This window comes from Rhizobium terricola, assembly GCF_012927355.1.
Lineage (GTDB): Bacteria > Pseudomonadota > Alphaproteobacteria > Rhizobiales > Rhizobiaceae > Allorhizobium > Allorhizobium terricola.
Genome location: NZ_JABBGK010000002.1, coordinates 430317 through 542738, shown reverse-complemented (window position 1 = coordinate 542738; position 112422 = coordinate 430317). Strand labels below are relative to the sequence as shown.

The window sequence follows — 112422 nt, the reverse complement described above, 5'->3', positions numbered from 1 at the left end:
TCCCTGCCGTCGAATTCGCCCTGACCTTCCTGCTCTGGGCAACCGAATGAACGATCATGACAAGGGCCGGATCACAACGGATCCGGCCCGTCCTCGTTTGCCGCGCGGTTTAACCATGGCGGGCGGATTTGTTTGCGTCGCACACAGGAAAAGGGAATGAATGCGGTGAAAGGCAAGTGGGGCAAGGTGGAATGGCAGATGACGTGGTTCTTGCGGTCGATCTCGATCGGACCCTGATCAAATCGGATATCCTCTACGAGTCCTTCTGGGCGCTGGCCGCTGCCAGCATCTGGCGTGTCTTCATTGCCCTGTTTGCCCTCCTTCGTGGCAAGGCTGCCTTCAAGGCGAGCCTGTCGCGTCATGCGATCGTCGATCCCGCAATGCTCAAATACAACCGGGCCGTCATCGACTATGTCCGCCATTGGCGAGAAGGTGGCGGACGCACTGTATTGGTCACGGCGACGGACCAGCGCGTCGCGAGCGCGATTGCCGAACATGTCGGCCTTTTCGACGAGGTCCATGGATCGGATGGCACGCGGAACCTGAAGGGGAGCGCGAAGGCGGCGTTCTTGACGGACAGGTTCGGCGCCGGGAACTTCGATTATGTCGGGGATTCGAGCGCCGATCTGCCGGTTTGGCAGGCTGCGCGGCGGGCCTTGAGCGTTGGTGTCCCGTCCTCGCTCGGGCGAAGGATCGCCAGCCGTTCGGGAGACGTGGAGGCGTTGGTTCTGCCGTCATTCGAGCCTCGGGCCTACCTGCGGGCGCTTCGCCCCCACCAGTGGCTGAAGAACCTGCTGGTCTTTCTGCCGCTTGTCGCCGCCCATGCGCATTCGGTGTCCGCCTGGCTCGCCGCCGGCCTCGCCTTCGTCTCCTTCTCGCTCGTTGCATCGGGCGTCTATCTGCTGAACGACCTCCTGGATCTCGCCGCCGATCGGGCTCATCCCCGCAAGCGCAATCGCCCGCTCGCCTCCGGCGCAGTTCCGCTGGAACACGGCACGCTGCTCGCGCCTCTCCTGTTCCTCGGCGGCATTGCAGTCGGTGCGCTGACCGGCCGGATCGAGTTCCTCGGCGTGCTGTCTCTCTACATGGTCGTCACCATGGCCTATTCGCTTCATTTGAAGCGTCGGCCGGTGATCGACATCTGCGTCCTTGCCGGACTTTACACCGTGCGCGTTCTGGCCGGAGCGGCAGCCGCCGACATTCCGCTTTCGGTCTGGCTTCTGGCGTTTTCGATCTTCCTGTTCCTGTCGCTCGCAGCGGTCAAGCGGCAGGCCGAGTTGGTGGACGTGATGAAGTCAGGCCGCCTTTCGGCCTCGGGACGCGGCTATCATGCCGAGGATCTGCCGATCGTGACCATGATGGCGATTGCCGCCGGTTATGTCTCGGTGCTCGTCATGGCACTCTATCTCGACAGCATGGCCGTCGGTGAACTCTATGCGCATCCGCTGCTGCTCTGGGGTGTCTGCCCGGTGCTGCTCTACTGGATCAGCAGGATGGCCCTGATCGCCCATCGCGGTGGTATGCATGATGACCCGATCGTCTTTGCCGTCCGCGACCAGACCAGCCGCTTCTGCGGCGTGGCTGTGCTTCTCGTCGTTCTGGCGGCAACGGTGAAGATCGCATGAGCACGCCAAGCCTGGTCCTGCGCTATGTCGGGTTCGCCGTGATCGCGACCCTGATCAATCTGGCGACGCAACGCCTCGTGCTGGACGTCCTGCCGCCGGATGCCGTCGGCTTCACGTTGGCGTTGCTTGCCGGCACGGCGACGGGTCTCGTGGCAAAATACTGGCTCGACAAGAACTGGATTTTCTTCGACACCTCCGCCGGCATGGCGGCCCACGGCAGGAAATTTGGCCTCTACACCGTCATGGGCATCGTCACCACGCTGATATTCTGGGGAATGGAGACGGGTTTCTGGCTCGCATGGCGGACGGAGGCCATGCGTGAGGTCGGTGCCCTCGTCGGTCTCGGCATCGGCTATGTCGTGAAGTACCATCTCGACCGCCGCTTTGTGTTCGAGGACAGGCGCAGCCATGACTAGTATCGAACGTCTGTCGGGTTGGGGCCGATATCCCTCTGTCGATTGCCGGGTCGAGCGGCCACGAACCGAAGCGGCGCTGAAGGCCGTCGTCGCATCGGGCTCCGTCATGATCGCGAGAGGCAACGGCCGGGCTTATGGGGACAGCGCCCTGAACCGGGATGCGACGCTCGGCATGTCGGGCTTCGATCACATGCTGGATTTTGATCCGCAGACCGGCGTGCTGACGGTGGAAGCCGGTGTGCTTCTTGGTGACATCGTGGAGGCCTTCCTGCCGCGCGGCTGGTTCCCGCCGGTCACGCCCGGCACCAAGTTCGTCACGGTCGGCGGCATGATTGCGGCCGACGTGCATGGCAAGAACCATCATCGCGACGGCTCCTTCGGTGGCTTCGTCGCGTGGTTCGATCTGCTCTGCGCTGATGGCGAGGTGCGGCGCTGTTCCGTTGATGACAATGCCGATCTCTTTCGTTTCACGATCGGCGGCATGGGCCTGACCGGCGTCATCCTGAGAGTCGCCTTCCGTCTTGTTCCTGTAGAGACCGCCTGGATCCGCCAGAAGATGCTTCCCGCCGCGGGTCTCGATCAGGCGATCGCCCAATTCGAGGAGGCGAGCGAATGGACCTATTCCGTCGCCTGGATCGATTGCCTGGCCACCGGCGCCAATCTGGGGCGGTCCCTCGTGATGCTCGGCGAGCATGCGCGATTGGCGGACCTTGATTTCCGGCGCCGTGCCGCGCCCTTCGCCACGCCGTCGAAGCGCAGGCTGACAGTGCCGTTCGATGCCCCCGGTTTTACGCTCAATCGCTATGCGGTCCGTGCCTTCAACGCCCTCTATTATCGGAAAGGCAAGGCAAGTTCGGGCATGAGTCTTGTCGATTGGGACAGCTACTTCTACCCGCTGGACGCCATTAACGGCTGGAACCGCATTTACGGCCGCCGCGGCTTTGCGCAGTTCCAGTGCGTCATTCCGCTCGCCTCGACGCGCGCCGGCATGGCCGAACTGCTCCGCACGATCTCCGCGGCCGGCCAGGGGTCGTTTCTCGCCGTGTTGAAGCGCCTTGGTCCTCAGACGAGCGCCTTTTCCTTTCCCATGGAAGGTTACACGCTGGCACTCGATTTCCCCGTCGGCACCGCGAGCCTGGCGCTCCTCGAGCGGTTGGATGCGATCACACTCGATCACGGGGGGCGTTTCTATCTGGCGAAGGATGCGCGGATGAGCGCCTCGACCTTCGAAAGGGCGGATGGCCGGGTCGCAGACATGCGGGCTTTCCGGCGGGCCGCCGGGGCGGATAACCATTTCGCCTCCCTCCAATCCATGCGTCTTGGGCTTTAGCCACCAGACACCTCCGGGGATTTGAATGACCACTGACAAGAATACATTGCTGGTGATTGGCGGCTCATCCGATATGGCAAGGGCGACTGCCGTCGCTTTTGCCGGAAAGGGCTGGCACATCGTCCTCGCGGGGCGCGACCGGGACGGGCTCGAGGCACAGGCCCGCGATCTTGCGCTGCGGGCTCCCGCGGGCTCCGCCGTGGCCGCGACGCTCGACATCCTCGACACACCGAGTTTTACCGGATTTCTCGACGGGCTCGGCGTCCTTCCGCAGGCCGTGCTCTGTGCCGTGGGCACGCTTGGTGATCAGGCCGTCAGCGAACGGGATGCGGCCGAGGCCCAGCGGGTGATGCGCACCAATTTTGAAGGCCCGTGCCTCCTGCTTGGCCTGATCGCGGAACGTTTCGAGCAGCGTGGAAGCGGCACGATCATCGGCATTTCGTCCGTCGCAGGGGATCGTGGCCGCGCCTCGAACTATGTCTACGGCGCTGCCAAGGCGGGCTTCACGGCTTTTCTCTCCGGTCTTCGCAATCGGCTATTTGCCAGGGGCGTCCGCGTCATCACCGTCAAGCCGGGATTTGTGCGGACCCGAATGACCGAGGGCATGGCTCTGCCCGGCGCCCTGACAGCTGCCCCGTCCGAAGTGGCTGAAACCATCGTCCGGGCCGTCGAGCGCGGAAAGGATGTCGTCTATGTCCGCTGGATGTGGCGCTGGATCATGCTGATCATCACCGCCCTTCCGGAATTCCTGTTCAAGCGAACGAAACTCTGATGATCGGTTCCTTCTTTCTCCGCCAGCGTAACGGCCGGGTCCTCGGCGCCACATACTTCCTGGCGACGAGCTTGCTGCTCGCCAATCTCCTGCGCGACATACTCGTGGGCGGCAATTCCTGGAAGCAGGCGGACTGGCTGGTCAACAGCGAGGAAGTCTTCGTCCGCCGCGGTCTCTTCGGCTCCGGGCTGCTGCGCCTTTCCGATCTCTTGGCGATCAAGCCGCTCCTGCTGATCGGCGCGCTTCAGGCGATCCTGATGCTTGCGCTGATCGGGGCGACCATTGTCGCAGCCCGTCGGTCCGGCCTGACCGATCGCGTGCTCCTGCTCCTTCTGTCCCCGGGCTTCTTCGTACTGTTCTGGGCAGCCGATCCGCAGGGTAGCCTGCGCAAGGAGATGATCGTCTATCTTGCTCTTGCGACCCTGGCGCTGGCTGCGACGGGCGTCTGGAAACGTGCCTTGGCAATTCCGTTGTCGATAGTCCTGATGGGTGTCGCAGTGCTTGCCCACGAAGGAATGATCTTCTTCCTGCCGGCCTTCCTCGCCGCACTCCACTTCACCTTTGCGGACGAGCGGGAAGGTGGCCCCGGGTTGCGATGGAAGATCGGCCTCTATCTGGCGATTTCGGTCGCCCTTGCGATACCTTTCCTCGTCAATCTCACGGCAACCAGGCTTTCGGATGTGGCGCCGGTCTGCGAACCGCTTCTGCGGCGGGGCTTTCCTGTTCAGTTCTGTGACGGGTCGGTGGAGGCGCTGACCCATGCGCTCGGCTACGAGATGGGTCTCTCCGCCGAAATCGTCGCGGCCAACGGTCTTCTCTGGCTCGCGCCTTCGGTGCTCTTCGCCTTCGCCGGTCTCGCCACCTACCTTGCCGATGGTCGCAACACCAACTGGCGGCTGGCGGCATTACTGCTGGTCATCGGCCTGCCGTTCCTGCCGCTTTATGTGGTCGCGATCGACTGGGGACGCTGGCTCGACTTCCATGTGACATCGGCGACCTTCGTCTTGCTCATCATGCGCGCTTCGGGTCACGCCCCCGAACCCGCACGGTCGCTCGACGAGCGGCTGCGCAAGCTCCTTATCCTCGGCTCCCTGGTCTTCGGCTTCAGCCACATGGGGGCGGATGCACGGCAGGGCGGGTTCCTCGCCAAGATCTTCAATGCGATGATCGGGTTCTTCGTCCGCGCCTAGGCAGGGCCTCCAGTGTCTTGGACTGCTGCGCCCCCGAAATTCCTCTGCAGCTCGGGAACCTTCCGGCCGCCCGCGCGTTTGTCGGATAAGGAGGAGTTCGTCATGACAGAAGTTTTCTGCGATATCCTACCGCATGCGAGAGGCTGGGTTTTCATTTCCGGAGGCGTGCAGTCGCCGTCTTATCCGAGTTACCATCTGGCAGTGGAGGCTGCCCGGCGGCATCTGGACGACGTCGGTGGAGGCAACGCTTCGACGGTTCTGCGGCAGCAGGATCTCAAAGGCCGCATGTTGAAGATCACGGCGTTGGCCGCATCTTACCAGCCGGCAGGTCTGCATGGCGTCGTGAACTCGCGCTGAATGTCATTCTGGCATACCCGCATGAAACGCTGGTTCGACGACATACGACTTCCGGGCAGGGCAGGAACTCCCTTTCCCGGACCGGAATCGTATGAGACTGCAAGAGCAGCTTCGATGTCAGTCGACATGCAGATCGTGCGTGATCCGTTGTACACCGGGAACCGCGAGCGTGATCTCGATCGCACGGTCGATTTCCTCCTGGGTCGACAGGCTCCCGGACAGGAATATCGTATTCTCCGAGGCGGTCACGGTGATGCGTGTGGCATCGATCCCCTGCGAAACGGCAAGCGCCCGGGCGACTGCCGTTTCCAGCAGTTCCTCGTTTTGGTTTTCGGTTTCCACAACCGGTGGCTCCCCGTGAAAGCTCTGTGGTTTGAAAATCATGGGCCTCTCCTCTCCGGCTTGATGCCTCAGAACGCGCCAGCCGGGATTTGGTTCGCAGTCTCCGGAAATATTTCTCGCTCGCCGTCCGTGGGAGCGGGGCGATTGTTCCAACCGCAACCGGTTGGCAGGGGGGCAAAGCTGCGTTATCAATCGTGGGGACAACATCGGGAATTGGAAGGGCGGCCAATGACATCCGGCGACGGTTATCCCTTGTCCATGGTTCCGGCCCGGGCCGCAGGCGCAGATGGATAGGCTTTCCCGTCTGTTCCCGACCGCCTCGCTCGGCGTCTATCTGGTGGCGATGGCAATCCTTGCCATGCTGCCTCTTCTTATCTTCGTCGTCTTCTTGCTCACCGAACTCGAACGCAGCGAATACGATGCCTTGCGACGGGAAGCCGCGCAGGACGCCCAGACTATCAGCCGGAATGTCGAGCGCGAACTCGAAGACATGTCAACCACCCTCCGGCTGCTCGGAGGAGCCGCCGAGTTGGCGGCTGGCGACCTCGCTGCCTTCCACGACCGCACCGCGTCGAGCCTTGGGGCAGGGTCGATCTATGTCCTGCTCGTTGATCGTGACGGTATGCAGCGATTGAATACCCGCGTACCCTTCGGCACACCGCTGCGCCGCATGTCCGACATCGCCACCCTCGAAAAGGTGCTCGGCACCGGTGAGACGCAGGCGTCCGGTGTCTTCTTCGGTGCGACCAGCCAGCAATGGGTCTTCAACGTCATCATGCCGCTTCCACCAGAGGTATCCTCCTCCGGTGCTGCCCTCGTGTTGACCCAGAATGCCGGCGACCTGGCCGGCATGACAGCCACCGACATCCTGCCTCCGGGCTGGTCAGCCGCCATCCTCGACGCCGATGGAAAGGTGATTGTCTCCAGCGGCCCGGAGAACATGGCGTCCGGTTCACCTTATCCGGATGATCTGCGCCGTCTGATCGTCGGTTCGAACAGCAGTGCGGTTGTTGACCACGCCGGGCAGGAGATCATGATTGGTTATGCCCGCGTGTCCGACTGGCCCTGGCGCGTGGCGGTCTGGGGCCCCGTCGCTTCCGCACAGGCTACTCTCGCCAGTACCTGGCAGAGCTTTCTCTACGGCAGTTTCGTGCTTCTCGCGTTGAGCCTGGGCATTGTCCTTGCCGCCGCCCATCAGTTGCGGCGCTCGATCCGCCAGATCGCCAACATGGCGGAGCGGATCGGCCGCGGCGAGATCGTGTCGCCGGAGCTCACCAAGGTGATCGAGGCCAATCAGGTCGCCGTCGCGCTGTCCAATGCGTCCTTCGACCGCGCCGAGGCGGAGGAGAGGGTCCACTTCATCCTGCAGGAACTTGTCCATCGCACCAAGAACATCCTGTCGCTGGTGCAGGCGATGATCCGGCAGCTCGCTCGCGGCACGGACAGCGTCGATGAACTGCAGAAGGCTGTTGGCGGACGCCTTGCGGGACTTGCCCAGTCGATCGAGGCGCTGGCGAAGCAGCAATGGGGCGGCATTCCTCTCTCATCCATGATCGAGATGCAGCTTTCGACGGTAACGGGATCGACCGGCCGGGTCGACCTGCGCGGCAAGGATTTTCTCGCCAACGCCAACGCAGTGCAGAACCTGGGGCTGGTCTTCTACGAACTGGCCACCAATTCCGTGAAGTACGGAGCGCTGTCCGCACCCGAAGGCCGCATTCTGATCGAATGGCAGGTCCTTCAGGCGGATGATCCCGAGGGCACGGCCGCGCTCAGGCTGAGCTGGTCGGAGAGTGGTGGCCCGCCGGTTGTCGAACCACGCCGCCGGGGCTTCGGCTCCACGGTGATCGAACGCCACGCCGCGGCCGCGTTCGGCGGCAAGGTGGCCGTCGATTTCGACAGCCACGGCCTGCGCTGGGTGCTGACTGCACCCCTCGCGGCCTTCGAAAATCCGCATGTTCATGGCGAGCAGTAGCCCGGCCCGACTTGCTGATCGGGGTTGCGTCCGCTACCTTGAGCTTCATGATGGCCCCGGGCGTGTTGCCGGTGTCAGCTTCGCATCCGCGCCATGCCGGCGGCTCGCTCGCGGGCTTGCGCGAGAATTGTGCGGATCTCTTCCGACTTTTCGGCACCGCGTGCAAAACCGGCCGAGGGTGTTGCCCCCGGATCTTCCGACCCATCCCCGGACAAAAGTTCTTGTTCGAGGTTCTGCACTGTTCGCGACACGCTTTCCGGATCGAGCAAGGCTGCTGCGAGCAGGGCCACAAGCAGCTCTCTGTGCGCATTGAGCTTGCCTTCGATCTCCTGGATGGCGGTTTCGGTCATGGCGGTCTCCTCCTTTCGGTGTTACCCGTCGGCCGCGGCTGCCTTGACGAGAGCGGCATAGACCGCCGCGTAGGTCGACGCACTTCGGTCCCAGGAATAGTCGGCACGCATCGCCTGTGACTGCATCCTCGTCCATTTCCGCTTGTCGCGATAGGCCTGGCATGCCCGTCGGATGGCGTGGCGCAGTCCGTCCGCATGGACTGGATGGAACTGGAAGCCGGTGGCGACACGCGCCGAAACCGCCGCATCGTTGGCGTCGATGATGGTCTCGGAGAGTCCGCCGGTGCGCGAGACGACGGGAATGCAGCCGTAGCGCAGCCCGTAGAGTTGCGTCAGCCCGCAAGGCTCGAAGCGGGAAGGCTGAATGATGGCGTCGGAGCCGCCGTGGATCAGGTGGGCCGTCGCTTCGTCATAGCCGATGGAGACGGCCATGAGACCCGGATGGCGTGAGGCCGTGGCGGTCAGCGCCTGCTCGATGTCGTGGTCACCCTGCCCCAGAACGATCAGCCGTCCGTCGGCCGCGAAGATCTCGTCGGCGACATCCGCCAGCATGTCCATGCCCTTCTGCCAGGTCAGGCGGCTGACGACCGAGAAGAGCGGACCCTTGCCATCCGTGAGGCCAAACCGATCGAGGAGCACTTCCCTATTCCGTTTCTTGTTGCCGGGCGATCTTGCATCGTACGGAAAGGGAAGGGCGGGATCGCTTGCCGGATCCCAGACATCGGTGTCGATCCCGTTGACGATGCCTTGCAGGCGGTCGAGCTTGCTGCGCAGCACGCCATCGAGCCCCATGCCGAAGCGTCGCGACAGGATTTCGCGGGCATATGTCGGACTGACCACAGTGATATGATCGGCAGTCGCCAGGCCGCCCTTGAGGAAACTGACATCACCATAATATTCCATGCATTCCGGTGTGTACGCGTCCGGCGGTAGCCCGATTTCCGGCAGGATCGCGGAGGAGAACTGGCCCTGGAAGGCAATGTTGTGGATCGTCAGGACCACCGGGAGGCGGCAGTCCATGCTGCGCATGTAGACCGAGGTCAATGCAGTTTGCCAGTCATGGGTGTGAACGAGGTCCGGTTGCCAGCCGGGGAGGACGCCCGCGGCAATCTCAGCCGCCGCAAGGGAGAGGACGGCAAACCTTTTCCAGTTGTCGGGATGATCGTTGCCATCCTGATCGACGTAGGGGCCGCCGCCCCGATCGTAGAGCGCCGGTGCGTCCAGGACAAGGAGACTGAGATCTTCGACAAGGAGGTGACGAAGGGTTGCCCGTTCGCCGAGAAGGTTGTCGAATTCCATCAGGGGCGGGCACAGGCGCGCGGCCGACAGGAGCGCAGGATACCCGGGAACCAGCGTGTGCGTCTCGATATCGAATCCGGCCAGTGCCTTCGGCAGTGCGCCGGTCACATCCGCAAGGCCGCCGGTTTTGATCAGGGGATAGATCTCGGAAGTCGCAGCCAGGACCCTGATATGCGGCTGTTCGGCAATTCTATTCGTATTTGCAGGCAAGGCGACGAAGGGCGTGACGGTTTCCCGCATGCGCTGGAGAAGGTGAAGTCTATGATAGGCTGGAGAGAGCCTCAAGGTGCCCATCAGCCTCAGCCCTTCTTGGGTGCGCGGGGCCGACGTGGGGTGGGGATCGGGGCGGGCTGCGGCGGCAGTCCCTCCTGTTCCGCAATGATCTTCGCACTCCGGATACGCCGGACCGCATTGGCGCTTGTTTCGCTTGCGCTCACGTAAAGCGCCTCCCAGGCGCGTGCAGCCTCTTGCCAATGGGATTCGTGACGGCCGTCGGGCCTGCCCTCCTCCTCCCACAGAGCATAAGCCCGCTTGGCTATCCAGTCCTCGTCTCTTTCCACCATGTTTAATTCTCCCTCGTCGCCGCAGCAGGAACGCCGATGGCGGGCCATCTGTTCCTTCACTGGCCGTCGAAATTCGATGTCGCAGGAAGCCGGCGGTAAACGCCATGACACCAGTTTGACAAAGGGAGACGACAGCAATTTGAACCTGCCGCCGCAAACGGCGAAAGATACGTCGGGGAGACGCCGCCTGCGGTCCTAACGGACCATCGCCTCGATCATCGCCGTCCTGCATCCCTCGGAGATCGCGGCCTCGTTGGTCTTCAGGCAGCTTGCGATGCGGCCGCCGCCATACTCGATCCCCTTGCAGTACTGTTTGATGTCCGCCTTGCAGGCCCGAGCGACTTTGTAGACCTTGGCGCGCGTCTCGGGCGTTGCCTGAAACTGCGATTGGTTCGTCGTCTGCGCATGGGCGCTGATCGCAAGGAAGGGCAGGGCGAGAAGTCCGCCGAACATCAGGATTGTGGTTGAGCGGGTATGCGTGGTCATCGTCGGTTCCTCAGCATTGTCGTTGGCTGTTCGCGAGACCGGCGGCGGGCCTAGGTGGAGAGTACCCGCCGCCGGCCATCATGAAGGCGGTGGGGGCGTCACCAATGGACTTCGCCTTCACGATAGATCGTCCCGCCGTTCGGGCCGGTCGTCGTACGAGACCCGCTGCAGGAATTGGACGCCGGGTCGCAGGTAACCGACCCCGACCGCGTCGCAGTGCCGCCGTAAACCCCGGTCCGCGTTGCATTGCGTGTGCAGGTGTTGTTGGCGCAGGAGCCGCTGGCACTCAGCGAATGGGTGCCGCGATTGGTGGTTACCGTGCGGTTGCGGTTCCAGGCATTGGCTTCCGATACGGCGATGACTGTAACCGTTGCTGCGAGCAATCCGGTCGCGATCTGCTTCATCATGGGGTGATCCTCGTCGGTCCGTGTTGATCTCTTCATCGACTGGCGATGACGACCCGAAGCTAGCCCTCGGATGTCGGGCGCGTGTGGCGGCCAGGTGTCGTTTTGTGGCGACCTGTCGCCCGACTGTAGCAATTTGTAGCAAACGCCCCCGGCCCGCTTGATCCGCCGCGCGCTTGCTCGCATGCTGGCACTCATGTCCGTTCACCCGACCACCCAAGCCCAGACCATCCTGATCGTTGACGACGACGTCGAAATCCGCCGCCTGGTTGCCGATCTCCTGAGGCGGGAGGGATATCGGGTCGAGCTTGCCGAAGACGGTTCGGAGCTCGACGACGTCCTGCGTCGTGTGCCCGCTGATCTGGTCGTTCTCGATCTGATGCTGCCGGGAGAGGACGGCCTGAGCATCTGCCGCCGTCTGCGGGCCGACGCCGACACGCCGATCCTGATGCTCACCGCCAAGGGTGACGAGACGGATCGTGTGGTCGGTCTGGAACTGGGCGCCGACGACTACCTTGTGAAGCCTTTCGGTCCGCGCGAACTGCTGGCCCGCATCCGGGCGCTGCTGCGCCGCGCTGGCGCGCAGCCGCGATCGGCGCCGTCGCGCCGGTTTGCCTTCGATCGCTTCGTCGTCGATCTCGATGCGCGCCTCGTCAACCTCGATGACGGTCGGCCGGTCTCGCTGACCAGCAGCGAATTCGATCTTCTTGCCTGTTTCGTGACGCGCCCGCGTCGTGTTCTCTCCCGCGACCAGATCCTCGATTGGACCCACGGGCGGCTTTCCGATCCGTTCGATCGCACCGTCGATCTGCTCGTCTCACGCCTGCGTAAGAAACTCGATGCGGCAAGCCCCGGTTCGGCGCTGATCACCACCGTGCGCAACAACGGCTATCTGCTGACGGCGCCGGTCCGGCAGGTGTCGTGATGCCGAACCTCAGCCTCTCGGCCCGGCTCGCGGCTATCGTGGTCACGGCGCTTCTGGCGGTCTGGATCATCCTGCTCTCGTCCTACTACCTTTCGAACGGTCTGCGCCGGGCTGCCGCGCTGCCTACGCCGCAACAGGTGGCGGCGATCGCGGCCGTGGTGCGGGAAACCGAGGTCGGGCGCCGCCCCGAGCTCCTGGCTGCGTTCAATTCCGCCATTCTCGACCTGCGTATCGAAGACGATCTGACGTCTTCGGGAGCGGGGATCGACGTGGACGTGATGTCGGAGGATCGTTTCGCGCCCTATCGCGACCTGCTGGGGGACCGGCTTCTGGCGGTGACGCTTCTGGCGCGCAACGGCGAACGTTCGTCCCTGCCGCGCTTGTTCGGCGGCCAGAACAATCCCGTCGAATTCACTGTGGCGCTTGAAGGAACCGCCGTGCTGATCCTGGAGACCCGCACACCGTTTCTCGTTGCATCGAATGGCCTGCCCGCCGGCCTCGGTGCCGGTCTTTTCGGCACGCTGGCCGCATTGGTCGCGATCCTCATGCTGCACCGGGAGCTGAAGCCCTTGAGGCGCCTTGCCGCCGCCGTCGACCAGATGGATCCGGCTGCGGCTCCGGTATCCGTCCCCGATGTCCGTTTTTCCGCACCCGAAACACGCACCCTGGTCCGCGCCTTCGATCGCCTGCAGAACCGTCTCCATTCGGTGATCGCCGGGCGCTTCGCCCTGATCGGCGGCATCCAGCACGACGTTCGCACCTTCGCCACCCGGCTTCGCCTGCGGGTGGAACAAATCCACGATGAGGCAGAACGCGAGCGTGCCGTTGCCGACATCGGCGATATGATCATGCTGCTCGACAATGCCTTGCTGGCCGGCCGAGCCGGTGTCGGCTCGCTCGACGAGGAACTGCTTGAACTTGCCTCAATCGTCGAGGTGGAGGTCCTCGAAGGCGAGATCCCGGCGTCGTCGCGCACCCTGTCGATCTCGCCCGCTGCCCGCAAGGCCATGCTGATCGGGGACCGGCTGGCGCTACGCCGCATCGTAGCCAACCTCGTCGGCAATGCCGTCAAGTACGGACGCGTCGCGCATGTGTCGCTGGATGTCGAGGGTTCGTCGATTGTCCTGACCGTTGATGACGAAGGTCCGGGCATCGCGCAGGAGAACCGCGACAGCCTGTTCGAGCCCTTCGTTCGGCTGGACCCCTCGCGTGCCCGCAAGACCGGAGGAGCCGGCCTGGGGCTCGCCGTCGTCAGAAATCTCGTCGAGGCGCATGCGGGATCGATAGCCGTGTCGGAAGCCCCCGGTGGAGGCGCGCGCTTTGTTGTCTTGTTTCCGTTGTTCCTCATGGAAGACACTGACCGGTAGCAGGAAATTGTGATGCGCTTTCCTTGGGTTGCGCGTTCCCTGGTTTCGGCCGTCGGATGTGCTGTTTAGGCGCGCGATTGTGCTTGCGATTGAAGATTTATTAACCTTCAGGCAAGGAATTAACCATAAAGATTGAAGCACACGTCGGAGTGGGACTTGCCGCTTGGTGAGTTTCCCGTCGGGCATGACGCCATCCCGTCGCACCGGTCTTGGTCCGGTATGAATTCATTGAGGCGGTTCCGGGAGAATCCTTCGGTGAGTGCGGACAGGCGGTCATGACCCTCATGCCATCTTCCTGTTCTGCAGTCCCGATCGAATCCCGAGAGCATTTTTCAACTGACGGGCTCGTATGGGTCGGTCGTCTATGGGGATAGGCAGTGGGGCAGGTTTCGCCGACAGATAGGGCGACGAACGCACAGGCAGGCAGCCTGCGCGACCGTCTCCGCTTTGCCGGCCTGAACGATGCCGATTGCGATCTCCTGCGCCAGTACCGTCATGTGCTGGAACCCAATCTCAAGACCGGCCTGCGCGATCTCTTTCAGCGCCTGCAGACCTTTCCCGATGCGGCGCGCAACTTCACCAGCGAGCGGCAGTTCGATCGTCTCCATGATCTGCTCGCCTCCCACTGGGATGTGCTGACAGACGCACGCTTCGACGCGCTCTATGCGGAACGCGTCAAGGTTCTCTCCGATACCGAGAGCCGCATGGGGCTAGACCCGCGCTGGCACATTGCCGGCCATGCCGTTGTCATGGAGCACCTGCTGCAGGCGGTCATGGCCGACCTCGGCAGCCGCAATCTGCTCGGATCAGGTCGCAAGCGCACCCGCGAGATCGCCGATCTCGTCGGCGCGATCGTCCGGCTCATCATGGTCGATGTCGAAATCGCCGTTTCGCTGCGCTTCAACGAACTGCGGGTCAAGCACCATCGTGATCTCGTCGCCCAGCGCGACAAGGACCGCCGAGAGGCCGAGGAGATCTTCGGCCCTGTCCTGCGCGGGCTGGCGGAGAAGGACCTGACTGTCCGCGTCGCCCAAGACGTCCCGGAGCACTATGCGGCGCTTGCAGCTGATCTGAATGCTGCCGTCGAACACATGCAGTCGACCGTGCTTGCTGCCGAGGAGCGCCTGACACGCGCAGAGACATCGACATCGTCATTTGTCGCCTCGACCGGCGGGCTTGCTGATCGGGCGGAGAACCAGGCCAGCCGTCTCGGCAATGCGGCACAGCAACTCGAAGCCCTGACGTCGGGTGTGCGCGACAGCGCCCGAAAGACCCGTGAAGCCGAAGGCCATGTCGCCGCGACGCAGAAGTCCGTCGAAGCGAGTGGAACGGTTGCCGGCCAGGCGATCTCGGCGATGTCGGACATCGAGGCCTCGGCCGAGCAGATCGGTCAGATCATCGGGGCGATCGACGAAATCGCCTTCCAGACCAATCTTCTGGCACTGAACGCGGGCATCGAAGCAGCACGCGCCGGCGACAGCGGTCGCGGCTTTGCTGTCGTTGCCCAGGAAGTGCGTGCACTCGCCCAGCGCTCGGCCGATGCTGCGCGCGAAATCAAGACGCTGGTTGCGACCACCAAGTCTCAGGTCGAGGCCGGGGTCCAAATCGTCGGGCGGACGCAGAAGGCGATCGCTGACATCGTCGAGCAGGTCGGCGGCATCAGCGGAACGGTGTCCGATCTTGCGCGCGAGACCGGCGGCCATGTCGGCGAACTCGAGGTCGTCTCGGGCAATGTCTCCGCCCTCGGCGGAGAGCTCTTCGAAAGCGCCGCTCTGGCACGCCAGTCGAGTGGCGGCACGGACGATCTCCACACGGTTATCCTTGAACTTGGCAGGACCGTGCGTGAATTCCACTACGAACGGCAGACGGGTGCAACACGCCCGGCCCGCCCCGAAATGCGCATTTCGGGCGCCGTGCCGGCGCCCGTCCGCACTCACGCCGTCTCTGAACCCATGGAGCTCGAAAACCCCGCATTCGACGAGGATTTCGGCTTCCCGGTGCACATTGCGGGGCTTGGAGGTTGAGGGGATTGTTTACCAACTTCAGATACAAATGGGTCATTGGGGCGGGCAGTGCGACCGTTCGGGCGGTGGATCAAGGGTCCAGGCTCGGCAAGGAACGGACAAATTGCCATGAGCTCGCAAGACAAGGAAAGAACTGATGGCAGCAAAGAAAAGCGAACAGAAAAGCTTGAAACTGCCCGCCGTGCTGGACCTGAACGAGGCCTCCAACCTGAAGGCCAATCTCATGTCCCTGCGGGGCGGCAGTGTGGCGATCGACGCTTCTGGTGTCGAGCGGGTTGGCGCGCAGTGCGTGCAGATCCTGATGGCCGGGGCAAAGGCGTGGGAAACGGACAAGAAGCCGTTCTCCTTCGTGAAGGCCTCCGATGCCTTCCTCAAGACGCTTCAACTCATCGGCGTAAACGTAGACGATCTGCTCGCTAAGGAGATCCGGCAGTGAAGAAAAAAGTACTTACCGTGGATGACTCCAGAACCATCCGTAACATGCTTCTGGTCACCCTCAACAATGCTGGCTTCGAAACCATCCAGGCGGAAGACGGCGTCGAGGGCCTCGAAGTTCTCGAAGAATGCAACCCGGACGTGATCGTCACGGACATCAATATGCCGCGTCTCGACGGCTTCGGCTTCATCGAAGGCGTCCGCAAGAACGACAAGTATCGTGCCGTGCCGATCCTGGTGCTGACCACCGAAAGCGATGCGGAAAAGAAGAACCGCGCTCGCCAGGCTGGTGCCACCGGCTGGATCGTAAAGCCCTTCGATCCGACCAAGCTGATTGATGCCATCGAGCGTGTAACCGCCTAAGCCGGGAATTTCTCCTATGGATATGAACGAAATCAAAGAGATCTTTTTCCAGGAATGCGAGGAGCAGCTCGCCGAACTGGAATCCGGTCTTCTGAAAATGAATGACGGGGATCGCGACCCGGAAACAGTCAACGCTGTGTTCCGCGCCGTGCATTCCATCAAGGGCGGTGCTGGCGCCTTCGGTCTCGACGACCTGGTAGCCTTCGCGCACGTCTTTGAAACGACTCTCGATTGCGTTCGATCCAACAAGCTTGAACCTGGCCCGGAAGTCATGAAGGTCATGCTGAAGTCGGCCGACGTGCTGGCCGACTTGGTCAGCGCCTCTCGTGACGGCGGCAGCGTCGATCCTTCGCGGTCGAGCGGCCTGGTCAAGGAACTCGAAGCGCTCGCCAACGGTGAACTGCCGTCGGCATCCGCTCCGGCCCCGGCCCCGGCACCGAAGCCTGCCGCAAAGGCTGCTCCCGCGCCGGTCGCTGCCGCGCCTGCCCCGACGGATGACAGCGGCTTCCAGCCGATCCCGTTTTCCTTCGACGACATGGGCGACGAAGAACCGGCTGCTGCTGCATCGACCTATGACGTCTCCTTCAAGCCGCGCCGCGATCTCTATGCCAAGGGCAATGAAGCCGCACTGCTGCTGCGCGACCTGTCGCGCATCGGCGAGATGAGCATCCACTGTGACATGGACAGCCTGCCGTCGCTGGACGACATGGATGCAGAGGAAGCCTATTTCGCCTGGAAGATCCAGATCACCACCGAGAAGGGTGAAGAAGGCATCCGCAGCGTCTTCGAATTCGCTGAATGGGACTGCGACCTCGAAATCAAACTGCACGAGGAGAAGACCGAGTCCGCCGCCGGCGAAGAGCCGCCGATGGTTCCCGTACCCTTCGACCTTTCCATCCTTGACGACACCAGCGACGCGTCAGAGGGGGCCCATGCCGATGAGCATGGAAGCGATGCGACCGTCGCTGCCGCCGTCGAAGCTGCCGAGACCGCAAGCAACGTCGTGAAGCTCGCAGCCGGTGGTGCCAAGGAAAAGAAGGAGTCGCCCGCAGCCGCTGCTGCCGCTGCTGCGGCTGCCGCCCAGAACAACGCCGCCGCTGGCCAGACGATCCGCGTCGACCTCGATCGCGTCGACCGCCTGATCAACCTCGTCGGCGAGCTCGTCATCAATCAGGCGATGCTCTCGCAGAGCGTCATCGAAAACGACAACAACGGTACCTCCGCCGTCAACATGGGCCTTGAGGAGCTGCAGCAGCTCACCCGCGAGATCCAGGACTCGGTCATGGCGATCCGCGCACAGCCCGTGAAGCCGGTCTTCCAGCGCATGTCGCGTATCGTTCGCGAAGTTGCCGACATGGTCGGCAAGTCGATCCGCCTCGTCACCGAAGGTGAAAACACCGAAGTCGACAAGACGGTCATCGACAAGCTCGCCGAGCCGCTGACCCACATGATCCGCAATGCCGTCGACCACGGTATCGAAAGCCCGGAAAAGCGTGCGGCCGCAGGCAAGGAGCCGGAAGGCACGATCAAGCTGACGGCGAAGCATCGTTCAGGCCGTATCGTCATCGAACTGGTCGATGACGGCGCCGGCATCAACCGCGAACGCGTGAAGCAGAAGGCGATCGACAACGAGCTGATCGCTGCCGATGCCAACCTGACGGACGAAGAGATCGACAACCTGATCTTCGCGCCCGGCTTCTCCACGGCCGACAAGATCTCCGACATTTCCGGCCGCGGCGTCGGCATGGACGTCGTCAAGCGCTCGATCCAGGCTCTCGGCGGTCGTATCTCGATCACCTCGCGTCCGGGCCTCGGCTCGACCTTCACCATGAGCCTTCCGCTGACACTCGCCGTTCTAGACGGCATGGTGGTCACGGTGGCCGGCCAGACCCTCGTCGTTCCGCTGACCGCGATCGTCGAGACGCTGCAGCCCGAAGCGCAGAACATCCACTCCTTCGGCGCCAACCAGCGGCTCATCTCGATCCGCAATTCGTTCTGCCCGCTGGTCGATGTCGGTCGCATCCTGAACTTCCGTGGCACACAGGCCAATCCGATAGACGGCGTTGCGCTGCTGGTCGAATCGGAAGGCGGCGGCCAGCGCGCCCTCATGGTCGATGCGATCCAGGGCCAGCGCCAGGTCGTCATCAAGAGCCTCGAGGCAAACTACACCCACGTGCCCGGCATCGCCGCGGCAACGATCCTCGGGGATGGCCGCGTAGCGCTCATTCTCGACGTCGATGCGGTGGTCGCCGCCTCGCGTGGCCAGTCGCTCAAGCAGGAAATGTCGTTGGCAGTCGCAGGATAGTGTCATGTCGTATGCGGTGAAAAACCTGGTCGAGGGAGGACGCGAACTCATCGCCTTTCGCATTGGCGATCAGGAGTTCTGCGTGAACATCATGTCGGTTCGCGAGATCCGGGGATGGACACCCGCGACCCCGCTTCCGCATTCGCCATCCTACGTCATCGGCGTGATCAATTTGCGCGGCGCGGTTCTGCCGATCATCGATCTCTCGGTCCGGCTCGGCATGAAGCCGGCCGAGCCGACCGCCCGCCATGTCATCATTGTGGCTCAGGTCAAGACAAAGGTCGTCGGCCTGCTGGTCGAAGCCGTATCCGACATCCTGACTGTCACCGAAGAAAACATCCAGCCGGTGCCGGAGATCTCCTCCGACCTCGAAAAGCAGTATGCACGTGGGATTCTCGCGATCGACAAGCGGATGATCTGCCTCGTCGAACTCGGTGCCCTGTTCCCTGAATCCGAAAGCGAGGCCGCATGACGGTTGCCCTCAATACATCTTCCCGCCAATCGGATGACGAGGTCCTGGCCAGCGGTGAATATCCGCTGACCCGCCGCGACCTCAACGAGATTGCGGCGATGATCTACTCGGACGCCGGTATCTCCTTGAACGAATCCAAGGCTTCGCTGGTCTATTCGCGCCTGTCGAAGCATATCCGCAATCTCGGCCTGTCGGGTTTTCGCGCCTATTGCCAGCTCGTCTCGTCGCCCGACGGCGCGCCCGAACGTCGTGAGATGCTGTCGCATCTGACGACGAACTTCACCCGTTTCTTCCGCGAGAACCATCACTTCGAACACCTGCGCGACGAGGTCCTGCCGGGTCTGATCGCCCGTGCCAAGTCGGGTGGTCGCGTCCGCATCTGGTCCGCCGCGAGCTCGGACGGTCAGGAACCCTATTCGATCGCGCTGACCGTGTTCCAGGCATTCCCCAATGTGCTGGACTACGACTTCAAGATCCTCGCCACCGATATCGATCCGAAGATCCTTGCGATCGCCCGCCAGGGTGCCTATGACGAACAGGCACTCGAAACCGTGTCGCCGGCGATGCGCAAGCAGTGGTTCAAGGAAACCGAAATCGGCGGACGTCGCAAGTTCCAGGTGGACGATCGCCTGAAGCGTCTCATCACCTACAACGAGCTCAACCTGATGGCCCAGTGGCCGTTCAAGGGAAAGTTCGACGTCATCTTCTGCCGTAACGTCGTCATCTATTTCGACGAGCCGACCCAGATGCGCATCTGGACCCGTTTTGCCGATCTTCTTCCGGTAGGCGGTCATCTCTACATCGGTCATTCCGAACGCGTGTCGGGCGACTCGAAGAACGACTTCGACAATATCGGCATCACCACATACCGCTACCTGGGCAAGCAGGGAGGGCGCAAATAATGCCGGCGCCTGCACGCGTTCTCGTCGTCGATGACAGCCCGACCATGCGCGGCCTGATCACGGCCGTGTTGAATGCCGATCCCGAAGTCAGCGTCGTCGGCCAGGCCGGCGACGCCATGGAGGCCCGCGCCGCTATCAAGCAGCTCAATCCCGATGTCGTCACGCTCGATATCGAGATGCCGAACATGAACGGCCTCGAATTCCTCGACAAGATCATGAAACTGCGCCCGATGCCGGTGATCATGGTGTCGACCATGACCCATCGCGGCGCGGAAGCGACCCTGGCGGCGCTTGAAATCGGCGCTTTCGACTGCGTCGGCAAGCCGATTCCCGGTGACGCCCGGCCCTTCGGTGACCTCGCCGACAAGGTCAAGGCCGCCGCCCGTTCGATGCATCGTTTCAATAAAGGTGCGACCGCTGCCGCACCGCCGGCGCCGACCCCGGCCACGGATTTCCGTGTCGGTCGCAAGATCGTTGCCATCGGATCGTCGACCGGTGGCGTGGAAGCGTTAATCACAGTTCTGCAAAAATTCCCGCGAAATTGCCCTCCCACGGTGATTACGCAGCACATGCCGCCGACGTTTACGAAAAGTTTCGCAGAAAGGCTTAATCGTCTCTGCGCCCCGGTCGTGGAAGAAGCGACCGATGGAGCCAGACTTGAGATCGGTAAGATTTATCTCGCCCCGGGCGGCGACCGCCATTTGCAGGTGGTCAATGCCTCCGCTCCGAGCTGCCGGCTGGTCGAACGGCCGCCGGTCAACGGGCACCGTCCTTCGGTGGACGTGTTGTTCGATTCGGTTGCGGAACTGGCGGGACGCAATGCTGTGGGGGTCATCCTGACCGGCATGGGCCGCGACGGGGCTTCCGGACTGCTGAAGATGCGCCACGCCGGTGCGCGCACGATCGGTCAGAACGAGAAGACCTGCGTTGTCTATGGGATGCCCCGCGTCGCCCATGAATTAGGCGCCGTCGAGCAGCAACTGCCGCTTGGTTCCATTGGGGAGGAAATCCTCAAACTTACTGCCGCCCGAAAAGAAGGTATCGATTAAATGTCTCTAGCCGAAAAAATCAAAGTTCTGATCGTGGACGATCAGGTCACGAGCCGTCTGCTCCTGAGTGATGCCTTGACCCAGCTCGGCTTCAAGCAGATCACCGCCGCCGGCGATGGTGAGCAGGGTATGAAGATCATGACCGAGCAGCCCCATCATCTGGTCATCTCCGACTTCAACATGCCGAAGATGGACGGGCTGGTCTTCCTGCAGCACGTGCGCACCAACCCCAACACCAAGAAGGCCGCCTTCATCATTCTGACCGCGCAGGGCGACCGCGCGCTGGTGCAGAAGGCCGCCCAGCTCGGCGCGAACAACGTTCTCGCCAAGCCCTTCACCATCGAAAAGATGAAGGCCGCCATCGAAGCGGTATTCGGAGCGTTGAAATGATCGACGACAGTGCAGCTAGGCGCGTCCATATTATTCAGGGTGAGTACAAGGTCATCAACGACCCGAATGTCGTTCTGTCGACCATCCTTGGTTCGTGCGTAGCTGCCTGTCTGCGTGATCCGGTCGCGGGCGTCGGGGGGATGAATCACTTCCTCCTGCCGGGTTCTGCCAATCCGGGTTCGGGAGGCGGCGACGCCACCCGCTATGGGGTTCATCTGATGGAACTCCTGATCAACGGACTGCTGAAGCAGGGGGCACGCCGAGACCGCCTCGAGGCAAAGGTCTTCGGCGGAGCGAAGACGATCGCGACGTTCTCGAACGTCGGCGAACAGAACGCCGCCTTCGCCATGCAGTTCCTGAGAGACGAAGGCATTAAAGTGGTCGGCTCGTCCACGGGCGGAGAGCATGGCCGCAAACTGGAATTCTGGCCGGTCAGCGGTCGGGCAAGGCAATATCCCCTAACAGGGGCGGAAACGCAGAAGACCGTCGCGCTCGAGCAGCGTCCGGCTCCCGTGTCGAAGCCCGTGGAAAGCTCAATCGAATTTTTCTAAGTATTGGAAACCGGATGCTAAAAGAAATCGAAGCAGACAAGGCTGTCGCGGAAGAGGCGCTGCCGGAGATCATGATGCGGGTCGTGACCGAGTTGCACGACGTCGCCTACCTGATCGAACGCATCGAGCCGCAGCTCTTGGAACTGGGTGGCAACAGCGTTCTTGAGCGTCCCGACAGCCTGAAGGTCTTGCAGGGCATCGACCTTGCCGTGCAGAAGACGCGTGGCCTGGCCGAATTTATCGACACCATCACAGGCTCCATCCCGTCCGACTGGGTTGTAGACATGACGACCGCATTGAGCCTGGTCAAGCTTGCCGAAATGCAGAAGGCGCTCGGCGCCGGCCTGCGTCACGGCCATTCCCAGCCGCTGAGCAAGGCGGCCGGCGACTTCGACTTCTTCTGATTTCCCGTCTGCGAGCCCGCTGATCAGGGCTTTTGTCTGGGACGACGTGCCGAAATGACATCGGCATTTCTCCAGCTACGAAACGTTCGCACAAGTTTCGATTTCTATTGTCGCGCCAAGGGCAAATGCCCGAAAACCCTTGTTGTTGATGGTGCGAGACAGAATGAATCTGTTAAATCAATTACTTCAGTTCTTTAAGAACATGGCGTCACTAGGCCAGACGCGATTGCTGGCCATCGGTGGCATCACCGTCGTTTCCTTCGCGCTCATCATCGCCGCTGCGATTTTTGTCAACAAGCCCGCCTACGAAACCCTTTACGTAGGCCTCGAAACAACCGATCTCAATCAGGTCAGCATCGCACTTGCCGAAGCCGGTATCGACTTCGAAGTGGGCACCGATGGCAAGAGCGTCAAGGTGCCTGTCGGCATGACCGGCAAGGCCCGTCTGCTCCTTGCCGAGCGCGGCCTGCCGAACAGCGCCAATGCCGGCTATGAGCTCTTCGACAACGTTGGTTCGCTTGGCCTGACCTCGTTCATGCAGGAGGTGACCCGGGTCCGCGCTCTGGAAGGTGAAGTCGCACGCACCATCCAGCAGATCAGCGGCATCGCGGCCGCCCGCGTTCACATCGTCATGCCCGACGTCGGCAACTTCCGTCGCGGCGAGCAGAAGCCCACCGCATCCGTCATGGTCCGCGCATCGACCGAGACGGGTCGCAAGGCCGCCGCCTCCATCCGTCATCTGGTCGCATCGTCCGTCCCGGGCCTCGATGTCGAGGATGTGACGATTCTTGATTCGACCGGCCAGCTTCTCGCTTCAGGCGACGAGACCGGCGGTGCCGCGACCCGTTCGCTCGGTGTCGTCCAGTCTGTCCAGCAGGAAATCGAACAGAACATCGACAAGGCGCTTGCACCCTTCCTTGGCATGGACAACTTCCGTTCGTCGGTCACGGCCCAGCTCAATACCGATACCCAGCAGATCCAGGAGACGACCTACGATCCCGAATCACGTGTTGAACGTTCGGTTCGTGTGACCAAGGAAAACCAGAAGTCCCAGAGCAAGCAGTCCGACTCGGCCGCCACCGTCGAACAGAACATCCCGCAGGGTGACGTTCAGGGCGCCACCCCGGGTCCGGAATCGTCCGACGAACAGGACAAGAAGGAAGAGCAGACCAATTACGAGATCAACAGCAAGACGGTTGCCACGGTCAAGAACAGCTACACGGTCGAGAAGGTCTCGGTCGCTGTGGTCGTCAACAAGGGTCGTATCGCCAAGATGGTTGGCGAACCGGTCGATCAGGCCAAGATCGACGCCTATCTTGCCGAGATGCAGAAGATCGTCTCCACCGCAGCTGGTCTCGACACCGCTCGTGGTGACATGGTCACGCTGACTGCCATGGACTTCCTGGAAAACCAGCTTCTCGAAGAAGCGGCAGCCGGCCCTGGCATCATGGAAACGTTCAGCCGCAACCTCGGCGGCATCATCAACTCGCTCGCCTTCGTTGCCGTGGCATTCCTGATCGTCTGGATGGGCATTCGTCCGATGGTACGCGCCGCAGGCGGCGGGTCCGCAGCGATCGCTGGCGGGGTCGAAGAAGGTGCCGGTCTCGAGCTGCCGGACTTCTCTCCCGCCCTGGGTGCCTCGACCGGAGGCGCGCTCATGGACGGCTTCGGTTCGGACTTCGGCTTCGACAGCACCGACGACCTGCTCACCATGGACGACGATGCCAATGGCGGCTTCAACCGCCGCGTCAAGGAAGGTCCGGAACGTCGCCTCTCGCGCATGGTGGAGATCTCGGAAGAGCGCGCCGCCAAGATCCTGCGCAAGTGGGCCGTCGACAAGGCCGCCTGAGCGGGGCAGAAAGCCGAAGCACAATATGGACCGCGCCGGTTTCCGGCGCGGTCTTTCTGTTCCACGAAGGAACTACAACGAACGTTATGGGTGTACGCGCAAGCGGGGTGGGTCTAGAATATGAGGATTCGCTCACAAAGACCCCGTGGACCCGCCTTGATTCGAATGTTGGGGAATTCTTCCGTAACGGAAGGTGATGACCCGCAACTGTGATCTTTGGCTCTTTATCTTCGGGAGTGACTGTGATTCGTTAGCGGTGGGAACAAAACGGGGCGGTATTCGGGCGGCGGAAAATCCGGATATCGATGCGGTCGGGGCCTTCGACGCGCATGTCCCAAAGGGGGCAATTAGATGGACGCGGAGCTATCCGAGGACAAAGCCGGAAGCAGGAGGGCGCCCCTCGTGGCGGCCGACGCCTCCGATCGGCTTTCGTCGAGGGACCAGCTCATTCGCCGCCTGGCGACAGTGTCGCAGGCGGGACATATGAGTGCCAGTCTCGCGATACTCGGCGAGTATGTCGGAGCGTCCCACTACCTGCTCGCGCGCTATGATCTGGTCCAGGAGCACGGCCTGGATTTCGTCGTTTCCTCCAATTGGCCTTTCGATCTGGTTCGGCGTCTGGAGAGCGAAATTGCCGCGACCTATTCCCGCTCCACCGAGCTGGAAAAATGTCTCTCGGTGCTGCAGCCGAAATTCGATCTTCTGCCGGACGACGCGACCGTCCCGGCGGGTATTGGCCGGCAATACTGTTCGCTCACGGTGAGTGTCGGCCGGACACGCCTGTCGCTGATGCTGCTATTTGACGAGAATTTCGTGTTGTCGCCGGAAAGGCTGCGCGAAGTCGCTTTGCTGACTGGCTACTGTGTCAGCCTTTCGACCGGTACGTCGCATAAGAGTGATCGCGAATTCGACCTCACCGAGCGTGAGCTTGAATGCCTCTTCTGGATAGCGGAAGGCAAGACCAGCGACGAGATCGCCACCATTCTCGGCATTTCGCGCAACACGATCAATAATTACATCACCAGCGTCATGCGCAAGACTGCGACCAAGACACGCTCGGAAGCGATCGCCTACGCGGTCCGCAACAACCTCGTCTAGGGAAAGGGAAAAGGGGCATGGCGTCTACGGAAGGGCCGTTCGATACCACGCGGGAGGAAAGCAGACCGTCTTCCGCTCGCAAGGTGACGTCCCGTTCGGATATCTTCCCGAAGCTCGTCTCCCTGCAACGCGCACTCAACGCGCGCAGCTTTGCGGTCCTGAAGGTCGCCGGCGGCGGTATGCCGTCGAAGCGCCGTCTCGTTGCGGAATATGAAAACTGGGCGGCCGCGCTGGGCACGGGATGCGAACCATTCATAGCAGCCTATGGCGAGACCCTGATCAATCACATCGAGTCCTCGCTCCTGCCGGTTCTCTGGAGTGCCGAGGATAGCGCGAGCTTCGCCGAGGCCTCCGATTTCGTGCCGTTCGTGGTGCAACTGGAACCGCGGGTGCTGGACTATTCAGGTGTGGCCTTCCCGGTTCGGCTCGGGGCGGTCGGCAACGGTTACATCGTCTTCGCGACGACGGGTGCGGTGGACTTGCCCGGCGAGGCGATCCTCGACGTGCACGGCCGTTGCTGCTCGGTCATGATGGATATCCTGTCGCTCGAGGAGCGACGCTCGATGCCGTCGGAAACACTGAGCGATCGCGAGATCGCCTGTCTGCAACTTGCCGGTGACGGCCGCATCAGCGAGGAGATCGCTGAAAGGCTCAAGCTCTCGGTGCACACCGTCAATGCCTATCTCGGCTCGGCGACCATCAAGCTTGATTCCGTGAATCGAATTCAGGCGATCGCCAAGGCCATTCGCCTCGGCTACATCACCTGAAACAATCCGTTTCTGTCAGGAATAGAGCGCGTCAGAGCTCGATTTCACGAAGCGCGCTTCGCGAAGGCGCCGTTCCAGAATGCGCGTGTTCTCGTCGGGGTCGCCGGATGAATTCTGGAAGGCAATGTGATTGATCTCGAGACCGGCATGGTCGCGCGCCAGCGATAGCTGCGCATAGATCGTGATGCCCTTCGGTTTGATTTCGAGGTCGAGGATAACCTCCGGCGGGCCACCCCATTCGAGGCGGTATTCGCCACCTGCGCCGAAGTTGACGGTGCCCGGATGGAAATAGAGCTCCGCCGCCGATGAAACCAGGTCGGAGATGTTGCCGTAAAGCTCGAACCGCAGCAGGGAGATCAGGTCTGCCGCATCGAGCAACCGCAATTCGCTGGCGACCGGGCTGATCGCCTCGGCCACGATGCGTTCACGCTGAGTGGTGTAGGGGCATTTCTTCATCGCAGCTAGCGCACCCGTCTCTTCTTTGTCTTTGCCGCGTAGACCCGATGCACGAGTTCCGCGACGGCTTTGTAAAATACCGACGGGATGACACTATCCACCGAGACTTGCGCAAACATGGAGCGTGCAAGCGGCGGATCTTCGAAAATGGGGATGTCGTTCTCTCGGGCGATCTCTCGTATCTTGAGAGCGACAAGGTCTTGCCCTTTTGCGACGACGACCGGTGCCTCGTTCTCCTCGCGGACATACCGCAGTGCAACCGCGTAGTGAGTCGGGTTGGTGATCACCAGGGTTGCGCGCGGTACGTTGTTGATCATGCGACGGCGGGCGCGGTCGCGCGCGATCGAGCGCTGGCGCGATTTCACGATCGGGTCGCCCTGCGCCTGCTTGTATTCGTCCTTGATTTCCTGCTTCGTCATGCGCAGCTGGGTGTACCAGTGGTGGCGCGTCCAGAAGAAGTCGATGACGGCGAGAACGGCGGTCGCCATCAGAATTACGATCATGATCTTCTTCAGGATCGCCGCGAACTTGACGAAGATGACCTGCGGATCGGAGAACATCGCGTCGAGCGTGCCGAAATATTCGGATTTCAGCGCGAAGACCATGATGATCGAGACGATGACGATCTTGAACACCGACTTGCCGAACTCGACGAGGCCCGGAAGGCTGAAAAGGCGCTCCCAGCCCTTCACCAAAGAAATGCGCGAAGCCTGCGGCTTGATTCGCTCAAGCACGAAGCCCGGCATGTGCTGAATGACATTCGAGCCGACGCCGAACAGCATGAACAGCGCTACCGCCGGAAGCAGAAGGGCGCTCGCCTCCCAGCCAAGATGGGTAAAGAGCGAGATCACATCGGTCGCGGTGGCGATCTTCCATTGGTCGGGCTGCTCGAAAAGGTCGCGCAAGGTCTCGCCAAGCCGCGCCACGCCGGACGGCAGGAAGAAGACCAGATAGAAGTAGAAGGCCAGGGCAGAAGCAAAGATCGGGACTTCGCGTGATGACGGCGTGTTGCCTTTCTCCGCCGCGTCGCGAAGTTTTTTCTCTGTCGGGTCTTCTGTTTTGCTGTCCTTGTCCTGATCGTCGGACACGCCTTCTTCCCCTTTGGTCAGAAATGCACGGCAAGGCACCGCCTTTGCCGTCCTGCACTCCGTAGGCTTCGCCCGGATCCCGGTTCGGGCGCCGTCCGTTCATTCGGTCCGGCACCCGTCATCTGTGCCAAAAACGCTAGACGCCCGCCGATTGTCATTCAATCGGCGGGCGCGGCAGAGAGCGGGTTTTCAACAGCGGAGCGGGCTCAGGCGGCCTGCTGGTCGCCTTCGGCTTCCTTGAGCTGGATCTGGCCGGCATTGGCGAGACGGATCGCTTCCTGTGCGACGGCGCGACGGGCAATCGCGATTTCGCGCGGGTTGATGCCGGTCGTGCCCGTCGAGAGGTCCGATTCGATCATGCGGCGTGCGCGCGGGCTGATGGCCGAAAGCACGCATTCCTTGATCTCGGCGCTGGCGCCACGCAGCGCCATGGTGAGGATGTCGCCGGAGATGTCGTTGAGCAGCATGACACGGCTGCGCTGCGGCATGGCCAGCAGGTCCTCGAACAGGAAGATCTTCGGACGGACCTTGTTGACGGCGTCCTTGCTGATCGACTCGAGCGAGTTGAGCAGGGTATCGACTTCCGGCTTTTCCAGCTCGTTCATCAGTTCCGCCACCTTCGCCGAACCCGTCGAGTTGCGTTCGGCCTCGATCTCGGCAATCAGGTCGTGGACCCGGTTCTCGATGATCTGCGCCGCCTTGGGGCTGACGCCCTTCAGGTTGACGGTGCGGTTCATGATGTCGGCTCGACGGCTTTCCGGCAGCTTCAGCAGCACCTTGGCGCCGAAGGACGACGGCAGCATGGAAAGGATGTAGGCGACGGTCTGCGGATGCTCGCGCATCAGGAACTTGGCGATGAAATCCGGATCGGCGTCCTGCAGGCGGTCCCAGATCGACGACTCATAGGCCTGGAAGGCGGTTCGACGGCCGAGCAGGCCGTCGACTTCTTCCGGTGTCAGCCCCTCTTCGAGGATGCTCTCGATGGCCTTGGCGTTGTCCATGAGGCCTGCACCTTCGGTGAACAGGTCCTCGAATTCGTTGACGAGCTGCAGGAGTTCATCCGGCGGAATGGTCCTGAGCGTCTGCGCCGATGCGATGATCGTCTGCAGCTCAGCCTGGGTAAAGTATTTCAGCAGCTTTCCGGCCACGCCCTTTCCCATGGCAAGCAGGACGGCGGCCGCCTTGTCTGCCTGGGAAAGCGGCTTGCCCGTCATCGGGCCGCCGAAATCGTCAAAGTCCATCATGGTCTTTCCTCTCTGGCCCTGGGGTGGGGTCAGGACATCTTGCTACCCATTACTTCGATCAGCTTCACGCCGAAGCGCGTATCATCATTCTCCAGTACGGTAATCTCGCCGCGCGCGATGCGCCGGCCGTTCACCATGATTTCAACCGGTTCGCCGATCTTCTTGTCGAGCGCGATGATGGCGCCTTCCTCGAGATTCATCAAGCCGGAGACCTGCATGCGGCTGGAGCCGAGCACGATCTGGACCTCGATCGGAATGTCCATGATCAGGTCGAGATTGGCGGTCAGCGCGCTGCCCGGTTCCGGGCTGGCCGAAGCGGTGCTCGATCCGAACGAGGTGTCGCCGAAGCTCGAACCGCCGAAGCTGTCGGATCCGAAGTCGGTGGTCGGGCCGCCGATCGCGCCGCCGCCGAAATCGCTTTCGAAGGACGAAAGGGAATCCGAGCCAGCGCTGGGCATGGCGAAGTCGTCGCCGAGGCCGCCACCGAAGTCCGATCCGAGATCCGGCAGCGTGCCCTCGGCATCATTCTTCAGCACGCCACGCAGATCGTCGATCGCCTGGTCGAAATCGGTACCGCTGCCGGGCATCGCCAGCGCGTCGTCTTCGATAATGGGTGTCTTCTTCGTAGCCATGGATTTGATTATTCCCGTTGAAACTTGCCTCAACCTGCCTTGCCGTGAATGGCTCGGTTGAGGGGGCCTACCCCATCAAATGTTTTAGAATTTCATCTTCGCTGCTGATGTTGTCCTTCACCCGAACCGTGTAGTGGTCGCCGGCACGACCGAATTCGCAGCGATACATGTCCTTCCCGTTGGCGCTGACATTGACCATCACATCGCCCTTGTCGCGAAAGGCGATGACGTCGCCGGCGGCGAGGCGCGAGATGGTGTTGAGCGTCAGGGTCTGAAGACGGATCTTCGCCTCGAGGGTGATCTGCGAGCGGCGAACCTGCTCGGCGATCTGTTCGGCCCATTCCTTCTTGTTGCGCGACATCTGGCTCTTCGACTTCGGCACGGTGACCGTGGTCTTCAGAAGTGCCTTCTGCGGCACGACCAGGTAGAATTCGGAAGCCACGCTGCCGAGCTCGATCTTGAGCTTGATCGTCGCGGCGAATTCGTCGACGTGATCCGGTTCGGGCTTCGGCCGGTCCTCGGCATTGTGCGGACGCTCGATCAGCGGCTCGAAGCCGCCGGCGGCGTTTACGCCGGATCGCAGCACGTTGCCGATCTTGTCGAAGATCATCGCCGCCAGGTCGAGCTCGATGCGCGAGAGCGGCCGATGGATCGGCTCCTCGATCGTCTCGGGCAGGGCGCCGAGCAGGTTTTCCATCAGGGTGATGACGAAGCTGTTGCCGCAGGCAAGGGCAAAGCGCGGGCACCAGTTGCGCAGCTGGGTGTCAGCGAGAACGACATTGTCGCCGAGATCGGCGATCAGATCGTTCATCAGTCCGGTCTCGTGGCCCGCATAGCTCACTTCCATGGTGAGACCGGTTTCGCTGTGAAAGATGTCCGGCAGGAATTCGGTGTAGAGATCGCCGAACTCCGAGCAGAGCTTTTCGAGCGTCGCTCGGTCGCCAAGCGCCCCGGTGAGCCGCGCAAGCAGCGCCGGATCGATCGCCGGGGTCTTCGTTTTGGGTTCCGTCATCGTCATGCCGCCTTGCTGTCGCCGCCGCCGCCGGGATTCATCATTTCCTGCTCGACCGCGTCGATCGAAGGCCGCTCATAGGCGGAGATCGTCTTGCGGCCGTATTCGAGAGCCACCTGGGGAACGGAGCCGTTCATATAGGCAAGCAGCGTCTGCTTCACGATGATGTAGAGTCGGTGCTGCTTCGTGCGGACCACCTTGATCTGCGAAATCAGCGGGTTGCAGAGGCAGTAGGACAGGAAGATGCCGAGCATGGTGCCGACGAGTGCGGCACCGATCAGGCCGCCGAGCACTTCCGGCGATTCGTTGATCTTGCTCATCGCCTTGATAACCCCGAGAACGGCCGCGACGATACCGATGGCCGGGAAGCTGTCGCCCATCGCGGTAATCGCGTGATACGGCTTCATCTTGTCGTAGAGGATGGTGTTGATTTCCTCGTCCATCAGAGCCTCGATCTCATGGCTGCGGGCGTTGCCGATGATGATGAGGCGGACATAGTCGCAGATGAACGCGGTAAGTTCCTTGTTCTTCAGCACCGTCGGTGCGGCCTGGAAGATCGTGGATTCGTCCGGGTTGTCGATGTGGGCTTCGATCTCGTTGCGCGACTTGGTCCTGAGATCGCGCATCAGCGAATAGAGAACGCCGAGAACGTCGAGATAGGCGCGCTCCTTCGGGACGGCGTGCTTGAAGGCCTCACCCAGCGCCTTGCCGGAATCCTTCACCACCTTCATCGGGTTGGCCATGATGAAGCCGCCGACACCGGCACCGCCGATGATCATCAGCTCGAAGGGCTGCACGAGAACGTCCACATGGCCGCCCATGGCCATGAAGCCACCGAGGACACAGCCGACGGTTATGACAAATCCAATAATGATATTCATTTCGTGCCCGCATCTGAACGTTGCTTTTCAGACTAAGCGATACGGGCGCTTCCTTGCGTGAGGCTGAACCCCGGGCCTTCACGGTTTGTGAACCTACAGACAGCTTCGCGCAAGCCTTTTGCCCCAAGAAGAGCGATAACGGACGCATTTTCCGATTGTCCATATCGAAAGGCGCAACGACCGTGACGACGACCTATACGAGCTACAAGCTGATTACGCAGAACATTGACAAATCGATCGAGCGCGTCGCCGAAGCTCCGGATGTTGCGCGCGAGACCGAATACTATCTGGCGAACATCGGTAACGTGAAGTCGGTCGATGATTTCATGGCGGACACCCGTCTTTATAATTACGCGCTGAAGGCGCACGGCCTCGAGGACATGGGCTACGCCAAGGCACTCATCCGCAAGGTTCTGACTGAAGGCGTCGCGAACGAAGAAGCCTTTGCCAACCAGCTCAGCGACAATCGTTACGCCGATCTTGCGAAGACGTTCAACTTCGCCGCAGAAGGCGAGGCGGCGACGTCGTCCGAGGCAGCCCGCCAGGGCGTCGTCGACCTCTTCATGCGCCAGACGCTCGAACAGGATGCAGGCAACGACAATACCGGCGTCCGGCTGGCGCTCTATTTCGAGCGCAGCGCCTCCAAGATCAGTTCCGCCATGGACATCCTCGCCGACGACGCGCTCGCCGAAGTCGTTCGCACCACGCTCGGACTACCGGAAGGTTTCGCCGCCTCGGACATCGATGGCCAGGCGGCCTACCTGGAAAAGGCCCTCAACATCGAGGACTTCCAGGATCCGGAGAAGACCGGAAAATTCCTCGAGCGCTTCACCGCGATGTGGGAGCTGGACAATCCTTCGGAGACCTACGACCCGCTCGCGGTGTTCGGGGCCTCGTCCGGCCACGGCATTTCCGCGGACCTGCTCATTTCCATCAATTCCCTGAAACTCGGAGGCAGTTGAGTGCAATCCGGACTATACGTATCCCTCTCGTCCCAAATCGCTCTGGAACGTCGCCTGACGACCATCGCCGACAACATGGCCAACCTCAATACGGTTGGCTTTCGCTCTACCGAGGTCAAGTTCGACGAGGTGTTGAGCAAGACGCAGAACGACATCAACGCCAAGATCGCCTTCGTCAACCAGGGTAACGACTACCTGTCGACCAAGACGGGCGAGCTGGCCAACACCGGCAATACGCTCGACTTTGCAATCAAGGGTGACGCATGGTTCGCCCTCGAGACGCCGGAAGGTCAGGTCCTGACCCGCGACGGCCGCTTCACGATCAAGGATACCGGCGAACTCGTCTCGGTTCGCGGTTACCCGGTGCTCGACGCGGGCGGCGCCCCGATCCAGCTCAACCGTGGCGGCGGAACGCCGGTCGTCGGAGCCGACGGCAAGATCCTCCAGGACGACCGCCAGGTCGCATCTCTGGGCCTTTTCACGGCCGATATCAGCAAGGGTTTCATCCGCCACGACAATAGCGGCGTGACCACCGTCGACGAACCGCAACCCGTCGTCGACAATCCGGAAGTCTCCGTCCTGCAGGGCTATCTGGAAAATTCCAATGTCAACGGCATCGGCGAGATGACGCAGCTCATCCAGGTGAACCGCGCCTTCGAGAGCATCAGCTCGCTGATGCGCGACAGCGAAAGCTCGTTGAGCGAGGCCATCAAGGTACTCGGCGGCTCGAACTGACCTTGAGGCTCTGAAAAATGGCGGAAGAGATGTCGCAGATGCCTGTGCTATCCCCGAAACTGGCCCAGATGGCAGGCCTTGCCGCCCGCTACGCCAGTCCGGAATTCTCCGTGACCCATGGCGGTCACGTACGCACCATCGCGGCCGGCCACTACACGGTGACGGGCCTTTCCCGTCACGTACGGCTCGGCGAGTTCGTCGCCCATCGCAGCCGCACCGGTATCCATCTCGGCGAGGTTGTCCGCGTCGAGCCGGACCTTGCCTATGTCTGCCCTATCGAACCGGGTGAGCCGATCGGCATTCATGACGTGGTCATCCGCAAGGGTGCCTTCCGCGTGGCGCCTGGCGACAGTTGGTGCGGGCGCACCATCAACGCTCTGGGTGATCCGATCGATGGTCTCGGTCCGCTCGCTCCAGGCGACATGCGCCGCGCCATTGCCAACAGCGCCCCGTCGTCGATGACGCGCCGGCGAGTCGAGCAGGGTTTTCGTACCGGCGTTCGTGCGATCGACATCTTCTCGCCGCTCTGCCTCGGCCAGCGTCTCGGCATTTTCGCCGGCTCGGGTGTCGGCAAGTCGACGCTCCTGTCGATGCTTGCGCGGGCCGATGCCTTCGACAAGGTCGTGATCGCGCTGGTCGGCGAACGTGGCCGCGAAGTTCGTGAATTCATCGAGGATACGCTCGGTCCGAACATGGCCAAATCGGTTGCCGTCGTCGCAACCAGCGACGAAAGCCCAATGCTGCGCAAGATGGCGCCGCTGACCGCGATGACGATCGCCGAGCACTTCCGTGATCGCGGGGAAAACGTGCTGTTTATCGCTGACAGCGTGACGCGATTTGCCCACGCAATCCGCGAGGTTGCGACCGCAGCCGGCGAGGCTCCGATCGCCCGCGGTTATCCTGCTTCGGTCTTCACCGAACTGCCGCGACTGCTGGAGCGCGCAGGCCCGGGCGAGGAGGGAGCGGGGACGATCACCGCGATCATCTCGATCCTGGTCGACGGTGACAACCACAACGATCCGATCGCCGACTCCGTGCGCGGTATTCTCGACGGCCATATCGTGCTCGAGCGCAGTCTCGCCGACGAAGGACGCTACCCACCGATCAATCCTCTCACCTCGATTTCGCGACTGGCGCGCAAGGCCTGGAGCGGCGAGCAGGAAAAGCTCGTCTCCCGCCTCAAGACGCTGATCCATCGTTTCGAGGAAACCCGCGATCTCCGTCTCATCGGCGGTTATCGCGCCGGTAGCGATCCCGATCTCGACATGGCGATCAGGCAGGTGCCGGTGATCTATGACGTATTGAAACAGACGCCGGGCGACAAGCCGGCGGCAGATGCCTATGCCGATCTCGCGAATGCCTTGAAGGCCGCCCTCGGCGGCAATGCGGCGGCTGCAGGAAGAACGAGGTGAATATCGTGACCGAAATCGAAGCCGACGAACCCGTAGCACCGCTGAGGCCTGCACCGCAGGAACGTGGCCGGATTTCGCTGACGGACCGCATTCTGGGCGCCACCGGGGTGGCGCTCGCTTGCGCGGCCGCCTTCTTCCCCTGGTACGTTTTCTTCAACGAGGAGAAGTTCGGCGTTCGCGTGGCTAACTGGGAACGCACGCGCGACCTCCCGGAGGGGCCGGGCCGCAATGTCTTCAGCGTCTCGCCGCTTGCCCTCGTCGACAGGGACGACGACGGCACGCCGGGCGAAACCGGCGCTCAGGTTGACCCGCTGGTCACCGCGACCGTGTCGAAGCTCGGTGAGGAAAAGCTGAAAGGTCCCGAGAACCCGGAAGCGCAACCGTTCCCCGGCCGCAGCGGTTTCCGCCTGCTGCACGTCGCCAACGGTCGGGCTCTGATCGAGGATACATCGGGCATGTATATGGTGCGTGTCGGTTCGATCCTGCCGGACAACAGCCGCGTCGCGACGCTTGAACAGCGTGATGGCAAGTGGGTGATCGTGACCTCGACCGGTGAGGTTTACGAGAACAATTGATGGGAAGGCCCTTTGGGGCCCTCATGTCTCCGGCCTGTCCCGCTCGGCTTCCGCCGCATCCAGGGCGGCAATGACATCGGCATCGGTGAGTTGCGGAAAATGCCGGTAGCTGAAGCCGATCGCCCCCAACATGTGCATCGGCTCGAGGCGGACGATTTCATCCACGTCGTCCCGCAGGAGCGTGAGAGCGTCGTCTGACGCGACGGGCACTGCAAGCACGATCTTCCTCGGTTTTCGAGCCTTTAGGCCCTTGATCGCCGCACGCACAGTCGCGCCTGTGGCTATGCCGTCGTCGACGACGATTGCCAGGCGTCCCTCGACCGGCACGGGTTTGCGGCCGCCGAGATAGAGCGTGTGGCGGCGATGGATTTCCGCCAGCTCGCGCTCGGCGACCGCCTCGAATGTGGCATCATCCACCCCCGAAAATCCGATCACGCTCTCGTTCCTGACGGTTATCGGCCAGTCTCCGTCGACGATTGCCCCCATCGCGAGTTCGGGTTGCTCCGGCAGGCCGATCTTTCTCACCAGCAGCAGGGTCAGCGGCGCGGCAAGCCGGCGGGCGACAGGTAGGGCGACGTCCACCCCGCCGCGTGGCAGCGCGATGACCACCGCGTCTTCGTTCCGGAAGCGCTCGAGTGCGTCCGCAAGCCGTTCCCCGGCTTCGATCCTGTCCTTGAACGACATTGTCACGCGCCTCCTTCGCAAGCTTTCGACGGTCGAATGCCAGGCTTCTTCTTCCGTAAGTCCCACGCAAGTTTACCGCCCTAGGTTCAGGACAGAAAATGGCGGAGTAAAGTCTATGAACCCCATCCAGTTATTCAGCGTGGCATCCAGGCAGGCCGAATGGCTCGCCGTGCGCCAGGAGGTCGTGGCGGGCAACATTGCTAATGCCAACACCCCGAAATATCTGGCCAAGGATATTACGCCCTTCAGCGCGGTCCTGGATACCACGGCCATGACGCAGATGGCGCGGACCCAGCCCGGCCACATGGCCGCGAGCGACCTGACCGACGAGAACATCGCCGTCGAAGAGGCAGAACTCAACAACGAAATCGGCATGCAGGAATCCGGCAACTCCGTTTCGATCGCCGAGGAACTGACCAAGACCGGCGAAATCAAGCGCCAGAGCGAACTCAATACGTCGCTCGTCGCTTCCTTCCATCGCATGATGCTTATGACGGTGAAGAGATAAAAATGACTGATCCCTTGTCATCCGCCCTGAAGATTGCCGGCAGCGGCCTGGAAGTCCAGTCGACCCGCCTGCGCGTCGTCTCGGAAAACATCGCCAACGCCCGTTCGACTGGCGACACGCCCGGTGCCGATCCCTATCGCCGCAAGACGGTGACTTTCGGTACCGAACTGGACCGCGCAAGCGGAGTCGATCTGGTCAAGGTCAAGACCCTCGGCGTCGATGATTCCGACTTCATCGAGGAATACGAACCCGGTCATCCGGCAGCCGACGCAAACGGCGTCGTCAAGATGCCGAACGTCAACATGCTCATCGAGATGGGCGACATGCGGGAAGCAAACCGCACCTACGAAGCCAATCTCCAGACCGTCAAACAGACACGCGACCTGATTTCGCAGACCATCGCCCTTCTGAAGGCCTCACAATGATCGATCAAATCAATACCGTAAGTTCGCTGGCCAAGGCCGCAGGGCTCGGCTCCGTAACCACGGATGCCGTTAGTTCCTCTTCGTCCGCCATCGGCACGACCCCCGGCACGCAGACCGGCGTGAGCTTCGCCAGCGTTCTGGGAGAGATGGCAACCGGCGCCGTCAACAATCTGAAGCAGGCGGAGGCCACGTCCTTTGACGGGATTTCCGGCAAGGCCAACCCTCGCGAGGTCGTCGATGCGGTCCTCGCGGCAGAACAGTCGCTGCAAACGGCGATCGCGCTCCGGGACAAGATTGTCTCGGCCTATCTCGAAATAACGAAGATGCAGATCTAGCGGATTTGAGGACGAACACATGAGAGCGCTCGCCATCGCAGCTACCGGCATGGATGCCCAGCAGACCAATCTTGAGGTCATCGCGAACAACATCGCCAACATCAACACGACCGGCTACAAGCGCGCCCGCGCCGAGTTCGCCGATCTGCTCTACCAGACCGAACGGGCCCAGGGCGTGCCGAACCGCGCCAACCAGGCGATTGTGCCGGAAGGGGCCAATATCGGTCTTGGTGTTCAGACGGCTGCTGTCCGTAACATTCACACCCAGGGCGAGCTCGCACAGACGTCGAACGAACTCGACATGGCGCTCGTCGGTCGCGGTTGGTTCCAGATCGAATCGCCGGATGGCACGACGCTTTACAGCCGCTCCGGTGCCTTCAACACCAATGCCGACGGCCAGCTGGTGACGATCGACGGCTATGCTGTCGTCCCGGGCATCACCATTCCGCAGGACGCCAGCGAAGTTGTCGTGTCCCGCACCGGTCAGGTTTCGGCCCGCATCGGCAACAGCTCCGACTATACCGAACTCGGTCAGCTGACGATCGCGAACTTCGTCAACGAGGCCGGCCTGAAGCCGCTCGGCGACAACCTGTTCGCCGAAACCGCGGCATCGGGCGAAGCCATCGTGGCGGCGCCGGAAGATCCGGGCTTCGGCTACATCAAGCAGGGCTACCTCGAGTCGTCGAACGTCGATTCCGTCAAGGAAATCACGGACATGATTTCGGCCCAGCGCGCTTACGAAATGAACTCCAAGGTCATCCAGACCGCTGATGAAATGGCTCAGATCGTCAGCAAGAACCTGAAGTAAGAACGGAGGCGGGCAAACATGACGTTTCGCCAGATGATCAGATACTTGGTACGCGTGTCGGCCCCCTTGGCCGTTGCCGCATCGGTGCTTACGACAACCGGAGCCGCGCTTGCGCAGGGTCTTGCGGTCGTGCCGACGCAGACCATCTATCCTGGCGAAACCGTGTCCGCGTCCCAACTGGAAGAGGTAAAGGTCACCAATCCGAACCTGGCCGGAGGCTATGCTCGGTCGATCTCCGAGGTCGAGGGCATGGTTTCCAAGCGGACGCTGCTGCCGGGCCGGACCATCCCGGTCGCCAGCCTGCGCCCGCCCTACGCAATCAATCGCGGTGCCAACATCCGGCTGACCTTCACCATCGGAAACATGACCATCTCCGCATCGGGCACGCCGCTCACGGATGCCTCGATCGGCGATGTCATCAAGGTTCGCAATCTCGATTCGGGCGTAATCGTCACCGGCACCGTGCTGGCGGACGGAACAGTACAGGTGATGGCGAAATGAAGACTTTCCGTTTGTCCCGGATCGCGCTCGTCGCGTTCGCGGCGTTCCTCTGGCCCGTTCTCGGCGCCGAGGCCGCAGGCTCGCGTATCAAGGATATCGCCTCGCTGCAGTCCGGCCGTGACAACCAGCTGATCGGCTACGGCCTGATCGTTGGTCTCCAGGGGACCGGCGACAGTCTGCGCTCATCGCCCTTCACCGATCAGTCGATGCGTGCGATGCTGCAGAACCTCGGCATCTCGACACAGGGTGGCCAGTCCAATGCCAAGAACGTGGCGGCGGTCATGGTTACGGCCAACCTGCCGCCGTTCTCCAGCCCCGGCAGCCGCATCGACGCGACCGTCAGCTCGCTTGGCGACGCGACATCGCTGCGCGGCGGCACTCTCGTCATGACCTCGCTGACCGGTGCCGATGGCCAGATTTACGCCGTCGCTCAAGGATCCGTCATCGTTTCCGGCTTTAATGCCCAGGGCCAGGCAGCAAGCGTTCAGGAGGGCATCACGACCTCTGGCCGTGTGCCCAATGGTGCCATCATCGAGCGCGAGTTGCCGTCGAAGTTCAAGGATTCGGTCAATCTCGTCCTGCAGCTTCGCAACCCCGACTTCACCACTGCCATCCGCATCGCGGATACTGTCAACGCTTATGCCAAGGCGACCTATGGCGGGCCCATCGCCGAGTCGCGCGACAGCCAGGAAGTCGTGGTCCAGAAGCCGCGAACGGCTGATCTTGCGCGTCTGATGGCCGATATCGAGAACCTGCAGGTCGAGACCGATTCTCCGGCAAAGGTCGTCATCAACGAACGCACTGGCACGATCGTCATCGGCGCGGATGTGCGGGTGTCTAAGGTCGCGGTCAGCTACGGCACGCTGACCGTCCAGGTCACCGAGACGCCGCAGGTCATCCAGCCCGAACCCTTCTCGCGCGGCCAGACAGCGATCCAGGACCAGACCGACATCATGGCCGCGAAGACCGGCGACAAGATCGCCATCGTCGAAGGTCCGGATCTTCGGACCCTCGTCGCCGGCCTCAACAACATCGGCGTCAAGCCCGACGGCATCATCGCGATCCTCCAGGGTATCAAGTCGGCCGGCGCCCTGCAGGCGGAGCTCGTACTGCAATGACCACCACAAGACCTTCGCTCATGATCAAGTCGCACGCTCGCAATGTCCTTCTCGTTGGTGCGCTCGCCGCCCTGCCGTTGGCGTCGGGAAGTGCACAGGAACAGGCCGCCCCGGGCAAGGCGACGCAGGACGAGATCCAGCAGTTCTGCACCAGTATCGCCGACTCGGCGCGCGACCAGCGCTACCTGCTGCAGAAGCAGGAACTCGAAGAACTGCAGGCCGACGTCGACGCGCGTATCGCCGTGCTCGAAAAGCGGCGCGAGGAATACGAAGACTGGCTGTCCCGCCGCAATGCCTTCATGAAGCAGGCGGAGGGCAACCTCGTCGAGATCTACAAGAAGATGAAGCCCGATGCGGCCGCCCCCCAACTGCAGGAGATCGACACGATCCTCGCCGCGGCAATCATCATGAAGCTCCCGGCCCGCCAGTCGAGCCTCATCCTCAGCGAAATGAAGGCCGACAAGGCTGCCATGGTCGCGGCCATCATGTCGAGTGCCGGCGATCCGACCACTTCGAAGGACCCGTCATGATCAAGCGTTCCCCGGCAATCCTGGCCGTTCTGTTTCTGGCGGGTTGCCAGAGCCAGACCCTGAAGGAAATCGGCAACGCGCCGTCCATGTCGCCGATCGGCAGCGGTCTGCGTTACAGCCAGACCCCGCAGATGGCGCTTTATCCGAAGCAACCGCGTGCGGTGGCGAGCGGCTATTCTCTCTGGAGCGACAACCAATCGGCGCTGTTCAAGGACGCGCGCGCCTTGAACGTCGGCGACATCCTGACGGTCAACATCGAGATCAACGACAAGGCGTCCTTCAACAATGAAACGGACCGCAGCCGCACCAATTCGAGCGGCATAAACTGGTCGACCCAGGCCAACCTCTTCGGCACCGAAGTCCCCGCGACCACAGGTGACCTGAGCTCCGGTTCGGACACCAGCACGCAGGGCAAGGGCTCGACCGAGCGCTCCGAAAAGCTGAACCTGCTGGTGGCCGCCGTCGTGACGGGCATCCTGGAAAACGGCAACCTGCTGATCAGCGGTTCGCAGGAGGTCCGCGTCAACCACGAGATCCGGATCCTGAACGTCGCCGGTATCGTCCGTCCGCAGGACGTCGATGCGGAAAACACGATCTCCTACGAGCGTATCGCCGAAGCCCGCATTTCCTACGGCGGACGCGGTCGCCTGACGGAAGTCCAGCAGCCGCCGGTCGGTCAGCAGGTGGTCGATCTTTTCTCGCCGCTCTGACGCGCGCAACAAGGCAAGCTGGAAGGGACGGCAAGGCACATGGAACAGGCCGAAGCGACGGAACCGAAAAAGAAATCCGGCACGGTGATGCTGATTGCCGCGATCGCCGTGCTGACGCTCGTCGGCGGAGGAGGGGGCTGGGTAATCGGCTCCATGCTCGCGCCGAAGATCAAGGCCGTCGAGGATGCCAACAAGGCGGCAGAGGCGGAAGCCGCCAAGGCGGCCGGCGCGCATGGCGAGGGCAAGGCCGAGGAGGGGCTTCCCCACATCGCCACCGAGGCGAACGGCATCGTCCAGCTCGAGCCGATCACCACCAATCTCGCTTATCCCTCCGAAAACTGGATCCGGCTTGAGGTGGCACTGCTCTTCAACGGCGCCCCGGACGTTAAGATCGCCGAGGACGTTCATCAGGATATCCTTGCCTACCTGCGCACCGTTTCCCTCCAGCAGATCGAGGGCCCGCGCGGCTTCCAGTATTTGAAGGATGACATCCAGGAGCGTGTTGACCTTCGATCCGAAGGGCGCGTATCGAAGGTGATGTTCAGGACTTTTGTGATCGAATGATTCGGTTCCTCCTTCTTCTTGCCGTCATGACGATGGCGCCAGGGCTTGCTGCTGCGCAGCAACTGCCCACGGATCTTCTCAATGCGCCGATCGACGGTTCGGTCGCTGCTTGGATCATCCGTACCTTCGGTCTTCTGACGGTCCTCTCGGTTGCCCCCGGCATCCTCATCATGGTGACGAGCTTCCCGCGCTTCGTCATCGCCTTTTCGATCCTGCGTTCCGGCATGGGGCTCGCCTCCACCCCGTCCAACATGATCCTGACCAGCATGGCGCTGTTCATGACGTTCTACGTCATGGCGCCGACCATGGACCGGGCATGGACGGATGGCGTGCAGCCGCTGCTCGAGAACCGCATGAGCGAGGCGGACTCCGTGAAGGCAATCGCCGAACCGTTCCGCACCTTCATGGCCGCAAACACGCGCGACAAGGATCTGAAGCTCTTTGTCGACATCGCCAACGAACGCGGCCAGGCGACGATTTCCGATGACAAGATCGACTATCGCGTGCTCGTTCCCGCCTTCATGCTGTCGGAGATCCGCCGCGGTTTCGAAATCGGCTTCTTGATCATTCTGCCCTTCCTGGTCATCGACATGATCGTTGCGACGATCACCATGGCCATGGGTATGATGATGCTGCCGCCGACGTCGATCTCGCTGCCGTTCAAGATCCTCTTCTTCGTCCTCATCGACGGCTGGAACCTCCTGGTCGGAAGCCTCGTGCGCTCCTTTTCCTGACAGTTCGGAACACCCTCCGCGAAATCGTTTCTTCCTTGTTTACCATAGATTTGTCCAAGTTTACCGATCCCCGGTCGGTTAAGCTCTTGGCAATAATTGGCTGCGAGTTTGGTCCTCGTACAACAGGTCTGGTAGCCCAAGAAAAAGTTACCGAATGGCATGATGCCGAACTGTCGTGACCGGTAGTTTTTTTAGCCCGGTATGTCCCCCTCAGTATCTCGTTTTTAAGGGACAAACTAATGACCAGCATTCTCACCAACACCAGCGCAATGGCTGCGCTGTCCACGCTCCGCTCTATCGCTTCCGGCATGGAAGAAACCCAGGCTCGTGTCTCCTCCGGTCTGCGCGTCGGTTCCGCTTCGGACAACGCCGCTTACTGGTCGATCGCCACGACGATGAAGTCCGACAACATGGCCCTCTCGGCCGTTTCGGACGCTCTCGGCCTCGGCGCTGCAAAGGTTGACACCGCCTATTCCGGCATGGACTCGGCTATCGAAGTCGTCAAGGAAATCAAGGCCAAGCTCGTTGCCGCCACCGAAGACGGCGTCGACAAGACCAAGATCCAGGAAGAAATCACCCAGCTCAAGGACCAGCTGACCTCGATCGCTTCGGCAGCTTCGTTCTCGGGTGAAAACTGGCTCCAGGCTGACCTCGGTGGCACGGCCGGCACGGTCGCAAAGTCCGTCGTAGCCTCCTTCGTCCGCGCCGATGACGGCAGCGTTTCGGTCAAGAAGGTTGACTATGAGCTGAACACCGACAACGTGCTGTTCGACAACACCGGTGCAGGCGGCATTCTTGACAAGACCTACAACGTCACCTCGAATTCTGTCACTCTTTCCGTTAACACCGACGGTGCTTCCGCAGAGGTAACCGTTGCTGCTTACACAGTGGACGACCTGATCGCTCTCAACGCGACGTTCACGACCAACACGACGGCAGCGGGCAAGACCACTCAGCTCGCTGATGCTGCAGGCACGTTCTATGTCAAGATCGATGACACCACCTGGGTTCAGGCGGTTGATGTCACCGGCACGGGCCAGGAAACCGTTCATGATGAGGGCGGCACCTACTACGGTGTAGATACGGCCAACCTTCCGGCTTCCGTCGCCGCTCCGTCCTCGATCGAGAACCTCGACATCACCGGTCTGACCCCGGCACAGCTCGATGCCATGATCTCCGGCGTCGACGAAGCGTTGACCGACATGACCAGCGCGGCTGCAGCACTTGGCTCGATCTCCTCGCGCATCGACATGCAGAACGAGTTCGTCAACTCGCTCTCGGACTCGATCGACAAGGGTGTCGGCCGTCTCGTCGACGCCGACCTGAACGAAGAATCGACCCGCCTGAAGGCCCTGCAGACCCAGCAGCAGCTCGCCATCCAGTCGCTGTCGATCGCAAACTCCGACACGCAGAACGTCCTGTCGCTCTTCCGCTAATAGCGCGAAGCCGGCCAACTTTCTGGTCCTGAGAAAAGAAGCCGCGTCCGGAAACGGGTGCGGCTTTATTATTGTTTTAAGCCTTTCGTGTTACGCGCGCGTACCCGTTAAGGCTGTGCTGCCATTTTTCCCCGAATCGTGAAAATTCTCGTTTCGTTTAGCGCTTCATTAACCTTACTGCCGTTTACTGGCTCCATCGAAACGGCGAGTTAACCTGAAAAATTAAGGGGTTGATAAGCATGACGCTGTGCGCCGTTTCCGGTGAAGCCGGAATGTCCCTTCACAGTAAGCCAATAGGGGCAATGCAACTATGACTAGCATTTTGACCAACGTCGCAGCAATGGCTGCGCTCTCTACCCTTCGTTCGATTTCCTCGGGCATGGAAGAAACGCAGGATCGCGTCTCCTCCGGTCTGCGCGTCGGTTCCGCTTCGGACAACGCCGCTTACTGGTCGATCGCCACGACGATGAAGTCCGACAACATGGCCCTCTCGGCCGTTTCGGACGCTCTCGGCCTCGGCGCTGCAAAGGTTGACACCGCCTATTCCGGCATGGACTCGGCTATCGAAGTCGTCAAGGAAATCAAGGCCAAGCTCGTTGCTGCGACCGAAGACGGCGTCGACAAGGCCAAGATCCAGGAAGAAATCGACCAGCTGAAGGATCAGCTGTCCTCGATCGCCCAGGCAGCTTCGTTCTCGGGTGAAAACTGGCTCCAGGCTGACCTCGGTGGCACGGCCGGCACGGTCGCAAAGTCCGTCGTGGCCTCCTTCGTCCGCGCCGAGGACGGCAGCGTTTCGGTCAAGAAGGTTGATTATGAGCTGAACACCGACAACGTGCTGTTCGACAACACCGGTGCAGGCGGCATTCTTGACAAGACCTACAACGTCACCTCGAATTCTGTCACTCTTTCCGTTAACACCGACGGTGCTTCCGCAGAGGTAACCGTTGCTGCTTACACAGTGGACGACCTGATCGCTCTCAACGCGACGTTCACGACCAACACGACGGCAGCGGGCAAGACCACTCAGCTCGCTGATGCTGCAGGCACGTTCTATGTCAAGATCGATGACACCACCTGGGTTCAGGCGGTTGATGTCACCGGCACGGGCCAGGAAACCGTTCATGATGAGGGCGGCACCTACTACGGTGTAGATACGGCCAACCTTCCGGCTTCCATCGCCGCTCCGTCCTCGATCGAGAACCTCGACATCACCGGTCTGACCCCGGCACAGCTCGATGCCATGATCTCCGGCGTCGACGAAGCGTTGACCGACATGACCAGCGCGGCTGCGGACCTCGGTTCGATCGGCATGCGCATCGACTTGCAGACCGAGTTCGTCAACTCGCTCTCGGACTCGATCGACAAGGGTGTTGGCCGACTCGTCGACGCCGACCTGAACGAAGAATCGACCCGCCTGAAGGCCCTGCAGACCCAGCAGCAGCTCGCCGTTCAGTCGCTGTCGATTGCCAACTCTTCTTCGGAAGTCATTCTGTCGCTCTTCCGCTAATCCTAGCGCATCGAGCCGAATTCGGGTCGCGCCCTTCCGGGGCGCGGCCCTTTTTCATTTTGGTAATCTTTTTATTGGGCCGTTTAAGGTTTGTTAACCAACACCGTCTTAACTGCAACCATCGAAACGATGGGTTAACCTAGACGAAGAAACGGTTAACGGCATAAGGCCTCCCCATCGTTCCCGGCTGATCCGGGATGTCCCTCTATCTAGCCAATTTCAGGGGCAAATATCATGACCAGCATTTTGACGAACAACGCCGCAATGGCGGCACTGCAGACACTCCGCTCCATCGACGACAGCATGGAACGCACCCAGGCACGGGTATCGTCGGGCCTGCGCGTCGGTACCGCTTCCGACAACGCCGCCTACTGGTCGATCGCGACCACCATGCGTTCCGACAACATGGCGCTCTCCGCCGTCCAGGACGCCCTCGGCCTCGGCGCAGCAAAGGTGGACACCGCCTATTCTGCGATGGAAACCGCAGTTGAAGTGGTCAAGGAAATCAAGGCCAAGATGGTCGCCGCCACGGAAGAAGGCGTTGACCGCTCCAAGATCCAGGAAGAGATCGCCCAGCTGCAGGAACAGCTGCGCACGATCTCGTCGGCCGCATCCTTCTCCGGTGAAAACTGGCTCCAGGCCGACCTCTCCGGTGGCTCAGTTTTCAAGAACGTCGTTGGTTCCTTCGTCCGCGCCGAAGACGGTTCGGTCTCGGTCAAGAAGATAGACTACGAACTCAATGGCGATACCGTGCTCTTCGACACCGTCGGCGACACCGGCATCCTCGATCGCACCTACAACGTTTCCCAGAACGCCGTCACGCTGGATGTCAACACCAATGGTGTCGTCACCTCCCAGACGGTAGCCGCTTACACCATCGACCAACTGATCGGCTCGGCTGCAACCTTCACCACCAACACCGTTGGCAGCACGACGACCCAGCTTGCCCAGGCAACCGCCGACCTGATCGTCGGTGGCGTCACCGTCATCACCAACGGCAGCTACTTCGTCCAGGCCGACGCGGACACCTGGGTCCTCGCCACGGACGTGACTGGTACCGGCCAGGAGGCACTGCACGACGAGGCTGGTGTCTACTATGGTGTTGATACGGCAAATCTGCCGGCCACCAACATCCCGGCGCCGAATTCGATCGATACCGTGGACATCACCACCCTCACCAACGACGAACTTGACGTCATGGTCAGCGCCGTCGATCTCGCCCTCGAAACTGTCATCAGCGCAAGCTCCGATCTCGGTTCGATCGCCATGCGCATTGGCATGCAGGAAGAGTTCGTTGCTTCGCTGACCGACTCGATCGACTCCGGTATCGGCCGTCTCGTCGATGCCGATATGAACGAGGAATCGACCCGCCTGAAAGCCCTGCAGACCCAGCAGCAGCTCGCCATCCAGTCGCTGTCCATCGCCAACACCGCTTCCGAAAACATCCTGACGCTCTTCCGTCAGTAACCGGCGCCCTCGGCTAAGGGCGACTTCGTCCCGGCCTGACATGTCGGATGTGTTCGGTGAGACCCGCGCCTCGAAAGGGCGCGGGTTTTCCTTTATTGCCTTGCGCGAAACTGTACGTGTTTCCGATTTTGCTATCGTTAGCACTTTCTGGACTTGCCAATGAAAGCAACGATTTGTTAACTGCCACCGTTAACGATTTGTTAACGGTGACGGGGACGACGCAGCTTTGCGTCTTGTCAGCATGATGCCCTCCTGTCGCCTCCGGCGTGTCCGCCGGATGTGATTTCATTGAGAATTGGGGCATCAGATGACCAGTATTATGACCAATGCTGCGGCGATGGCTGCACTCCAGACGCTTCGGACCATCGACACGAATCTGGAAACCACGCAGCGGCGAGTGTCGTCCGGCTACAGGGTTGAGACCGCGGCCGACAATGCTGGCTACTGGTCGATCGCCACCACCATGCGTTCTGACAATGCGGCACTCTCGACCGTCGCCGACGCGCTGGGCCTTGGCGCCGCGACCGTCGATACGGCCTACACGGCGCTCGACAACGTCATCGACGTGATGACCCAGATCAAGGCCAAATTGGTCGCGGCAAGCGAGCCGGGCGTCGACAAGGAAAAGATTAACGAGGAAATGAAACAGCTGAAGAACCAGCTGGTTTCCTCGGCGCAATCGGCATCCTTCTCCGGCGAGAACTGGCTCTACAATACCAATCCGGCTGCGCTTGGCACCAAGCAGGTCGTGTCGTCCTTCGTGCGCGGTGCCGATGGCTCCGTGGAGGTGACGACCCTCAATTTCGATACCGCCGAGTCCGTGCTGCTCGATAGCTTCGATGCGTCGCGCGGGTTTCTGACCAAGGATATCGATGCGGATGCCCTGATGTCGACCCCGACAGGCACCGCCCGCAACTACTTCCTCCTCGATATTTCCTCGACCACGCCGGCGACCGGCACCGAGATCGAGATCAGCATGGCGACCACCGACGACGAACTGAGCGACATGATCAGCGTCGTGGAAGAACTTCTGGGCCAGCTGACCGACGCCGCATCGACGCTCGGTGCCATCACCAGTCGCATCGAGATGCAGGACAGCTTCGTGTCCAACCTGATGGACGTTATCGACAAGGGTGTCGGTCGTCTGGTCGATGCCGACATGAACGAGGAATCGACCCGCCTGAAGGCCCTGCAGACGCAGCAGCAGCTCGGCATCCAGGCCCTGTCGATCGCCAACACCAATGCGGAAAACATCCTGACCCTGTTCAAGTAAGGCGCGGGTTCGCTTGCCGCCGGCATCCGGCGGCAGTCCGCGTTCGAGGCTTGAAGAGGAGCACGCTCGGCCGGGTCCGGCGCCTTCCACCTTCATCCTCGCACAAGTTTGGACTTCTAGGTTCGGTCGAGGCAAATGGCGGTTTCGCCAGGCGCGGGTGAAAATTCAGCGAAGGCGAACCTGGCTTTGAGTGGCATGATGAAATTGCGCGTCGCAAATATCCTTGAACGTTCAACGGTGCTCACCCATCGCGCTGACCGGAAACCGGCCTTCCACGTCATTGGAGTCGATCGTCGATGAGCATGCCGCTCGCCCACTATCTCAAGGATTTCTCGGCGCAGGTGCCGTCAAGCCCTGCACCGGACCTCGTCGGTTCTGATTTCGGTGCGCCTGATCTCGGATCCTTCGATCTCGATTTTCCTGCGGCGCCAGAGCCGGAACCTGTCGACGTCGAGGCCGTGCGTCGCGAGGCTTACGCGGAAGGGTTTGAGGCCGCGACACGTGAACTCACCGAGAAATTCGCCGCCGAAAGACTGGCGAGCGACGCGGCGAACGACGAGGCGATCTCACAGTTGCAGACGCGTCTCGCCGAGGATTCCGCGAGACTGGTGGCCGATGGCCTGAAGAAGTTGTCGTCAGACCTCGCTCTTTCTGTCAGCGAGCAGGCGGTCGCGGCTCTGGTGCCCTTCCTTGAGAAGGAAGTGGCAGACAAGGCGACGGCCGACCTCGCGGATCTGTTGAAAGCTGCGCTCGCTGAAGGTGAAGCCGGCACAATTACGGTCAAGGGACCGAAGAAACTGTTCGATCTTCTGGCTGGCCATATGCAGGAAGCAGCCGCCGGCCTGCGCCATGTCGAGGCCGAAGATCTCGATTTGTCCGTTGATGTCGCCGGTACGGTCCTCGTGACCCGTATCTCGGCCTTCGCGGCTAGCTTGAAGAAGGTGCTGGGATGAGCGAAGGCGAGAACCACCACCACGGCAAGAACGAAATCGTCATCATCAAGCGACATGGCGGCGGCGATCATGACGGCGCCCATGGCGGCGCCTGGAAGATCGCCTATGCCGACTTCATGACCGCAATGATGGCATTCTTCTTGGTGATGTGGCTGGTCAACGCGGCCAATGAGGAGACCAAGGCCTCTGTCGCGAGTTATTTCAACCCGATCAAGCTCTCCGACGAGAAGCCGACGGAAAAGGGGTTGAAGAAGCCGGTCGATCAGGCCGAGGGTGAGCAGAAGCAGGAGCGCTCGCAGGTCGAGGAAGAGCAACAGACGGTGGGCGCGGCCGCTGCGAGTGGTGAAGACCAGACTGCGAGTTCCGGCGATCAGGCCAACTACTCCGAAGCCGACTTTTTCGAAAATCCCTATTCGGTCCTGGCGGAAATTGCCCAGGAAGTCGGCCAGCAGGCCAATGTCAGCGCCAAGGGCGAGGGCGGTGCGGCGGACTCCGGTCCCTCGACCGGTGCAGAAGGCGGCGAAGCCTATCGCGACCCGTTCGATCCTGATTTCTGGACTCAGCAGGTCCAGTCGACCAAGGGCAAGCCGGGCAAGCAGGAAACCCTGCCGACCCCCGTCGAGAACACCGACCCGACCAAAACCGAGGAGCAGGTCGCCCTCGCCACGCCAGATCAGAAGTCCGAGCCAGACGAAAAGCCGGACGATCCGCTCGCCGAAGTAATCGAGCAGAGCGCCACGACGAAATTGCCTGACGACGGCAAGGAAACGAAGACCGAGACCGAACAGGCAACCGCGCCGAAGAGCGAGGAAGAACAGTTCGTCGCTGACCTCGAGGCCAAGGAGAAGGTCGCCAAGGATCTGAAGACCGAGATCGAAAAGGAGATCGGCGGCGTTTCCGGAAAGCTCGCCGAGGGCCTGATCGTCAAGCCGGCCGAAGGCGGAATGCTGGTGACGATCACCGACCAGTCCGACACGCCGATGTTCAACGTCGGTTCCGCGGTGCCGCGCAAGGAAATGGTGCTGGCCATGGAGCGGATCGGCAAGCTGCTGCAGAAGCGTCCCGGTGCGATCGTCATTCGCGGTCATACCGACGGCCGTCAGTTCAAGGGAACGGAGAACGACAACTGGCGTCTGTCGATGTCGCGCGCCCATAGTGCCTACTACATGCTGCTCAAGGGTGGCTTGGCCGAGGATCGGGTGGAGCAGGTGTCCGGCTTTGCCGACCGCCGCCTGCAGGTGCCCGAGGATCCGCTCGCCGATGCCAACCGTCGCATCGAGATCCTGATTCAAGCAGATCAGGGGTGACGATATGCGGCGCCTGAGACTGCCAGCGCTCGTGCCTGCCTTGGCCCTCCTCGCAACGATGGGGGGCGTTGGCGCACATGCCCAGGATCTCGATAACATCGATCCCTACAAGATGTTGCGCTCGCTGCAATTCGTGCAGGATTCGGTTGTCCTCGGTGACCACTCGGCCGCCGAGATGCAGCGTTTCATGCTGGAGACGATCGACAAGCGCCTGCGGAATGCCGAATCCGGCGTGTTCGAGGAGCCGCGCAACGTCGATGCCGCGCTTATCTATGCGATGAGTGGCGGTAATCCGGCGACCCTCGAATTTCTCGTGGCGCGCGACGTCGACGGCAATTTCGACGATCGGGTCACGGACGCGTTGCGCAAGTATCTCTCCGGCAAGGGCACACTCATTGCCAAGAGTCTCGGCGACATGGCCACGGAGTATCGTGGCAGCAAGATCGCGCCCTACCTTGCCCTCGTCGCCGGCAATGTCTCCATTTCCCGTGATCCCACCGCTGCGTTGAAGTTCTACGATTGGGCTCGTCTCACGGCGCCGGGGACGATCGTCGAGGAGGCGGCCTTGCGCCGTTCGCTGGCCGTTGCCGTGGAAGGTGGCATGGTGGACAAGGCGTCCGGTTACGCGAACCGCTATGCGCGGCGCTTTCTCCATTCGCCGTACGCAAGCCAGTTCGCCGATCTCTTCGTTCAGTTGGTTGTCGAGCACAACGACGCCTTTAGCCAGGACACCATTGACGAAACCCTCGCCCACATGGATTCCGACCGCCAGCGTGAGGTCTATCTGCGCATAGCCCGTCAGGCGGCGATCAAGGGCAAGAACGAACTGGCCCGGTCGTCCGCTGATAAGGCGCGCATCCTGTCGGGTACGGCGGAAGGCGCTGACGCCCTGGCCAACCTCTATGGGGGGCTCGCCGGCATACCGACCAATGAGGTGAGCGCGGCGATCGCGGCCATCGCGGCAATTCCAGACGAGACCCTGTCCCCCTCGGATCGCGCCCTCCGTGACGCTGCCGCGGCGATTGGGGAGGAGGTTCTGCGCAAGCCGGTTGCCGCTCCCGCGGTGGAAAGCCCGGCGCAAGTTCAAGAGCCGAGTATATCAGGCAGCGGTGATGTACCTGCTTCGGCAGCGTCAGAAGAGACGCAGCAGAACCCGGTGGCGGAAGGACAGCAGGATCCGAAGGCGCAGATGCCTGCGGCTCCTGCGGAAGCCGCGGCCAAGGCCGAGGCACCGCAGACAGCAAGTGAAAAAGACCAGGATCCGGAGTTCCGCTCTTTCGTCGATACGGGCCGCACCAAGCTCGATGCGATCGACAAGCTCCTGAACGAAGAAGGCACCGACTGATGATAGACCCGGCCATGGCCCCCAAAGTTTCGACGCCCGACACTACGGCCTATTCAAGCGCGGCGGCGGCGAAGGCGGACAATTCGGCCGGCAACGGGTTCTATGATGCATTGTCGACGGCGGGTCATCACGACCGGCACCGTCAGGATGCCGACACCGAGGCACAGCCGTCGGCCACTGGCGAAACCCCAACCGGAGATCAGACGGGTGAAGTCTCTTCTGACAATACGCGCAAGCCGCTGATCGAGATCGCTCGTACGGCGATTTCGCGGGCACTGAACAATGCGGACGGCAAGGAGCAGTCGGAGGTCGGCAAGACCGGTCAGGAGACTGCGGATGGCGTGACCGAAGCCGATACCCGCAAGTCTGCAAAGGTTGCGATCGGTAACGACACCGCGTCCCATGGCGGCGCTCAGGCGACGGTCCTTGACGGCGCACAGCGCGCTGCCGTCGCCAAGCATGCCCAATCGGTCAAATCCGAAAAGTCCGACAAGACGGTGGACGACGCGGAAACGGTTGAAGGTGCCGACCAGGATGACACGGGTGCCGCATCCGCGGAGCTGAACGAAGTTCTGAGCCTTCTTTCGGGTGGTGCGGCCGATGCCGCCCAGGCCAATGTCCAGGTTCACCAGGCAGGGCGCAACTCTGCGCAGCACGCTGCGAACGGTCTCGACAATGAGGCTGCGCTGGCGGCGGCCATCGGAAAAGCGGAAAGACACTCCGACACCAGTGATGCAGCCGAGCTGGCCGCAAATGCGGATACCGAGCAGGGCGCTGACGCTACGGAAACGGATCGATCTTTCCGCTTCCTGCGGGCCGACGGCAAGGGGCAGGCCCTGTCGATGCGCACCAGCGCGGCCGAGGGCGAGCCGGTCAAGGTTGAAGCGGGTTCCGCCAAGGATGGCGGCGCGCCCATCGCCGTGCTCGAGGCTCGTCGTTACATCGCCCCTGCATCCGGCAATGCGGTGGGCATTACGGCAGCCCTGATGGGCGACGGCGAGTGGGCAAGCGCCATGGCGCCCGGTTCCGAGCTGGCCAATGCAGCGACGCAGTCGAGCTCCGGCAAGGTCGTGAATACGCTCAAGTTGCAGATGAGCCCAATCGAACTCGGCAATGTCACGGCAACGCTCAGGTTGACCGGCGAGGAGCTCTCGGTCCAGCTGACGGTGGAAACCCACGCTGCCTACAAGCAGTTGAGCGACGATCAGAGCGACATGCTGAAGGCTCTCAGAGCCCAGGGCTTCGCTGTTGACCAGATCCAGGTCAGTCTGGCCGTGAGCAGCGCGGACCGCACCGATTCCGCCCAGACGGGCGGCCAGGGCCAGCAGACGGGCCAGCAGGCATCGCAGAGCGGCAACCAGGGTGGCAACGGCAGTGGCGAGCGCCGCATGGCGGCAGAACGTCAGGAAACGGCCAATCAGACGGGGACGATGGCAGATGGCGCGAGCACGGTTCAAACAGTCTCTGGCGGGTCTGGCTCTTCTCGCCCTGGCCACGTCTATCTCTGAGGCCGGCGCTTCCACAGGAGCCTGTGAGCGGGAGATCCGCGCCGCTGCCGAGAAGTACCAGATCCCGGAGGGTATCCTCTATTCTGTCGGTCTGACGGAGACAGGGCGCAAGGGCTCGCTTCAAGCCTTTGCACTCAACGTGGAGGGCAAGGCCATGTACTTCGACAGCGAGGGGGATGCGCTGCAGGCCTTCTCGATCGCTCGGCAACAGGGTGCCAAGCTGATCGATGTGGGGTGCATGCAGATCAACCAGCACTTCCACGGAGAGCATTTCTCTTCGGTTCAAGCGATGTTCAATCCGCGCGCAAATGTCGAGTACGCGGCGCGCTTTCTCAACAACCTGCACGTTCGTCATGAAACCTGGACGATGGCAGTGGCCCGCTACCATGCGGGGCCCAACAACGACCCTGCACAGAAGCGATACGTGTGTCGGGTGATCGCCAATCTGGTGGCGACCGGCTATGGCAAATGGACCGCCAACGCCCAGAAATTTTGCGGTGACTAACCATATTTGGGGCTAGACAGCCACGAAAGTGCCGATTTGCTACATTGTGTCCAGAATGTGGAAGATGGTTAATTGCGCGGAGCTACATTAACCATTCGTTAACTTCTGCGCGCAAAAATAGTGCCTATAAAACAATAAAGCCACTATATGTAGTTCAAATCGGCACAAAAATCTTAATCAATTATTAACTTCCACCATTAACATCATCTAGTTGTCCGTGAATCCCCCGATTCGTACCGATAGTACATCGAGGCACCACACTGATTCGGAGGCGGACGTGATCGTAGTGGTAGATGAGCGAGAGCTCGTGAAAGAAGGGTACACTTCCTTATTTGGACGTGAAGGCATTCCATCGACCGGATTTGATCCGATCGAATTCGGAGAGTGGGTCAATACGGCGGCAGATTCTGACATCGCTGCGGTCGAGGCTTTCCTGCTTGGGCAGGGCGATCGCACGCTTGAGTTGCCGCGGGCGATCCGCGATCGGACGACGGCCCCTGTGATCGCGGTTAGCGATCAGCCGTCGCTCGAGGCGACGCTGGCGCTGTTCGACTGCGGTGTTGATGATGTCGTGCGCAAGCCGGTTCATCCGCGCGAGATCCTGGCTCGGGCGGCGGCGATCCGCCGGCGCCTGAAGGCGATTGCAAACTTCACCGAGATCGGCCCGATCCGTGTCTTCTCGGATGGTCGCGATCCGGAGATCTCTGGCGAGGTCTTCCCTCTGCCGCGACGCGAGCGCCGCATTCTGGAATACTTGGTCGCAAACCGCGGCCGTCGTGTTTCGAAGACCCAGATCTTCAACGCGATCTACGGCATCTTCGATGAAGAGGTCGAGGAGAACGTGGTTGAGAGCCATATCTCCAAGCTGCGCAAGAAGCTGCGCAAGAAGCTCGGTTTCGATCCGGTCGATTCCAAGCGTTTCCTCGGTTACTGCATCGACTGGGAATGACCTTTGAAGGCTAGGGGGCCTGGCGAGCGGGCCGTTCGGATGATTTCGAAATTGCCCGCCGCACCAGACAGCTTCACGCAAGGCCCGCCTCTTAATGTCTGCAATGACTACGCAAACGAGGATTTACTATGAGCCTTTATGGAACGATGCGGACCGGCGTGTCCGGGATGAATGCCCAGGCAAATCGTCTCGGCACGGTCGCCGACAACATCGCCAACTCGAGCACGGTCGGCTACAAGAAGGCCTCTGTTCAATTTTCATCGATGATTTTGCCAAGCACGGCCGGCGCCTACAATTCCGGTGGCGTTGAAACCGACGTGCGTTATTCGATTTCGGCCCAGGGTACGTTCAGCTACACCACCTCGACCACCGATCTGGCGATCAACGGCGACGGCTTCTTCATCGTCTCCGGTGAGGACGGTGTCGAGTATCTGACCCGCGCCGGCTCCTTCGTCCTTCAGGATGACGGCACGCTCAAGAATACCGCTGGTTATACCCTGATGGGTTACGAATACGACTCGACCGCTGATCCGACGATCGTCGTCAACGGTTTCGACGGTCTCGAGCCGGTCGATCTGTCGGGTTCCGGCATCTCGGCTGTAGCGTCGGATACGGGCACGTTGAACGTCAACTTGCCGAACGGTGAGGCTGTCGGCTTCACACAGAAGACCTCGCTGAAGGTCTTCGACAGTCAGGGCTCCAGCCGTCTGATTGAGTTCACCTATGAAAAGACGGCCGACAATATGTGGACCGTGACGGCGACGGGCCCCGGTACACCCGCCACCGTTCTCGCGACCACGACCATGGAATTCGACGTCGACGGCAACCTCATCGATCCTGCGTCGGGCGAGCTGACCCTCGACACCTTCACCATCGACGGTGCTGAAGTTCCTCAGATCACGCTGCAGGTCGGCGACACCACCCAGCTCGCTTCGGGCTTCTCCGTCGAAGAAGGTGAAGTCAACGGCAACGCCGCTTCGAAGGTCAAGGGCTACGAAATCGACGACACTGGCGTGGTGTCGATTGCCTATGAGAACGGTGACCTTGTTCCGAAGTTCCGCGTGGCGCTCGCCAGCGTGCAGAGCCCGGACAACCTCAATCCGGTTGCCGGCAATCTCTACACCCAGTCGAACGACTCCGGCGTTATCGTCATGGGTTATGCGGGCTCCAGCGGCTTCGGCTCCATTCTGTCGGGTGCCCTCGAGGATTCCAACGTTGACGTGGCGGAAGAGCTGACGGCGATGATCGAATCCCAGCGCAATTACACAGCCAACTCCAAGGTTTTCCAGACCGGCTCCGAATTGATGGACGTCCTGGTCAACCTGAAGAGATAATTACGGAAGTTAGGGTAGCCCAATGTCGCTTGCATCGTCGCTTGGCACCGCTCAGGCAATCTTCCGGAACACGGGGCAGCAAACCTCCGTGCTCACGACAAACGTCTCCAATGACGGGAATGATAACTACGCCAGGCGCCAGACCGTCGTCGTTCAGACCGTTTACGGCGCGACGATGGTGCAGACGGAGCGCTCCCAGCAGATGGCGCTTCTGCGCCAGTTCTCCAACTCGACCTCCCAGCAGAGTGCCCAGGATACTCTGCTGGAGGGATTGGAGACACTGTCGAGCACGCTCGGCGGCAACGACTACGAGCTCTCGACTGCGACCTATCTCGCAAATCTTCAGAGCAGCCTGCAGTCCTTTGCTGCGGCACCTGGCGAATATGCGCTTGCCTCGACCGTCGTGACCGACGCCATCGACGTTGCGAACTCGCTGAACAACGCCGCAGCCGCCACGCAGTCCTTGCGTGCGGACACCGATGCGCAGATCGCCGAGCAGGTCGAGTCGCTCAACAAGCTTCTCGCCGAGTTCAAAACGGTCAACGATACGGTTGTGCGCCTGACTGCAACGGGTGCTGATGCGGACAACTACCTCGACCGGCGCGACACCCTGGTCAAGGAGATCTCCGGTATCGTCGGCGTCAGCATCAACATGCGCGACTTCGGTGACATGGTGCTCTACACGTCCGACGGCACGACGCTGTTCGAGACCGACCCCCGCGAAGTCACCTTCACGCGCACCAACACCTACGATGCGACGGTATCGGGCAATGCGGTCTACATCGACGGCACCCCGGTCCGCGCCGGTGTCGGCGGCAACACCGATGGCCAGGGAACGCTGAGCGCCCTGGTTCAGCTCCGCGACGTCATCGCGCCGACCTTTCAGACCCAGCTCGATGAGGTCGCCCGCGGTCTGATCGAGGCCTTTGCCGAGAGCGATCCCAATGGCGTCGATCCGGACATGCCGGGTCTCTTCACCTGGCCGGGCGGCACGACGCTGACCTCGGGTGTGGTCGAGCCTGGCCTGTCGGCGCTCATTAGGGTCAATACCGCGGTGCGCTCCGATTCCGGCGGCGATCCGATGCTGATCCGCGACGGCGGCATCAATGGCGCGACCTATGTTCAGAACACCGGCGGATCCTCCGGCTTCACCGACCTGATCAACGCCTATGTCGACGAACTTTCCGCGGACCGCTCGTTCTCAGCTGATGCGGACCTGACCACGGCCACCAGCCTCATGTCCTTCTCGTCGGACTCGATCGGCTGGCTCGAAGAATACCGTTCGAACGCAACGACTGCGTCCGAGAACAAGACTGCGCTCTACGAGCGCACCTATCAGACCTATTCGACGAAGACGGGCGTCAGCCTCGACGAAGAACTTTCACTGCTGCTCGATGTTGAGCAGTCTTACAAAGCGGCAGCCAAGCTTGTCTCGACGATCGACGAGATGCTGCAAGCCGTCCTCGAAATGGCGGGGTAAGCCATAATGTCAACGTCCAGTATCTCCAATCTTTCGGTCCAGACCTCGATGCGGTTGACGATCCGCGAGGCCCAGTCCGAGCTTCTCAAGGCGCAACAGGAAGTCAGTACCGGACAGTTCGCCGACATCGGAGCGGAGCTGGGCAGCAAGACGTCGACCGTCGTGGACCTCAGCCGCGAAAGTCTGCGGCTGAACTCGATCATCAGCAACAACAGTATCGCCACCCAGCGGCTGTCGGCCTCGCAGGAAGCGCTCAACCAGATCGCAACCGCCGCCGAACAGATGAACACCTCGCTCATCACGATCTCGGGCGCTTCGAACACCGACACGATCAATACGACGATCCAGACGGTCAAGAACTCGCTCGACACGATGGTCAGCATGGTGAACACGTCGGTGAACGGCGAGTTCATTTTTGCCGGCATCAACACCGATGTTCAGCCAATGGCCGACTACACGGAGACATCGGCCGCCAAGGCGACGTTCGATGCGGCATTCACTTCCTACTTTGGCTTTGCGCCGACGAGCACGGTCGACACGGCAAACATCGTCGCCAGTGGCGCTGCGCCCAGCATGGACGATTTCATCACCAACGTGCTGGAGCCGATGTTCACCGGCACCGACTTCACCACGGACTGGTCCAGCGCGACGGATCAGGTGATGACAAGCCGCATCAGTCAGTCGGAGACAGTCAATAGCTCCGCGTCGGCAAACAATAACGGCTTTCGTTACTTTGCGCTCGCATCGGTCATTACGCAGGAATTGTTGAACATCGGCGCGCCTTCGGATGCCGTCGCTGTCGCCGTCGACCAAGCGGTCAGCTACACCGGCAAGGCCATCACCGGCATCAACTCGACGAGAACCGAACTCGGTCTCTCAGAGAACCGCATCGAGAAGGCGGATGCCTCCTTGAAGATCCAGGTCGATATCATCGAGACCAGTCTCGGTGCCAAGACCGAGGTTGACGCCTACGAGGCGTCGACCCGCGTAAACACCCTGCTCTCCCTCGTGGAGGCCTCCTACACGTTGACGTCGAAGATCCAGGCACTGAGTCTCGTCAACTACCTTTGATGACCAAAGGGAATGAAATGAAAATGAAGGACAGATGAATGTACCAGTTTTCATATGCCGAAATCATGGAGGATGGCGTCGCCGACGCCAAGGATCGTGAGAGGCAGGCACTGACGCGTTGCATTGAGCTTCTGAGCGCGGCGCGCGACGAAGAGGGGTACAATCGTGAGGCCATCGAGGCGCTGTTCTATACGCGCCGGGTCTGGATCCGCTTCATCGAAGACTTGAAACACCCAGAAAACCAATTGGATACGGAATTACGTGCCAATCTGATTTCGATCGCCATCTGGATCTTGAAGGAATGCGATCGGATCCGGAAACGGCAGTCCACCAATTTCCAGGGCATTATTGACGTGACAACCATCATCAGGGATGGACTGAAATGAAGAGCACTTTGCGCATCTCGCTCAAGTCGGGCGAACGTATTTTCATCAACGGAGCGGTTCTGCGCGTCGACCGCAAGGTTGCGCTGGAGTTCTTGAACGACGTGACCTTCCTTCTGGAAAACCACGTCCTCCAGCCCGAGCAGGCGACGACCCCGCTGCGGCAGCTCTACTTCATCGCCCAGATGATGTTGATCAACCCGGAAGGCCGCGATCAGTCGATGGCGATGTTCCGCAAGTCGATCATCATGCTGCTGACCTGCTTCGAGAACGAAGAGATCCTGGCCGAGCTGAAGCGCATCGACGCGATGGTTTCGTCCGGCCGTGCTTTCGACGCCCTCAAGGCGATCCGTGGCCTCTACGCCATCGAGGACAAGATCCTCAACAGCCAGGAGATGACGCCGGCGACCGTCGAGCAGATTCGCAAGGAGATCGCACCATGGCGGTAAGCGGCGTAAACGGCGTCTCGGGCACCAACACGACGACGACCGACAAGAGTGCCTCGTCGGCGGCCGCCTCTGCATCGCTCGACTACGATTCTTTCCTGAAGCTCCTGATCGCGCAGATGCAGAACCAGGACCCGACGGATCCGATGGACGCGAGTGAGCAGATTGCCCAGCTCGCGACCTTCTCCCAGGTCGAGCAGACGATCCAGACGAACTCGAACCTCGAGACTTTGATCACCGGCAACGCGCTGACCAACGCATCCAACTACATCGGCAAGACCATCACCAGTGCCGATGAAAAGACCTCCGGTGTCATCGCTTCTGTTCGCGTCTACAGCGATACCATGGTAGCCACGACCACCGAAGGCGACGAAATCCCGATCGTTGTCGGTGTCCGCGTCGGCACGCCCTCGACCAGCGAGACCGACACTGGTACTGATTCCAGCACCTGATGGGCCGGGGAGTGATTCTCCCCGCTCGGGTTAAGGGACAAGTTCCATGAATGAGGCCGACGCTCTCGATATCATGCAGGCAGCCGTCTGGACCGTGCTGATCGCATCCGGTCCCGCCGTGCTTGCAGCCATGGTCGTGGGCGTCACCATCGCGCTCATCCAGGCTTTGACCCAGGTCCAGGAAATGACCCTGACCTTCGTACCCAAGATCGTCGCCATCATGCTGACGATCGGCATCAGCGCCCCCTTTGTCGGCGCGCAGATCTCGCTCTTTGCCAATCTCGTCTTTTCGCGCGTCCAGTCTGGCTTCTGATCGCGTCTAGGCGCGTCCGCCTCGACCCCGTTGCCACCCTCGCGCAAGCTTCGACCGCTATCGCTTCGTTGAACATGGCCGAAAACTCCGCGTTTCCGGTCGACCTCTCATGAAGAGATGGAACGATACATGGCGCAGCCCACCTCGATCATTATTCCGAAGGTCAGCCCGAATGGCCGGGATATCGGCTTTGCAATGGGCATTGTCGGCATCCTCTGCATCCTCTTCCTGCCCATTCCGCCGTTCCTGATCGATATGGGCCTCGCGTTCTCGATCGCGTTCTCGGTCTTGATCCTGATGGTGTCGCTATGGATCCAGCGCCCGCTGGATTTCTCGTCCTTTCCGACCATTCTGCTGATCTCGACGATGATCCGCCTGTCGCTCAACATTGCGACGACGCGCGTCATCCTGTCCCACGGTCATGAGGGGCATGGGGCTGCGGGCGGCGTCATTGCCGGCTTCTCCAGCCTCGTGATGTCCGGCGACTTCGTGATCGGTCTGATCGTCTTCCTGATCCTGATCACGGTGAACTTCATCGTCATCACCAAGGGCGCCACGCGTATCGCGGAAGTCGGCGCTCGCTTCACCCTCGATGCCATCCCCGGCAAGCAGATGTCGATCGACGCCGACCTCTCGGCCGGCATCATCGACGAGAAGGAAGCGCAGTTCCGTCGTCGCGAGCTGGAGCAGGAAAGCTCCTTCTTCGGCGCGATGGACGGTGCCTCGAAGTTTGTGCGCGGCGATGCCATCGCCGGTCTCATCATCACCGCCATCAACGTCTTCGGCGGCATCATCATCGGCTATTTCCGCCACGGCATGGAAATCGGCGAGGCGGCAGACGTCTTCGTCAAGCTCTCGGTCGGTGACGGTATCGTTTCGCAGGTTCCGGCCCTCATCGTCTCGCTCGCCGCCGGCCTTCTGGTTTCGCGCGGCGGCACGCCGGGCTCCACCGACCAGGCTGTCGTCAATCAGTTGAGCGGCTATCCGCGTGCCCTGTCCGTTGCTGCAGGCCTGATGGTCATGCTCTCGATCGTGCCGGGCCTGCCAATGGTCCCCTTCCTCGCCCTCGGCGGCATCATGGCTTTCGGCAGCTGGTTCATTCCGCGCCAGATCGAGGCCGAGAACAAGATCAAGCGCGAACAGGAAGAAAAGAAGGTCATCCAGAACAAGGAAGCCGAAAAGGACTCCGTCAAGTCGGTGCTCAAGACCGCCGAGATCGAGCTCGCGCTTGGCAAGCTGGTGTCGACCCGTCTGCTCGGTGCCCACCAGGAACTGGCCTTCCGCGTCGGCAAGATGCGCAAGAAGTTCGCCAGCCAGTACGGATTCGTCGTTCCGGAAATCAAGGTCACCGACGACATTGGCATACCGGAGCGCTCCTACCAGATCCGCATCCACGGCACGACGGTTGCGTCCAACAACCTGCGTGTCGGCGAAGTGCTGGTCGTCACCGGATCCGGCCGAAAGCCCAAGGTGCCCGGGGACGAGATCCGCGAACCCGCCTTCGGCATGCCGGCCGTGTCGGTGCTGGAAACCTTCACAGAAGAGCTCAAGCGCGAGGGCTTCCATCCGATCGACAACGTCTCGGTGGTTCTCACCCACGTTTCGGAAGTCATCCGCAACAACCTGCCGCAGCTCCTGTCCTACAAGGACGTGAAGATCCTCATCGATCGCCTCGACCCGGAATACAAGAAGCTCGCGGACGAGATCTGCTCCTCGCACATGTCCTATTCCGGTCTGCAGGCCGTGCTGAAGCTGCTGCTGGCCGAGCGCGTCTCGATCCGCAACCTGCACCTGATCCTGGAAGCCGTCGCCGAACTCGCGCCGCATGTCCGCAAGACCGAGCAGATTGTCGAGCATGTGCGCGTTCGCATGGCCCAGCAGCTGTGCGGCGACCTGACCGACAACGGCGTTCTGCGCGTGCTGCGACTCGGCTCGAAGTGGGATCTCGCATTCCACCAGGCCCTGAAGCGTGATGCCAAGGGTGAAATCGTCGAGTTCGACATCGATCCACGTGCACTCGAGGACTTCTCGGAAGAGGCAAGCCGCGTTATCCGTGAATTCATGGACCGCGGCCTGCCTTTCGTGCTTGTCACGTCGCCGGAAACGCGCTCCTATGTCCGCATGATTATCGAGCGTCTGTTCGCTACCCTTCCGGTCCTCTCGCATGTGGAACTCGCCAAGGGCATCGAGATCAAGATCCTGGGTTCCATTTCATGATAAGCGACCCCGAGGGGACGGTTCTGGCCATGTTCGTGGCCTTCTGCCGGATCGGCGCCTGTTTCATGGTGCTTCCGGGTTTCTCCTCGGCCCGCATTCCCGTGATGGTCCGGCTGTTGTCGGCCGCGACCATCTCCTTTGCCATCCTGCCGGTCATGTGGGACACGATCTATCCGCGGGTTTCGGGCGGCGGTTATGCGTATATCCATCTCATTCTTGGCGAAACGCTGATTGGAACGATGTACGGGCTCATTCCGCGCCTCTATGTCATCGGCCTTCAGTTCGCCGGCTCGGCAATGTCAATGTCGATCGGTTTCAGCGCACCGGGTACGCCCGACGTCATCGAAGACACGGCCGAAAACCAGCTGACCAACATGATCAGTTTTGGCGGCCTGCTGCTGCTCTTCATGTTTGATTTCCATCATGTGGTCATCAGGGCCTTGATCGATTCCTATGGCCTGATGCCGCTCGGCGGCGTTCCCGACACGCAGAAGATGTTGATCACGCTGACCGATACGCTCGGCGCAACCTTCATGCTGATGCTGCGGCTGGCGAGCCCCTTCATCATCTTCGGGCTGATGTTCAACTTCTCGATCGGCATGATCAACAAGCTGGCACCACAGATCCCGATCTACTTCATCTCCACGCCATACCTTTTGATGGGTGGCCTCTTCCTTCTCTATTTTTCGATCGCGGCGATGATCCGCCAGTTCGCCGAGAATTTCCTGACTGTGTTCCAGGGGTGATCCCGGAGCGAGCCGGGTAAAGGAGCTTGCATGGCACCGAAAACAAAATCCGAAAAACTGAAGCGGCTTGTCACCGTCCAGCGCCACATGGAGCGCATGGCGGAGAACGATCTGGCGATGACAGCCCAGCGCCGCGAGGAAAATTCCGCAGCGATGGATACGGTGATGGACGCGATCGGATCGCTCGATCCCCTGCATCGCCTCTTTGCGCAAAACTACGCCGATCGCTTCGACCGCCTCTCCAATACGGAAAAACAGCTGGCAAGCCTTCAACAGAGCCAGGAAATGAAGGTGTTGCGGGAACGCGCCAAGGGCGACCGGCTGGAGGAAAACCGCAAGGATGCGCGCGAACTCGAGCAGCGCGAAGCCGACGACAATGCCATCTACGATCTCGTCGACTTGCGTTTTGCCACGACAGCCTCCAGCAAGCTTCACGAGTGATAGTCGTCACGAAGCGAAGGCATCGGGGACAATTATCGTGGCCATTTCACCTCCGAGCGATCTCGTGCTGGACGTAGTCCGCGCGGCAGATCCTATGGTCCTGGCGTCAGCCCAGGAAAAACTCAAGACCAGTCGCGTGGCGATGGAAGCGAGCAGCCTGACCTCCAAGGGGGTCGGCTTCGGGGCTGCCGTCGACATTCTCAACAGCGTTGCTTCCGCGGCGGGTCTCGGCAACGTCAAGAAGACCGAGACGGAAGAGACGCCGAAGGTCTACCGCGAATTCGAAGCCGTCGTTCTGCAGAACTTCGTCTCCTCGATGATGCCGGAAGACAGCGAAGCGGTCTACGGCAAGGGCAATGCCGGCGAAATCTGGAAGAGCATGATGGCCGAGAAGATCGGCGAGGTCATTTCCGAGAGCGGTGGCGTCGGCATCGCCGATCAGATGTACGCCGAGGAGCTCGCCCGCCATCGTGGCGACAACGTGGTCAACGCCGCGACTGATGAAAAGGATCGCAGCGCTGCCCTCAACATGGTCATGGACCTTGAACGCCGGACGCTCGGCGTTTCCTCCACCGAACAAACGACAGCATAACAACCGAAAATCGGGGCAACACACATGGAAGTCATCAACAGCGATTATCGTATCAAGACGGTTCTCGGCCGGCTCGAAGCGATCATCGACAATGAAAACCAGCGCATCGGCAAGGATCCGGAGTTCGATCTCAAGGTCTCGAATGCGCACAAGAGCCGTTGCCTCTACGAGCTCACCATGCTGTTCCGCGACACCGATCCGCGCGAACTGGCGCTCGGCTACGTCGAGCAGATGCACAGCGTGAAGAACAAGCTCGCGCTCAACGCGCGTCGCGTCGAGGCGCACATGAACGCAGTGCGGGCTGTTGCCGACCTGTTGAAGAATGCTGTGCGTGATGCTGATGCCGACGGCACCTATTCCCAGGAACAGTTCCGGTACAGCGAGGTCTGATGGTCAAGATCATCGCCGCCGGATTGTGGGCATGCCTGGTCACGCTGGGCGCGGTCTATTTTTCGATCCATCTGGCAACCGCACCTGCAGAGGTCAGCGAGGAGGACGCCAAGAAGGCGGCTCTCGAACTCGTGCGCGGCGAACCGATCACCATTCCCTGGATTGCCGACGGAAGCGTGCGTGGCTATTTCCTCGGCCGCGTGTCCTTCATGATGGACAAGGAAAAGATCAAGGGCGTGCACCTGCCCATGACCGAGCTGATGACCGATGAGCTGTTCACCCTTCTGGTCGGCAGCAAGATGGTCGACATCTCCAACATGGGTGCCTTCGACGTCGCGGCCTTCCGCGAGAAGATCAAGACGGACCTGAATGCCCATCTCGGCGAGGGCTTCGTCTCGGAGGTGCTCGTCGAACAGCTCGACTATCTGTCCAAGGATGATGTGCGTGCGAGCGGCGAGGGCGAAGCCAAGCCGCCGGGTAAGCCGGTCAAGGTCATCGAGGGCGACAAGGTCGAAGAGCCGGCGAAATCGGGCCATTGAGGTCTCGCCGCCTGGCATCTCGCGTACGAAAACGAAAGCGGCGGACTGGTTCCGCCGCTCTTGCGTTGGGGGGCTCCTCCGGCTTTCCGGCTCACGCCGCAACAGGGTTAGCGAAGTCTTGTTGCGTGACGGAAAATGCGTCGCATCGGTTTAATTTGAATTTGAAGTTCTGCTGATACAACGCCACCATCTTTCCTCGTATGGCGTGGCATCATGCGTTTCCTGGTCTCGTTTCTCGCCCATCCCGTTTTTCGCAGAGCCCTTGTCGCGGGCATCGTCGGCGTGTCCGGCGAGGGGGCGGGCCGCCTGCGTTCCGGTGGCGGCCGGCGTCGGGAGCGGGCATGAACTCTCCCACCGCCCTGCAGCTTCCGGCCCCGCGGATGCCGTTGTTCGGCATGCCGATCTACGACCTGACCTGGGATAGCGCGCTTTCCTTCGTCAACGAGCTCGTCGCATTGCCGATCGGACAGACGCACATGGCGTTCATCAACGCCAACAACGCCAATGTCATGATGACGGACCCGGACTATCGCTTGGCGCTGAGCCGCACGCTCCTGCTGCCGGACGGCATCGGCGTGGATATCGCCTCGCGGGTGCTCAACGGCGAGAAATTCCTCGCCAACCTGAACGGCACCGATTTCGTCCCGGCCATGCTCACTTACATGGAGGGGCCGCGGCGGATCGGGCTGATCGGCGGAAAGCCGGACGTGCTCAAGGCGGCAGCGGAGAACTTCCGCAGGCACGCGCCCTGGCACGAGTTCATCGAGATCTCCGACGGTTTCTTCGACAAGGCCGATTGTGCGAAGATCCTGCAGGATCTTGAGCAGGCACGCCTCGACATCCTGCTCGTCGCGATGGGTACGCCGCTCCAAGAAATCTGGATCGACCGCAACATCCGGCCGGAGCATGCGCGCCTGGTGCTCGGCGTCGGGGCTCTGTTCGATTTCATCTCCGGCCGCGTCCCGCGTGCGCCCGGCTGGATGCGGCGCGTTCGTTGCGAATGGGTCTACCGGCTTTGGCGGGAGCCCCAACGCCTCTGGTACCGCTACGTGATCGGCATCCCGGTCTTTCTCGCCCATGTCGTCCGCTTCAAGGTGCTGGGGCCGCCGGCCGCCCTCGACGGATAAACCTGTCGCGACAACGGAAAAGACCATGACCCGGCGCCATCGCGCGCGGTCGCGATCTCGCGCCTGTCTCAGCCTGCATTTTCACCGAAAAGGCCCGATCGCACCGCCTGCGGCGTCCGGTCGCTCATTCCCGACGGCGATGCGGTTGAATTTGACACGATAGGGCGGGAAGAGGCAAATACGCTCCATTTCCGGCGGCTAGATTGTCGGCAAACGCAAGCAAGGGGTGCTCTCGTGACAACGGTGATTGATGGCAAGAAGGCCGCCGCTTCGGTGGTGGATGCAGTAACGTCGGCAGCAACGGCGCTGGAGCGCGACACGGGTCGCAAGCCCGGTCTTGCGGTGGTGATTGTCGGCAACGACCCGGCCAGCCATGCCTATGTCAGCTCGAAGAGCAAGATGGCGAAGCAGTGCGGCTTCAAGTCCGTCCAGCACACGCTGCCGGAGGAGACCTCGCAGGAAACTCTGATGGGGCTGGTCGCAGAGCTCAATGCCGATCCCGAGATCGATGGCATCCTCGTGCAGCTGCCGCTGCCGAAGCATCTCGATTCCGATCCGGTCATCCAGTCGATCCTGCCGGAGAAAGACGTCGACGGCCTGCATGTCGTCAACGCCGGAAAGCTCGCCACCGGCGACGCCGAGACCGGCCTCGTATCCTGCACTCCGGCCGGTGCCATGCTGCTGGTCCGGCAGATCCACGGCCGCGATCTTTCCGGCCTCAATGCCATGGTGATCGGCCGCTCCAACCTTTTCGGCAAGCCCATGGCTCAGCTTCTTCTGGCTGCCAATGCGACGGTCACGATCGGTCATTCGCGCAGCCGTGATCTTCCGGCGATCGCCCGCAATGCAGACATTCTGGTCGCAGCCGTCGGCCGTGCCGAAATGGTCAAGGCCGACTGGCTGAAGCCGGGCGCAACCGTGATCGACGTCGGCATCAACCGCGTGCCGGCGCCGGAAAAGGGCGAAGGCAAGTACAAGCTGGTGGGCGACGTCGCATTCGCGGAATGCGCGCCGGTTGCGGCAGCCATCAGCCCGGTTCCCGGTGGCGTCGGCCCGATGACCATCGCCATGCTGATGGCGAACACCGTCATTGCCGCCTACCGTGCCCAGGGCAAGGTGGCGCCGAAGTTCTGATCCAATGAGAGGGGGCAGGCCTTGGCTTTGTTCCCCCTTGTTTTCTATTGAGGAGCGGGGCCTGTCGACGCTCGGATCACGAGGTCGGCCGTCCAAAGTTCGTGCTGCGCAGGCTGCGGCTCGCTCTTCATGATCGCCGCAATAAGCCGCTGCGCGATGCGTATGCCGGCCGCACGGAGAGACGACCGCGTCGTCGTCAGCGGCACCGTGAAGTTTTCCGGCTTCAGAAGCGGCAGGACGTCGTCATGGGCGATCAGCGAAATGTCCTCGCCGAGCTTCAGTCCGGCCCGGTTGATGGCGCGCACGGCGCCGAGTGCCAGCACGGTACTGGCACAGAGCACGGCCGTCGGCCGCTCCGGCAGTTCCAGAAGCTCGGACATACCGCGGAACCCCGCTTCGTCGGTCATCGCCGTGTGGCGCATGGCCGAAGGCGCAAGCGTGATGCCCTTCTCTCCGAGTGCGGACAGTGTGCCGAGCTTGCGGCGGATCGCGAAATCGAATTCCTCAGGCCCGTTCAGTAACCCGAAGCGACGATGGCCCAATTGCACGAGCAGGCGGGCGGCATCGCGAAAGGCACCTTCATTGTCGACGTCGAGGAACGGATAATCTGTTTCCAGGCCAAAGGAACGGCCATGAGCGATGAACGGCACCGGAAGTGACTTTGCCATCGCGATGCGCGGGTCCTTCTCGCGCAGATAAGCGAGGTAATAGGCATCCACGCTGCCGCTCGCGACCAGCCAGCGGATCGCCTGTTCCTCGTCGTGCGGATGGGCAGGCATGATGACGAAATGGAAGTCGTGCTTGAGCGCCTCCTCCGCAAGGCCGCGCTGGAATTCCGCGAAGTGGATGTCGGAATTGTCGTTGGGCTCGATCGGCATCACGAGACCGATCGATCCTGCCTTGCCGGTGGCGAGCCTCTGTGCGGCCCTGTTCGGCCTGTAGCCCGTCTCCTTTGCGGCCTTCAGCACGCGCTGGCGGGTCTCCTCGCTAACCTCCGGATAGCCGTTGATGGCACGGCTGATCGTGGTCTGGGACAGGCCAAGCAACTGCGACAACTGCTTCAGATTCACGGCGGCTTTCCTCCTGCGCTTTGCCTCTCGCAACCCCGTTTCGTCACCCGGAAATTCAAAGCGCTTGGGTCTGTCTATCAGGAGCGGCAGGGCTCAGGAACAGGAAAATGGTTGAATGAAGGGCAGCCGCCCAAATCTTCAGCGGCAAGTTGCGACCATTTGCGGCAAATCCGGATTTGTGCTTGACTCCCCTTCGAGCTGGATGTGATGTCCTAAAGGCCAAAGCGCTTTGAATGTATGTCTTTCAATTTGCGAGACGGGACACTGCCCGTCCGAAATGTGATGGGAGGTAAATCACATGAAGAAGATTTTCCTGATGACCGCCGCCGTTGCCGGGCTCCTTGCCGGAGCTGCCGGAGCTGCCGACCTGAAGTTCAAGCCCGGTGAGGACGCCAAGTTCAACTGGGCGAGCTATGAAGAGTTCAAGAAGGCGCATGGCGGTTCGAGCGGCCAGTCCGTGACGATCTTCGGCCCGTGGCGCGGTGAAGACCAGGCGCTCTTCGAGAGCATCCTGGCCTACTTCGAGGACGCGACCGGCATCGACGTGAAATACTCCTCCTCCGAGAACTACGAACAGCAGATCGTCATCGATACGCAGGCCGGCAGCCCGCCGGACATTGCCATCCTGCCGCAGCCCGGCCTGATTGCCGACCTTGCCTCCAAGGGTCATCTGGTGCCGCTCGGCGACGACGTGAAGACCTGGCTTCTCGAGAACTACGCCGCCGGCCAGTCCTGGGTCGATCTCGCCACCTACAAGGGCAAGGACGGCAATCCGGCCATCTACGGCTTCCCCTACAAGATCGACGTGAAGTCGCTGGTCTGGTACGTACCGGAAAACTTCGAGGATGCCGGCTATGAAGTCCCGAAGACCATGGAAGAGCTGAAGGCCCTGACCGAGAAGATCGTCGCCGACGGCGGCACGCCCTGGTGCATCGGCCTTGGCTCCGGCGGCGCCACCGGCTGGCCGGCCACCGACTGGGTCGAGGACCTGATGCTGCGCACGCAGCCGGCGGACGTCTACGACAAGTGGGTGTCGAACGAGATCAAGTTCGATGATCCGGCGGTTCTCGGCGCGATCGACGAGTTCGGCTGGTTCGCCAAGAACGACAAGTTCGTCGACGGTGGCGCCTCCGCCGTTGCCTCCACCGACTTCCGCGACAGCCCGAAGGGCCTCTTCGCGTCCCCGCCGAAGTGCTACCTGCACCACCAGGCCTCGTTCATTCCCTCCTTCTTCCCTGAAGGCACGGTCGTCGGCGAGGATGCCGACTTCTTCTACATGCCGCCCTACGAGGCCAAGAAGGATCTCGGCAATCCGGTGCTCGGCGCCGGCACGCTCGCCATCCTCACCAAGGATACGCCGGCTGCCCGTGTCTTCTTCGACTTCCTGAAGACGCCGATCGCCCATGAACTGTGGATGGCACAGTCCAGCTTCCTGACGCCGTACAAGGCTGCCAACAAGGAGGCCTATGCCAACGGGCCGATGGCCAAGCAGGGCGATATCCTGCTCAATGCCACGACCTTCCGCTTCGACGGTTCCGACCTGATGCCGGGCAAGATCGGCGCGGGCGCATTCTGGACGGGCATGGTCGACTACACCGGCGGCAAGTCCGCAGCCGACGTCGCCGCCGGCATCCAGAAGGTCTGGGACTCCCTGAAGTAAGCTTCTCGACGTGAACGATCCCGCCGTGCTCCCGAACCGGAGCGCGGCGGGCAAACGGCAGGACGACTTTTGCCGCACGCCCGTTCGGGCTGCCGGCGATCGGCCGGGGAGGGAACCTTGGAACAGCTACTCTACGCCCTACTGACAATCGTGATCGGGGTTGCCGGCGCCATTGGCTATTTCTATGGCTCGAACTTCCTGCTCGACACGATCTTCCCGTCGCGCGTCGCGGATGCGATGGAGGCGTCGCGCAACATCCGCCGTGCCAGCATGATCCGGCCCTGGCTTTTCCTAGCGCCGGCGCTCATCTCGCTGTCGGTCTACCTCGTCTATCCGTTCTTTTCCTCGGTCGCCTATTCCCTCTACGACCGGTCGGGCGAGAATTTCGTCGGCTTCGCCAACTACCGCTGGATGTTCTTCGACGGTGAGTTCCGCCAGTCGATCTACAACAACATGCTGTGGCTTATCGTCGTGCCGGCGGCCTCGACCCTGTTCGGCCTGATCATCGCGGCGCTGACCGACCGCATCTGGTGGGGCAACATCGCAAAGTCGCTGATCTTCATGCCGATGGCGATTTCCTTCGTCGGCGCCTCGGTCATCTGGAAGTTCGTCTACGACTACCGCGACATCGGTGCCGAACAGATCGGCATCCTGAACGCCATCGTCGTGGCGCTCGGCGGTGAGCCGCAGATCTGGATCACCCTGCCGTTCTGGAACAACTTCTTCCTGATGGTCATCCTCGTCTGGATCCAGACGGGCTTTGCCATGGTGCTCCTGTCGGCGGCGCTGCGCGGCATTCCGGAGGAGACCATCGAGGCGGCGGTCATCGACGGCGCCAATCCCTGGCAGATCTTCCTGAAGATCAAGGTGCCGCAGATCTGGGGCACGATTGCCGTGGTCTGGACGACGATCACCATCCTCGTCCTCAAGGTCTTCGACATCGTGCTCGCCATGACCAACGGCCAGTGGCAGACACAGGTTCTCGCCAACCTGATGTTCGACTGGATGTTCCGCGGCGGCGGCGATTTCGGCCGCGGCGCTTCGATCGCTGTGGTCATCATGATCATGGTCGTGCCGATCATGATCTGGAACATCCGCAACGCCCGCCGCGAAATGGAAGGACGCTGACATGCACAAGGGCAGCATTCGCTCTCCGTTGACCTGGGCGGTCCATCTTTCGGTGCTCTTCCTCGTCGCCCTGTGGACCCTTCCGACCGCCGGCCTTTTCGTTTCGGCACTGCGCGACAAGAACCAGATCGTCGCCTCCGGTTGGTGGACGGCTCTCGCCACCTCGACCCAGAATGCCATTTACCGTGCCCCAGGGCCGGACAAGCAGGTCGAGGAAAACGGCCAGTTCGTCATTTCCGGCAACGTCTTCGAGGGGGGCAAGGGCAACGTTACGGCCTTCGGTTCATCGAGCCAGGACCCCGCTGCATTCGAGGCTGGTGCCAGCGCCGAACTGAAGGACGGCGTCAAGCTCACGGTTGCGCCAAACGGTGACTTCCGGCTGACTTCGCCCAAGGCCTTCGAGGGAACCCGCGGCCAGCGCATCTTCTACACCGCTGGCATTCCCCCACGCTTCACGCTGGAAAACTACGAGACGGTGCTGACTGCCGAGGGCATCGGCAAGTCCTTCCTGAACTCGCTGACCGTCGCCATTCCCTCGACCATCATTCCGATCCTGGTGGCGGCCTTTGCGGCCTATGCGCTTGCCTGGATGAAATTTCCGGGCCGGGCGCTCATTCTGGCCGTCATCGTCGGCCTCCTGGTCGTGCCGCTGCAGATGTCGCTGATCCCGCTCTTGCGCATGTACAATGGCGTCGGCGCCTTCTTTGGCGTGCCGTCGAAGACGTATCTCGGCATCTGGCTTGCCCATATGGGCTTCGGCCTGCCGCTCGCCATCTACCTTCTGCGCAACTACATCGCCGGTCTGCCGCGCGAGATCATGGAATCAGCCCGCGTCGACGGCGCATCCGATTTCACCATCTTCATGAAGATCGTGCTGCCGCTCTCCTATCCGGCGCTCGCCTCGTTTGCCATCTTCCAGTTCCTCTGGACCTGGAACGACCTTCTGGTGGCCATGGTCTTCCTCGGTACCGGCGACAATGAACTGGTCCTGACCGGTCGCCTGGTCAACCTGCTCGGCAGCCGCGGCGGCAAGTGGGAGATCCTCACCGCCTCGGCCTTCATCACGATCGTCGTGCCCCTCTTCGTCTTCTTCTCCCTCCAACGTTATCTCGTCCGTGGCCTGCTCGCAGGTTCGGTCAAGGGCGGTTGAGACGGTTGCTTAAAAACTGATTGCATCGACAAGGACTGAACATGACTGCAACGACCCAATCGATCCTCTCCGCCGACAAGGACTGGTGGCGCGGCGCGGTGATCTACCAGATCTACCCGCGCTCCTATCAGGACTCCAACGGAGACGGCATCGGCGACCTCAAGGGCATCACGGCCCGTCTGCCGCATATCGCGGCCCTCGGGGCCGACGCGATCTGGATCTCGCCGTTCTTCACCTCGCCGATGAAGGATTTCGGCTACGACGTGTCGAACTATGTCGATGTCGATCCGATGTTCGGCTCGCTTGCCGATTTCGACGGCCTGATCGCCGAGGCCCATCGCGTCGGCGTCAGGGTCATGATCGATCTCGTGATGTCCCACACCTCCGACCAGCATCCGTGGTTCGTCGAGAGCCGTTCGTCGCGCTTCAATGCCAAGGCGGACTGGTATGTCTGGGCCGACGCCAAGCCGGACGGCACGCCGCCGAACAACTGGCTGTCGATTTTCGGCGGCTCCGGCTGGCACTGGGATCCGACCCGCATGCAGTATTACCTGCATAACTTCCTGACCTCGCAGCCCGACCTCAATCTGCACAATCCCGAGGTCCAGGACGCGCTGCTCGCCGCGACCCGTTTCTGGCTGGAGCGTGGCGTCGACGGTTTCCGTCTCGACACCATCAACTTCTATTTCCACGACAAGGAACTGCGCGACAATCCGGCGCTCGCACCGGAACGCCGCAATGCCTCGACGGCGCCGGCGGTCAATCCCTACAATTTCCAGGAGCACATCTACGACAAGAACCGCCCGGAAAACATTGCCTTCCTCAAGCGGTTCCGTGCGCTGCTCGACCAGTTCCCGGCAATCGCTGCCGTCGGCGAGGTCGGCGACAGCCAGCGCGGGCTCGAAATCGTCGGCGAATACACGTCCGGCGGCGACAAGATGCACATGTGCTACGCCTTCGAGTTTCTGGCGCCCGATCCGCTGACGCCGGCGCGTGTCGCCGAAGTGCAGCAGGCGTTTGCCGAGGCCGCTCCCGAGGGCTGGGCCTGCTGGGCATTCTCCAACCACGATGTCGTCCGCCATGTCAGCCGCTGGGGGGCGGAGGTTCTCGACCGCGACGCCTATGCCAAGCAGTTGGCCGCCATCCTGATGACGCAGCGCGGATCGGTCTGCATCTATCAGGGTGAGGAACTCGGCCTCACCGAAGCCGACATCGCCTTCGAGGACCTGCAGGATCCCTATGGCATCCAGTTCTGGCCGGAGTTCAAGGGCCGCGACGGTTGCCGCACGCCCATGGTGTGGGACAGCAAGACCGCCCAGGCGGGCTTTTCCAGCGCTCCGAAGACCTGGCTGCCGATCCCGGTGGAACATGTCCTGAAGGCCGTGGATACGCAGCAGGGCGTTGCCGGCAGCGTGCTTGAGCAATACCGCCGGTTCCTGGCGTTCCGGAAGGAAAACCCCGCCTTTGCCAAAGGCGGCATCGTTTTCCATCCGGTTCAGGGCAATGTGCTGGTCTACACCCGGACCTTGGGCAATGAGACGCTGCTCTGCCTGTTCAACATGAGCGCCGAGCCGGCAACGGCCGTTCTTCCGGCCGGCAGTTGGCATGCATTGGGTGGACACGGTTTCGACAGCAAGACCGAAGACGACAGGGTTGAACTTCCGGCCTGGGGCGCACATTTCGCGCGCCACGCCTGATTGGGAGGAATGAGATGACGGGCCTGGTTCTCAAGGATATCCGCAAGACCTACGGGCAGGTGAAGGTCCTGCACGGTATCGATCTGACGATCGAGCAGGGCGAATTCATCGTCTTCGTCGGCCCGTCGGGATGTGGAAAGTCCACGCTTCTGCGCATGATCGCCGGGCTTGAGGACATCACCAGCGGCGAGATGATCATCGACGGACAGGTCGTCAACGACGTGCCCCCGTCGAAGCGCGGCATCGCGATGGTCTTCCAGTCCTACGCGCTCTACCCGCACATGACCGTCTACGACAACATGGCCTTCGGCCTGCGGATCGCCGGCCAGAGCAGCGAGGAGATCGACCGCAGGGTGAAGAGCGCGGCGTCGATCCTCCAGTTGACCCCCTATCTCGACCGTCTGCCCAAGGCGCTCTCCGGCGGCCAGCGTCAGCGCGTCGCGATCGGTCGTGCGATCTGCCGCGACCCAAAGGTCTTCCTCTTTGATGAGCCGCTCTCCAATCTTGACGCGGCGCTGCGCGTCGCGACCCGCATCGAGATCGCCAAGCTCAACGAGTCCATGCCGGACACCACGATGATCTACGTGACGCACGACCAGGTGGAGGCGATGACGCTCGCCGACCGGATCGTCGTGCTCTCCGCCGGCAAGATCGAGCAGGTCGGTCCGCCGCTCGAACTCTATGAGCGTCCCGCCAACCTCTTCGTCGCCCGTTTCATTGGTTCGCCCGCCATGAACATTATGCCGGCCATCATCGAGACGGCCGGACGACCGACCGTGATCCGACTGAAGGACGGTACCTCGGTCAGCGTCGATATCGAGACGCCTGCCGGCGACCGCGGCAAGAAGGCGAGTTTCGGTGTCCGCCCGGAGGATCTTGCGATTGCCACCGGCGATGATTTTCTCTTCGAGGGCACGGTCACGATCGTCGAGGCTCTCGGCGAGGTCACGCTGCTCTATGTCGATGGCCCGGTCGAGGACGAGCCGATCACCGTCAAGCTTCAGGGCACGGTCGACATCCGGAAGGGGACCCGTCTCCGCTTCGTCGCCGACCGCTCCAGACTCCACCTCTTCGACGAAATGGGACACGCATACAGGAAGTGATATCCGCGCGTTAAGGTCCTGTTTCCCCTAACGAAGACAGGGCCTTGGCGACCACGTCGGGGCGCGCGGATTAATACCATCTGTTAAATGGCCACTGCTAGGCTTCTCCCATAACCACTGGAAAACAGGGACAGGGACGAAAATGAGAGCGGCAGCCGGCGGAACCAATTATCTGCAGCGCGAGGAATCCTTCATGTACGACCGCGAAGCGCGGTTCCCGATGGAGGATACGATGAACGCAGCCCGGATCGAATATACCGAGAAGGGCGTGATGCACATGGCGGCCCGCCGCTGCGATGTGATCAAGATTTCGATGAGCGGCGCCATCATCGGCCTGCTGACCCAATACAATCTCCCCCAGCAGTTCTATCTCGATCTTCCCGATGCCCGCATCACCAAGGTCGGCTGCCTGCTGATGAAGACCTTTGCCAACAACACCGCCGAGATCCGTTTCCTGCGTCTGCTGACCAAGAAGGAAATGGACCGGATCTTCGTCTTCTCGACCCATCCGGCGCACCGCGATAAGGTGCTTGACGTCCGCTCCTGGTAAGCCGGGTCAGCGCTGCCCACGCTGTGCAACCAGCCAGTTCCGCACGATGTTCGTTGCCCCGGGATGCTTCGGCTCGCGGGGCGCAACCACGTGGAAATCATGCCGGCCGTGAATGCTGACGTCGAAGGCCTTGACCAGCCGGCCGGCAGCAAGGTCCGCCTCGACCAGGAAGTCGCTGGCGAGCGTGATGCCTTGGCCCGCGATGGCTGCGTCGATGGCAAGCGAGGTGTGGTTGAAGCGCACGCCCTTGGCCTCTGTCCCCGTTGCCAGTCTCAGCCCCGAACCGATGAATTCCGGCCAGAGATTGTGGGTATCCCGGAGCAGGACAAGGGCGTCCAGGTTCTCCTTCTTCAGGGCTTCGGCAGCGGCGGGCTGATAGGCCGGACTGCAGACTGCGATGACGCGCTGCTCGAAGAGCAGTTCCGAGACCAGTCCGGGTCCGAAGGGTGGTTGTCCCTGGCGAACCGCGATGTCGACGCCGTCGGTCTGGAAGCTCGCGAGGCTCTCGCTGGCGAGAATGCGCAGTTCGAGTTCCGGATGGGCTGCCATGAACGCCGGCAGCCGCGGCAGCAGCCACTTGGCCGCGAAGGTTGGCGTCGCGCTGATCGTCAGGCTGCGTTGCACCGGCCTGATGGCCAGCGTCGCCTCTCCGAACAGCTGGAAAGCCCGACGGATGTCCGTGCCGTAGGCGCGACCTTCGTCGGTGAGGGCGAGTTGTTTCGGCAGGCGCAAGAAAAGCTTCACGCCGAGATCCGTCTCCAGCCCGCGCACCAGCTGGGCAACGGCGCTCTGGGTTACGCCGATCTCCTCCGCCGCCGCCCGGAAGCTCAGGTGTCGCGATGTCACCTCGAAGGCGCGCAGGGCATTGAGGGATGGCAGGTGTCTGGATTTTTCGTTCATGCGAGAGTTTTTCTACAGTCAGAGCGCAGTTTATCGCGTTCGGAAATCGCCGCGAATGGTGCTAGAAAATCCATCAGACGACAGCTGGGCCGGATGTTCCGGCGCCAGAATAGCCAAAGGACAGGGAAATGACTGTAGAAAAAGTTGCCATCATCACCGCTGGCGGAAGTGGCATGGGTGCGGCCTCCGCCCGGCGCCTTGCGAACGAAGGGTACAAGGTTGCCATTCTGTCCTCCTCTGGCAAGGGTGAGGCGCTCGCCAAGGAACTGGGCGGCATCGGCGTCACCGGCTCCAACCAGTCGAACGAAGACCTGAAGCGCCTCGTCGACGAGACATTCGCCCGCTGGGGCCGTGTCGATGTCCTGGTCAACAGCGCCGGCCACGGCCCCCGTGCACCGATCCTCGAGATCTCGGACGAGGACTGGCACAAGGGCTTCGACGTCTATCTCCTCAACGTCATTCGTCCGACCCGGCTCGTCACGCCGATCATGCAGGCCCAGAAGAATGGCGTGATCATCAACATCTCCACGGCCTGGGTCGCCGAGCCGAGCGCCATGTTCCCGACCTCGGCCGTCGCCCGCGCCGGTCTTTCCGCGTTCACCAAGATCTTCTCAGACACTTATGCGGCCGAAAACATCCGCATGAACAACGTCCTGCCGGGATGGATCGATAGCCTGCCGAAGACCGAGGAACGGCGTGAAAGCGTGCCCATGGCCCGCTATGGCACCAGCGAGGAAGTTGCAGCCACGGTTGCCTTCCTGGCGTCGGAGGGCGCGGCCTACATCACCGGACAGGGCATCCGTGTCGACGGCGGTTTGATGCGCTCCATTTGATGTCAGTTTTTGCCTTGTTCTTGCCATTTCTGCCAGGGATAAAAGAATCAACGCGGCGTAAACCTCTTGGTTACCAAGATTCTTCATTTTTAGGATGTCCGGATAAACGGAGGTCCTGAGTGAAGACCTCCTTGTCTCACCGGATGTGTAGGGCCGCGGCGATGAAACCCGCCGGGCCGTGAGGCCTCTGGTAGCGAGTGAGAGTATGGCGTTCTCGACCGAGACAGTGACCAAGGGAAAGGCGTCCGCTGCTCCCTCATCCCGATCCAGGAATGGCCGCAAGGTCTTCACAGTGCCCGTCGCCATCGGCGTCGGGCTTGCCGGCATCCTTTGGGTGACGGCCTCCATTGCCACCATCCAGGTGCTGACGTCGGAGCCGAAGCCGGCTTCGCCGTCGCTCGCACTGGTCGACAAACCGCTCGATGCCGGCAAGGCGCTGAAGCGCGGTGATCGGCATGACGCCGGCCAGGCCGCCGAGCTTGCGCGCATGCGCGTCGCCAATGCCATCGCCGCGACCGAGGAAATCGGCCTGCTGATGCTGCCGGCCTCGATGGCGCTTGCCCCGGTGGACAAGTCCGGCCGCATGCTCGAAATGCGGGCAGAGGCGACCAGCGATCCGAAGGCCCGCGAGATGCTGCGCCAGGCGCTTGCCGTGGCGGTCGCGGAACGCAACGCCAAGGCGATCGCCGGACTTGCGTCCGAAGACGACAACACGCTTGCCGCACCGGACGCCACTGTTCAGACGGCATCGATCAACCCGACTGCGATTTCGCCGGCGGAAAAGCTTACCGGCACGAACCCTGCGATGGGCAGCCCGGCGGCGCTCGCCTATGCTGCGCCCATCCCGGCGAGCGAAGCCGTGCCGCTTGGAGCCGATCCCCGCGAGGAACCGTTCGTCGAACTTCTGTCCGAACCGGCCGAAAACGATCACGATGCCCTGCCGGACGACGGCCCGCTTCCGTCCTCTCGCCCGAACGCGCCGGCCCGCCTGACGGAAAAGCCCGACGCGACCGCCACGAAGGACAAAGGGAGTAAGCCACCGTCCAACATGCTGGCCTATGCCAAGCCCGAAAACCCGATGCTGAGCGACACCGACGAGGAGCGTCCCTCGCTCTTCGGTCGCAAGCCGAAGCTTCCCGGCCGCGGCGTCGCCGTCTACGACATTTCTGCCGGCGTTGTGCACATGCCGAACGGCGAGAAGCTCGAGGCCCATTCCGGCCGCGCCCACATGCGCGACAATCCCAAGTTCGTCCATGTCAAGAACCGCGGCCCGACCCCGCCGAACGTCTACAATCTGCGCATGCGCGAAAGCCGCTTTCACGGTATCGAGGCGATCCGCATGACCCCGGTCGGCGACAGCAAGATGTACGGCCGCGACGGCTTCCTGACCCACACCTACCTGCTGCGCAAGCGGGGTGACAGCTCCGGCTGCGTGGTGTTCGAGGACTACAATCGCTTCCTCAACGCCTTCAAGCGCGGTCAGGTCAGGACGCTGATCGTCGTGCCGCGGATGGCGGAACTGCCGAAATATGTCGCCATGATGTGACGGTCGTCAGGTCCAGATCAACGAAAGCCGGCCAGGATGACTGGTCGGCTTTTTTCATGCCGGCGACTCACCTGGCCTTGTCGTCGCGGCTCTTCAAGCGGTCGTCGAGGGCGAGAAAGATCCCGCGCAACTCGGGCTCCTCGACCAATCGCCCAGCCTCGCAAAGCTTGACCCAGCGGATCTCTCTCTGCCCCATCTCCTTGAACGAGGGCACGGTCTCGCTGTGCTCCAGTGAAAACACCTCGACGATGCAGGGCGCGCTTTGGCCGGTTTCGAGCCGCTTGACGTAGCAATAACGTCCGAGCGGGGCCTTGCCGACCTTGCCCTTGACGCCGGCTTCCTCGAACGCTTCCTGGGCCGCGACCTGGCGCGGGGTTCGGTCTTTCATCGGTCCGCCCTTCGGCAGCACCCAGCGTCCGGACCCGCGAGCGGTGATCAGCATCACCTCATAGTCGCCCGGCCTGTCCCCCGGCCGAAAGCAGATCGCCGCATACTGTTCCAGCCACTGATTTGAGAAGAGCGATGGCCCGGTGCCGGCGAGCTTCTGCAGAAGGGTCTTTTTCTTGGCCAAGGGCGTTCCGGAATTCGTGTGCCGCAAATCGGTCGGCGAGTGTTGCATCTCTGCAGGATAATCGGCGACTTCGCGCTTTTGCACTCTCCTGATTTCATTTATGACAGTTTTATGACAATGCCACGACTGGATATGAATGCATGATTTCCCTGTTCAAGAAGCTTCTCCCGCGCGAAGATGGGTTCTTTCTCCTTTTCGAACGCCACACCGCGACCGTCGTCGGCGCCGCCAATGCGATGAAGTCGCTGCTGGCAGGCGAGGGCGACCTTGAGGCCCATTGCCAGCGCATCATCGCCCTCGAGGACGAGGCCGACGACATCACGCGCGACGTCCTGCAGGCGGTGCGCCGCAGCTTCATCACCCCCTTCGACCGCGGCGACATCAAGGATCTGATCCAGTCGCTCGACGATGCGATCGACATGATGCACAAAACCGTCAAGACCATCCGCCTCTATGAGCAGACTAGCTTCGAGCCGGGCATGCGCGAGATCGGCGTCATGATTGCCGAATGCGCCCGCCTGATTTCCGAGGCGATCCCGCTGCTCAACAAGATCGGCGCCAACGCTCATCGGCTGACCGAGATCGCCGAGGAAGTCATGCGCGTCGAGGGCCGCTCGGACGAGTTCTACGAGAAGGGCCTGAAGGATCTCTACAAGCGCTACGGCAAGACCGATCCGATGGCCTACATCATCGGCAGCGAGATCTACGGCGAACTGGAAAAGGTGGTCGACCGCTTCGAGGACGTCGCCAATGAAATCAGCGGCATCGTGATCGAGAACGTCTGATGGACGCCACCCTTGCACTGCCGCTGCTCGTCGCCCTGATCGGCGTCGCGCTCTTCTTCGACTTCCTGAATGGCCTTCATGACGCGGCGAACTCGATCGCCACGATCGTCTCGACCCGCGTCCTGCGGCCGCAATATGCGGTGGCCTGGGCGGCCTTCTTCAATTTCATCGCCTTCCTGTTCTTCGGCCTGCACGTCGCCGAAACCCTCGGCAAGGGGATCATCGATCCGGCGATCGTGTCGCCGCAGGTGATTTTCGCCGCCCTGACGGGCGCGATTTCCTGGAACATCATCACCTGGGTCTTCGGCATTCCCTCGAGCTCGTCGCATGCGCTCGTCGGCGGTCTCGTCGGCGCCGGGCTTGCCAAGAGTGGCGGCGACGCACTGGTTCTGTCCGGCCTCCTGAAGACCGTCGGTGCGATCTTCATGTCGCCGATGATCGGCTTCCTGCTGGCGCTCGTTCTGGTGCTGATCGTTTCCTGGCTCTTCGTCCGCCAGACGCCGTTTGCTGTCGACCGCACCTTCCGGGTCATGCAGTTCGTCTCCGCCTCGCTCTACTCGCTCGGCCATGGCGGCAACGACGCGCAGAAGACCATGGGCATCATCGCCGTTCTTCTGTTTTCCCAAGGCTATCTCGGCTCGGACTTCTACGTGCCCTTCTGGGTGGTGATCAGCTGCCAGTCGGCCATGGCACTCGGCACGCTGTTCGGCGGCTGGCGCATCGTCCACACGATGGGATCGAAGATCACCCGCCTCAACCCGATGCAGGGCTTCTGTGCGGAAACCGGCGGTGCGTTGACCCTGTTCGGCGCCACCTGGCTCGGCATCCCCGTTTCGACCACCCATACCATCACCGGTGCCATTGTCGGCGTCGGGGCGGCTCGACGGGTCTCCGCGGTCCGCTGGGGGCTCGCCGGCAACATCGTGATCGCCTGGGTCGTCACACTTCCGGCCGCGGCCATCATCTCGGCGCTGACCTTCTTCGCCTGCTCGCTCTTCGGTTGAGACAACAGCCGGCGGCGCCATTGCCGCCGGCGTCCGGCTTCGCTATTTCTTCCTTGTGGACAAGAGCGAGGTGGTGGCCGTGAGCGACGAGAGAATTCAGCATCAGGCAGCCTGTCATTGTGGGACGGTCCGGTTCCGTGTTCGTCTGACCGACGAATTCAACACGATCCGCCGCTGCTCATGTTCCTACTGCAGGATGCGCGGGGCGATTGCCGTTTCGGCTCCGCTCGCGGATATCGAGTTCGTCCAGGGCGAAGAGAACCTGACACTCTATCAGTTCAACACAGGTACGGCCCGGCACTATTTCTGCAGTACCTGCGGCATCTATACCCATCACCAACGCCGCTCGGATCCCACCCAGTATGGCATCAACGTCGCCTGCATCGAGGGCGTTAGCCCCTTCGATTTCCCCGAGGTTCAGGTGATGGACGGTGTCGCCCACCCGTCAGACAGCGGAAACGCGTCGCGGGTTGCCGGGATCCTTCGCTTCGAGCCGACGACCTGAGACTTCTTCGCGATGACGCGGAGCGACCCCGCCCCTGACGGGGCGGTATCGCGTGACCGAACAACGCCTCCAGTCTTCGCCGATTAGAACAGCACGCTGGCGCCCTGATCCGCGGGACCCGCCACGCGGCGGAGCGGCGCGAAGAGTTCGCGGCCCATGCCGAACTCGTTGGCGGAAAGGTCGGGGACCACGACCGGCCGCGCGGCGAACTCGGCGGCTTCCACCAGCACTTCCAACGTGCCGGCGATGGCGTCGAGCCGGATCATGTCGCCGTCCTTGATCCTGGCAATGGCGCCGCCGTCGACGGCTTCCGGGGTGACGTGGATGGCGGCCGGCACCTTGCCCGAGGCACCCGACATGCGGCCGTCGGTCAGAAGCGCCACCTTGTGGCCGCGGTCCTGCAGAACGCCGAGCGGCGGGGTGAGGCGGTGCAGCTCCGGCATGCCGTTCGACTTCGGGCCCTGGAAACGCACGACGGCGACAAAATCGCGGTCGAGATTGCCGGCCTTGAAGGCGTCCTGCAGTTCCTGCTGGTCGTGGAAGACGATGGCGGGCGCCTCGACGACATGGCGTTCCGGCTTGACGGCCGAGATCTTGATGACCGCCTTGCCGAGATTGCCGGTCAGCATCTTCAGGCCGCCATTCGGCTGGAACGGGGTCTCGATGCGGGCGAGCACCTTGGGATCGGCGCTGTCTTCCGGCGAGGGTTGGCGTGTCACGGTGCCGTCGGCGGCGAGCTGCGGATCGATCGTGTAGGCGGCAAGCCCCTGGCCGTAGACGGTGCGTACGTCGTCATGCAGGAAGCCGGCCTTCAGGAGCTGCTTGATGAGGAAGCCCATGCCGCCGGCGGCGTGAAAATGGTTCACGTCGGCAAGCCCGTTCGGATAGACGCGGGCGAGAAGCGGCACGACGTCCGAAAGGTCGGAAATATCCTGCCAGGTGAGATGGATGCCGGCCGCGCGTGCCATGGCGATCAGGTGCAGGGTATGGTTGGTCGAACCGCCAGTGGCATGAAGGCCGACCACGCCGTTGACGATCGACCGCTCGTCGATCATCTCGCCGGCCGGCGTGAACTCGTTGCCCTGGGCGGTGATCGCGAGTGCACGCCTTGTGGCTTCCCTGGTCAGGGCGTCCCGAAGCGGCGTGTTCGGGTTGATGAAGGAGGCGCCGGGCATGTGGAAGCCCATGATCTCCATCAGCATCTGGTTCGAGTTCGCCGTGCCGTAGAATGTGCAGGTGCCTGGGCCATGATAGGACTTCGACTCGGCGTCGAGCAGTTCGGCACGGCCGACCTTGCCTTCCGCATAGAGCTGGCGGATACGCGACTTCTCGTCGTTGGGAAGCCCCGAGGTCATCGGGCCGGCCGGTACGAAGATCGAGGGCAGGTGGCCGAAGGTCAGCGCCGCAATCACCAGGCCGGGCACGATCTTGTCGCACACGCCGAGGAAAAGCGCCGCGTCGAACATGTTGTGGGAAAGGCCGATGCCGGCCGCCATGGCGATCACGTCGCGCGAGAACAGCGAGAGTTCCATGCCCGGCTGGCCCTGGGTCACGCCGTCACACATCGCCGGAACGCCGCCCGCGACCTGTGCCACGCCACCGGCTTGCGCCGCCGCCTCCCGGATGAGTGCGGGATAGGTCTCGAACGGCTGATGGGCCGACAGCATGTCGTTGTAGGAGGTGATGATGCCGAGATTGGGGACCTGGTCTGCGGACAGCGTCGCCTTGTCCCCGGCGGAACAGGCGGCAAAACCATGGGCAAGGTTGCCGCAGGACAGCGTCGAGCGGTGCACGCCCTTGGAGATCTGGCCGCGCACGCGCTCCAGATAGACTTCGCGGGTCGGCTTCGAACGCTCGACGATGCGGCGGGTAATGGCTTCGATACGGCTGTCTGCGGACATCGGATGTCACTCCTTGAAACGCGCGCGGCGGGTCGTCTGGGATCGACGCGGCTCTGAGCCCGCTTCGTGCGGGCGGGGCTAAGGCCGTCCCGCGGATCGGGGCGGCAGCGGTCGGGCAGTGTTCAGGGTGCCCAGTAGATGTCGGGTGCCGTGGCCGCGCGTTCAAGCACGGCGCGGATCGGCATCTCGGTCTCGTCGTGGCCGGAAAGCGCCTTTTCCAGAACGGTCTTCTTTTCGGCGCCCTCGATGTGCAGAACCAGGAGGCGGGCGTCGGCGAGCGCCGAGAAGGAGAGGGTGAGGCGCGGTTCGCCGGCACCTTCGGCTTCCATCGTCATGACGCAACGCGCCGTGCCGGCATCGAGCGCTGCCCCGAGATGGTTGCCGCCGGGGAAGAACGAGGCCGTGTGGCCGTCATTGCCCATGCCGAGGATCACCACGTCGAACGGGTGGCCGAGTGGGGCGATCGCGGCCGTAGCGAACGCTGCCGCCGCATCGGCGGTTTCGGCAGGATGATAGAGCGGCACGAATTCGGCCACGGCCGCCGCATTCTTCAGCAGATGGGTGGCGACCAGCTTGTGGTTGGAGCGCTCATGGTCCGGGCTGACGAAACGTTCGTCGACCAGCGTCACCTTTACGCGGTCCCAGGCGATCGGCTGGGCCGAAAGCGCCTCGAAGAAGGCCTTCGGGGTCGAGCCGCCGGAGACTGCGAGCGTCGCGGTGCCCCGGGTGGCGACTGCGGCTTGAAGTGCGCCTGAAACGCGCTCGGCAAGCGCTGCGGCCAGCGCCGGACGGGTCTCGAATGCGTGCATCACATGTGCCATCGTCAGCCCCTAGTCCGCGTCGTGCCAGGTGCGGCCGTCGCGCTCGATGAGCGCAATGGCCTGGCTGGGGCCCCAGGTGCCTGCCGTATAACCCTGCGTCTTCTGCCCGGTCTCTTCCCAGCCCTTGAGGATCGGGTCGATCCAGCGCCACGCCGCCTCGACTTCGTCGCGGCGCATGAACAGCGTCTGATTGGAGCGCACCACGTCCATCAGCAGGCGCTCGTAGGCGTCGGCATTGCGCACGTCGAATGCCTGGGCGAAGCTCATGTCGAGCGACACGTGGCGCAGGCGCATGCCGCCCGGGCCAGGGTCTTTGATCATCAGCCACTGCTTGACGCCTTCGTCCGGCTGGAGACGGATCACCAGCTTGTTGGCCTCGATCCGGCCGGCGCCGTCATCAAAGATCGAATGCGGGATCGGCTTGAACGAGACGACGATTTCCGAAACGCGGTTTGCCAGCCGCTTGCCGGTGCGCAGGTAGAAGGGAACCCCCGCCCAGCGCCAGTTGGCGATCTCCGCCTTGATGGCGACGAAGGTTTCCGTGTCCGACGGCCCTTCCAGTTCCTCGGTATAGCCCTTGACCGGTCCGCCTGCCGAGGCGCCGGCGCGGTACTGGCCGCGCACGGTGAATTTCTCGATATTGCCGTTGGTCACCGGCTTGAGCGAGCGCAACACCTTGAGCTTCTCGTCGCGCACGCTTTCGGCGTCCATCGAGTTCGGCGCTTCCATGGCGACCAGGCAGAGCAGCTGGAGGATGTGGTTCTGCACCATGTCTCTGAGTGCGCCGGCCTTGTCGTAGTAGCTGACGCGGCCTTCGAGGCCGACGGATTCGGCGACCGTAATCTGCACGTGATCGATATGCGCGGAGTTCCACAGGGGCTCGTAAAGCGCGTTGGCGAACCTGAGCGCCATCAGGTTCTGCACCGTCTCCTTGCCGAGATAATGGTCGATGCGGAAGATCTGCTCTTCCTTGAACACCTTGCCGATCGTGTCGTTGAGGATCTGCGCCGATTCGAGGTCGCGGCCGATCGGCTTTTCGACGACGATGCGTGTCGACTTGGTGATCAGCTTGTGATCGCGGATCTTGTCGGCGATGTCGCCGAAGATCGCAGGGGAAACCGCGAGATAGAAGGCGCGGACGATGTCCTTGCCGCTGTCGAGCATGGCCTTGAGCTTGTCCCAGCCCTGGTCCGCCTTGGCGTCGACCGGCACGTAGAAGACGCGCGACAGGAACTTCGCGACCTGTGCCTCTTCCAGTTCCTCGGACTTCAGATGCTCCTTCAGCGCCGCAAGGGTGAACTGCCGGTATTCGTCGTCGGTCATCGGCGTACGCGAGGCGCCGATGATGCGGGTCGGTTCGGTCAGCTGGCCGGCAAGCTGGCGGTGGTAGAGCGCCGGCAGGAGCTTGCGTTCCGCAAGATCGCCGGTGCCTCCGAACACGACATAGTCAAACGGCTCGACGGGGATGATCTGGCTGCTCATTCAGGCTTCTCTCAATCGAAAACATTGGACCCACATGTAATCTAATCGATTTAAAAAAGCCAGTGGGCAGGTGCGAAAACCTGCCCGCCTCGGAAAAATCAGAACCGGTCGCGCAGGGCATACCAGGTGAGCGCGAGGAACAGCAGCGGGCTGCGGAACTTCGCCCCTCCGGGGAACGGCGGGATCTTCAGGTCGATCAGGTGATCGAGTTCGCGTCCCTTTCCGGTCACCAAGTCTGCATAGAGCTTGCCACAATAGTTTGACAGCATCACGCCATGGCCGGAATAACCGCCGATCGAAATCACGCCGGGCATGACCTCGCGGGCGAACGGCTTGCGGGGCATGGTAATGCCGACCGAGCCGCCCCAGGCATGGGTGATGTCGATCTCGCCGAGTTCCGGATAGATCTCGGCGATTTGCCGGCGAATATGGGCGGAGATGTCGCGCGGCGTGTCCGAGGTATAGGCCTCGCGCCCGCCGAACAGCAGGCGCCCGTCGCGCGTCCGCCGCCAGTAGCGAACCACGAAGCGCGAGTCGGCGATCGATTCGGAGCCCGGAATGACCGAGGGGAACTTTCCGAGCGGAACGGTCGCACCGATGAAGGAGCGGATCGGCATGACATGCGCCGAGGTCACCGGTTCGAGATTGCCGATATAGGCGTTGGTGGCGATCAGCACCTTGTCCGCCGTGATCTTGCCGGTCCTTGTCTCGATCAGCGTCTTGCCGCCCGACTGTCGGATCGACACGGCGGGCGTCATCTCGTGGATGGCGGCGCCCGCGACTTTTGCCGCCTGCGCGAGCCCGACCACCAGCTTCAGCGGGTGGATATGGCCGGTGCCGCTGTCGCGCACGCCGCAGAAGAAACGCTTCGAGCCGACGCGTTCGGCGGTCTCCCTGCCGTCCATATAGGCCAGATGCGGATAGCCATAGCGCGTCGCGGCGATCTCGACCGTGCGCTGGTATTCCTTGTCGTGACCCGGCTTGTGGGAGACGTTCATCTGACCCGGCATGAACTCCATGTCGATGTCGTGGTCGCCCGCGAAGGAGAGCACATACTTCTTGGCGTTTTCGGCGAGATCGAAGAGCGCCTTGGAGCGTTCGTAGCCGAGCTCCGCCTCGAGTTCCTCCGGATACCAGCGCTGGCCGGTGCCCATCTGACCGCCGTTGCGGCCCGAGGCGCCGTCGCCGATGCGGCAACCCTCGATTAGCACGACCGAGATGCCGGCCTTCGCGAGATTGTAGGCGGCCTGCAGGCCGGTGAAGCCGCCGCCGATGATGGCGACGTCCGCCGTTCGGGAACCGTCGAGCGGCAGATATTCCGGCCGTTCGGCCACAGTTGACTGATACCAGGAGATCCCCGGTGCGATCGGGCTTTGCCAAGCCATGGGAAACTCCTTCGTATCAAACGTTCAGCAACAGGAACTCGCGTTCCCACGGACTGATCACCTGCATGAAGGTCTCGAATTCCCCGCGTTTGACGCCGGCATAGAGGCCGATGAATTCATCGCTCAGCACTTCGCCCAGGGCCGGATCGGATTCGAGCAGCGACACCGCCTCGAGCAGGCCGCGCGGCAGGTCGACCGAGCCTTCATTGGCCGTGCCCTCGGAAGCCCCCGTCGGCTCCACGCCCTTGATGATGCCGAGATAGCCGCAGGCAAGAGAGGCCGCGAGCGCGAGATAGGGGTTGGCGTCCGAACTCGGCAGCCGGTTTTCGACGCGCCGCGCCCGGGCATCCGACACCGGCACGCGGAAAGCCGTGGTCCGGTTGTCATAGCCCCAGGCGTTGTTGACCGGCGCCGACATGTCGGGCGTCAGGCGACGATAGGAGTTCACGTAGGGCGCCATCATCACCAGCGTCTTCGGCACATAAGCCTGCATGCCGCCGATGAAGTGGAAGAATTCCTTCGACGGCGAACCGTCGGGATTGGAGAAGATGTTCTTGCCGGTTTCCGCATCGACCACCGACTGGTGGATATGCATCGCCGAGCCCGGCTGGCCCTGCATCGGCTTGGCCATGAACGTGGCGTAGATGCCGTGTTTCAGTGCCGCCTCGCGGATCGTACGCTTGAACAGGAACACCTGGTCGGCAAGTTCGATCGGATTGCCGTGGCGCAGGTTGATTTCAAGCTGGGCCGGACCTTCCTCGTGGATCAGCGTGTCGATCTCGAGGCCCTGCTTTTCGGAGAAGTGGTAGATGTCGTCGATGAGTTCGTCGAACTCGTTGATCCCGGCGATCGAATAGCCCTGTCCGCCGAGGATGGAGCGGCCGGAACGGCCCTTCGGCGGATGCAGCGGATAGTCCGGGTCGTCGTTCATCGCGACGAGGTAGAATTCGATTTCCGGGGCGACGACCGGGCGCCAGCCCTTGGCGTCATAGAGTTTCAAAACGTTTTTCAGCACGTTGCGCGGCGTGTAGGGCACGTCCTGGCCGTCCGTGGTGATGATGTCGCAGATCACCTGGGCGGTCGGGTCGGTCTCCCACGGAACGACGGAAAGGGTCGAGAGGTCCGGCATCAGCTTGATGTCGCTGTCGCGCGAATCATAGCGGAACTGGCCACTTTCCTCCGGATATTCGCCGGAAATCGTGTGGCGGTAGAGGGCGGACGGAAGCGCGAGCGAGGTGTCGCCGGTGAACTTCGAGGTCGGCATCATCTTGCCGCGCGGCACGCCGGCGAGGTCGGGGGTGATGCATTCGATATCCTCGATGCCGCGTGCCCTGAGCCAGGCTGCGGCTTCCTTCCAGGTCTTCACGCCGCGGGTGGAATTGATGTCCGGAGGAATGCTCGCCTTTTTAGACGCTGCGCCTTGGGGTCTGAGCATATTCTTCTTCGGAGGCATGTCTCACCGGTTTGGTTGTTGATGTCGTCATCATAGCCCGACTTCTCGAATTGGCGAGGGGGGAAACGCCATTGACTTTGCGGGGCTGATCGAAAAGACAGATATTCTTTGTCGCAGGGGCCCAATTTGGCGCGTATATTTGATGTTGCTATAGTAGGTGCGGGTGCTGCCGGCATGATGTGCGCCCTGACAGCGGGGCAGCGCGGTAGTTCGGTCGTGCTTATTGACCACGCGAAAGCGCCGGGCGAGAAGATCCGCATTTCCGGCGGCGGCCGCTGCAACTTCACCAACATTCATGCCGGGCCGAAGAACTATCTGTCGGCCAATCCACACTTCATGAAGTCGGCGCTCGCCCGCTTTACCGCAGCGGACTTCCTCGCCATGGTCGACCGACACAGGATCGCCTGGCACGAAAAGACCCTCGGACAGCTCTTCTGTGACGACAGTGCCAAGGACATCATCCGCATGCTTCTCGACGAGATGCGGACCGGCGGCGTGGAGCTTCGTCTCGGCATTGATGTCGCAGCAATCGAAAAGGCTGAGGCGGGCTTCCGCATCGAGACCTCCGAAGGCCAAATTGAAGCGCGGGCGCTGGTGATTGCCACTGGCGGCAAATCCATTCCGAAGATGGGCGCCACCGGCTTCGCCTACAAGGTGGCCGAGCAGTTCGGCCTTGCCGTCACCGAGACACGCCCCGGCCTTGTGCCCCTGACGCTGGAGCCCGGGCAACTGACTGAACTCACGCCGCTCGCCGGCGTCGCGGTCGACGCCGAGGTCCGTCATGGCAAGACGGCTTTCCGAGAGGCACTGCTCTTCACCCATCGCGGTCTGTCCGGTCCAGCAATCCTGCAGATTTCCAGCTATTGGCGCGAGGGGGATGCGATCACCCTTTCGCTGGAGCCCGACGTCGATTTCTCCGCCGTGCTCAAGGCCGCCAGGCGCGAAAACGGCCGCCAGGCGGTGCAGACGGTGCTTGCCCAGCATTTGCCGAAACGGCTCGCTCAATATGTCACCGAGCGCCTCCGGATCGAAAAACCGCTCGCCGACCTTTCCGACAAGGTGCTGGACACAGTCGCAAGCTTCCTGCACGGCTGGGTCGTCAAGCCGGCCGGCTCTGAAGGGTACCGGACCGCGGAAGTGACGCTCGGCGGGATCGACGTGGCGGGCCTCGATTCGAAGACCATGCAGGCGAAAACCGTTCCAGGGCTCTACTTCATCGGCGAATGCGTCGACGTGACAGGCTGGCTGGGCGGCTACAATTTCCAATGGGCCTGGGCGTCCGGTCGCGCGGCCGGTGAGAGCGTCTGACGCTGCAGTCGGGCATTCCTGCAACAGTGCCGGAAAAATCAGGACCGGCAACGGTTTTGCGCAAGCTCCCTGCCTTAATTTAGGCCTTGTTAACGTGCGTCCATCATCCTGTCCGAATGCCGGCATTCCTTAACCGGATGCGTTGGACATGATGTCGGGCAGAGTGGCCGCCGAGGCGGCATGTTTCGCTGAACGCAATCTCCAGGATCGCGCCATGAACAATCAGAATCGCAAGCCCCGTGCAATCGCCGTCGCAAGGACCCGTGAAGCCGATACCGCCCGTCTCTGGCAGATCGCGCTCGTAAGCCTCGGCGCCTGCAGTGCGCTCGCGATGATCGCGGCAGCAGCCCTCCTGGGCTGATCCGTCGCCACCTTTATGCGGCCTTGCCGGCCTCGATACCGGTCGGCTTTGCTCGCCTGTCTTCCTCCGTCGCCGTCCCGGCATTTGCCGGCGATCGCGGTTCGGTGGCAGCCGCGGACGCCCCTGACCGGCACGCAGCTGATTTCTCCGGCCACAGTGATTTCAGCCATCGGGCGAGCCGTCGAAACGGGCCATCGCCAAAACGGGCATAGAAGGCTTCCTCGGCCTTGCGACCCTCCTCCTGCCCCTTCGGCCGTGCGTGACGTTGCAAGACCAGCAATGCTCCGAGATTTTCACGCATGATGGATCTCCTGTCCGTGAACCATCATCTGATCTATACGTCCAAATTTGCGTTTCAAACCGGAATAGATGCGCTATGTCTTTCAGAAATGAAAAATGTAGCCTGGGACAATTATCAGCTTTTCCTCGCCGTTGCCCGTCATGGCGGGCTGACGGGAGCAGCTGGCGTCACCGCACTCAGCCCCGCGACCGTCGGTCGACGCATGGTGGAGTTCGAGCGCACGATTGGTCGGGAACTCTTCGTCCGTAGCCAGTCGGGCTATTCACTGACCGCCGATGGCCGCCAGTTGCTCGACCATCTCGGTGAACTGGAGGCGGCGGCCCGCAAGGTCGAAACCTGGCGACGCGGCACGGCTGCATCGTCGCTGGTGCGCATTGCGCTCGGAACATGGAATGCCTGGCTGATCGCCGAGAATTTTCCGGCGCTGTCCACCGAGCGCGATGATTTTCGCATCGACCTGTTCATCGCTGAACAACGCGCCAGTCTCGCCCATCGGGAGGCCGACATCGGCATCCGCGCCTTCGAACCGGAAGAGCAGAACCTCGCCAAGGTGTTGCTGGGAGACGTCGCCTATGCTGCCTACCGGGCGCGCAACACGGGAGAGGCGGGGGCGGGTCACGGGTCGGGGCGCTGGATCGCCGTGGATAAGGATGATGCGATCTCCGCCTATCTTCGTTGGCCCCACGAAAACAGGGCGGAAGACATTGCCGCCACGGTCAATCGCCCGCGCTCGCTGCGCGATCTGGCGCTGGCCGGTGCCGGGTTGGCGGTGCTGCCCTGTTTCGTCGGCGACCTGGAGCCGCGGCTCGAACGGATTGGCGGCGAGATCGAGGCGCTGCGTCATCGTCAGTGGGTGGTGATGAACAATGATGACCGGCATCGCCCGGAGATCAGGACCGTTGTCGACCGGCTGACCAGGCTGATGCGCGCCCACACGGATCTTTTCGCCGGCCGTCGCCCGAGCCGCGGCTAGATCCTTCGCGCTGGCGCGCCGTCTTCGCTCCGCGGCCAGAAGGCATCCTTCGCGATGTGGCGGCACCCGAAGGCCGCGGCAATGCCGACAAGCGTCACCAGCGCGCCCATCGCTTGCGTGCCGATCGGCTGTACTGCGGAATTGGTCATCGCAAGATCGATGAAGGCGTGAAAGATCGCGACGACGATCAGCGAGCGTCCGCTGAGGTGGAAGAGGTAGGTGAGCATCACCGACCCGGTGGCGAGGCTGACAACCCATCCGGCGAGCCCGGCCATGCCGAGTGACTGATAGGTCGGGCTGGAGAGGAGAAGCGGGATATGCCACAGCGCCCAGGGCAGCGTCATCACGAGCGCACTCGAAAGGCCGTCCAGCCGCCGGTTGATGACGGGAAGGGCATAACCGCGCCAGCCGATCTCCTCGCCGAAGCCGTAGAACAGCACCGATGCGGCCATGACCATCAGGCCGGTAAGTTCGGGAAACTCCCGTGAACGGGTAACGCCGTCGAAGCTCATGGGAGATCCCGAAAACTGGGCCTGCGCGAAGAGACCGGCGAGGCCGATCGTGACCGGAAGACCGATCGCGAAGGCGAGGCCGCGGAGAGAGGTCCGGCGCCAGGAGAGACGGGCGAGAAGCGTCCGAAAGGCGATGGGCGAAAAGGGCAGGAGGCTGACCAGCACGGCCGCGAACGCCGGACCGAGGCTGCCAAGAAGATGGAATCCTGCGCTTGCCGGCGGGCCATATCCAAGCCGAAAGGCAACGAGCGGATACCAGACGGTCCAGCTCAGAGCGAAGGCGAGGAGGTAGAACACGAAGAGCGAGAGGCGAGGGCGCGGCATCGGTCGGTTCCTGTTGACCAATCGGCCCCTGATAACACGGCCTTATGTCTCGACGCCATCTGCCGTTCTTGCCCGAAAATGAAAATCCCGCGCAACGACCGCGTGATGCTCCCCCCGAAGCCAGCGATCATTGCGCGGGAACCGACCCGGGACTGGAGATCCCGGATGGTCCTTTCGTCAGGCCCGGTTGCCCTGGGTGACGATGACGGGGATCAACAGGTCGCCCCAGTTTCCTTCGCCGCCATGGTGGCGCGCCGAGCGGACGAGTTCGACCGATACGCCGGCATCGACGGCCTTCATGACGGACTGGTTCAGGCGGTGCAGGTCGTTGGCGACCATGCGGATCATTGCCTGCTGGTCTGCGGTCATGGCCGATGCTTGTTCTTCGGCGCGTTCCTTGACTCGGGTCTGCGGGGTCATGGCATTTCTCCTCTTATGAAACGGGGTTCTTGAACTGTTGATCTGCTGACGTGTCTTGCGCTCTCAACCCAACTGCCGACGCTGGCGTTTCAAACCGTCATAAGCGCTCCGGGAATCAGTTGAAAACCGATTGTAAAAATCAGTCATAACGAATTTCCCTTTGCTCTGGTTTGTGAGGCGTTTGCTTTCCGACTGTTGGGTTCTGCGCTTTCGATGTGACTGGATTTACAGCGCGGCGCACAAAATTTCCAGAAGAAACGGGAAAACAAGGGGCGGAAAGAGGTTACGATGTATTGTGTTTGACACGGGCGTGCTGTAAATTTGTAAAAACTGTAAATTCATTTTTGGTGCGCATCCCTCAGAATTTTGTAAAAGGTGTGTCAAATGGCGGATAACAAGATCTTCGCCGGCCCGCGGGTGCGACGCATTCGCAACGGTCTCGGCCTGACCCAGACGGCGATGGCCGAGGCACTGGAGATTTCCCCGTCCTATCTGAACCTGATCGAACGCAACCAGCGCCCGCTGACGGTGCAGCTGCTGCTGAAACTCGCCGCCGTCTACAAGGTCGACCTCGACGAGTTGCAGGGCGAAGCGGGCGGTACGGCCAGCCAGCTGCGCGAGGTCTTTGCTGATCCGTTGCTCGCCGGCGAAGTGCCGGGTGATCACGAGCTGATCGAGGTAGCGGAGGCTGCGCCGAATGCGGCGAACGGGATAGTCAAGCTCTACCGTGCCTACCGGGAGCAGGCGGCTCGGCTGAGCGATCTCGCCGATCTTCTGGCGAGGGAAGGGCATGAGCCCTCGCTTGCCGGGGCGCGCCTGCCGATCGACGAGGTGCGTGAAAAGTTCGAGCGCCGGCCCAATTTCTACCCCCGCATCGAGGATGCAGCCGAGGCCTTCCATGCTTCGCTCGGCCTGTCGCCGGGAGAGGATCTGGCCCCGGCGCTGAAGGCCTGGCTGCGCAACAAGCACGGCATCGTCGTGCGTACGCTGCCGATCCACACCATGCCGAACCTGCGCCGCCGCTACGACCGGCACTCCATGCGGCTCTTCCTGTCGGAGCGGTTGTCGCCCTTCGACCAGTTGCGCGAGGTGGCGATCGAGGTGAGCCTGCTGGCGCTTGGCGAGGCAATGCTGGCGGAATTGGAGGCGCTCTCCCTTTCAACAAGCGAGGCCAGGCGGCTCGGACGCTTCGAGTTGGCGCGTTACGCGGCGCATGCGTTGATCATGCCCTACGGTGCATTTCTCGCCGCGGCGCAGCGAGCGCGCTACGACATCGACATCCTGCGTTCGCGCTTCAATGTCTCGTTCGAGCAGGCGGCAAACCGGCTGACCATGCTTCAGCGACCGGGTGCGGCCGGCGTTTCCTTCTTCGTACTGGAGGTCGATAATGCCGGTCATCGCCTTCGTAAGGCTGGCGCCCAGGGCTTTCCCCAGGCGAAGTTCGGCGGCGGATGTCCCAAGCTCAACATCCATGCCGCCTTCGCCCAACCGGGTCAGGTTCTGGTCGACGCGGTGGAAATGCCGGACGGTACCGGTTTCCTGACCGTGGCGCGCACGCTCGACGGGCCTCAGGCCGGCTTCAACGAGAGGGTTCGCCGGACGGCGCTCCTGGTCGGCTGCGACATCGCCCAGCGCGACGAGGTGGTTTACGGCCAGATCGCCGGCGCGCACGGTTCGGTTGCTGTCGGCACCGCCTGCAGGCTCTGCGAAAGACAGGGCTGTCTTGCCCGGGCCGAGCCGCCGGTGACGCGCCCCCTTGGCCTCGACGAGATGGTCACGGGGCTGTCCGCCTTCGATTTTCAGTAGCACCAGGAGTGGTTTGCGACTGCGAATATTCCCCCTTGTCGCCCGTCCAAATCCTTTCTAGTCTGTTTAAAAATTAAGGGAATAGCTGAAGGACGAGCAGTCCTGACAGTGGAACAGGAGAAAAAATGAAGAACGATTTTATCCGTTTGGCTTCCGCCGCGATGATGACGCTGGCGCTTGCATCCGCCGCCCAGGCCGAGGGCGTGGTCCATGTCTATAACTGGTCGGACTATATCGACGAGTCCATCCTCGAAGACTTCACCAAGGAAACCGGCATCAAGGTCGTCTACGACGTGTTCGACAGCAACGAGCTGTTGGAAACCAAGCTGCTGGCCGGCGGTTCGGGTTATGACGTGGTCGTCCCGACCGGTCCCTTCCTCGCCCGCCAGATTCAGGCCGGCGTGTTCCAGAAGCTCGACAAGTCGAAGCTGCCGAACCTTTCGAACATGTGGCCGGATATCATGGAGCGCCTCGGCAAGTATGACCCGGGCAACGAATATGCCGTCAACTACATGTGGGGCACCACCGGCATCGGCTACAATGTCGCCAAGGTGAAGGCGGCGCTGGGCGATGACGTCAAGATCGATAGCTGGGATTTCATCTTCAAGCCGGAAAATGCCGAGAAGCTGAAAGACTGCGGCATCAACATCCTCGATGCATCCGACGAGACTTTCGCCATCTCGATGAACTACGTCGGCAAGAATCCGGACAGCAAGGAAACGGCCGACCTCGAGGCCGGCGGCGACGTCTACATGAAGGTTCGCCCCTTCGTGAAGACCTTCAACTCGTCGTCCTACATCGACGACCTCGCCAATGGCGACATCTGCGTGACCCTCGGCTGGTCGGGTGACATCCTTCAGGCCAAGGCACGTGCGGAAGAAGCCAAGAACGGTGTCGAGATCCAGTACGTGATCCCGAAGGAAGGGACCTACATGTGGTTCGACAACCTGGCGATCCCTGCCGATGCCCAGAATGTCGCCGAGGCCCATGCCTTCATCAACTATCTGATGAAGCCGGAAGTCATCGCCAAGGCTTCGAACTACGTCCAGTACGCCAACGGCAACCTGGCGTCCCAGCCGCTTCTCGATGAGGCCGTGTTCAAGAACCCGGCGGTCTATCCGGATGCGGAGACGGTCAAGAAGCTCTTCACCATCTCTCCCTACGGACCGAAAGAACAGCGCGTCCTGAACCGGGTCTGGACCCAGATCAAGACCGGTAACTGATGGACAACGGACCGACCGGGCGCGATTTTCGCGCCCGGTTCATTTTTGGCTGTAAATTTCACAAATAATTGGATCAGGCGATGGCGAAGTCTCTCGGACCGGTAAAGCGCAAATTCTCACCATGGACCGACCCGGCGTCGGTGCCCTTCATCCGGTTCGAGAACGTGACCAAGCGCTTCGGCGACTTCACCGCCGTCGACAACCTGACCCTCGACATTTACGAGCGCGAGTTCTTTTCGCTGCTCGGCCCGTCCGGGTGCGGGAAGACGACGCTGATGCGCATGCTGGCCGGTTTCGAGGAGCCGACCGAAGGCCGCATCCTGTTGCAGGGCAAGGACATTTCCGGTGTTCCGCCCTACAAGCGCCCGACCAACATGATGTTCCAGTCCTATGCGCTTTTCCCCCACATGACGGTGGAGAAGAACATTGCCTTCGGTCTGGAGCAGGACAAGCTTCCTAAGTCCGAAATCGACGCCCGCGTCCAGGAAATGCTGAAGCTCGTGAAACTGGAGCCCTTCGCCAAGCGCAAGCCGAGCCAGTTGTCGGGCGGTCAGCGCCAGCGCGTTGCGCTCGCCCGTTCGCTTGCCAAGCGCCCGAAGGTGCTGCTGCTCGACGAGCCGCTTGGCGCGCTCGACCGGAAGCTTCGCGAGGAAACGCAATTCGAGCTGATGGACATTCAGCAAAACCTCGGCCTGACCTTCCTGATCGTCACCCATGACCAGGAAGAGGCGATGACCGTTTCCGACCGCATCGCGGTCATGGACAAGGGCATCATCATGCAGGTGGCGACGCCGACGGAAATCTACGAGGCGCCGAACAGCCGATACGTGGCCGATTTCATCGGCGACATCAACATTCTGGAAGGCAAGCTTGTCTCGGTCGAGCGGCGCGGCGAAGGTGATTTCGTGACCGTCGCCTGCGATGGCGGCTTCACGGTCAATGTCGAGCAGCATTCCTGCCAGGCGACACCGGGTGCCCAGGTCGCCTTCGCGATCCGTCCGGAGAAGGTCCATATCTCGACGGAGAAGCCGGCGGAGGGTGCGGCAAACGCGCTCGAGGGCGAGGTGTGGGATATCGGCTATCTCGGCGACTTCTCGGTTTTCATCGTCAAGCTGGCCGACGGATCGACCTTCCGTGCCGCGCAGGCGAATGTTTCGCGCCTGGTTGATCGACCGATCACGGTCGACGACAAGGTCTGGCTCACCTGGCCGGCCGATGCCGGCCTCGTCCTGACCCGTTGAGGAGGGCGCCATGAGCGACGCGACCGCAGCCCCGACCTCCTCACCGGCCCGCTGGCTGGTGGTGCTTGTCCCTTACGCCTGGATGACCTTGTTCTTCCTGGTGCCGTTTGCCACCATCATCAAGATTTCCCTGTCCGACACCGCGATCGCCATGCCGCCCTATACGCCGGTCCTCGAGGGGCTGTCGGCGATCGGCGATTTCGTCAAGGAACTGGATTTCGAGAACTACGTCTTCCTGACCGAAGACCCCCTCTACATCAGCGCCTATCTGTCATCGCTGCGTATCGCCTTCATTTCGACGCTGCTTCTGCTGCTGATCGGTTATCCCATGGCGCTCGCCATGGCGCGCGCCTCGTCGACTATTCGCCCGACGCTGCTGATGCTGGTCATCCTGCCGTTCTGGACTTCGTTCCTGATCCGCGTCTATGCCTGGATCGGCATCCTGAAGCCGGAAGGCCTGTTGACGCTTGTCCTGCAGAGCATCGGCCTTCTCGGACCGGACGAACAGGTGCAGATCTTCCGCACCGAGATCGCCGTGTTCATCGGCATCGTCTATTCCTACCTGCCGTTCATGGTCCTGCCGCTCTACTCGGCGCTGGAAAAGCTCGACGGGACGTTGCTGGAGGCTGCGAGCGACCTCGGTTGCCCGCCATGGAAAGCCTTCTGGCGCATCACTTTCCCGCTTTCCATTCCCGGCGTCATCGCCGGCGCGATGATCTGCTTCATCCCGATCACCGGTGAATTCGTCATCCCCGACCTCCTGGGCGGGCCGAACACGCTGATGATCGGCAAGACCCTGTGGACCGAGTTCTTCGGCAATCGTGACTGGCCGCTGGCATCCGCCGTGGCTGTGGTGCTGCTGCTCCTTCTGGTGATCCCGATCATGATCTTCCAGAACCAGCAGCAGAAAGCGTGAGGCAGAACGATGAAACCGGGCAAATTCGATTCAACCGTCCTGACCCTCTGCTTCGCCTTCCTGTATCTGCCGATCGTCATCCTGGTCATCTATTCCTTCAACGACTCCAAGCTCGTCACCGTCTGGGGCGGGTTCTCGCTGAAATGGTATAGCGCCCTCTGGTCCAACGAGGGGCTGCTCGATGCCGCCTGGGTCACCTTCCGCGTCGGTCTGATGAGTGCAACGATCGGCACGGTGCTCGGCACGCTGGCAGCCTTGACGCTCGTGCGGTTCGGCCGCTTTCCCGGCCGCATGCTGTTCTCCGGCATGGTTTACGCGCCGCTCGTCATGCCGGAGGTCATCACCGGCCTTTCGATGCTGCTCCTGTTCGTCGCGATGAACATCGACCGTGGCATGTTCACGCTGACTGTCGCCCACATCTCGTTCACCATGTGCTATGTGGCGATCGTCGTTCAGTCGCGTCTGCTGACCTTCGACATGAGTCTTGAGGAGGCGGCGCTCGATCTCGGTTGCCCGCCGGTCAAGACCTTCTTCAAGATCACGCTGCCGCTCATCATGCCGGCGGTGGTCTCGGGTTGGATGCTGGCGCTCACCCTGTCGCTGGACGATCTGGTGATTTCCTCCTTCGCCACCGGCCCGGGGGCCACCACGCTGCCGATCAAGATCTACAGCCAGGTGCGCCTCGGCGTGACGCCGGAGATCAACGCCGTCTGCTCGATCCTCATCGGTCTCGTAACGACCGGTGTCATCATCGCCTCGATCACCACGAAGCGCCGAGAACTGCAGCGACTGCGGGACGAGCACGTCGCGGCCCAGGCTCCCTGAGTCGGCGGGACCGGCTGGCTCAGCCGTCTCCACCGGGCGGCGTGAGGATATAGGTGACCAGCCAGACCGGCAGAACGATCATCGCGCCGAGCAGCACGCGTGGCGTCGCCCACGCATAGGCCCGCTCGAGCCCGCTCCAGATCGCCTCGGGCGTTAGCCCGAGAAAGGTAAGAAGCGTGTCGGTGGTGATACCGAGAAACGACAGCAGGCTGCCCGCCAGCAGCGAGGCGAGGACGATCTTGAAGAGGCTGGTCACAAATCTTCGCACCGCGTGCCCCCCAGCATCGCGACGGTCAAGGCATCGGCCGACCGTCTGACGGTTGATTCGATGCTATTTTAGGGTTTTTGCAGGTGAGGGATAGATGGGCGTGATCACCGGGTCGGGCCACGAGCCGCCGAGGAAGAAACGCATCCGAGGAAACTCGGGCTCGCGTGCCGGATCCGTCGCGGAAAGCTCCGCCGAAAGCGCCAGGCCGTTGCTGGCATAGGGGATGACGCCGGCGAGTGTCAGCGTCTCGTCGGCGCCGACGAGGCTGGCTTCTTCGATTTCGGCCGTTCCGTTGGAATAGCGCGCTTTGTAGGTTAGCCGCTCATAGGGCATCGAGCCGGTGTCGGCATTGGTCGCGCTCAGCTGGAAATAGGCGTGGTTCGCCGAATGCGCCCGGATTGCTGCCGGATCGACTCCCGTGAGGACGCCGGCCTTGGATGTGAATGCCACGGTCCCGGACATGTCGGAAAGACCTGTCGCCCAGACGGGCTTGGCGGTCGTCAGCGACAGTTCGACCGACCCCTTGCCCTGTGGGACCGGACCCTTGATCGCCAGGTGCTCGGCGACCGCCGCAAAGTCGGCGTCATGGATCGACAGCCCGAGGTCGCCGCCCTTTGAAAAACCACTGCCGCCGCCTGAGAAACTGGCCGTCAGGTCGCCGCCCTCGAAGACGGCGTCGGCGATGTCGAACTGGGCGGTGGTCTCCGTCGCCAGGATGCTTGCCGCCACCTCGTCGAGCTCGAAGGGCGGCAGATCCGCGCGGGCCGCCGACAGCGTCAGGTCGAAGTCGAGCCACTGCAGAAGCCGTGGCAGGCGGACCTCGTCCTTCTCGTCTTCGCCCGCGCTCGGCAGGTCGAGTGAAAAGGCCGCGAGCAGGCGCGTGATGTCGAGCCGGTCGAAGGCGACTGTGCCGCTTACCCGCGGTTTTGCCCCGTCCCGCCGCAGGACGGAGAGGATGCCGGTCCCGTGCGTGTCGTTGATGTCGAAATCCAGGTCCTCCAGGCGCAATTCCGGGCCGTCCCGTTCGATCTTGGCCGTCAGCGAGGCAGCCGTCAGGCTGTCGAGACCGGCGAGCCGGATACCGCTCCAGTCCCGAAGTGCGGGAATGTCCTTGGCACTGAGCGCGAGCGACCCCGTCTTCAGTTCGCCGCCGACCAGGCTCGCGACGCCTTCGAAGGTACCGTCAAAGGCCGTGGAGCCGAAAGCCGCGCGGACCGAGGCATCCTTGCCGCCGCACAACAGCAGCGGCTGGCGCGAGGCAAGGTCGAGCTTCATGTCGAGGCCGCCGAGCTTCAGGAGCACGGCGGCCCTGAGTTCGTCGGAAAGCCGTGGCCAGGAGACATCGGCAAAGATGGCGCCGACCTCGATGAGATGGCCGGAGGCCTCGTCCTGAAGCTCGATCGAACCGTCCTCGATGGTAATCGAGCCGATCTGGGCATCGAGATCGGGGGGCAGGGCCTGACGCCCGCCATCCAGTGGGGTGACCTCGCGCACGGCGGCACTCAACAGGCCTTCGCTGGCCCAGTCGAGCTTTCCGGCGCGATCCCGGTCCACGTGGAAGCGTGGCCTGAGCAGATGAAATTCGCCGAAACGAGGCTTGCCCTGGATTGCGGAATAGAGACCGAAATTCGCCGAAAGCCGTTCGATCCGACCGAGGGCCTTGGCTCCGCCATCGACGGTTTTAGTGATGGTCACGCCGTCGAGCGTGACACGCGGCGTCGGCCAGAAACTGATCTCGCTGGTTCCGGCGATCGTCACCTTGTGCCCGGTCCAATGCGCGACCGCCCGTTCCATGGCGGAGCGTACCAAGCTGCTGGAGATGAGATAGGGAGCGGCGGCGCGCGACACCACAAAGACGACGAGGAGGCTGATCACCGCGACGAGCGCGACGCGTACCACGCGGCGGGCTGTTTTCAGCCGGCGCTGTCCTGTCTCGGCGATCTTCCGCTTGTCGGCCATCGGGGACCACGGGCTCCATCGACCGGGCGGGCGCCCGGTCTCACTGTTCTGCCGGATATAGGAAATGCCGTATTCATGCAAATGGCGCGGCCGGCTCTGCTTTATATTGCGCTGCAAACTGCTATACATGCGGTGCTTTGAGGAGGAACGAATGCAACACGAAAAGCCGCTCTGGACCCCATCTGACGCCGAGATCAAGCAGTCGCCCATGTACCGCTTCATGCAGTGGTGCAGCGATCGGGCCGGGCGTGACTTCGCCGACTATGACGCTTTCCACGATTGGTCGGTCGAAGACCGCGGGGCCTTCTGGTCCGCCGTCTGGGATTATTGTGGTGTGAAGGGCGAGAAGGGTGAGCCCCTGATCACCGATGGCGACGTGATGCTCGCCGCCCGGTTCTTCCCCGACGCAAGGCTGAATTTTGCCGAGAACCTGCTCCCCCGCGCAGGTGAAGACGATGCGGTGATCTTCCGAGGCGAGGACAAGGCGGAGGACCGCTGGTCCTGGGACCGTCTCCGCAATGCCGTTTCCCGCCTGCAGCAGGCCTTCCGCGACATGGGCATCGGCAAGGGCGACCGGGTCGCCGCAATGATGCCGAACATGCCCGAAACGGTCGCTCTGATGCTGGCTGCCGCATCGATCGGCGCGATCTGGTCCTCCTGTTCACCCGACTTCGGCGAACAGGGCGTTCTCGACCGCTTCGGCCAGATCGAGCCGAAGCTGTTCATCGCCATCGACGGCTACTGGTATGCAGGCAAGAAGCAGGACGTCGCCGAGAAGGTCAAGGCGGTTGCGACGAAGCTCGGCGTCCCGCTGGTGGTGGTGACCTATGCCGGTGATGCGGATGCTCTCGCCGCTGCCGTGCCGGGAGCCAAGACGCTCGCCAGTCTGGTGGCGCCCTATGTCGCGGGGGACATCACCTACGAACCGCTTCCCTTCTCCCATCCGCTTTACATTCTCTTCTCGTCCGGCACGACCGGCGTGCCGAAATGCATCGTTCATTCCGCTGGCGGCACGCTGTTGCAGCACCTCAAGGAACAGCGCTTCCATTGCGGGCTTCAGCCCGGCGAGCGCTTCTTCTACTTCACCACCTGCGGCTGGATGATGTGGAACTGGCTGGTGTCCGGACTGGCTTCGGGCGCAACGCTCTGCCTCTACGACGGCTCGCCCTTCCATCCCGACGGCAATGTGCTCTTCGACTATGCGGCGGAGGAAGAGTTCGCCTTCTTCGGCACCTCGGCGAAATATATCGATGCGGTGCGCAAGGCAGGGCTCACGCCGCGTGAAAGCCATGATCTTTCCTCGCTCCGAATGATGACTTCGACAGGTTCGCCCTTGTCGCCGGAGGGCTTTTCCTTCGTCTACGAAGGCATCAAGCCGGATCTCCACCTGGCCTCGATCTCTGGCGGTACCGACATTGTCTCCTGCTTCGTACTGGGCAATCCGCTGAAATCCGTTTGGCGGGGCGAGATCCAGGGTCCTGGCCTCGGCCTCGCGATCGACGTCTGGGACGACGAAGGCCGCCCGGTCCGCGGCGAGAAGGGCGAACTGGTCTGCACCAAGGCCTTCCCGTCCATGCCGATCATGTTCTGGAACGACCCCGAGGGCGCCAAGTACCGCGCCGCCTATTTCGAGCGCTTCGACAATGTCTGGTGCCACGGCGATTTCGCCGAATGGACCGTGCATGACGGCATCGTCATTCACGGCCGTTCCGACGCCACGCTCAATCCCGGCGGCGTGCGGATCGGCACGGCGGAGATCTACAACCAGGTCGAACAGCTCGAGGAAGTGGTCGAGGCGCTCTGCATCGGCCAGGACTGGGACGACGACGTCCGCGTCGTCCTCTTCGTCCGTCTCGCCACCGGCGTCGATTTCACCGAAGACCTGGTCAAGTCGATCAAGACCCGCATCCGCACCGGCGCCTCGCCGCGTCACGTGCCCGCCAAGGTCATCGCCGTGAGTGACATTCCGCGCACCAAGTCCGGAAAGATCGTCGAGCTTGCCGTGCGCGACGTGGTGCATGGCCGCCCGGTCAAGAACAAGGAAGCGCTCGCCAATCCGGAAGCGCTCGATCTGTTCGCCGGGCTGGAGGAACTCAATTCCTGAGCAGTACCTTCCGTTTCTGCTGAAGCGGAAGGCATTCGCGCAAAAACGAACCAGCCGGCGTGATCCATGTCACCTCCGGTAACGGCTTGTTAAGACGGATTTGGCATAGCTGGACCAACTTGGGAGCCCACGATGATTGTGTGGCGTAGAACCGGTTCGGTTCCGTTGACATGATGTTGATCGGCTTCGGCTCCGGTTGAACAGCATTCATTATAAGGCGGCCTCGGCCGCCTATTTTTTTGCTCGCTGCCTATTGTCAGCGACGCTCGTCGAGCGAGCGCGACACCAGGATGACGGGGATGAGCCCGGCCATGATGATGATGATCGCGGCGACTGAGGCGTCCTGGACCTTCGAGCGCGAGGCATCTTCATAGACCAGCGTTGCCAACGTGTTGAAGTTGAATGGCCGAAGCAGGATCGTCGCCGACAGTTCCTTGAGCGTCTCGATGAACACCAGGAGGGCTGCGGTCAGCACGGCCGGCCGCATGTTCGGCAGAAGCACCTCTCGGAGCGTCTGCAGGCGGCTGCGGCCGAGCGTGCGCGAGGCCATGTCGAGATGGGGAGACAGCTTCTGGAAACCCGCGTCGATCGTGCCCTCCGCCATGGTCAGGAACCGCACGGTGGCGGCATAGACGATGGCAAAGCCGGTGCCGGAGAGCAGGAGGCCGGTTGAAAATCCAAAATATTGCCGGGTCGCGCCGTCGAGCAGGTTGTCGAGCCCCGCCAGCGGGATAAGCACGCCGATGCCGAGCACCGTGCCGGGGATCCCGTAGCCGAGCGAGGCGAGACGGGAGGCGCCCGACGTCAGGCGGGAGCGGTCAGAGCGCGTGGCATAGGCCAGCACGAAGGCGAGCAGAACGGTTCCGAGCGCTGCCGCCGAGGAGACCGCGATCGAATTGCCCAGCGCCTTCATCAGGCGCGGCTCGGCGAAATCCTCGAGCCTTCTCAACGCGAAGCCGGTGAGCACGCCGATCGGTACGAGGAAACCGATGATGACCGGCACGGCACAGAAGGCGGCGGCGCCAAGGCCGCGCCAGCCGTTGAGCTTCAGCCGCACGGCATCGATCGCAATGGCTGTCGTCTTCTGGCTGGAAAAGCGCTGGCGGCTGCGGGCCCTACGCTCGAGCCACAGGAGCAGGGCGACGAACACGAGCAGCACGCAGGCGATCTGCGCCGCACCGGCCAGGCTGCCGCGGTTGAGCCAGGTGTCGTAGATCGAGAATGTCAGCGTGTTGACCCCGAGATATTCGACTGCGCCGATATCGTTCAGGCTTTCCATCATGACGAGGGTGAGGCCGACCATGATCGCCGGCCGTGCCATCGGGATCTGCACGCGGGAAAAGACGCGCCACGGCCCGGCGCCGAGCGTGCGGGCGACATCGGCCGCAGCCCGGCCCTGCATCAGGAACATCGAGCGACAGGCCAGGTAGACGTATGGATAGAGGACCGCCGACATCACCAGCACGGCACCCCCCAGCGAACGCACGTCGGGGAAGGTGTATTCTCTGGCCGAATGGAAACCGAAAAGGGCGCGATAGAGACCCTGCACCGGCCCGGTGAAGTCGAGGAACTCGCCGAACGCATAGGCCGCAAGATAGGACGGGATGGCGAGCGGCAGCACGAGCGCCACCGAAAACAAGCGCCGCAGGGGGAAGTCGCAGGACGCCACGAGCCAGGCGCTGACGATGCCGACGATGGCGGTGAACAACCCCGTGAGCGATAGCAGCAACAGCGTGCGCCCCGTCGCGCGCGGCACGACGTTGAAAACCATGTGCTGCCAGTTTTCGCCGTCGCCCGCGAGGCCGATGACGAAGATCGCGACGATCGGCATGGCGACGAAGGCCGAGACGACAAGAGCCGCAATCGTCGTTCCGCCGATCCCCGCCTTGACCGGTCTTTGCATCGTGCTGGGCGCCGAACGCGTGTTTGCTGGCAAGCCTCGAACCTTTCCCATCCTGTTCGCAGAGCCAAACGGCCTTGCGTACCTCTGCTCGCCGGTCTAGCCGAAACCGGCACGGAAGGAAACGGCAAAGCCTGGGAGAGGTGGTTTCCTCGCGGCAGATACAGCACCCCGAGCGCTGCATTGTATGCGCCTCGTGGTTGCATAAGTGATATCAACTATAAGAGATAGTCGCGTGCAAGCACTCGACACCCCCGTTGACACGCGACCAAACCCAGAAAATATATGCGTGCTGCATAAATATTTCCTGCCTGTTGGCGACGCGAGAAGAGCGCATGGATGAACTGTCATGGATAGTCGAGACTGCTGCCGAGGCCGAAGAACAGCACTTCGATCTTGGCGGCCGCATCCTGTTTGAGGATGGCCCGTTCTCGGGCTTCATCGAGCGCACTGCTATACGCCCTGGCATCGCGCTCTATCGCGCCGAGGGACTGTCGACTCATGCCTGGAGACTGAAGGCGCAGGGCGAGGCGCCTGCCGGCAATTTGGTGTTCGGCGCGATGCTCGACGGTGCCGGGGTAATCGATGCCAGGGGGAACGAACGCCAGGGTTGGCGCGGGCCGGGACGCTCTTACGTATTGAGCCTGGCCGAGCGGGACATCACCTATCATCTGGAAGCCGGCGAGCCGTGGCGCGCCGTGACGCTGCTGCTGGAGCCGGAAGCGCTGGAGAGCCTGGCGATGCAGAACGGCGATTTGCCGGCGGTGGCGCGCGCCGTGCTCGATGACAGGAAATTGCCGGTTTCCAACGTGTTCGAGCTCAATCGGGCGGTGATGCGGACGGCCCACGACCTCCTGCGATCCCCCTATCGCGGCACCATGGAAACGCTGTGGCGCGAGAGCAAGGCGCTGGAACTTCTGGCGCACCAGCTCGATCATCTGGGTTCGAGCAGTGCCCGGCCGACGTCGCTCACACCGCGTGATCTTGCCCGGGTGAAGGAAGCCTATGAACTGCTTGTCGCCAGTCTGCGCGACCCGCCGGGGCTCGAAGCGCTGGCCGCTCAGGTGCGCCTGGCCCCCCGTAAGCTCAATCAAGGTTTCCGCCAACTCTATGGCATGACGGTCTTCGAGGCCCTGCTCGAGGCTCGCATGAAGACCGCGCATGCGATGATCCGCGAACGGCAGGACGTGCCGCTCAAGCACCTTGCATGGATGGTCGGCTACAATCAGCTGTCCAACTTCATCAACGCCTATCGGCGGCGCTTCGGCGTGCCGCCGGGGCAGCACCGGCGCAGTCAAGGCTAGCCCGGCAAACCAGTCTTGCTTTGCAGGCATGTCGCGCCGACCGGCCGCGGCATGCCTTTTGCTGTTCAGCGTCGATTTTTTACCATCCGGAAAAAGTTATGCGACCCAGCAAATGCTTATGCACGGGCGCCCGCCGCGTTGATCCCCTCCACAACCTGCAGGCAATAGGACGCACGACCTCACGGTCCTTAACAAAGCGTTCGGAGACTGAAGCATGACGGCAAAGCGGGCACGCACAACGGGGCAGAACGGAGCAGGAAAGATCCGGTTCATGCTGGTCACTCTCTTGGGGTCGACGGCGTTGATGATGCCATCGCCGGCAAAGGCCGAGTTTCGGGATCTGTCTGCTTTCGCGCCTGGAGCTTATTGGTTCACCGCCCTGGGCGTCAGCGGCGACGGCAACTACATGGTCGGCGAGGGCGTCGATGCCGATGGCGTGGGTCGCAGCTTTTTCTATGACGTCAGAAGTGGAACGGGCCAGGACATTGGCCTGTTCGCATCGGGCGAACCGACGATCATGATGGATGTGTCGAATTCCGGCATCGCTGTTGGCGTGGCGGACACGGCGGCTTTCACATCGAGAGCGGTGACCTGGACGCGCGACGCAGGATTCCAGGATCTTGGGACGCTCGATGGGATGGGTGGCGGGGAAGCGGGCGCGATTGCCATCTCCGACGATGGCAATCGCATTGTCGGATGGTCGACCATGCAGGGTGGCAACCCGTTTTCCAACGCATTCGTTTGGATCAGGGGTGCGACAAGCGGCGTGGCTGGCAACGCGCAAATGTACGCCCTGCAAGCCCTGCAGGGTGGGGACGGCTATGCCAGCGCCGACGCCATTAGTGCCAATGGACAGTTTGTTGCCGGCTCCAGCACCGTTGGGCCGGGCGCATATCGAGCCGTGCGGTGGAACGCGAAAAATATCCTGACGACGGGAACTGCAGCCGCTGAGAACCTGGGAACGCTCGGAGGTGAATACTCGTTTGCAAACGCGATAAACACGGACGGTCGGGTCGTGGTCGGTTTCTCCCGTACCTCCAGTCCGTATGGTACCCATGCCTTCCGCTGGGAGGAAGGGGGTACAGCCGGTGTCGCCGGCAATGTACAGATGGAGGATCTCGGCACGCTTGGTGGCGAATCGAGCGACGCGCTGGCGGTCAGCGGCAATGGCAAGATTGTTGTCGGCAGCGCGGACGATGTTAACGATGAGAAGCAAGCCTTTCGCTGGACTCGCGAGACGGGCATGCTTTCGCTTGCCGACTGGCTGGCGCAAAGCGGTGTCGACGTCGGCGATATTGCACTGATCGAGGCAACCGGGATCTCGAACGATGGTGGCGTCATCGTCGGACGCATGAACGATCCGGAAAACTCGGACGGTGACACGCCCTTCATCGCCCGCGTCGCCGTGCCGGGCGAGGGTGGTTCCGGCCTCATGAACGTCAACGAATTCAACGCGACCGTCTATGATGCCGGCTATATCGGCTGGGCGGCCGGCAATGCGTTCAAGGTGCCGCTGAACGGTGCCCATCACAGGGTGCTGATGGATTTTCCCACCCAGCCGAGCGGCATCTGCGGCTGGACCAACGGCGACCTCGCACACTACGATGACGGCCGAGACACCGGCGTGGCGCTCGCCGAAGCCGGCCTTTGCGGCGATCTCGCGGACGGCACGGTCAGGGTCGGCCTTGGCGGCGGCCTGATGCATTCCACCCAGGATCTGATGAACGACGGCAGCGCCGAACTCGACGGCCGCTACCTTGTCGGCGAACTCGACTGGCGTCCCGATGGCCTCCCGGTGATCTTCTCGCTGACCGGCCTCTACGGCGGCTCGGACGCCGAGATCCGCCGTGCCTATTCGAACGGCGCCACGATGGCCTATTCGGAGGGCGAGACGGACCTTGTCTCCGGCACGCTGCGCCTTCGCGCCGACTGGAAGGATGCCTTCCGTTTCGGCACCACCAGCTTCAGCCCCTATGTCTCCTACGCCGTCTCCCGCACCACGGTCGACGGCTATACCGAGACCGGGGGAAGCTTCCCGGCCACCTTCGACGAGCAGGTGGTCCACAGCGGCGAGGTGCGGCTTGGTCTTGCGTCCCGCACCGAGCTGACATCCGCCGTCGCGCTACGCGGTTCGCTCGAGCTGGTGCACGGTGCCGGCGACGCACCCCATGCCAGCGGCCAGGTCATCGGCCTTCACGGCTTCTCGTTCGGTGGCGGATCCTATTCGGAAACCTGGGTGCGGGCCGGCGCCGACCTGGATGTGAAGGTCACCGACAGCGCCTTGCTGTCGCTATCCATGCATGCGGCGACCGAGGGGCTGGATGCCCAGATCTCGGGGGCCGCACGTCTGCAAGTACTTTTCTAGCCATAGCGGCGCCGCATCGGGCGCCGGCAATCCTGTCGCTTTCGATGGAGGACGTTGGAATGCAGGCCCTTGTGCTCGCCCTGTTGCTCAGGATCTTTGAAAATCGCGCTCTGCGCCGTCTGCCCTTCAGGAGAAGACGATGAAGGCACATGTCCTGCTTGCATTGATGCTCCCGCTCGTCGGTTGCAGCCAGACCGCCCCGGCCCCCGCGGCGGCCCCCGGGACGGCCCCCGGGACGGCAGCGTCTCCCCAACCCGGCGGAAAGCCGCCAATCGCTGCGGCTGCCGCGCCCGGGGGCAAGGCAAAGGCCGAAGAGGTTGCCATGGCGGCGTGCGAAGAGACCATGAAGAAGCAGATGGATCAGGCTGTGCTCGGCAGCGCGCTGGGCATGGCGGGCGGTGCCTTCGGTTTCGCCGGCCGCGGCGGGGCGATCGCCTCGCAGGTGGCCTCGACCGCGGGGTCCCTGGTTGCCGAGCAGAAAAGGCGGGAGGCGGAAGCCGCCGTCCGCCGCGATTGTTATCCGCAGGGCGCCCCGGTCGATGCCGGCGCCGATGACGAGATCTGGTGAGTTTCCGAACTTCCGCAAGGTCCGCAGCCTCATGAGCGGACACGCCGTCCGAGGCGGAAGACGAGGGGAGGGCAAAGCTCCTACCACCACCTTCCCCGAACCGCTCGGATGGCCCTCGTGGAGCGGCGGACGTGAGGTGGGCCTCCCGACACCCGGCGGACCCCGCCGCTCCACATTCTTTTCTCGAAACGGCAGATCACGGCGATAGGCCACGGCCCGGCAGGGCCGCGGCTCGTCTGGATGTCAGTCGGCCAGCACGCGCTGCGACGGGAAGATGATCTCCACCAGCGTTCCCTCGTTCGGGGCCGAGGAGATCGAGAAGTTCGCCCGGTTCGCGTCAACCATCGCCTTGGTCAGCGGCAGGCCGAGGCCGGTGCCGTCGCCGCGTTTGTGCATGCCGGACTGAACCTGGCGGAACGGCTTCATCGCCTGCTCAAGCTCCGTGCGCGACATGCCGATGCCGGTGTCGCGGATCCGTAGCGCCACGCTGCCGTTGGGCTCATAGGCGGTCGACACGATGATCTGCCCGCCGGACGGCGTGAAGCGGATGGCGTTCGCCAGGATGTTCAGCACGATCTGCTTGATCGAGCGCAGGTCGGCGACCACGTTCGGCACCGACTGCGAGAGCGCCGTGCGGATGATGACGCGCTGGCCGTTGGCCTGCGGCTGGACGATCGACACCGCGGCCTGCACCGTCTCGTTGAGGCCGACGGCGGTGAAATCCAGATCCATCTCGCCCGCCTCGATTTTCGAGATGTCGAGCAGGTCGTTGACGATGTCGAGCACGTGGCGGCCGGAACGCACGATGTCGTTGGCGTATTCGGCATAGCGCGGATGGCCGACCGGGCCGAAATGCTCGTTGGCCATCATGTCGGCAAAGCCGATGATCGCATTGAGCGGCGTGCGGATCTCGTGGCTGACGCGGGCGAGGAAGTCGCTCTTGTGGGCGTTGGCGGTCTCCGCCGCGCGCTTGGCGTTGCGCAGTTCCTCTTCGGTCCGCTTCCACTGGGTGATGTCGCGGATCACCGCGCAGTAGCCGTTGGACGAGCTGAGCTTGCCGATCGTCATGAACAGCGGCAGGAAGCCGCCCGAGGCTTCGCGGCCGATCACCTCGCGCCCATCGTTGAGCACGCTCGCCACCCCGTGGCCGGACAGGCCGCCGAGATAGTCCATGATCGACTTCTGGCTCTCGTGAGCGAACAGCATGACGAAGGGTTTGCCGCGGGTCTCGGCGTCGTCGAAGTTGAACAGGGCGCTCGCCGCCCTGTTCATCGAGCGGATGTCGCCGTCGGCGCCAAGGATCACCACGCCGTCGGTCGCGGTTTCGAGGATCGAGCGCAGCTCGTCGGCCTCGACCTGGAGTCGGGCCAACTGTTCCGCGGCAGCCGGGGTCTGCGCGTCCGTGATGCTGGTGACGGTTGCGGACGGTGCCGCTTCGGTCACCTTGCGCACCTCCACGCGGCTCGGCACGAGCGCCAGCATCAACGCGGTCGCGCGGTCGAACTTGACCGACTGAAGGCGGGCGGTGACCGGCACGAGCTCGTCGTCGGCGCGCACGATGACGACCTGGCCGGCTTCCTCGCCGGCACCTTCGAGATCCTGGCGCTGGATCAGCACGTCGAGCCCGCCTGCCTCGGCAAGGGCCTCGATCGAGGCATAGCCCGTGAGGGACAGGAATTCGGGATTGGCATGGATGAGCCGGTCGCCGGCATGCACCAGCAGGGCCACGGGCATCAGGTCGACGATTTCGCCGTTGAGGCTGTTCTCACGCTTCAGGCGAAGTGCCTGGAAATCCTCGACGACGGCATCATCCGACGGCGCGGCGTCGGACGGCTGCGGCGCAATGAAGGTCTCCTCGGTCGCGGGCGTGATCTGCGGCTCTTCGGTGGTGTCGTCCGCGTTCACTGCGGCGAAGATGTCTCCACCGAGAGGCATGGTGGTTTCCTCATCGGCTACCGCCGCCTTTTCAGTTTCACTCGCCTTGTCGTGCTTGCGCATCTCGGCAAGTGCCTCGGCTGCCTTTTCACGCAGGCCGAGCGGATCGAGCTTGCGGGCGATTTCGCGGAATGCGGCTTCCTCGCCCGGCGTCAGGCCTTCCCGGCCGCGCGCCCGCCGCTCCTCGAGCTGCACCACCTTGTCGGAATGGCGCCGGCCGGGCGTTTCGACCAGCTGCAGCGCCGGCGGTTCGCCCGCAGGTTCGCGAGGTTCCGCCTCGTCCGCAGCCTTGGGTTCGAAAATTTCGGCGTCCCCCGCAAGCGGCGAAATGACGGCAGCCTCGGTGCCCGTTTCTACAACGGGGGTAACCTCGTCAGAGACAGCCATTTCGATCCGGCTTTCGTCGGCGGCTTCGGGCTCCTCCATGGTCTGTTCCGGCCCTGCGAGCTCCACGGCCGTATCGGTAGCGTGCGTCTCCGTCACGGGAGCAGCAGAGGCTTCCATGTCGATTGCCGGAGCTGGGGCCTCGGCCGGCATGTCGACCGCAGCCTCTGCCGGCATGTCGGCGAGCGTCTGGATAACCGTTTCTGCCACCGCGCTGGAGGCGGCGGGACGATCCTCGCCGTCGTCGACAAAGGTCAGTCCGGTGTGGTTCGGATCCTCGATCGCATCGGCAATCCTGACGATACCGAAGCCGCGGAAGCCGTCGAAATCGCGGCTTCGCGTATAGGTCGGCAGGGCGGCGAGATCGACCGGCACCATCAGCTTGGTGCCCTCGACCGGCCAGTAGATGGTCTTGCCGGACCAGGTGTCGCGCTTCTTCAGCAGTTCGCCGATCTTGCCGTCCGGGTCCAGGTTGAAGAGCGCGGCGAGATCGCGAAAGGCAACGCCGTTGATGGCCGCAGCCCGCGGGCCGACAGCCTCGGCAAACTCGCTCGACACATCGCAGAACCGGCCGTCGGCATCGATCTTCCAGACGAAGCGCGTGGCGCGACGGTCCGGCGCGAAAACGAATCTTTCGTTCGGTGCCGCAGAGACGGAAAGAGCGGCGACGGACGGGGCCGCAGGCGGGGCGGCCGTCTCGACATCGGTTTCGGCAACGTCGTCCACCGGCTTGTCTTCGGTCGCGGTCTCGTCGCTCGGTTCCGTGATCGCATCTCCGACGGGGAGAGGTTCTTCCGCAGCGATCGCCGGCACCTCCGTGTCCTCGGCCTGACCGGCGAACATGTCGGCCTGGCCCGGCTCGTCGATCACGGTTTCCTTAACCTCGGGAAACTGTTCGGCGATGGTGGCTGCTGCGTCCTCGAGTGACGTGTCGTCGTTCTCAAAGCCGTCTTCCGCCTCGGTGACGGTTTCAAGCTCCTCGCCCTCGATCTCCTCGATGTTGCCGAGTGCATCGACGACGTCGGCAAAACCGGCTTCGGCC

At 62.2% G+C, this 112422-nt stretch carries 112 protein-coding genes (1 of these 112 cut by a window edge); 84 read left to right on the top strand and 28 right to left on the bottom strand.

Annotated elements, in window-relative coordinates; all coding sequences use genetic code 11:
• Nucleotides 1-191: 191 nt before the first annotated feature.
• From HHL25_RS12380 to HHL25_RS12355, 6 genes are all read left to right on the top strand, one after another.
• Complete coding sequence (locus HHL25_RS12380; RefSeq protein ID WP_169590869.1) at nt 192-1625, top strand: UbiA family prenyltransferase; 1434 nt, start codon at nt 192-194, stop codon at nt 1623-1625.
• Entirely contained in the window at nt 1622-2041 is a 420-nt protein-coding gene (locus tag HHL25_RS12375) for a GtrA family protein (RefSeq protein WP_169590867.1), read from the top strand. Before HHL25_RS12380 ends, HHL25_RS12375 begins: the two co-directional genes overlap by 4 nt.
• Nucleotides 2034-3371, top strand: a complete 1338-nt coding sequence (locus tag HHL25_RS12370) for an FAD-binding oxidoreductase (protein WP_169590865.1) — start codon at nt 2034-2036, stop codon at nt 3369-3371. The genes HHL25_RS12375 and HHL25_RS12370 overlap by 8 nt, the downstream gene beginning before the upstream one ends.
• 25 nt (nt 3372-3396) lie before the next feature.
• A complete protein-coding gene (locus HHL25_RS12365) occupies nt 3397-4143 on the top strand; it encodes an SDR family oxidoreductase (protein ID WP_169590862.1) in 747 nt (248 codons plus the stop codon).
• Complete coding sequence (locus tag HHL25_RS12360; protein ID WP_169590860.1) at nt 4143-5333, top strand: hypothetical protein; 1191 nt, start codon at nt 4143-4145, stop codon at nt 5331-5333. Before HHL25_RS12365 ends, HHL25_RS12360 begins: the two co-directional genes overlap by 1 nt.
• Nucleotides 5334-5435: 102 nt before the next feature.
• On the top strand, nt 5436-5690 hold the full coding sequence (locus HHL25_RS12355; protein WP_169590858.1) for a hypothetical protein: 255 nt from the start codon (nt 5436-5438) through the stop codon (nt 5688-5690).
• A gap of 117 nt (nt 5691-5807) precedes the next feature.
• Here the strand turns inward: HHL25_RS12355 and HHL25_RS12350 are convergent, their stop codons facing one another.
• Nucleotides 5808-6074 (bottom strand): BON domain-containing protein, encoded by a 267-nt coding sequence (locus HHL25_RS12350; RefSeq protein ID WP_169590856.1) that lies wholly within the window; start codon nt 6072-6074, stop codon nt 5808-5810.
• A gap of 244 nt (nt 6075-6318) precedes the next feature.
• Between HHL25_RS12350 and HHL25_RS12345 the strand changes: the two genes are divergently transcribed.
• A complete protein-coding gene (locus tag HHL25_RS12345; RefSeq protein WP_169590854.1) occupies nt 6319-8007 on the top strand; it encodes a sensor histidine kinase in 1689 nt (562 codons plus the stop codon).
• Between the two features lie 74 nt (nt 8008-8081).
• Here HHL25_RS12345 and HHL25_RS12340 read toward each other — a convergent pair whose 3' ends face one another.
• The 5 genes from HHL25_RS12340 to HHL25_RS12320 all read right to left on the bottom strand — a co-directional run bounded on the left by HHL25_RS12340 (nt 8082) and on the right by HHL25_RS12320 (nt 11112).
• Nucleotides 8082-8357, bottom strand: a complete 276-nt coding sequence (locus HHL25_RS12340) for a hypothetical protein (RefSeq protein ID WP_169590852.1) — start codon at nt 8355-8357, stop codon at nt 8082-8084.
• Between the two features lie 21 nt (nt 8358-8378).
• Nucleotides 8379-9827: a glycogen synthase GlgA gene (gene glgA, locus HHL25_RS12335; protein WP_169592854.1), complete on the bottom strand. Its 1449-nt coding sequence runs from the start codon at nt 9825-9827 to the stop codon at nt 8379-8381.
• A 128-nt stretch (nt 9828-9955) separates the two neighbouring features.
• Nucleotides 9956-10219 carry a DUF2934 domain-containing protein gene (locus HHL25_RS12330; protein WP_169590850.1) on the bottom strand — a complete coding sequence of 88 codons (264 nt, stop codon included), beginning with the start codon at nt 10217-10219 and terminating at the stop codon, nt 9956-9958.
• 195 nt (nt 10220-10414) lie between these two features.
• A complete protein-coding gene (locus HHL25_RS12325) occupies nt 10415-10705 on the bottom strand; it encodes a cysteine rich repeat-containing protein (protein WP_169590848.1) in 291 nt (96 codons plus the stop codon).
• A gap of 98 nt (nt 10706-10803) precedes the next feature.
• Entirely contained in the window at nt 10804-11112 is a 309-nt protein-coding gene (locus tag HHL25_RS12320) for a hypothetical protein (RefSeq protein WP_246701793.1), read from the bottom strand.
• A gap of 181 nt (nt 11113-11293) precedes the next feature.
• Between HHL25_RS12320 and HHL25_RS12315 the strand changes: the two genes are divergently transcribed.
• The 15 genes from HHL25_RS12315 (at nt 11294) to visR (ending at nt 26010) form a co-directional block, all read left to right on the top strand.
• Nucleotides 11294-12034, top strand: coding sequence for a response regulator (locus HHL25_RS12315; protein WP_246701792.1), 741 nt, complete (start codon nt 11294-11296; stop codon nt 12032-12034).
• On the top strand, nt 12034-13401 hold the full coding sequence (locus HHL25_RS12310) for an ATP-binding protein (RefSeq protein WP_169590846.1): 1368 nt from the start codon (nt 12034-12036) through the stop codon (nt 13399-13401). Before HHL25_RS12315 ends, HHL25_RS12310 begins: the two co-directional genes overlap by 1 nt.
• Before the next feature lie 377 nt (nt 13402-13778).
• The gene (locus HHL25_RS12305; protein WP_169590843.1) at nt 13779-15425 is read left to right on the top strand and encodes a globin-coupled sensor protein; all 1647 of its coding nucleotides are present in this window, start codon (nt 13779-13781) and stop codon (nt 15423-15425) included.
• Nucleotides 15426-15561: 136 nt separating this feature from the next.
• The gene (locus HHL25_RS12300; RefSeq protein WP_169590841.1) at nt 15562-15861 is read left to right on the top strand and encodes an STAS domain-containing protein; all 300 of its coding nucleotides are present in this window, start codon (nt 15562-15564) and stop codon (nt 15859-15861) included.
• On the top strand, nt 15858-16223 hold the full coding sequence (gene cheY1, locus HHL25_RS12295; RefSeq protein WP_136597829.1) for a chemotaxis response regulator CheY1: 366 nt from the start codon (nt 15858-15860) through the stop codon (nt 16221-16223). Before HHL25_RS12300 ends, cheY1 begins: the two co-directional genes overlap by 4 nt.
• 16 nt (nt 16224-16239) lie before the next feature.
• A complete protein-coding gene (locus HHL25_RS12290) occupies nt 16240-18528 on the top strand; it encodes a chemotaxis protein CheA (protein WP_169590839.1) in 2289 nt (762 codons plus the stop codon).
• Nucleotides 18529-18532: 4 nt separating this feature from the next.
• Nucleotides 18533-19000: a chemotaxis protein CheW gene (locus HHL25_RS12285; protein WP_169590837.1), complete on the top strand. Its 468-nt coding sequence runs from the start codon at nt 18533-18535 to the stop codon at nt 18998-19000.
• Complete coding sequence (gene cheR, locus HHL25_RS12280) at nt 18997-19902, top strand: protein-glutamate O-methyltransferase CheR (RefSeq protein WP_169590835.1); 906 nt, start codon at nt 18997-18999, stop codon at nt 19900-19902. The genes HHL25_RS12285 and cheR overlap by 4 nt, the downstream gene beginning before the upstream one ends.
• The gene (gene cheB / locus HHL25_RS12275) at nt 19902-20951 is read left to right on the top strand and encodes a protein-glutamate O-methylesterase CheB (protein WP_169590832.1); all 1050 of its coding nucleotides are present in this window, start codon (nt 19902-19904) and stop codon (nt 20949-20951) included. Before cheR ends, cheB begins: the two co-directional genes overlap by 1 nt.
• Nucleotides 20952-21341, top strand: a complete 390-nt coding sequence (locus HHL25_RS12270) for a response regulator (RefSeq protein WP_169590830.1) — start codon at nt 20952-20954, stop codon at nt 21339-21341. It begins immediately after the preceding gene.
• Entirely contained in the window at nt 21338-21892 is a 555-nt protein-coding gene (gene cheD, locus HHL25_RS12265; protein ID WP_169590828.1) for a chemoreceptor glutamine deamidase CheD, read from the top strand. Before HHL25_RS12270 ends, cheD begins: the two co-directional genes overlap by 4 nt.
• 14 nt (nt 21893-21906) lie before the next feature.
• Nucleotides 21907-22296 (top strand): chemotaxis protein CheT, encoded by a 390-nt coding sequence (gene cheT / locus HHL25_RS12260; protein WP_169590826.1) that lies wholly within the window; start codon nt 21907-21909, stop codon nt 22294-22296.
• Nucleotides 22297-22459: 163 nt separating this feature from the next.
• Nucleotides 22460-24145, top strand: a complete 1686-nt coding sequence (gene fliF, locus HHL25_RS12255; RefSeq protein ID WP_169590824.1) for a flagellar basal-body MS-ring/collar protein FliF — start codon at nt 22460-22462, stop codon at nt 24143-24145.
• 351 nt (nt 24146-24496) lie between these two features.
• Nucleotides 24497-25243, top strand: a complete 747-nt coding sequence (gene visN / locus HHL25_RS12250; RefSeq protein ID WP_169590822.1) for a transcriptional regulator VisN — start codon at nt 24497-24499, stop codon at nt 25241-25243.
• Between the two features lie 17 nt (nt 25244-25260).
• Nucleotides 25261-26010 (top strand): transcriptional regulator VisR, encoded by a 750-nt coding sequence (gene visR, locus HHL25_RS12245; RefSeq protein WP_169590820.1) that lies wholly within the window; start codon nt 25261-25263, stop codon nt 26008-26010.
• 15 nt (nt 26011-26025) lie between these two features.
• Here the strand turns inward: visR and HHL25_RS12240 are convergent, their stop codons facing one another.
• The 6 genes from HHL25_RS12240 to motA form a co-directional block, all read right to left on the bottom strand.
• Nucleotides 26026-26466, bottom strand: coding sequence for a hypothetical protein (locus tag HHL25_RS12240; protein WP_169590818.1), 441 nt, complete (start codon nt 26464-26466; stop codon nt 26026-26028).
• A gap of 5 nt (nt 26467-26471) precedes the next feature.
• A complete protein-coding gene (flhB, locus tag HHL25_RS12235) occupies nt 26472-27554 on the bottom strand; it encodes a flagellar biosynthesis protein FlhB (protein WP_169590816.1) in 1083 nt (360 codons plus the stop codon).
• Nucleotides 27555-27760: 206 nt separating this feature from the next.
• Complete coding sequence (fliG, locus tag HHL25_RS12230; RefSeq protein ID WP_169590814.1) at nt 27761-28798, bottom strand: flagellar motor switch protein FliG; 1038 nt, start codon at nt 28796-28798, stop codon at nt 27761-27763.
• 29 nt (nt 28799-28827) lie between these two features.
• Entirely contained in the window at nt 28828-29430 is a 603-nt protein-coding gene (gene fliN, locus HHL25_RS12225) for a flagellar motor switch protein FliN (RefSeq protein ID WP_169590812.1), read from the bottom strand.
• A gap of 67 nt (nt 29431-29497) precedes the next feature.
• Nucleotides 29498-30448, bottom strand: coding sequence for a FliM/FliN family flagellar motor switch protein (locus tag HHL25_RS12220; RefSeq protein WP_169590810.1), 951 nt, complete (start codon nt 30446-30448; stop codon nt 29498-29500).
• Nucleotides 30445-31323, bottom strand: coding sequence for a flagellar motor stator protein MotA (motA, locus tag HHL25_RS12215; RefSeq protein WP_169590808.1), 879 nt, complete (start codon nt 31321-31323; stop codon nt 30445-30447). Before motA ends, HHL25_RS12220 begins: the two co-directional genes overlap by 4 nt.
• A gap of 182 nt (nt 31324-31505) precedes the next feature.
• Between motA and HHL25_RS12210 the strand changes: the two genes are divergently transcribed.
• Genes HHL25_RS12210 through HHL25_RS12195 form a run of 4 tightly spaced genes read left to right on the top strand, consistent with a single transcriptional unit; the run spans nt 31506 to nt 35007 of the window.
• A complete protein-coding gene (locus tag HHL25_RS12210; RefSeq protein WP_169592843.1) occupies nt 31506-32285 on the top strand; it encodes a DUF1217 domain-containing protein in 780 nt (259 codons plus the stop codon).
• Nucleotides 32286-33020, top strand: a complete 735-nt coding sequence (gene flgF, locus HHL25_RS12205) for a flagellar basal-body rod protein FlgF (protein WP_169590806.1) — start codon at nt 32286-32288, stop codon at nt 33018-33020. It begins immediately after the preceding gene.
• Between the two features lie 38 nt (nt 33021-33058).
• Nucleotides 33059-34432 carry a flagellar protein export ATPase FliI gene (gene fliI, locus HHL25_RS12200; RefSeq protein WP_390624508.1) on the top strand — a complete coding sequence of 458 codons (1374 nt, stop codon included), beginning with the start codon at nt 33059-33061 and terminating at the stop codon, nt 34430-34432.
• A 5-nt stretch (nt 34433-34437) separates the two neighbouring features.
• Nucleotides 34438-35007 carry a flagellar protein gene (locus tag HHL25_RS12195; RefSeq protein WP_169590801.1) on the top strand — a complete coding sequence of 190 codons (570 nt, stop codon included), beginning with the start codon at nt 34438-34440 and terminating at the stop codon, nt 35005-35007.
• Nucleotides 35008-35028: 21 nt separating this feature from the next.
• Here the strand turns inward: HHL25_RS12195 and HHL25_RS12190 are convergent, their stop codons facing one another.
• Nucleotides 35029-35691 carry a phosphoribosyltransferase gene (locus HHL25_RS12190; RefSeq protein WP_169590799.1) on the bottom strand — a complete coding sequence of 221 codons (663 nt, stop codon included), beginning with the start codon at nt 35689-35691 and terminating at the stop codon, nt 35029-35031.
• Between the two features lie 115 nt (nt 35692-35806).
• Here HHL25_RS12190 and flgB point away from each other — a divergent pair, with 115 nt between their 5' ends.
• The 35 genes from flgB to folD all read left to right on the top strand — a co-directional run bounded on the left by flgB (nt 35807) and on the right by folD (nt 66839).
• Nucleotides 35807-36199: a flagellar basal body rod protein FlgB gene (gene flgB, locus HHL25_RS12185; RefSeq protein WP_169590796.1), complete on the top strand. Its 393-nt coding sequence runs from the start codon at nt 35807-35809 to the stop codon at nt 36197-36199.
• A gap of 2 nt (nt 36200-36201) precedes the next feature.
• Nucleotides 36202-36624 carry a flagellar basal body rod protein FlgC gene (gene flgC, locus HHL25_RS12180; protein ID WP_169590794.1) on the top strand — a complete coding sequence of 141 codons (423 nt, stop codon included), beginning with the start codon at nt 36202-36204 and terminating at the stop codon, nt 36622-36624.
• The gene (locus tag HHL25_RS12175) at nt 36621-36959 is read left to right on the top strand and encodes a flagellar hook-basal body complex protein FliE (RefSeq protein ID WP_169590791.1); all 339 of its coding nucleotides are present in this window, start codon (nt 36621-36623) and stop codon (nt 36957-36959) included. The genes flgC and HHL25_RS12175 overlap by 4 nt, the downstream gene beginning before the upstream one ends.
• Nucleotides 36960-36978: 19 nt before the next feature.
• On the top strand, nt 36979-37767 hold the full coding sequence (flgG, locus tag HHL25_RS12170) for a flagellar basal-body rod protein FlgG (protein ID WP_169590789.1): 789 nt from the start codon (nt 36979-36981) through the stop codon (nt 37765-37767).
• Between the two features lie 18 nt (nt 37768-37785).
• A complete protein-coding gene (flgA, locus tag HHL25_RS12165; protein ID WP_169590786.1) occupies nt 37786-38268 on the top strand; it encodes a flagellar basal body P-ring formation chaperone FlgA in 483 nt (160 codons plus the stop codon).
• Entirely contained in the window at nt 38265-39386 is a 1122-nt protein-coding gene (locus tag HHL25_RS12160) for a flagellar basal body P-ring protein FlgI (protein ID WP_169590784.1), read from the top strand. Before flgA ends, HHL25_RS12160 begins: the two co-directional genes overlap by 4 nt.
• Nucleotides 39383-39916, top strand: coding sequence for a MotE family protein (locus tag HHL25_RS12155; protein ID WP_246701791.1), 534 nt, complete (start codon nt 39383-39385; stop codon nt 39914-39916). The genes HHL25_RS12160 and HHL25_RS12155 overlap by 4 nt, the downstream gene beginning before the upstream one ends.
• Nucleotides 39913-40626 carry a flagellar basal body L-ring protein FlgH gene (gene flgH, locus HHL25_RS12150; protein ID WP_169590781.1) on the top strand — a complete coding sequence of 238 codons (714 nt, stop codon included), beginning with the start codon at nt 39913-39915 and terminating at the stop codon, nt 40624-40626. The genes HHL25_RS12155 and flgH overlap by 4 nt, the downstream gene beginning before the upstream one ends.
• 39 nt (nt 40627-40665) lie before the next feature.
• The gene (locus tag HHL25_RS12145; RefSeq protein ID WP_169590779.1) at nt 40666-41190 is read left to right on the top strand and encodes a flagellar basal body-associated FliL family protein; all 525 of its coding nucleotides are present in this window, start codon (nt 40666-40668) and stop codon (nt 41188-41190) included.
• Nucleotides 41187-41924 (top strand): flagellar type III secretion system pore protein FliP, encoded by a 738-nt coding sequence (gene fliP, locus HHL25_RS12140; RefSeq protein ID WP_169590777.1) that lies wholly within the window; start codon nt 41187-41189, stop codon nt 41922-41924. The genes HHL25_RS12145 and fliP overlap by 4 nt, the downstream gene beginning before the upstream one ends.
• 239 nt (nt 41925-42163) lie before the next feature.
• Nucleotides 42164-43360, top strand: coding sequence for a flagellin N-terminal helical domain-containing protein (locus HHL25_RS12135; RefSeq protein WP_169590775.1), 1197 nt, complete (start codon nt 42164-42166; stop codon nt 43358-43360).
• A gap of 310 nt (nt 43361-43670) precedes the next feature.
• Entirely contained in the window at nt 43671-44867 is a 1197-nt protein-coding gene (locus HHL25_RS12130) for a flagellin N-terminal helical domain-containing protein (RefSeq protein ID WP_169590772.1), read from the top strand.
• 234 nt (nt 44868-45101) lie between these two features.
• On the top strand, nt 45102-46334 hold the full coding sequence (locus HHL25_RS12125; protein WP_169590770.1) for a flagellin N-terminal helical domain-containing protein: 1233 nt from the start codon (nt 45102-45104) through the stop codon (nt 46332-46334).
• A 307-nt stretch (nt 46335-46641) separates the two neighbouring features.
• Complete coding sequence (locus tag HHL25_RS12120) at nt 46642-47607, top strand: flagellin N-terminal helical domain-containing protein (protein ID WP_169590767.1); 966 nt, start codon at nt 46642-46644, stop codon at nt 47605-47607.
• Between the two features lie 296 nt (nt 47608-47903).
• The gene (locus HHL25_RS12115) at nt 47904-48560 is read left to right on the top strand and encodes a GTPase (RefSeq protein WP_169590764.1); all 657 of its coding nucleotides are present in this window, start codon (nt 47904-47906) and stop codon (nt 48558-48560) included.
• Nucleotides 48557-49867 carry a MotB family protein gene (locus HHL25_RS12110; protein ID WP_169590762.1) on the top strand — a complete coding sequence of 437 codons (1311 nt, stop codon included), beginning with the start codon at nt 48557-48559 and terminating at the stop codon, nt 49865-49867. Before HHL25_RS12115 ends, HHL25_RS12110 begins: the two co-directional genes overlap by 4 nt.
• Nucleotides 49868-49871: 4 nt before the next feature.
• Nucleotides 49872-51212: a chemotaxis protein MotC gene (gene motC / locus HHL25_RS12105; RefSeq protein WP_169590760.1), complete on the top strand. Its 1341-nt coding sequence runs from the start codon at nt 49872-49874 to the stop codon at nt 51210-51212.
• Nucleotides 51213-51226: 14 nt separating this feature from the next.
• Nucleotides 51227-52720, top strand: a complete 1494-nt coding sequence (fliK, locus tag HHL25_RS12100) for a flagellar hook-length control protein FliK (RefSeq protein WP_169590758.1) — start codon at nt 51227-51229, stop codon at nt 52718-52720.
• Complete coding sequence (locus HHL25_RS12095) at nt 52650-53225, top strand: transglycosylase SLT domain-containing protein (protein ID WP_169590756.1); 576 nt, start codon at nt 52650-52652, stop codon at nt 53223-53225. Before fliK ends, HHL25_RS12095 begins: the two co-directional genes overlap by 71 nt.
• Nucleotides 53226-53502: 277 nt before the next feature.
• The gene (gene rem / locus HHL25_RS12090) at nt 53503-54174 is read left to right on the top strand and encodes a transcriptional activator Rem (RefSeq protein WP_169592836.1); all 672 of its coding nucleotides are present in this window, start codon (nt 53503-53505) and stop codon (nt 54172-54174) included.
• Between the two features lie 128 nt (nt 54175-54302).
• Complete coding sequence (locus HHL25_RS12085; protein ID WP_169590754.1) at nt 54303-55508, top strand: flagellar hook protein FlgE; 1206 nt, start codon at nt 54303-54305, stop codon at nt 55506-55508.
• A gap of 22 nt (nt 55509-55530) precedes the next feature.
• Entirely contained in the window at nt 55531-56988 is a 1458-nt protein-coding gene (flgK, locus tag HHL25_RS12080; RefSeq protein WP_169590751.1) for a flagellar hook-associated protein FlgK, read from the top strand.
• Between the two features lie 6 nt (nt 56989-56994).
• Nucleotides 56995-58059 (top strand): flagellar hook-associated family protein, encoded by a 1065-nt coding sequence (locus HHL25_RS12075; RefSeq protein WP_169590750.1) that lies wholly within the window; start codon nt 56995-56997, stop codon nt 58057-58059.
• Between the two features lie 38 nt (nt 58060-58097).
• Nucleotides 58098-58445: a flagellar biosynthesis regulator FlaF gene (gene flaF, locus HHL25_RS12070; RefSeq protein WP_169590748.1), complete on the top strand. Its 348-nt coding sequence runs from the start codon at nt 58098-58100 to the stop codon at nt 58443-58445.
• Entirely contained in the window at nt 58442-58891 is a 450-nt protein-coding gene (gene flbT, locus HHL25_RS12065) for a flagellar biosynthesis repressor FlbT (RefSeq protein ID WP_169590746.1), read from the top strand. The genes flaF and flbT overlap by 4 nt, the downstream gene beginning before the upstream one ends.
• Nucleotides 58882-59340 carry a flagellar hook assembly protein FlgD gene (gene flgD / locus HHL25_RS12060; RefSeq protein ID WP_169590744.1) on the top strand — a complete coding sequence of 153 codons (459 nt, stop codon included), beginning with the start codon at nt 58882-58884 and terminating at the stop codon, nt 59338-59340. Before flbT ends, flgD begins: the two co-directional genes overlap by 10 nt.
• 46 nt (nt 59341-59386) lie before the next feature.
• Nucleotides 59387-59653, top strand: a complete 267-nt coding sequence (gene fliQ / locus HHL25_RS12055; protein WP_169590742.1) for a flagellar biosynthesis protein FliQ — start codon at nt 59387-59389, stop codon at nt 59651-59653.
• Nucleotides 59654-59782: 129 nt separating this feature from the next.
• Nucleotides 59783-61870 (top strand): flagellar biosynthesis protein FlhA, encoded by a 2088-nt coding sequence (flhA, locus tag HHL25_RS12050; protein WP_169590740.1) that lies wholly within the window; start codon nt 59783-59785, stop codon nt 61868-61870.
• Nucleotides 61867-62616 (top strand): flagellar biosynthetic protein FliR, encoded by a 750-nt coding sequence (gene fliR, locus HHL25_RS12045; RefSeq protein WP_169590738.1) that lies wholly within the window; start codon nt 61867-61869, stop codon nt 62614-62616. Before flhA ends, fliR begins: the two co-directional genes overlap by 4 nt.
• A 30-nt stretch (nt 62617-62646) precedes the next feature.
• Complete coding sequence (locus HHL25_RS12040; protein WP_169590736.1) at nt 62647-63057, top strand: hypothetical protein; 411 nt, start codon at nt 62647-62649, stop codon at nt 63055-63057.
• Between the two features lie 37 nt (nt 63058-63094).
• The gene (locus HHL25_RS12035) at nt 63095-63649 is read left to right on the top strand and encodes a rod-binding protein (protein ID WP_169590733.1); all 555 of its coding nucleotides are present in this window, start codon (nt 63095-63097) and stop codon (nt 63647-63649) included.
• Nucleotides 63650-63673: 24 nt separating this feature from the next.
• Entirely contained in the window at nt 63674-64039 is a 366-nt protein-coding gene (locus tag HHL25_RS12030) for a hypothetical protein (RefSeq protein ID WP_169590731.1), read from the top strand.
• Complete coding sequence (locus tag HHL25_RS12025) at nt 64039-64578, top strand: hypothetical protein (protein WP_169590728.1); 540 nt, start codon at nt 64039-64041, stop codon at nt 64576-64578. The genes HHL25_RS12030 and HHL25_RS12025 overlap by 1 nt, the downstream gene beginning before the upstream one ends.
• Before the next feature lie 341 nt (nt 64579-64919).
• The gene (locus HHL25_RS12020; protein ID WP_169590726.1) at nt 64920-65705 is read left to right on the top strand and encodes a WecB/TagA/CpsF family glycosyltransferase; all 786 of its coding nucleotides are present in this window, start codon (nt 64920-64922) and stop codon (nt 65703-65705) included.
• Between the two features lie 234 nt (nt 65706-65939).
• Nucleotides 65940-66839: a bifunctional methylenetetrahydrofolate dehydrogenase/methenyltetrahydrofolate cyclohydrolase FolD gene (folD, locus tag HHL25_RS12015; RefSeq protein WP_169590723.1), complete on the top strand. Its 900-nt coding sequence runs from the start codon at nt 65940-65942 to the stop codon at nt 66837-66839.
• A 44-nt stretch (nt 66840-66883) separates the two neighbouring features.
• Here the strand turns inward: folD and HHL25_RS12010 are convergent, their stop codons facing one another.
• Complete coding sequence (locus HHL25_RS12010) at nt 66884-67909, bottom strand: LacI family DNA-binding transcriptional regulator (RefSeq protein WP_169590721.1); 1026 nt, start codon at nt 67907-67909, stop codon at nt 66884-66886.
• A gap of 298 nt (nt 67910-68207) precedes the next feature.
• Between HHL25_RS12010 and HHL25_RS12005 the strand changes: the two genes are divergently transcribed.
• From HHL25_RS12005 to HHL25_RS11980, 6 genes are all read left to right on the top strand, one after another.
• The gene (locus tag HHL25_RS12005; protein WP_169590719.1) at nt 68208-69569 is read left to right on the top strand and encodes an ABC transporter substrate-binding protein; all 1362 of its coding nucleotides are present in this window, start codon (nt 68208-68210) and stop codon (nt 69567-69569) included.
• A 117-nt stretch (nt 69570-69686) separates the two neighbouring features.
• A complete protein-coding gene (locus tag HHL25_RS12000) occupies nt 69687-70697 on the top strand; it encodes a carbohydrate ABC transporter permease (protein WP_169590717.1) in 1011 nt (336 codons plus the stop codon).
• Between the two features lies 1 nt (nt 70698).
• On the top strand, nt 70699-71847 hold the full coding sequence (locus HHL25_RS11995; protein ID WP_169590714.1) for a carbohydrate ABC transporter permease: 1149 nt from the start codon (nt 70699-70701) through the stop codon (nt 71845-71847).
• A 41-nt stretch (nt 71848-71888) separates the two neighbouring features.
• Nucleotides 71889-73544: a beta-galactosidase BglA gene (gene bglA, locus HHL25_RS11990; protein WP_169590712.1), complete on the top strand. Its 1656-nt coding sequence runs from the start codon at nt 71889-71891 to the stop codon at nt 73542-73544.
• Nucleotides 73545-73558: 14 nt separating this feature from the next.
• The gene (locus HHL25_RS11985) at nt 73559-74647 is read left to right on the top strand and encodes an ABC transporter ATP-binding protein (RefSeq protein ID WP_169590709.1); all 1089 of its coding nucleotides are present in this window, start codon (nt 73559-73561) and stop codon (nt 74645-74647) included.
• 193 nt (nt 74648-74840) lie between these two features.
• Nucleotides 74841-75197, top strand: coding sequence for a hypothetical protein (locus HHL25_RS11980; protein ID WP_169592831.1), 357 nt, complete (start codon nt 74841-74843; stop codon nt 75195-75197).
• A gap of 6 nt (nt 75198-75203) precedes the next feature.
• Here the strand turns inward: HHL25_RS11980 and HHL25_RS11975 are convergent, their stop codons facing one another.
• Nucleotides 75204-76097 carry a LysR substrate-binding domain-containing protein gene (locus HHL25_RS11975; protein WP_169590706.1) on the bottom strand — a complete coding sequence of 298 codons (894 nt, stop codon included), beginning with the start codon at nt 76095-76097 and terminating at the stop codon, nt 75204-75206.
• Nucleotides 76098-76225: 128 nt separating this feature from the next.
• Between HHL25_RS11975 and HHL25_RS11970 the strand changes: the two genes are divergently transcribed.
• Both HHL25_RS11970 and HHL25_RS11965 read left to right on the top strand, forming a co-directional pair.
• Complete coding sequence (locus HHL25_RS11970; RefSeq protein WP_169590703.1) at nt 76226-76930, top strand: SDR family oxidoreductase; 705 nt, start codon at nt 76226-76228, stop codon at nt 76928-76930.
• Between the two features lie 205 nt (nt 76931-77135).
• Nucleotides 77136-78476 (top strand): tlde1 domain-containing protein, encoded by a 1341-nt coding sequence (locus HHL25_RS11965; protein ID WP_169590700.1) that lies wholly within the window; start codon nt 77136-77138, stop codon nt 78474-78476.
• A gap of 67 nt (nt 78477-78543) precedes the next feature.
• On the opposite strand, the gene HHL25_RS11960 is transcribed toward HHL25_RS11965, so the two are convergent.
• Nucleotides 78544-79047, bottom strand: coding sequence for an NUDIX hydrolase (locus HHL25_RS11960; RefSeq protein ID WP_246701789.1), 504 nt, complete (start codon nt 79045-79047; stop codon nt 78544-78546).
• 140 nt (nt 79048-79187) lie between these two features.
• On the opposite strand from HHL25_RS11960, the gene HHL25_RS11955 reads away from it, so the two are divergent.
• From HHL25_RS11955 to HHL25_RS11945, 3 genes are all read left to right on the top strand, one after another.
• Nucleotides 79188-79832: a DUF47 domain-containing protein gene (locus HHL25_RS11955; RefSeq protein ID WP_169590698.1), complete on the top strand. Its 645-nt coding sequence runs from the start codon at nt 79188-79190 to the stop codon at nt 79830-79832.
• Nucleotides 79832-80836, top strand: coding sequence for an inorganic phosphate transporter (locus HHL25_RS11950; protein WP_169590695.1), 1005 nt, complete (start codon nt 79832-79834; stop codon nt 80834-80836). Before HHL25_RS11955 ends, HHL25_RS11950 begins: the two co-directional genes overlap by 1 nt.
• A 79-nt stretch (nt 80837-80915) precedes the next feature.
• Nucleotides 80916-81341, top strand: coding sequence for a GFA family protein (locus HHL25_RS11945; protein WP_169590693.1), 426 nt, complete (start codon nt 80916-80918; stop codon nt 81339-81341).
• Nucleotides 81342-81424: 83 nt separating this feature from the next.
• Here the strand turns inward: HHL25_RS11945 and edd are convergent, their stop codons facing one another.
• The 5 genes from edd to HHL25_RS11920 form a co-directional block, all read right to left on the bottom strand.
• Nucleotides 81425-83242, bottom strand: a complete 1818-nt coding sequence (edd, locus tag HHL25_RS11940; RefSeq protein ID WP_169590690.1) for a phosphogluconate dehydratase — start codon at nt 83240-83242, stop codon at nt 81425-81427.
• Nucleotides 83243-83364: 122 nt separating this feature from the next.
• The gene (gene pgl, locus HHL25_RS11935) at nt 83365-84063 is read right to left on the bottom strand and encodes a 6-phosphogluconolactonase (RefSeq protein WP_169590688.1); all 699 of its coding nucleotides are present in this window, start codon (nt 84061-84063) and stop codon (nt 83365-83367) included.
• A gap of 9 nt (nt 84064-84072) precedes the next feature.
• Nucleotides 84073-85545, bottom strand: a complete 1473-nt coding sequence (gene zwf, locus HHL25_RS11930; RefSeq protein ID WP_169590685.1) for a glucose-6-phosphate dehydrogenase — start codon at nt 85543-85545, stop codon at nt 84073-84075.
• A gap of 98 nt (nt 85546-85643) precedes the next feature.
• The gene (locus tag HHL25_RS11925) at nt 85644-86930 is read right to left on the bottom strand and encodes an NAD(P)/FAD-dependent oxidoreductase (RefSeq protein ID WP_169590683.1); all 1287 of its coding nucleotides are present in this window, start codon (nt 86928-86930) and stop codon (nt 85644-85646) included.
• A gap of 16 nt (nt 86931-86946) precedes the next feature.
• Complete coding sequence (locus HHL25_RS11920) at nt 86947-88383, bottom strand: glutamine synthetase family protein (protein WP_169590681.1); 1437 nt, start codon at nt 88381-88383, stop codon at nt 86947-86949.
• Between the two features lie 174 nt (nt 88384-88557).
• Here HHL25_RS11920 and HHL25_RS11915 point away from each other — a divergent pair, with 174 nt between their 5' ends.
• Nucleotides 88558-89691, top strand: coding sequence for a BaiN/RdsA family NAD(P)/FAD-dependent oxidoreductase (locus HHL25_RS11915; protein WP_246701788.1), 1134 nt, complete (start codon nt 88558-88560; stop codon nt 89689-89691).
• Between the two features lie 214 nt (nt 89692-89905).
• Complete coding sequence (locus HHL25_RS11910) at nt 89906-90052, top strand: hypothetical protein (protein ID WP_169590676.1); 147 nt, start codon at nt 89906-89908, stop codon at nt 90050-90052.
• Between the two features lie 13 nt (nt 90053-90065).
• Here HHL25_RS11910 and HHL25_RS11905 read toward each other — a convergent pair whose 3' ends face one another.
• On the bottom strand, nt 90066-90353 hold the full coding sequence (locus HHL25_RS11905) for a hypothetical protein (protein WP_169590674.1): 288 nt from the start codon (nt 90351-90353) through the stop codon (nt 90066-90068).
• An 88-nt stretch (nt 90354-90441) separates the two neighbouring features.
• Between HHL25_RS11905 and HHL25_RS11900 the strand changes: the two genes are divergently transcribed.
• A complete protein-coding gene (locus HHL25_RS11900; RefSeq protein ID WP_169590672.1) occupies nt 90442-91326 on the top strand; it encodes a LysR family transcriptional regulator in 885 nt (294 codons plus the stop codon).
• Here HHL25_RS11900 and HHL25_RS11895 read toward each other — a convergent pair.
• Complete coding sequence (locus HHL25_RS11895) at nt 91323-92162, bottom strand: type II CAAX endopeptidase family protein (RefSeq protein ID WP_169590669.1); 840 nt, start codon at nt 92160-92162, stop codon at nt 91323-91325. The two genes, HHL25_RS11900 and HHL25_RS11895, sit on opposite strands and share 4 nt — an antisense overlap.
• Nucleotides 92163-92339: 177 nt before the next feature.
• On the bottom strand, nt 92340-92582 hold the full coding sequence (locus tag HHL25_RS11890) for an SMc00767 family acetate metabolism repressor (protein WP_169590667.1): 243 nt from the start codon (nt 92580-92582) through the stop codon (nt 92340-92342).
• Nucleotides 92583-92966: 384 nt separating this feature from the next.
• Between HHL25_RS11890 and HHL25_RS11885 the strand changes: the two genes are divergently transcribed.
• From HHL25_RS11885 to HHL25_RS11865, 5 genes are all read left to right on the top strand, one after another.
• On the top strand, nt 92967-94388 hold the full coding sequence (locus HHL25_RS11885; RefSeq protein WP_169590664.1) for a helix-turn-helix domain-containing protein: 1422 nt from the start codon (nt 92967-92969) through the stop codon (nt 94386-94388).
• A gap of 125 nt (nt 94389-94513) precedes the next feature.
• Entirely contained in the window at nt 94514-95611 is a 1098-nt protein-coding gene (locus HHL25_RS11880; RefSeq protein ID WP_169590662.1) for a polyamine ABC transporter substrate-binding protein, read from the top strand.
• Between the two features lie 80 nt (nt 95612-95691).
• Nucleotides 95692-96852 (top strand): ABC transporter ATP-binding protein, encoded by a 1161-nt coding sequence (locus HHL25_RS11875; protein ID WP_169590660.1) that lies wholly within the window; start codon nt 95692-95694, stop codon nt 96850-96852.
• A gap of 10 nt (nt 96853-96862) precedes the next feature.
• Complete coding sequence (locus HHL25_RS11870) at nt 96863-97768, top strand: ABC transporter permease subunit (protein WP_169590657.1); 906 nt, start codon at nt 96863-96865, stop codon at nt 97766-97768.
• A 9-nt stretch (nt 97769-97777) separates the two neighbouring features.
• Entirely contained in the window at nt 97778-98593 is an 816-nt protein-coding gene (locus HHL25_RS11865; RefSeq protein ID WP_169590655.1) for an ABC transporter permease, read from the top strand.
• A gap of 19 nt (nt 98594-98612) precedes the next feature.
• Here the strand turns inward: HHL25_RS11865 and HHL25_RS11860 are convergent, their stop codons facing one another.
• A complete protein-coding gene (locus tag HHL25_RS11860) occupies nt 98613-98861 on the bottom strand; it encodes a DUF6460 domain-containing protein (RefSeq protein ID WP_169590653.1) in 249 nt (82 codons plus the stop codon).
• Between the two features lie 63 nt (nt 98862-98924).
• Entirely contained in the window at nt 98925-100820 is a 1896-nt protein-coding gene (locus HHL25_RS11855) for an AsmA family protein (protein WP_169590651.1), read from the bottom strand.
• 151 nt (nt 100821-100971) lie between these two features.
• Here HHL25_RS11855 and HHL25_RS11850 point away from each other — a divergent pair, with 151 nt between their 5' ends.
• Nucleotides 100972-102924 carry an acetoacetate--CoA ligase gene (locus HHL25_RS11850; protein ID WP_169590648.1) on the top strand — a complete coding sequence of 651 codons (1953 nt, stop codon included), beginning with the start codon at nt 100972-100974 and terminating at the stop codon, nt 102922-102924.
• A 256-nt stretch (nt 102925-103180) separates the two neighbouring features.
• Here the strand turns inward: HHL25_RS11850 and HHL25_RS11845 are convergent, their stop codons facing one another.
• Entirely contained in the window at nt 103181-104827 is a 1647-nt protein-coding gene (locus HHL25_RS11845) for an ABC transporter permease (protein ID WP_169590646.1), read from the bottom strand.
• A 332-nt stretch (nt 104828-105159) separates the two neighbouring features.
• Between HHL25_RS11845 and HHL25_RS11840 the strand changes: the two genes are divergently transcribed.
• The 3 genes from HHL25_RS11840 to HHL25_RS11830 all read left to right on the top strand — a co-directional run bounded on the left by HHL25_RS11840 (nt 105160) and on the right by HHL25_RS11830 (nt 109061).
• On the top strand, nt 105160-106128 hold the full coding sequence (locus HHL25_RS11840) for an AraC family transcriptional regulator (protein WP_169590644.1): 969 nt from the start codon (nt 105160-105162) through the stop codon (nt 106126-106128).
• A 271-nt stretch (nt 106129-106399) separates the two neighbouring features.
• Complete coding sequence (locus HHL25_RS11835) at nt 106400-108493, top strand: autotransporter domain-containing protein (protein ID WP_169590641.1); 2094 nt, start codon at nt 106400-106402, stop codon at nt 108491-108493.
• A 139-nt stretch (nt 108494-108632) separates the two neighbouring features.
• The gene (locus HHL25_RS11830) at nt 108633-109061 is read left to right on the top strand and encodes a hypothetical protein (protein WP_169590638.1); all 429 of its coding nucleotides are present in this window, start codon (nt 108633-108635) and stop codon (nt 109059-109061) included.
• A 243-nt stretch (nt 109062-109304) separates the two neighbouring features.
• On the opposite strand, the gene HHL25_RS11825 is transcribed toward HHL25_RS11830, so the two are convergent.
• Nucleotides 109305-112422: the 3' portion of an ATP-binding protein gene (locus HHL25_RS11825; RefSeq protein ID WP_169592822.1), read on the bottom strand. 803 nt of this gene lie beyond the right edge of the window; only the last 3118 of its 3921 coding nucleotides appear in the window; its start codon lies off the right edge, out of view — the gene reads right to left on this strand; the stop codon is at nt 109305-109307.

Bases quoted from the DNA above. Each gene is read 5' to 3' on its own strand.
- HHL25_RS12380 (WP_169590869.1), top strand. From the start codon at position 192: ATGGCAGATGACGTGGTTCTTGCGGTCGATCTCGATCGGACCCTGATC.
- HHL25_RS12375 (WP_169590867.1), top strand. From the start codon at position 1,622: ATGAGCACGCCAAGCCTGGTCCTGCGCTATGTCGGGTTCGCCGTGATC.
- HHL25_RS12370 (WP_169590865.1), top strand. From the start codon at position 2,034: ATGACTAGTATCGAACGTCTGTCGGGTTGGGGCCGATATCCCTCTGTC.
- HHL25_RS12365 (WP_169590862.1), top strand. From the start codon at position 3,397: ATGACCACTGACAAGAATACATTGCTGGTGATTGGCGGCTCATCCGAT.
- HHL25_RS12360 (WP_169590860.1), top strand. From the start codon at position 4,143: ATGATCGGTTCCTTCTTTCTCCGCCAGCGTAACGGCCGGGTCCTCGGC.
- HHL25_RS12355 (WP_169590858.1), top strand. From the start codon at position 5,436: ATGACAGAAGTTTTCTGCGATATCCTACCGCATGCGAGAGGCTGGGTT.
- HHL25_RS12350 (WP_169590856.1), bottom strand. From the start codon at position 6,074: ATGATTTTCAAACCACAGAGCTTTCACGGGGAGCCACCGGTTGTGGAA.
- HHL25_RS12345 (WP_169590854.1), top strand. From the start codon at position 6,319: ATGGATAGGCTTTCCCGTCTGTTCCCGACCGCCTCGCTCGGCGTCTAT.
- HHL25_RS12340 (WP_169590852.1), bottom strand. From the start codon at position 8,357: ATGACCGAAACCGCCATCCAGGAGATCGAAGGCAAGCTCAATGCGCAC.
- HHL25_RS12330 (WP_169590850.1), bottom strand. From the start codon at position 10,219: ATGGTGGAAAGAGACGAGGACTGGATAGCCAAGCGGGCTTATGCTCTG.
- HHL25_RS12325 (WP_169590848.1), bottom strand. From the start codon at position 10,705: ATGACCACGCATACCCGCTCAACCACAATCCTGATGTTCGGCGGACTT.
- HHL25_RS12320 (WP_246701793.1), bottom strand. From the start codon at position 11,112: ATGATGAAGCAGATCGCGACCGGATTGCTCGCAGCAACGGTTACAGTC.
- HHL25_RS12315 (WP_246701792.1), top strand. From the start codon at position 11,294: ATGCTGGCACTCATGTCCGTTCACCCGACCACCCAAGCCCAGACCATC.
- HHL25_RS12310 (WP_169590846.1), top strand. From the start codon at position 12,034: ATGCCGAACCTCAGCCTCTCGGCCCGGCTCGCGGCTATCGTGGTCACG.
- HHL25_RS12300 (WP_169590841.1), top strand. From the start codon at position 15,562: ATGGCAGCAAAGAAAAGCGAACAGAAAAGCTTGAAACTGCCCGCCGTG.
- HHL25_RS12290 (WP_169590839.1), top strand. From the start codon at position 16,240: ATGGATATGAACGAAATCAAAGAGATCTTTTTCCAGGAATGCGAGGAG.
- HHL25_RS12285 (WP_169590837.1), top strand. From the start codon at position 18,533: ATGTCGTATGCGGTGAAAAACCTGGTCGAGGGAGGACGCGAACTCATC.
- cheR (WP_169590835.1), top strand. From the start codon at position 18,997: ATGACGGTTGCCCTCAATACATCTTCCCGCCAATCGGATGACGAGGTC.
- cheB (WP_169590832.1), top strand. From the start codon at position 19,902: ATGCCGGCGCCTGCACGCGTTCTCGTCGTCGATGACAGCCCGACCATG.
- HHL25_RS12270 (WP_169590830.1), top strand. From the start codon at position 20,952: ATGTCTCTAGCCGAAAAAATCAAAGTTCTGATCGTGGACGATCAGGTC.
- cheD (WP_169590828.1), top strand. From the start codon at position 21,338: ATGATCGACGACAGTGCAGCTAGGCGCGTCCATATTATTCAGGGTGAG.
- cheT (WP_169590826.1), top strand. From the start codon at position 21,907: ATGCTAAAAGAAATCGAAGCAGACAAGGCTGTCGCGGAAGAGGCGCTG.
- fliF (WP_169590824.1), top strand. From the start codon at position 22,460: ATGAATCTGTTAAATCAATTACTTCAGTTCTTTAAGAACATGGCGTCA.
- visN (WP_169590822.1), top strand. From the start codon at position 24,497: ATGGACGCGGAGCTATCCGAGGACAAAGCCGGAAGCAGGAGGGCGCCC.
- visR (WP_169590820.1), top strand. From the start codon at position 25,261: ATGGCGTCTACGGAAGGGCCGTTCGATACCACGCGGGAGGAAAGCAGA.
- HHL25_RS12240 (WP_169590818.1), bottom strand. From the start codon at position 26,466: ATGAAGAAATGCCCCTACACCACTCAGCGTGAACGCATCGTGGCCGAG.
- fliG (WP_169590814.1), bottom strand. From the start codon at position 28,798: ATGATGGACTTTGACGATTTCGGCGGCCCGATGACGGGCAAGCCGCTT.
- fliN (WP_169590812.1), bottom strand. From the start codon at position 29,430: ATGGCTACGAAGAAGACACCCATTATCGAAGACGACGCGCTGGCGATG.
- HHL25_RS12220 (WP_169590810.1), bottom strand. From the start codon at position 30,448: ATGACGATGACGGAACCCAAAACGAAGACCCCGGCGATCGATCCGGCG.
- motA (WP_169590808.1), bottom strand. From the start codon at position 31,323: ATGAATATCATTATTGGATTTGTCATAACCGTCGGCTGTGTCCTCGGT.
- fliI (WP_390624508.1), top strand. From the start codon at position 33,059: ATGCCTGTGCTATCCCCGAAACTGGCCCAGATGGCAGGCCTTGCCGCC.
- HHL25_RS12190 (WP_169590799.1), bottom strand. From the start codon at position 35,691: ATGTCGTTCAAGGACAGGATCGAAGCCGGGGAACGGCTTGCGGACGCA.
- flgB (WP_169590796.1), top strand. From the start codon at position 35,807: ATGAACCCCATCCAGTTATTCAGCGTGGCATCCAGGCAGGCCGAATGG.
- flgC (WP_169590794.1), top strand. From the start codon at position 36,202: ATGACTGATCCCTTGTCATCCGCCCTGAAGATTGCCGGCAGCGGCCTG.
- HHL25_RS12175 (WP_169590791.1), top strand. From the start codon at position 36,621: ATGATCGATCAAATCAATACCGTAAGTTCGCTGGCCAAGGCCGCAGGG.
- flgG (WP_169590789.1), top strand. From the start codon at position 36,979: ATGAGAGCGCTCGCCATCGCAGCTACCGGCATGGATGCCCAGCAGACC.
- flgA (WP_169590786.1), top strand. From the start codon at position 37,786: ATGACGTTTCGCCAGATGATCAGATACTTGGTACGCGTGTCGGCCCCC.
- HHL25_RS12160 (WP_169590784.1), top strand. From the start codon at position 38,265: ATGAAGACTTTCCGTTTGTCCCGGATCGCGCTCGTCGCGTTCGCGGCG.
- HHL25_RS12155 (WP_246701791.1), top strand. From the start codon at position 39,383: ATGACCACCACAAGACCTTCGCTCATGATCAAGTCGCACGCTCGCAAT.
- flgH (WP_169590781.1), top strand. From the start codon at position 39,913: ATGATCAAGCGTTCCCCGGCAATCCTGGCCGTTCTGTTTCTGGCGGGT.
- HHL25_RS12145 (WP_169590779.1), top strand. From the start codon at position 40,666: ATGGAACAGGCCGAAGCGACGGAACCGAAAAAGAAATCCGGCACGGTG.
- fliP (WP_169590777.1), top strand. From the start codon at position 41,187: ATGATTCGGTTCCTCCTTCTTCTTGCCGTCATGACGATGGCGCCAGGG.
- HHL25_RS12135 (WP_169590775.1), top strand. From the start codon at position 42,164: ATGACCAGCATTCTCACCAACACCAGCGCAATGGCTGCGCTGTCCACG.
- HHL25_RS12130 (WP_169590772.1), top strand. From the start codon at position 43,671: ATGACTAGCATTTTGACCAACGTCGCAGCAATGGCTGCGCTCTCTACC.
- HHL25_RS12125 (WP_169590770.1), top strand. From the start codon at position 45,102: ATGACCAGCATTTTGACGAACAACGCCGCAATGGCGGCACTGCAGACA.
- HHL25_RS12120 (WP_169590767.1), top strand. From the start codon at position 46,642: ATGACCAGTATTATGACCAATGCTGCGGCGATGGCTGCACTCCAGACG.
- HHL25_RS12115 (WP_169590764.1), top strand. From the start codon at position 47,904: ATGAGCATGCCGCTCGCCCACTATCTCAAGGATTTCTCGGCGCAGGTG.
- HHL25_RS12110 (WP_169590762.1), top strand. From the start codon at position 48,557: ATGAGCGAAGGCGAGAACCACCACCACGGCAAGAACGAAATCGTCATC.
- motC (WP_169590760.1), top strand. From the start codon at position 49,872: ATGCGGCGCCTGAGACTGCCAGCGCTCGTGCCTGCCTTGGCCCTCCTC.
- fliK (WP_169590758.1), top strand. From the start codon at position 51,227: ATGGCCCCCAAAGTTTCGACGCCCGACACTACGGCCTATTCAAGCGCG.
- HHL25_RS12095 (WP_169590756.1), top strand. From the start codon at position 52,650: ATGGCGCGAGCACGGTTCAAACAGTCTCTGGCGGGTCTGGCTCTTCTC.
- HHL25_RS12085 (WP_169590754.1), top strand. From the start codon at position 54,303: ATGAGCCTTTATGGAACGATGCGGACCGGCGTGTCCGGGATGAATGCC.
- flgK (WP_169590751.1), top strand. From the start codon at position 55,531: ATGTCGCTTGCATCGTCGCTTGGCACCGCTCAGGCAATCTTCCGGAAC.
- HHL25_RS12075 (WP_169590750.1), top strand. From the start codon at position 56,995: ATGTCAACGTCCAGTATCTCCAATCTTTCGGTCCAGACCTCGATGCGG.
- flaF (WP_169590748.1), top strand. From the start codon at position 58,098: ATGTACCAGTTTTCATATGCCGAAATCATGGAGGATGGCGTCGCCGAC.
- flbT (WP_169590746.1), top strand. From the start codon at position 58,442: ATGAAGAGCACTTTGCGCATCTCGCTCAAGTCGGGCGAACGTATTTTC.
- flgD (WP_169590744.1), top strand. From the start codon at position 58,882: ATGGCGGTAAGCGGCGTAAACGGCGTCTCGGGCACCAACACGACGACG.
- fliQ (WP_169590742.1), top strand. From the start codon at position 59,387: ATGAATGAGGCCGACGCTCTCGATATCATGCAGGCAGCCGTCTGGACC.
- flhA (WP_169590740.1), top strand. From the start codon at position 59,783: ATGGCGCAGCCCACCTCGATCATTATTCCGAAGGTCAGCCCGAATGGC.
- fliR (WP_169590738.1), top strand. From the start codon at position 61,867: ATGATAAGCGACCCCGAGGGGACGGTTCTGGCCATGTTCGTGGCCTTC.
- HHL25_RS12040 (WP_169590736.1), top strand. From the start codon at position 62,647: ATGGCACCGAAAACAAAATCCGAAAAACTGAAGCGGCTTGTCACCGTC.
- HHL25_RS12030 (WP_169590731.1), top strand. From the start codon at position 63,674: ATGGAAGTCATCAACAGCGATTATCGTATCAAGACGGTTCTCGGCCGG.
- HHL25_RS12025 (WP_169590728.1), top strand. From the start codon at position 64,039: ATGGTCAAGATCATCGCCGCCGGATTGTGGGCATGCCTGGTCACGCTG.
- HHL25_RS12020 (WP_169590726.1), top strand. From the start codon at position 64,920: ATGAACTCTCCCACCGCCCTGCAGCTTCCGGCCCCGCGGATGCCGTTG.
- HHL25_RS12005 (WP_169590719.1), top strand. From the start codon at position 68,208: ATGAAGAAGATTTTCCTGATGACCGCCGCCGTTGCCGGGCTCCTTGCC.
- HHL25_RS11995 (WP_169590714.1), top strand. From the start codon at position 70,699: ATGCACAAGGGCAGCATTCGCTCTCCGTTGACCTGGGCGGTCCATCTT.
- bglA (WP_169590712.1), top strand. From the start codon at position 71,889: ATGACTGCAACGACCCAATCGATCCTCTCCGCCGACAAGGACTGGTGG.
- HHL25_RS11985 (WP_169590709.1), top strand. From the start codon at position 73,559: ATGACGGGCCTGGTTCTCAAGGATATCCGCAAGACCTACGGGCAGGTG.
- HHL25_RS11980 (WP_169592831.1), top strand. From the start codon at position 74,841: ATGTACGACCGCGAAGCGCGGTTCCCGATGGAGGATACGATGAACGCA.
- HHL25_RS11975 (WP_169590706.1), bottom strand. From the start codon at position 76,097: ATGAACGAAAAATCCAGACACCTGCCATCCCTCAATGCCCTGCGCGCC.
- HHL25_RS11970 (WP_169590703.1), top strand. From the start codon at position 76,226: ATGACTGTAGAAAAAGTTGCCATCATCACCGCTGGCGGAAGTGGCATG.
- HHL25_RS11965 (WP_169590700.1), top strand. From the start codon at position 77,136: ATGGCGTTCTCGACCGAGACAGTGACCAAGGGAAAGGCGTCCGCTGCT.
- HHL25_RS11955 (WP_169590698.1), top strand. From the start codon at position 79,188: ATGATTTCCCTGTTCAAGAAGCTTCTCCCGCGCGAAGATGGGTTCTTT.
- HHL25_RS11950 (WP_169590695.1), top strand. From the start codon at position 79,832: ATGGACGCCACCCTTGCACTGCCGCTGCTCGTCGCCCTGATCGGCGTC.
- edd (WP_169590690.1), bottom strand. From the start codon at position 83,242: ATGTCCGCAGACAGCCGTATCGAAGCCATTACCCGCCGCATCGTCGAG.
- pgl (WP_169590688.1), bottom strand. From the start codon at position 84,063: ATGGCACATGTGATGCACGCATTCGAGACCCGTCCGGCGCTGGCCGCA.
- zwf (WP_169590685.1), bottom strand. From the start codon at position 85,545: ATGAGCAGCCAGATCATCCCCGTCGAGCCGTTTGACTATGTCGTGTTC.
- HHL25_RS11925 (WP_169590683.1), bottom strand. From the start codon at position 86,930: ATGGCTTGGCAAAGCCCGATCGCACCGGGGATCTCCTGGTATCAGTCA.
- HHL25_RS11920 (WP_169590681.1), bottom strand. From the start codon at position 88,383: ATGCCTCCGAAGAAGAATATGCTCAGACCCCAAGGCGCAGCGTCTAAA.
- HHL25_RS11915 (WP_246701788.1), top strand. From the start codon at position 88,558: ATGATGTGCGCCCTGACAGCGGGGCAGCGCGGTAGTTCGGTCGTGCTT.
- HHL25_RS11910 (WP_169590676.1), top strand. From the start codon at position 89,906: ATGAACAATCAGAATCGCAAGCCCCGTGCAATCGCCGTCGCAAGGACC.
- HHL25_RS11905 (WP_169590674.1), bottom strand. From the start codon at position 90,353: ATGCGTGAAAATCTCGGAGCATTGCTGGTCTTGCAACGTCACGCACGG.
- HHL25_RS11900 (WP_169590672.1), top strand. From the start codon at position 90,442: ATGAAAAATGTAGCCTGGGACAATTATCAGCTTTTCCTCGCCGTTGCC.
- HHL25_RS11895 (WP_169590669.1), bottom strand. From the start codon at position 92,162: ATGCCGCGCCCTCGCCTCTCGCTCTTCGTGTTCTACCTCCTCGCCTTC.
- HHL25_RS11890 (WP_169590667.1), bottom strand. From the start codon at position 92,582: ATGACCCCGCAGACCCGAGTCAAGGAACGCGCCGAAGAACAAGCATCG.
- HHL25_RS11885 (WP_169590664.1), top strand. From the start codon at position 92,967: ATGGCGGATAACAAGATCTTCGCCGGCCCGCGGGTGCGACGCATTCGC.
- HHL25_RS11880 (WP_169590662.1), top strand. From the start codon at position 94,514: ATGAAGAACGATTTTATCCGTTTGGCTTCCGCCGCGATGATGACGCTG.
- HHL25_RS11875 (WP_169590660.1), top strand. From the start codon at position 95,692: ATGGCGAAGTCTCTCGGACCGGTAAAGCGCAAATTCTCACCATGGACC.
- HHL25_RS11870 (WP_169590657.1), top strand. From the start codon at position 96,863: ATGAGCGACGCGACCGCAGCCCCGACCTCCTCACCGGCCCGCTGGCTG.
- HHL25_RS11865 (WP_169590655.1), top strand. From the start codon at position 97,778: ATGAAACCGGGCAAATTCGATTCAACCGTCCTGACCCTCTGCTTCGCC.
- HHL25_RS11855 (WP_169590651.1), bottom strand. From the start codon at position 100,820: ATGGCCGACAAGCGGAAGATCGCCGAGACAGGACAGCGCCGGCTGAAA.
- HHL25_RS11850 (WP_169590648.1), top strand. From the start codon at position 100,972: ATGCAACACGAAAAGCCGCTCTGGACCCCATCTGACGCCGAGATCAAG.
- HHL25_RS11845 (WP_169590646.1), bottom strand. From the start codon at position 104,827: ATGCAAAGACCGGTCAAGGCGGGGATCGGCGGAACGACGATTGCGGCT.
- HHL25_RS11840 (WP_169590644.1), top strand. From the start codon at position 105,160: ATGGATGAACTGTCATGGATAGTCGAGACTGCTGCCGAGGCCGAAGAA.
- HHL25_RS11835 (WP_169590641.1), top strand. From the start codon at position 106,400: ATGCTGGTCACTCTCTTGGGGTCGACGGCGTTGATGATGCCATCGCCG.
- HHL25_RS11830 (WP_169590638.1), top strand. From the start codon at position 108,633: ATGAAGGCACATGTCCTGCTTGCATTGATGCTCCCGCTCGTCGGTTGC.